This is a genomic window from Streptomyces sp. NPDC092370 (assembly GCF_044755265.1).
Taxonomy (GTDB): Bacteria; Actinomycetota; Actinomycetes; order Streptomycetales; family Streptomycetaceae; genus Streptomyces.
Window position 1 is genome coordinate 1 of record NZ_JBIVQO010000007.1, and the last position, 108,832, is coordinate 108,832.

A 108,832-nucleotide genomic window follows, 5' to 3' on the forward strand; every position below is an offset into this window, starting at 1 on the left:
GCGGCTGACATCCACGATCTCCATCTCCGGCAAGGGGCGCTGACAGTGCACAAGATGTGGTGCGGCGCAGCCACCTCGGCAGAGCCGGTATGGCACCCTCGTCACCGCCGCCCAGGCATTCCTCACCCTCAGGCGGCTCGACCCAAAAGTCCGCCCACCGGCCTGACCTTCTACCAGGCCCTCGATGTTCTTCAGGACCTGCTGAGGTGCTGGACCGGTACCTGCACCACCTGCGGCCGCCCTCTGCCCCGCCCTCGGAGCAGCCGCAGACAGCCCAGAACCTAACGAAGCACTACTAGCCCGCCAGGGCTGAGGGCACGCCGACCTATGCGCCTACGAGACGGCGCCGTGGTGGCCAGCACCGTGTCGGCACCGCCCGCGCCTCACCCGCAAGAGGGCACCTATCGGGTGATCCGCACGTCGGCTCCGTAGCCGCGGGTGCCGCCTGGGGAACGATCTTTCGACCCCACCAGGCAGGAAAGGACGGCCATCTTGGCCAACGCATCGTTCCCGGTAACCGCTGATGAGCCCGAGCGTCTGCGAGTCCTGCAGCGGTACGGCATCCTGACGGCACCGGTCCCGCCGGACCTGGCGTCGATCGTGGAACTCGCCTCCTATATCTGCGAGGCCCCTCATTCGGTGATCAACATCATGTCGGCCGAGCATGCCAACCTGATCGCCGCGGTCGGGTTCGAACCGACGGTGTGTGACCGCAGCGACTCCATGTGCGCGGTCACCATCGTCGAGCCCGCCCCGGTGTTCGTCCCGGACGCACGGGTGGATCCCCGCTTCGCGGACAACCCCTGGGTCAGTGGTGACCTCGGCGACATCCGCTTCTACGCCGCCTCCCAACTCCGTACCCCGGAAGGACCAGTCCTCGGCACTCTCTGCGTGTTCGACACCCAAGTCCGCCAGCTGACCGCCTCGCAACGCGGCGCGCTGGACAAGCTGGCCCGCATGGTCGTCGACGTCCTCGACCTGCACCGTCACCAGGCACTGCTTCATCAGGCGCTGCAAGCCGCCGATGCGGCACGCTCCGAGCTCGAACGCTCCAACCGCGCCCTGCAGCAGTTCGCCGGACAGGTCAGCCACGACCTCAAGAACCCGCTGACCGGCATCCTCGGCCACGCCGAGAACCTCATCGACATCCCGGCGATCGCCAGCGACCCCGACGCCTCCTTCTGCGCCCAACGGGTCATCGGCTCCGCATACCGCATGCGCACCATGATCGAAGGTGTGCTCGCCTTGGCCAGCGCGGGCGGACAACTCCACCTCGAACCCGTCGACCTGAACACCCTGGTCCACGCCGTCGTCGAGGACCTCGACAGCCCCATCCGCACCCACCGCGCGCGCGTCACCGTCGAGAACCTGCCCATCGTGATCGCGGATGCGACCCAGTTGCGCGTGCTGCTCCAAAACCTCGTCAGCAACGCCCTGAAGTTCCGCAGGCCCGACCGCCCTTGTCAGATCGTCATCACCGCCGGAGCACATGGGCACGGCTGGGACATCGCTGTCGTCGACAACGGCCGCGGCATCCCGCCGCAGGACCGGCAACGTGTGATGGACCTGTTCACCCGTGTGCACCCGGACGTCGAAGGCTCCGGCATCGGACTGGCCACCTGCCAGCGGATCGCCACCGCACACGGCGGAGCCCTCCGCCTCGAAGAGACACCCGGCGGTGGCACCACCGCCGTGCTCACCCTGCCCACCGCCACGACACCGAACTGACAGCCACTCCCGCCCCAGATGGTGCTGGGCCGGCACGGAGGCGCCACACGATGCCACACGTATCGCCGCAAATTCCTCTTCCCTCTCGGTCGCAGACGTGGAAGAAGGAGGGGGTGGCTCCGTCAGAAGGTGGAAGTCGGCACAGCCACCGTCGACGACCGGCGGCGGTTCCCGGAGTCGTCGCCCCGTGTCGGCGCCCTGACCCGGCTGCGCTGCAGGATTTGCCCGCCCGGCCGTCGCAGACGGCGGGGCAGCGCGTAGCGTCTGCCCCGGTACCGGACGGGCTGCCGGTAGGTCGTGCAGCGGGCCCCGGCGAGGGTGAGGGCAGGGCGAGCATGCGCAGCGCGCGGTCGGGGAGCACAACGGGCCGGGCCCCGGCCGCCACCCGGGCGTGAGCGCGCGGTCTGGGGTGCGCAGCACCCGAGGAGATCAGGGCGGTGATCGTGCCCGGGACGGCCACGAGGCCGAGGGCCGCGAGGCGCCGGTCCCGATCTGGCACACCAGCAGGCCGATGGTCGCGCCGCGGTCCACGCGCCAGGCCATCTGCACCGAGCGCCGCCCGAGCGAGGGCAGGCGCCGCGCCATGGTGCGGGAGGTCAGCAGGGAGCCGGCCTGGAGCCTCGACTCGTCGCGGTAGAGGTATTCCTCCTCTCGAACACCGGCCTCCTGCGCTTCGTCGTCCGGCGCGGCCTCCTTTGGCGGTTGCGGCGGCTGGTTCTGCGTAATGGCCGAGGTCATCGTTCCCCTAGGACGGTCGCTGCGGGAGAGTCGTGAGGTCTAACGACACGGCTGCGATATCGAACACACGTCATTCGGTCGTGCTGGGGAGCCTGCTATTTCCCGCGTCAGGCAACCCGGCGGGCGCGGGATCCCTGGTCTGGCTTGGAGCGGCTGCGGGCAGGAAATGGCCGAAACGCCGACACCGCCAAACAGCGTGGGCAGCACGGCGGGTCATCCCGGTCGTCCTCTCCTAGCCGGGATCTGGTTCGGCCTGCAGCAGCCTTTCCAGCTCTGTCTCGGCGTGGCCGACCGCGCCCGTCAGAGCATCACGGTGATGGGCGGACAGGACGCCGGATCCCAGTCCGGCCGCGGCGATCACCGCGTGGAGCGCGTCTGCCGCCCCGTCGTCCAGGGCAGACGCGGCGGCGGGGTGGTGCAGTGCGTCTCGTGCGGCGTAGGCGTCGAGTCGGGTGATGCTGACGAGGGAGTCGAGTACGCGGGCGGCATGTCCTCCGGTGCGGTCCAGTTCCAGGGCTGACAGGCCCGTCCGGGTCTGGAAGGCGGCGGCCGGCGGATCGGGGTGGGCAAGAGAGCGCCGTTTCCCCCTCAGTAAGGAGGCTCGTTTGGCCGGCTACATCGAAGATCGCTGGATCAATAAGAAGAAGGACCCGATAACCGGGAAGAGGGAAAAAACTGCTCGCTATGGCAAGGGGAAGCGGTACAAGGCCGCCGGCATCCCGGGGATCCGAGACAGGTCCTTCGACACCTTGGAGGATGCCAAGGCGTGGCTTCGTCGGGCAGCCACAGATGTGGAGCGTGGCGAGTTTGTGGATCCACGCGACGGATCCATCACGCTGGCCGATTACATCGCGATGCACTGGTCGCCGGGAAGAGGCGGAGTTCCGAAAACCCAGGACAACCAGGAGCGGAGTGCTCGCCTTCACATCGTTCCGCATCTGGGCCAGCTCCCGCTCAGGAACATCACGGCGGCTGATCTGCGCGCATACATAGCCAAGTTGGAGTCGACCGTCTCCTCGGTCGACTATCAGCGGGGCATCTTGTCCGAGCTCTCCTCCATTCTGGAGGCGGCAGTCGACGACAAGCGGCTTGCCCGGAACCCCATGCGCGCAAAGTCCGTGCGGTGGCCCAAAGCGCCACAGGAGCGACGCGCCGCCTGGCCGTTGGCTACCGCGCTTCGAGTCCGCGATTGCATCAGCACACGAAATAGGATCGCCGTCGTAGTCGGTCTGGGGTGCGGACTCCGTCAGGGCGAGGTGTTCGGGCTGAGCCCGGAGGACATCGACTACGCACGAAACGTTCTCCATGTCCGTCGTCAGGGTTCAGGCGATCCGTGGAAGGTTGTACTTCGCCTTGCCGAAGGGAAGGAAGACGCGAACCGTCGACCTGCCCTCTTCGGTGGCCGAGGAGCTGAAGCGGCACACCGAGGCATTCCCACCGGTGGAGGTAGAGCTTCCGTGGGGGAAGCCGGAAGGGCAGGGGAGGAAGTTTCCCCTGCTGCTCACCACACGACTCGGCAACGCCGTCGCGGTGAACACATGGAACACCTACACCTGGAAGCCTGCGTTGGCCGAGGCCGGCGTCATCCCCCCGCGCGCCGAGGGCGCGAAACCCTGGCAGTGGGCGGCAGCCCCGAAGGAGGGCTTCCATGCGCTGCGGCACACCTATGCCTCGATCGTGCTAGAGGCTGGAGAGTCTGTTGTGACCTTGGCGCGGTGGCTTGGGCACTCCTCTCCTGCGATCACCCTCGGTTACTATGCTCACTTCATGCCGGAGGCGGGCAGCAAGGGCCGCATCGCCATCGACGGCCTGCTTGGGGAGTGAGGAGATCGGTGTGCCAGTCAAAACTCCCCAGCTTCTCCCCAGGCTCGTGGCGGGTGGGTTTTTGTTGCCACAGCCCTCCGAGGGGGCCGTGGATTGCAAGGTTGAATAGATGGGTGGCCTGGGAAATTGCTGAAAGAGGTCACAGCGACCCGTTATATTGCACCGCTACGTGAGGGCGGGTCCCTACCGGCACTCGTCGAGGCCGACGACTTGGGCACCTACGTCCTGAAGTTCACCGGCGCGGGACAGGGCCGCAAGACGCTCGTCGCCGAAGTGGTCTGCGGGGAACTCGCCCGCCGGCTGGGGCTGCGCATGCCGCGCCTGGTCACGGTCGAGCTCGACGCGGAGCTGGGGCTCGGCGAACCCGACGAGCAGGTGCAGAGCCTGCTCCGCTCCAGCGGCGGCACCAACCTCGGCATGGACTTCCTCTCCGGCGCGCTCGGCTTCGACCCGCTCGCCTTCCCGGTGGACGCGGAGGAGGCCGGACGAGTGGTCTGGTTCGACGCGCTGATCAACAACGTCGACCGGTCCTGGCGCAACCCCAACCTGCTGAGGTGGCGGGGAGAGCTGTGGCTCGTCGACCACGGCGCGACGATGATCTGGCACCACAACTGGCCCGGTGTGGAGGCCTCCGCCGCCCGCCCGTACGACGCCTCGGACCACGCGCTCGCTCCCTTCGCGCCCGATGTCGCCTCCGCCGCCGCCGCGTTGGCGCCCCTGGTCACCGAGGAACTCCTCGCCGACGTGACCGCGCAGATCCCGGACGCCTGGCTCACGGACGAACCGGGCTTCGCCACTCCGGATGACCTGAGGCAGGCCTACGCGCGACCGCTGCTCGCCCGGGCCGCCGTCATCCACGACCGCATCCAGGGGCTCACGTGAACGAACGGCACATCATCAGGGGCGGCCCCCGCGATCGCCACGTCTACGAGTACGCCGTCCTGCGCGTCGTCCCGCGCGTCGAACGCGGCGAGTGCATCAACGCCGGGGTCCTCGTCTACTGCCGCGCCGAGGCCTATGTCGGTGCCCGCACCCACCTCGACGAGACGCGCCTGCTGGCCCTCGACCCCCGGGCCGACGTGGCCGGGGTCCGGGCGGCCCTGCGAGCCGTGGAAGGGCTGTGTGCGGGCGGGACCGCGGCCGGTCAGGCGGCCTCCGACGACCCGGGCCGCCGCTTCCGCTGGCTCGTCGCCCCCCGCTCCACGATCCTCCAGCCCGGCCCCGTCCACACCGGCCTGACCACGGACCCGGCGGCGGAGCCCGAGCGCTTGCTGGACCTGCTGGTGCGGTGACGGGCACCCGGCCCGGCCGTCAGCGCCGGCGGCGCTTCACGGCGTAACCGGCGGCGACCGCGGCCCCCGCCGCGAAGGTCAGACCGATCCCGACGTCCCAGGCGCCCGGCCCCGAGGCCACCGCACCCCCGGCTCCGCCTCGCACGCCCCGGGTCGGAGCGCCGGTGGGGGTGGCGGTGACGGGAGTGGAGGGGCTGACCGAGGGACGGGGGGAGGGGCTGGGCGGCGGGGTGGTGGGGGAGATGACACCGCGGCGGGCCAACGCCTCACAGGCGATGCCGTCGTCCGGGCCCTGATCCTCGTCGAGTCTGTTCGGATCACTCGGGTCCGCGTCGAAGACGGCCTGCGCGTCCTCCTGGAAGGAGAAGTCACGGCAGTCCAGGTCCTGCCGGGCGTGAGCGGGGTCGGCCAGCGGCACGATCGCGGCGATCGCGAACAGCGTGCCGATGGCACCGGTGCGACGGCGCATGGAGCGCCTCCTTTCCGGCCACGGGTGGCTCGCGCTCCGACGCTAGGGGCCGAGGGACGTGGCGGCGCGCGGCCGTAGGCCGATCGGGTGTCCCGCAGGACGCTGCCGGGCAGGGTGGGGCCGGGTGATGGATCACATGCCGCCTCCGGCCGTTGACACCGCGTGCCAGGGCTTCTAGCGTCACACCCACTGAAGGTACTAAGCGGTCGCTCACCTGAGGAGTAGCAGTCATGTCCACCACTGAGCAGCGGGTTGCCGTCGTGACCGGTGCCGCGCGCGGCATCGGTGCCGCCACCGCCGTACGACTGGCCGCCGAGGGCCGCGCGGTCGCCGTTCTCGACCTCGACGAGGCGGCTTGCAAGGACACCGTCGAGAAGATCACCGCCGCGGGTGGCAGGGCCCTCGCGGTCGGCTGCGACGTCTCGGACGAGGCCCAGGTCGAGGCGGCCGTCGCCCGGATCGCCGAGGAGCTCGGCGCACCGACGATCCTGGTCAACAACGCGGGCGTGCTGCGCGACAACCTCCTGTTCAAGATGAGCGTCTCCGACTGGGACACCGTCATGAACGTGCACCTGCGCGGCGCCTTCCTGATGTCCAAGGCGTGCCAGAAGCACATGGTGGACGCGGGCTTCGGCCGGATCGTCAACCTGTCCTCGTCGTCCGCGCTCGGCAACCGCGGCCAGGTGAACTACTCGGCCGCCAAGGCGGGCCTGCAGGGCTTCACCAAGACCCTCGCCAAGGAGCTCGGCAAGTTCGGCGTCACCGCCAACTCCGTCGCCCCCGGCTTCATCGCCACCGAGATGACCAAGGCGACCGCCGACCGGGTCGGCATGGGCTTCGAGGACTTCAAGGCCGCCGCCGCTACCCAGATCCCGGTGGCCCGGGTCGGCGAGCCGGAGGACATCGCCAACGCCATCGCCTTCTTCACCGGCGAGGCGGCCGGGTTCGTCTCCGGCCAGGTGCTGTACGTGGCCGGCGGACCGCTCGACTAAAGGACGAAGAACATGACTTCCGTGGAACTCTCCGGCAAGGTCGCCCTCGTGACGGGCGCCAGCCGCGGCATCGGTTACGGCGTGGCCGAGGCGCTGGTCGCGCGCGGTGACCGCGTGTGCATCACCGGGCGCAACGAGGACGCCCTCAAGGAGGCCGTCGAGCAGCTCGGTGCCGACCGCGTGATCCACGTGGCGGGCAAGGCGCACGACGAGGCCCACCAGGCCGTCGCCGTCGAGCGCACGATGGAGGCCTTCGGCCGCGTCGACTACCTGGTCAACAACGCCGGCACCAACCCGGTCTTCGGGCCGATCGCCGACCTCGACCTGAACGTCGCCCGCAAGGTCTTCGAGACCAATGTCGTCTCGGCGCTCGGCTTCGCCCAGCGGACCTGGCACGCCTGGCAGAAGGACAACGGCGGCGCGATCGTCAACATCGCCTCCGTCGCGGGCCTGTCGCCCTCGCCGTTCATCGGCGCGTACGGCGTCAGCAAGGCCGCGATGATCAACCTGACCGTGCAGCTCGCGCACGAGTTCGCGCCCCGGGTGCGGGTCAACGCGATCGCCCCGGCGGTCGTGAAGACCAAGTTCGCCCAGGCCCTGTACGAGGGCCGCGAGGAGGAGGCCGCCGCGGCCTACCCGCTGGGCCGGCTCGGCGTGCCCTCCGACATCGGGGGCGCGGCGGCGTTCCTCACCTCCGAGCAGTCCGACTGGGTCACCGGTCAGACGCTCGTCGTGGACGGCGGCATCTTCCTCAACGCCGGAACCGGCTGACCACGCCTGAACAGGCCGGCACCGCCGGAACCGGCTGACGAGCGTCACACACACGGCTCGGCACGGGCGCCCGACCCCACGGACGGCGCCCGTGCCGGTGCAAAGACACCGCAAAGTCCGATGACAACGTCGTCAAAGGTTTATCGATCAAGAGGGTCATGTCCCGGGCGGGTCAGCCGGCGCGGCACTGCGGTATGGTCTGCCGACCCTTGGTATGGGCAGATCGAGGAGCGTGCGCGTGTTCAACCGGAATCGATGCCTGCGGCGGATGGCGGCCATCGCGTCCATATCGTCCCTGCTCGCCGGATGCGGCGTGCTGTCGTCCGACACCCCGGAGGACGAAGGACCGATCGTCGTGGGCACCACCAGTGCGCCCAGCACGCTCGACCCTGCCGCTTCGTGGGACAGCTCCTGGGAGCTGTTCCGCAACATTTACCAAACACTCCTGAGCTATCCGACCGGTGCGAGCGAGCCCCAGCCGGACGCCGCCGAGAGTTGCGGCTTCAGCGACTCCTCGAACCAGGTGTACCGCTGCGAGCTGCGCGAGGGCCTGAGGTTCTCCAACGGCGACGCGCTGAACGCCCAGGCCGTGAAGTACTCGTTCGACCGGATCCGCAAGATCAACGTCAACGGCGGCCCCGCCGGTCTGCTGGGCAGCCTGGAGCGGGTGCAGGCGCCGAACGACCGTGAGGTGATCTTCCACCTCAACAAGCCCGACTCCACCTTCCCGTTCGTGCTCGCCACCCCCGCCATGTCGATCGTGTCCCCGGAGGCCTACCCGGCGGACAGCCTGCGCAAGGACGGCGACGTGGTCGGGTCCGGGCCGTACACCCTCGACTCGTACTCCGACGGCAAGGAGGCCGTCCTCGTCCGCAACGACGCCTACAAGGGCTACGCGGAGCGCCGGAACGACGCCGTGACCGTCCGGTACTTCCAGGACTCCGGCACCATGGTGAAGGCCCTGCGGGACGAGAAGATCGACGTGACGTACCGCGGTCTGGCCGCCGGTGACGTCGTCGAGCTCCAGAGCAAGACCTCCAAGGACGAGGAGATCCAGCTCGTCGAGGGCACCGGCACCGACATCAACTACCTGGTGTTCAACCCGAAGGACCGCTGGGCGAACAAGAAGGCCGTGCGCCAGGCCATCGCGCAGGTCGTCGACCGGGCGGCGATCGCCCACAAGGTCTACAAGGACACCGTCGACCCGCTGTACTCCATGGTCCCCATGGGCCTCACCGGCCACACCACGGGCTTCTTCGACGACTACGGCGACCCGGACGTCGCCAAGGCCCGCAAGATCCTCACCGAGGCCGGCATCAACCAGCGCGTCCCGCTCACCTTCTGGTACACGAGCGACCGCTACGGCTCCGAGACCGCCGGGGAGTTCAAGGAGCTGGAGCGCCAGCTCGAGGCCTCCGGACTGTTCACGATCAGCCTGAAGAGCCGTCCCTGGAAGACGTACGTCGAGGGGTACCAGAAGGGCGAGTACCCGGTGTTCGGGCGCGGCTGGTTCCCCGACTTCCCGGACGCCGAGAACTTCATCGCGCCGTTCGTCGGCGACCAGAACGCCCTCGGTACGCCCTACCCGGCGCCCGAGATCACCGGTGATCTGCTGCCCCGTTCGCGCCGCGAGAGCGACCGCGCGAAGGTGGAGGAGGAGTTCGAGGCGGCCCAGCGGATCCTCGTGGACGACGCCCGGCTGTTGCCGCTGTGGCAGGGCCGGCAGTACGTGGCGGCGAGCCGGGACGTCTCCGGTGCCGAGCGGGCCATGGACCCGTCGACGATCATGATGATGTGGGAGCTGCACCGCAAGACCGCCTGGTAGGCGGCCCGGCTCCGGACGTTCCCGGGCACGTTGTCAGTGGTCGCCTGTAGGTTCTGTGGCCTGAGGTGACCGCACATCGTGAGGACGTTGACGTGACCGACATCGCCATGCTGCCCGAGTCCTGGCGCGGGGTTCTGGGTGACGAGCTGCAGCAGCCCTGGTTCAAGGAGCTGACGGAGTTCGTCGAGGAGGAGCGGGCGAAGGGTCCCGTCTATCCGCCGCGCGAGGAGGTCTTCGCCGCGCTGGACGCCACGCCGTACGAGGGGGTCAAGGTCCTGATCCTCGGTCAGGACCCCTACCACGGCGAAGGGCAGGGCCACGGCCTGTGCTTCTCGGTCCGGCCGGGCGTGCGGGTCCCGCCGTCCCTGCGCAACATCTACAAGGAGATGCACCAGGAGCTGGGCACACCGATCCCGGACAACGGCTATCTGATGCCGTGGGCCGAGCAGGGCGTGCTGCTGCTCAACGCGGTCCTCACGGTCCGGGGCGGCGAGGCCAACTCGCACAAGGGGCGAGGCTGGGAGAAGTTCACCGACGCCGTGATCCGGGCGGTGGCCGAGCGGCCCGACCCGGCGGTCTTCGTGCTGTGGGGCAACTACGCGCAGAAGAAGCTCCCGCTGATCGACGAGGCCCGGCACGCGGTGGTCAAGGGCGCGCATCCCTCGCCCCTGTCGGCGAAGAAGTTCTTCGGCTCCCGTCCCTTCACGCAGATCAACGAGGCGGTGGCGGCGCAGGGCCACACCCCGATCGACTGGACGATTCCGAACCTGGGCTGAGAGGCCGGCCGTGCCGTGACCGGGGGTGTCCGGAGCCGCCTGAGCCGGATCGCCCCCGGCTGCGGTTAGCGTCGGCGGGAACAGCCGGCGAGTGCGCGGAGGGCGTCGTGGCGGAACGACAGGGGCAGGCGGCGCCGGACGCCGTGCTGACGCGGATCGGGCAGGTCGTGATGCTGCACCACGCGGGGGACCGGGAGGAGGCCCGGCACCGGTTGCTCGGCCTGTGGGCGGAGATCGGCATGCACGGCGACCCGCTGCACCGCTGCACCCTCGCCCACTACCTGGCCGACACCCAGGACGACCCGGCGGACGAACTGGCCTGGGACCTGCGCGCGTTGACGGCGGCCGAGGAGGCCAAGGAGGAGGCCCTCGCGGTGACAGCGGTGACGGCGCTCTACCCCTCCCTGCACGTGAACCTGGCGGACGACTACCTCAGACTCGGGCGCCATGATGCCGCCCGCACGCATCTGCGGTGGGCCCGGGGCGCCGCCACCGCTCTCGCCGACGACAGTTACGGCGACGGTGTGCGGGCGGCCATCGGGCGGCTGGAGTCCCGGCTGGGGGAGGGCGGCCCGGGGGCGTGGACACCGCCGCGGCAGCGGCCCTGACGCGGCAGGTCAACGCGCGTACGTGTCGCGGCAGATCCTCGCTTCCGGACTGTCCGCCCGCCAGCCCGCGTAGCGTCTGCCCAGCACGCACACGTCCGAGCTGTTCGGGACGCGCTTGTCGACGTCCTGCCGTACCGACTCCGACACGTCCGGGACATCGGCATGCGACCGCCGGGGGGCGTGCGGGACGGGCCCGGGGCGTTCCGGACGCACGGGGCGCGGGCGGGCGTTGCGGTCGCCGGGTCCCGGCCGGGCGCGCTCCGGCGAGGCCGTCGGCGGCCTCGCCGGCTGGGGCACCGACACGGCCGGCTCGGGACGACGGGACGCCTCTTCGATGAGTTGCAGGGCCTCACGGGCCGGTGCCTGCGCCATCTGGCTCTCCGCCTCCCCCTCCGGCCGCGGCACCGAGGCCCGGGACGGTGCCGCCGAGGGGCCCGGCGCGGGGGCATGCGGGACCGTCGTACAGCCGGAGAGGGCCGAGACCGCCACGGTCACCAGGAGCGTCGCTGTGGTCGTCGTTCGATGCACCCGCGCAACTCTGGCGCGTCCGGCCCGAGGTGGGTCCGGGAACATGCGGAGCATGCCCCGGACGGGTGATCTCGCGCCCCGTACGGAGGGCGCGCACGTGACGGGGGTGACGTGCGGTGACATGCGTGACCGGTGGCTCGGGTGGCGTCAGTCGCCGGTCGCGCCGTCGATGCGCTCGCGGATCAGGTCGGCGTGGCCGTTGTGCCGCGCGTACTCCTCGATCATGTGGGTGTAGAGCCACCGCAGGTTGTACCGCACGCCGGTGCGCCGGTGCTTGCCCTCGCTGATGTCGTCGAGGCCGAAGCGGGCCGCGTTGCGGCGGGCCGTGCCGATCTCGGCCTGCCAGGTCGCGTAGGCCTCCTGCCAGGTGTCCGCCTCGGTGAGATGGAACTCGCCGTCCGGGTCCTCGTCGCTGCAGTAGATCGGCTGCACGTCCTCGCCCGTCAGCACCCGGCGGAACCAGCTCCGTTCGACGTCCGCCATGTGCCGCACCAGCCCCAGCAGGGACAGACCGGAGGGCTCGACGGCCGCTGACCTGAGCTGCTCGTCGCTCAGGCCTTCGCATTTCCAGGCGAGGGTTTGGCGGTGGAAGTCGAGCCACCCCTCCAGCATGGTGCGTTCGTCGGCCGTGGTGGCGGGAATGCTGCGTTCGTTCATCATGAACGCATCCTTCCCGGGCAGCCTCTGGCGCACCGCAAGGTTTCAGCCCCTGAGCATGCCCTCCAGCAGTTCCCGCACACCGGCCCGCACGTCCTCCAGGCTCGGCACCTCGGCACCGAAGGACCCCGCCACGCAGCTGAACATCAGCCCGTCCGCCCAGGCGATCAGCGACAGGGTGTGCCGGGCCGGGTCCGTCGAGCCCAGGCCGGTCACCAGGGCCGCGAGCTGGTCCCGGAAACGGGCGCCTGTGGCGTCGAAGTAGGCCCGCAGCTCGGGGCGGCGCGTGGCTTCCAGGGCCAGTTCGTAGCGGGCGAGGGTGAGGTCGCGGTTGCCCGTCAGGGCCCGGTGGGTCGCCAGGGCCAGCGCGTCCACCAGCGGACCCGCCCCGGCCCGGGGGTCGGGCATCTCGTGCAGCCCCAGCACCCGCGCCTCACGGTCGGCCAGGCGCCGCACCGCCAGTTCCAGCAGGGCCTGCCGGGTCCGCGCGAGGTTGGAGGTGGAGCCCTGCGGGAGCCCGGCCGCCTCGTCGACGGCCCGGTGCGTGAGGCCGCGCATCCCGCGCTCGGCGAGCAGGGCGAGGGCGGTGTCGGCGACGAGGTCGGAGCGGGCGGGGCCGGCGGTGCGTTCGGACATGGGCCTCACGCTACCCGCTCGACTACATCTGTAGTAACGTCGACGGCGTCACTACACATGTAGTAGAGCAGTAGCAGCACGAGGAGGAGCCATGACACAGCCGAGACGGGCCGTCGTGATCGGCGGCGGCATCGGAGGCCTGACCGCGGCGGTCGCCCTGCACCGGCTCGGGCTGCGGGTCACCGTGCTGGAGCGGGCCCGCTCGCTGGCTCCGGTCGGCGCCGCGATCTCCCTCGCGCCCAACGCCCTGCGCGCCCTGGACGTCATCGGCCTCGGCGACGAGATCCGCGCCCTCGCCGCCTGGTCGGGGGACGGCGGCTTGCGCGCCCCGGGCGGGCGGTGGTTGTGCCGCTCCTCCGCCGAGGCCGCCGCCGAGCGCTTCGGCGGCCCGCTCGTGTTGCTGCACCGCGCCACCCTCATCGAGCGTCTCGCCGCCCTCCTCCCGGCGGACGCCGTCCGCACGGACGCCGCCGCGGCCCTCGCCGACAGCGGCGGCCCGGCCCGGGCGGCCCGTGTCACGACCGCGGACGGCGAGATCGAAGCCGACCTGGTGGTCGGTGCGGACGGCGTCCGGTCCGCCGTGCGCGGGACACTCTTCCCCCGTCACCCGGGGACCGTGTACTCCGGCTTCACCACCTGGCGGGTCGTGATCCCCGTCCCCGGCGCGCGGTTCGCCTCGCACGAGACCTGGGGCCGAGGCCGTATCTGGGGCACCCACCCGCTCAAGGACGGCCGTGTCTACGCCTACGCCGCCGCCCTGGCCCCCGCCGGCGGCCGGGCGGTCGACGACGAGAAGTCCGAGCTGCTGCGCCGCTTCGGGGACTGGCACGACCCGATCCCGGCGGTGCTCGCCGCCATCCGCCCCGAGGACGTCCTGCGCCACGACGTCCACCGCGTCGCCGAGCCCCTGCCCGCGTACCACCAGGGCCGGGTCGCCCTGCTCGGTGACGCCGCGCACGCCATGCCCCCGAGCCTCGGCCAGGGCGGCAACCAGGCGATCGAGGACGCGATCGTGCTCGCCCACCACTGCGACGACCTGGCCGCCTACACCGCCGCCCGGCTGCCGCGCACGACCGCCATCGGACGCCAGGCCGTGAAGGCGGCCCGGCTCAGCCTCATGAGCGGCCGGACCGGGACCGTCCTGCGCGACACGGCCGTGGCCGCACTGTCGAAGGCCGGGCCCGCCCTGTTCCTGCGCGGCTTCGACGGCATCGCCGACTGGGCGCCACCGCAGCGGCCGTATGCTTCCGAACAGGCCCCGGCAGGCAACCGTTAGAGGAGATCCCCCCGTGAAGGTCGGCTGCATCGGACTCGGCGACATCGCGCAGAAGGCCTACCTTCCGGTCCTCGCCTTGCGGCCCGGAGTCGAACTGCACCTGCAGACCCGCACGCCGGCCACGCTCGACCGGGTCGCCGACGGCCTCCACCTCCCGCCGGAGCGGCGGCACACCACCCTCGACTCCCTGCTCGCGGCGGGCCTCGACGCGGCCTTCGTGCACGCGCCCACGCTCGTGCACCCGGAGATCGTCACGCGGCTGCTGGAGGCGGGCGTACCGACGTACGTCGACAAGCCGCTCGCCTACCGGCTCGACGACTCCGCGCGACTGGTGGCGCTCGCCGAGGAGCGGGACGTGAGCCTCGCGGTCGGCTTCAACCGGCGCCACGCCCCCGGCTACACGCAGTGCGCGGACCATCCGCGCGAGCTGATCCTGATGCAGAAGAACCGCATCGGGCTGCCGGAGGAACCCCGCTCCATGATCCTCGACGACTTCATCCACGTCGTGGACACCCTGCGGTTCCTGGTGCCCGGCGAGGTCGACGACGTGACCGTGCGCGCCCGCGTCCAGGACGGGCTGCTGCACCACGTGGTGCTCCAGCTCGCCGGGGACGGCTTCACCGCGCTCGGTGTGATGAACCGGCTCAGCGGTTCCTCCGAGGAGATCCTCGAGGTGTCCGGGCAGGACACCAAACGGCAGGTCGTCAATCTCGCCGAGGTCGTCGACCACAAGGGGCAGCCGACCGTGCGGCGGCGCGGGGACTGGGTGCCGGTCGCCCGGCAGCGCGGGATCGAGCAGGCGGTGCTCGTGTTCCTGGACGCGGTCCGGGCGGGCAAGGTGCTCAGCGCCCGGGACGCGCTGGCGACTCATGAACTGTGCGAACGGGTGGTACGCGCGGTTCAGGAGCGGACCGCCTGAGCCGCAGGGTCCGAGCGCCCTCACCGGCGGCCCACAGGGCGAGGATCAGCATCGCCGCGTGCACCGTCCAGTCGCCGTAGCGGACATAGGGCGTGGTGCCGTGGGCGAGGGGGATCTCGTAGACCTGGGCGGCGGAGGCATCCGTGCCGAGCCACGGTCCCACACGCCGCCCGTCCGGGCCGTAGACGGCGGAGACGCCCGTGAGGGTCGCGTGCACCATGGGGCGGCCGGTCTCGGCGGCGCGCAGCGCGGCGAGCGACGCGTGCTGCCCGGGAGCCCAGCTGTGCTGGAAGGTGGACGTCGACGACTGGCCGATCAGCACGTCGACGCCTTCCTGGGTGAGGTGACGGGTCATGTCGGGGAACGCCGTCTCGAAGCACACCAGCGGGCCGACGCGCAGATGGTCGCCTATGTTCATCACGACCGGCTGCGAGCCGCGCCTGCGGTCCTCACTCGCGGCCTTGCCGACGGAGGTGGCCCAGCCGAGCAGGGAGCGGGCCGGGATGTACTCGCCGAAGGGCACCAGCCGCATCTTGTCGTAGCGCTCGCCGGTCAGGCCGTCGGGCCCCACCAGGACGGAACTCTTGTAGATGCCGGGCTTGTCGGAGCGCCGGGCGTCCACGTTGACCAGGATGTCGGCGCCCGTCGCGCGGGACAGGGCGGCGAGCCGCCGGGCGAGACCCGGGCGGTCCCCGAGGTCGAAGCCGACGCTGCTCTCGCCCCAGACGATCAGGTCGAGGTCCTGACCGGCGAGCCGGCGGGTCAGCTGCTCCTCGCGGGCGAACCGGCTGTCCGGACCGACGACGACGCCCGGCTGCACGACGGCGACCTTGATCTGGCCGTCGACGGCGGGGCGGGGCGAGAACGTCCAGGCGGCGGAGGTGGCGGCGGCCGTGACCACCAGACCGGCGACCGCGGGCACCCGGGCCCGGCGGACCGCGAGAAGGACGGTCACGGCGACGTTGGCGGCCACGAGCAGGTAGCTGAGCAGCCACACCCCGCCGACCGAGGCGAGCCGCAGCGCGGGCTCGACCTGCCACTGAGTGCTGCCGAGCATGCCCCAAGGGCCTCCGAGGCCCTGCCAGGAGCGGACCAGCTCGGCGGCCAGCCAGCCCGACGGCAGAACCAGGAGCGCCACCGCCACCTGGCCCCGGGACCGGATCGCCCCCAGAAGACGGTGCACCAGCCACCCCCAGGGGGCCCACAGCGCGCCGAGGAGGGCGGCGAGGACGAGCGTGAAGACGTGCAGGCTCGGGAGCAGCCAGTGGTGCATGGCCAGCATGAAGCCGAAACCGCCGCACCAGCCCTCGTACGCGGCCCGTTTCCCGGTCGGCGCGGTGCGCAGCAGCAGGAGCCAGGGGACCAGGGCGGCGTAGGCCCACCACCACAGGGACGGCGCGGGGAAGGCGAGTACAGGGAGGGCGCCCGCGATCGCCGCGGCCGCCGAGCGGCGCCAGGGGGAGGTGAGCCAGTGGCCGAGCGTCTTCATAGGCGCCTCCTACCCGCGGGTGCCTCCAGTGTGCGCCCCGCGGGCGATCCAGGACACGGGACGCCGGGTCAGTTGATCACAGGTGCCGTCCGCGGCCCGGCAAGGCGCCGCCACTTCTCCCGTACGACCACCCCGCTCAGCCGCCAGCCGTCGTCCGTGCGCAGCAGCGCGAAGGCGTACCGGCCGCCGCACACGAAGTCGGGGGCGGGGCCCGTGGTGGCCATGGGGTTGACGTAGTCGGCCCGGACCTCGGCGGTGTCGCCGGTGCGTGCTCCCGGATCCCGAAGCGCACCCGCCGGTTGACGATCAGATCTGCCGCATCGGGGACAGGCGCAGGCTCTCCGCGAGCCACGCGGCGACGGCCCGGGCCTCTCCCTCGATGCCGCCGGCGGACCGGTGGTCCGCCCGTCCCCGCGGGGCGAACAACTCCCGGTACGCGTCCCAGTCGCCGTCGTCGACCGTCACCGCGTAGTCGATGATCAACTCGTCGACGGCCAGCCGGTCCCTCACGGCGGCGCGTTCCACGCGCTGCGTCATCGGCCCGGTGTTGGGCATGGCGGAGGGAGGACCAAGGGCCGTGCGGCCGCGATATTCGATGGCCGCCGGGGGCACCGGGGCCCAGTCTGTCCTTCGTGAACGATCAGAACGAACGGGGATTGCGCATACGCGCCCGCCACACCGAGACCACGATCACGGTCTACCAGGCCTACCGCCCGGAGATCGGCGGCCCGGCCGCGCGCCACGGCCGCTTCCCGTCGTCCTGGAAACGAGAGCGCATGACATGGGTCAAGCCGTCGTTCCTGTGGATGATGTACCGCTGCGGCTGGGGCACCAAGGAGGGCCAGGAGACGGTCCTGGCGATCGAGATCGCCCGCGAGGGCTTCCTCTGGGCGCTGCGCAACGCCTGCCTGTCCCACTACGTGCCCGCCCTGCACGGTGACCGGGCCGACTGGAGGCGGCAGTTGAGGCAGGCGCCGACGCGCGTGCAGTGGGATCCGGAACGGAATCTGCGTCTCGCCCCGCTCCCGTACCGGTCGCTTCAGCTCGGACTGGCGGGGGAGGCGGCCGCGCGGTACGCGGACGAGTGGATCGTGGGGATCGAGGACGTCACGCCGCTCGCCGCGGAGATCCACGGCCTGGTGAGGGCGGGGCGGCTGGAGTCGGCGGCGGGACTGTTGCCCGAGGAGCGGCCGTACGACATCGACGACGAGGTGCTGGCGCCTCTGCGCGCCCAGGGGCGCCGGCTCAGGCCGCCTTGACGACGCCGCCTCGGATCGCGGCCGCCCATTCGACGACGAGCAGCTCGTACTCCGCGCGCTCCTCGGCCGACAGGGTGCCGCCCGTGCGCTGCCACAGCGCACGGATCTCGTCGTTGACCTCGGCAGCGGACCGCACGGAACCAGGGGTCACGAAATCGGGGGACATGCGGACAAGCCTAGGGGCAGCCACTGACAGCCCGCTACCGGACGGCTACCCGATCCCTATGCGGTTGGTCACGAGACCCGGGTCACAGACACCCCGGGTCAGCCCGCCGACTCGGCCGCGTGGGGGCTCAGCGCACCCATGCTGACCAGGACGATGATGAGGATGCCGAGCGCGATGCGGTAGTAGACGAACGGCATGAAGCTCTTGGTCGAGATGAACTTCATGAACCACGCGATGACCGCGTATCCGACCCCGAAGGCGATGATCGTCGCGAAGATCGTCGGGCCCCACGAGACATGACCGCCCTCTGTGGCGTCCTTGAGCTCGAACAGACCGGAGGCGAGGACCGCGGGGATGGCGAGGAGGAAGGAGTAACGGGCCGCGGCCTCGCGCTTGTAGCCCATGAACAGGCCGCCGCTGATGGTGGCGCCGGAGCGGGAGACGCCCGGGACGAGCGCCATGGCCTGGCAGAGGCCGTAGATCAGGCCGTCCCGGACGCCCAGGTCCTCGAGGGCCTTGCGCTGCTTGGGCGCGCGGTGCTTGCCGCCGCTCTCGTCGCGGGCCGCGAGCCGGTCGGCGACGCCCAGGACGATGCCCATACCGATCAGCATGGTGGCGGTGATCCGCAGATCACGGAACGGCCCCTCGATCTGGTCCTTCAGCGTCACGCCGAGCACCCCGATCGGGATCGAGCCGACGATCACCAGCCAGCCCATCCGGGCGTCCGGGTCGCTGCGCAGTTCCTTGTTCGTGAGCGAGCGCGTCCACGCCGAGATGATCCGCCCGATGTCCTTGCGGAAGTAGATCAGCACGGCTGCCTCGGTGCCGATCTGCGTGATCGCCGTGAAGGCCGCGCCCGGGTCCTCCCAGCCCGAGAAGGCCGCCGTCAGCCGCAGGTGGGCGCTGGAGGAGACGGGGAGGAACTCGGTCAGCCCCTGGACGAGTCCGAGGATGAGTGATTCGAACCAAGACATGAGGTAGCGGAGTCCAAGTGCCGATCGTGGGACGGACGACGGGCGCACCGGGCCGCCGTCGCGATGAACGGGGGATCATGTGTGCCGAGGGGGAAGCGTAGCGCCCCCGGATGGCCGCTGGGACACAGGGGTTGGAAGCCGCTCCCGAGCAGCGGTGTTCAGGCCGCGGAGGGTCCGGTCACCGTCCAGCCGGGTGCCTGGGGGCGGGCTGTGAGGTCCTCGTGGCGTACCTCGTCGCCGCAGGCCCGGCAGGTGACGGCCGGGACGAGAGGCCGTCCGCAGGAGTGTTCCAGGACCATCGGCCGGTCGCCGTCCGGCCGGAGGTGACGGTCACCCCACGCCATGAGGGTCATCAGCACCGGCTCCAGCTCCAGTCCCGCCCGGGTCGGCCGGTACTCGAAGCGCTGCGGGCGCTCGCTGTACGGGTGCTTGGCCAGGATCCCGGCGTCGACGAGCCGGCGCAGCCGCGTGGCCAGGATGTCGCGCGGGGCGCCGATGTTGCGTACGAGCTGGTCGAACCGGCCGTTGCCCAGGCACACCTCCCGCAGCACGAGTAGGGAGTACTTCTCGCCGACGAGCGCGAGGGTGTCGGCGATGGAGCAGGGGCGCGGGTCTTTGCGGGCGGCCATGGGGCTCAGTCTAGGAGAGGGTTGGAATTTCCAACCCTGCGGGTTACGGTGAGTTTGGATTTCCTACTCACCAGTAGTCCTGGAGGCCCGTACATGCGTGACGCAGTCATCGTCGAAGCCGTACGCACCCCGATCGGCAAGGGCAAGCCGAACGGCGCCCTGGCCCACGTCCACCCCGTGGAGCTCCTCGCCCACACCCTGCGCACCCTCGTCGAGCGGACGGGGATCGACCCGGCCCTGATCGACGACGTGATCGGCGGCACCGTCGACCAGGTCGGCGAGCAGGCCATGAACACCACCCGCTACGCCGTGCTGTCGGCGGGTTTCCCGGACTCGGTGCCCGCGACCACCGTGGACCGCCAGTGCGGCTCCTCCCAGCAGGCCGTGCACTTCGCGGCGCAGGGCGTCCTCTCGGGCGCCTACGACCTGGTCGTGGCCTGCGGGGTGGAGTCGATGAGCCGGGTGCCGATGTGGTCGAACGTGCCCGCGGGCAAGGACCCCTTCGGCCCCAAAGTCGCCGAGCGCTACCCGGAGGGGCTCGTTCCGCAGGGGATCAGCGCCGAGCTGATCGCCGCCAAGTGGTCGATCGGCCGCGAGCAGATGGACACCTTCGCCGTCTCCTCGCATCAGAAGGCCGCCGCGGCGTGGGACAGCGGGCTCTTCGACGCCGAGGTCGCACCGCTGGAAGGGGTCGCGCGCGACGAATGCGTACGGCCCGGCAGCAGTACCGAGATCCTCGCCGGGCTCAGGCCCGCCTACCACGACCCCGTCTTCGCCGAGCGCTTCCCACAGATCGAGTGGAACGTCACGGCGGGCAATGCCAGCCCGATCAACGACGGCGCCTCGGCGGTGCTCATCACGTCGAGCGAGACGGCGGCCCGGCTCGGCCTGCGCCCGCTCGCCCGGCTGCACAGCTTCGCCGTCACCGGCTCCGACCCGCTGCTGATGCTCACGGGCGTCATCCCGGCGACCGAGAAGGTCTTGCGCAAGGCGTCGCTGACCCTCGGCGACATCGACCTGTTCGAGGTCAACGAGGCCTTCTCCAGCGTCGTACTGGCCTGGCGGCAGGAGACCGGTGCCGACCTCGCCCGGGTCAATGTGCACGGCGGCGCCATCGCGCTCGGGCATCCGCTCGGCGCGAGCGGAACCCGCCTGACGACGACGCTGGTGCACGCGATGCGGGAACGGGGCGCCCGGTACGCGCTCCAGACCATGTGCGAGGCGGGCGGACTCGCCAACGCCATGGTGCTGGAACGAGTGTGAGCCGGGCGGGCGTGACGACCGGTCAGAGACGGCGCAGCTGGTGCCGCTTGCGCCAGGCCACCACCACACCCGCCAGCGCGGGCAGGGCGATGCACGCCAGGGCGATCACGAAGGCGGGCGAGGTCGGGGCCGAGGCGCGGGCGCCCGCGACGGCGTAGGCGGCGGTGTTCGGGATCGAACCGAGAGCCGTGGCCAGCAGGAACGGCAACAGGCCCATCCGGGAGACGGAGGCACAGTAGTTCGCGGCCCAGAACGGCACCCCCGGGAACAGCCGCACCGCCAGCATCGAACGGAAACCGTGCCGGCTGAGCTGTCCGTCCGCGGCCTTCAGCCAACGCCCCCGCAACAGTGGCCGCAGGGCGTCCTGGCCCAGCGCCCGGCCCAGGCAGAAGGCGATCCCGGCGCCGAGCACCGTGCCACCGAGGGCGACGCCGAGGCCCAGCTGCGCACCGAACAGGGCGCCCGCGGCGAGGTTCAGCAGCGGCCTCGGCACGAACGCCACGGTGCACACGCCGTACGCCACCGCGAACACCGCCGCCGCGGCGGCTCCGCCGAGCTGCGGCGGCCAGCCCTCCGTCAGCAGCCGCTGGGGCTCGAACAGCAGCACCCCGCACGCGCCGACGGCGAGCAGCGCGACGAGCAGGGACAGCCGCGACCACGGGGAGAGCAGAACTCTCGTGCAGCGGACGGCGAAACGGGTCGGTACGGCGGGCGAGGCAGTCGTTGCCTGGGGAACGGCGACGGCGAGCTCCGCGGCGGTGGCCCGGGGAGAGGCCGTGGCGGTGCCCCCAGAGCGGGTGGTGGCATCGAGCATCTGGTGACACTAACCGACAAATGTGTGTGATCGCCGTATGGTTCGTCTCACCAGCGTCACAGGAGCCTGTGCGCAACCCCGTGCACGGGCAAGCGAAAACCATTCGACGTGCGGTAAGGCGTCAGCGATGATCGACGACATGTTCCGGCACGCCTTCACCCTCGCAGCATCCGTCGTCACGGATGCCCCGAAGGCTGCCGTCGCCGTTCCCACGGCCGTTGCCGGCGGCGCGCGAAGCTGACCCTCTCCGGTTCGTCCGGCGGACCCCGCAAGGGGAGGGTCGGGCAGGTCCTCGGGGTCCCACGTCCTTCTTCGCTGATCAGACGCTTCGAGGTACAGCCATGTCCAAGACGGCCTACGTCCGCACGAAACCCCACCTCAACATCGGCACGATGGGTCACGTCGACCACGGCAAGACCACCCTGACGGCCGCCATCACCAAGGTGCTCGCCGACCGCGGCGGCGGCGTGTTCGTGCCGTTCGACCGGATCGACCGGGCGCCCGAGGAGGCGGCGCGCGGCATCACCATCAACATCGCGCACGTCGAGTACGAGACCGACACCCGGCACTACGCGCACGTCGACATGCCGGGCCATGCCGACTACGTCAAGAACATGGTCACCGGCGCCGCCCAGCTGGACGGGGCGATCCTCGTCGTCTCCGCGCTCGACGGGATCATGCCGCAGACCGCCGAACACGTCCTGCTCGCCCGGCAGGTGGGCGTCGACCACATCGTGGTCGCCCTCAACAAGGCCGACGCGGGCGACGAGGAGCTGACCGACCTGGTGGAGCTGGAGGTCCGCGACCTGCTCACCGCCCACGGCTACGGCGGTGACTCCGTACCCGTCGTACGGGTCTCGGGGCTGAAGGCACTGGAGGGGGACCCGCGCTGGACGGCGTCGATCGAGGCCCTGCTCGACGTGGTGGACACCTATGTGCCGATGCCGGAGCGGTATCTGGACGCGCCGTTCCTGCTGCCCGTGGAAAACGTGCTGACCATCACCGGGCGGGGGACCGTGGTGACCGGGGCGGTCGAGCGGGGCGTGGTGCGTGTCGGGGACCGGGTCGAGGTCCTCGGTGCGGCCGTCGAGACGGTGGTCACCGGGCTGGAGACCTTCGGGAAGCCGATGGAGGAGGCACAGGCCGGGGACAGCGTGGCGTTGCTGCTGCGCGGGGTGCCACGGGATGCCGTGCGGCGGGGGCATGTCGTCGCCGCGCCGGGGAGTGTCGTGCCGAGTCGCCGGTTCACGGCGCAGGTGTATGTGCTGTCCGCGCGTGAGGGGGGTCGCACGACAGCGGTGTCGAGCGGGTACCGGCCGCAGTTCTACATCCGTACGGCGGATGTGGTGGGGGACGTCGACCTCGGTGGGGCCGGCGTCGCCCGGCCCGGGGAGACCGTTGTGATGACGGTGGAGCTGGGGCGGGACGTGCCGGTGGAGCCGGGACTCGGGTTCGCCATGCGTGAGGGCGGCAGAACCGTCGGGGCGGGGACCGTGACCGTGGTCGGTTGAGGTGGTGGGTGACTGTCGGACTGTCGTGGCCGGTTCCGCCCATGCGGCTCAGCCGCGCATGAGCAGCGCCATGCGCACCCTTTGAACGTGGTACCCCGCCGCACAATGGAGGGGTGAACGATCCCATTCCCGTGACCAGGACCACCGATCACGGCACCGCCAAGCTCATGCCCGACGTCGACCGGGACAGGGCCTGGCTGCTGACCGTGGACGGGGCGCCGCAGTCGTACGTCGATCTCGACGCACCCGCGCATCTGGAGTTCGAGTACACGCGGCGCCTCGGCCACGTCCTGGATGTCGTGGCCGAGCCGGGGCGGGCGCTGGACGTGGTGCACCTCGGGGGTGGGGCGCTCACACTGCCCCGGTACGTGGCCGTGACCCGGCCTGGCTCGCGGCAGGACGTCGTCGAGGCCGACCGGGGGCTGCTGGAGCTGGTGTCGGAGCGGCTTCCGCTGCCGCGAGAGGCGAACATCGCCCTGCACGCGGCGGACGCTCGCGACTGGCTGGAGAAGGCGCCCACGGCTTCGGCGGACGTTCTCCTCGCGGACGTCTTCAGCGGGTCGCGGGTGCCGGCGCACCTCACCTCCGTCGCCTACGTCCATGAGGCCGGGCGGGTGCTGCGGGACGGCGGGGTGTATCTCGCCAATCTCCCCGATGCCGCGCCGTTCGTCTTCCTGCGGTCGCAACTCGCCACTCTGGCCGGCGTTTTCGAGGAGCTCGTGCTGATCGCCGAACCGGGGGTGCTGCGGGGGCGGCGGTTCGGGAACGCGGTGCTCGTGGCCGGGCGGCGGCCCGTCGACGTCGCCTCCCTCACCCGGCTCACCGCTGCCGACGCCTTCCCCGCCCGGGTCGAACACGGTGCGAGGCTGCGGGAGTTCATCGGGGGCGCGCGGCCGGTGCGGGACGAGGACGCCGTGCCCTCACCCGAGCCCCCGGACGGGGCGTTCGGCATCGGCTGACGCCTGCTCGGTGCCGCCCCGGGCCACCGGTGTGGTCCGGCAGCGCAGGGTGCGGACGTCAGGTACGCACAGCACGGCGGCCGTGACCAGGACGACCAGGCCCGCGCAGCCCCACAGGGCTGCGCTGCGGCCGAAGGCCTCCTCCCTCGGTGAGGTGGCCGGACAGGGCCGGTGCCCATCAGAAGGAGGTGGCCGACAGGGCCGGTGCCCATCAGAAGGAGGTGGCCGACAGGGCCGATGCCCGTCTGAAGGAGGTGGCCGGACAGGGCCGACGCCGTCCTGATGCTCGGGGTGTACCGGGCCCGCCCCCCCCATCGCGGCGGGGGGCGGGGCCGTCGGGTTCCCCGGGTCAGCCGCCGGTCGGCTCGCCGTGCAGGCGGACCGTGCTGAGGATCTTCATGATGGTCTTCTCGGGCACCTCGCCCTCGACGCCCTTGGCGCCGTAGAAGCTCCACGCGACGAAGTCGCCGGCGGAGTTCTTGAAGCCGAACGTGACCGCCTTGCCGTCGCTCGCGCACTTCCCCTTGTCGGGCGTGTTCTCCGAGTACGCCCGGGCGACGCTGCCCTTCACGCCCGAGGCGGTGGTGTAGGGCTTGGCCTTGTCGTCGGTCTTGACGCTCTTCTTGTCAGGCTGCGTGTAGCCGCCGTACACCCACCAGGCCACCTGGTTGACCGCGACCTCGTCCGTGTTCTTGGCGCCGTCGGCGCCCTTGGTGCCCGCTCCGGCCAGGGACTCGGTCTCGCTCCTGCCGTCCTTGTTGCCGTCACTCGTGCACCACTTGGACTTGTAGAACGCCGGTGCCGACATGACGATCAGCGGCTTGCCGTCGCCGGACTTCTCGTCCTCGAAGCCCACGGACGTGGTCGGGGAGGCCACCTCCCAGTCCGCCGGTACGTCGAAGGCCGTGCCCCACTTGGGGTTGATGACGACCTTCCAGCCCTTGACCGTGGGCTGCTCGGCCTCGCCGCCGCGCGGGTCGTCGCCCGTGGCGGGGGCGCTGGGCTCCTCGGCAGAAGGGCTGGCCGACGTCTTGTCGCTCTTGCCGCCGCCGTCCGCCGTGTCGTCCTTGTCGCCGCCCAGCACCAGGAAGCCGGTCACGCCGGCCGCCACGACCACCGCGGTGGCGGCGATGATCGCGACCAGCTTCGTCCGGTTTCCGCCGCCACCGCCCTGCGGGGGCTGCGGCGCACCGGCCGGAGCCGGGGTGCCCCACTGCGGCTGCTGCCCATAGGGGTGGGGCTGCTGCTGGTATCCCGGCTGCTGGTATCCCGGCTGCTGGTACGGATTCGGCTGCTGATACCCCGGCTGCTGGTACGGGTTGTTCCCTTGCGGGTTCTGCTCGCCCCCGGGCGGCTGCTGTCCTGGCCACATGGGCAGCCACCCTAGCCGCGCTCCGGACACGATTTGGTCACCGCCCGTGGACGGAGACGTAGCAACCCGGAGACGGAGCGCGCGGCGGACGCCGGGCGGGCCGGTGCGGCGGTCGTCACACCTCCCTCGTCACCCGCCTCTACTCGTGAGTAACATGCGGTCATGAGCACAGACCAGATGTCCATCGGCGAGATGCTCGCCGCCACGGTGCCCATGGCCCGGACCCTGAACCTCGAGTTCGTGGAGACCTCGCCGGAGCGGGCGGTGGTGTCGCTGCCGGACCAGGGGGAGTTCCACAACCACGTCGGCGGCCCGCACGCCGGTGCGATGTTCACGCTGGGCGAGTCGGCGAGCGGGGCGATCGTACTGGCGGCGTTCGGAGACCAGCTCTCGCGTGCCGTGCCGCTCGCGGTCAGCGCCGAGATCTCCTACAAGAAGCTGGCGATGGGCGCCGTCACCGCCACGGCCACCCTCGGCCGTCCGGCCGCGGAGGTCGTCGCCCAGCTGGACGCCGGTGAGCGCCCCGAGTTCCCGGTGACCATCGCCATCCAGCGGGCCGACGGTGCCGTGACCGGCGAGATGAGCGTGGTCTGGACCCTGCGGCCCAACGGCTGATCAGGCTGTCGTGCGTGCGGGACCCCGGCCGGATGCCGGGGCTTTCGCATGTCGGGCCGCCACGTCCCGGTGTCCGGGTCGGGCGCCGGTCACAAGAACCTGCACGTGCGCGGTTACAAGGAGGCGGGTACCACGACCACGCCGATCGACATGGTCGTCCGCAACGACCTCGACCGCTACCGCCTGGTCATGGACGTCATCGACCGCGTCCCCGGCCTCGCGGTGCGCGCCACGGCCGTGCGCCAGAGGATGCAGGACGCCCGCACCCGCCATCACGCCTCAATCCGCGAGCACGGCACCGATCTTCCGGAGGTCGCCGAATGGAGCTGGAACGCCTGAGCCGCGAGGGACGTCCTAGGAGCCGGTAGGCTTCCCGGGCACGCAGGGAAGCTCAGGGAAAGGAACCGGCCTTGCACGTCCAGGAGTGGCTCGAAACCGTACCCGCGGTCGCCGTCTACGCACTGGTGGGGCTGGTCATCGGGCTGGAAAGCCTGGGCATCCCGCTGCCGGGCGAGATCATCCTCGTCTCCTCGGCGCTGCTCGCGTCCCAGCACGGCGAGATCGACCCCGTCGTCCTCGGCGCCAGCGCCACGGCCGGGGCGATCATCGGCGACTCGATCGGCTACGCCATCGGCCGCAAGGGCGGGCGGCCCCTGCTGGCCTGGCTGGGCAACAAGTTCCCCAAGCACTTCAGCGAGGGCCACATCGCCACCGCCGAGCGCTCCTTCGAGAAGTGGGGCATGTGGACCGTCTTCTTCGGCCGCTTCGTCGCCCTGCTCCGCATCTTCGCGGGCCCGCTCGCCGGTGTGCTCCGCATGCCGTACTGGAAGTTCCTCATCGCCAACGTCCTCGGCGGCATCGTCTGGGCGGGCGGCACGACGGCGGTCATCTACTACGTCGGCATCGTCGCGGAGTCCTGGCTGAAGCGCTTCTCCTGGCTGGGCCTGGTGGCGGCGGTCCTGGTGGGCCTCACGTCCATGCTCGTGCTCAAGCGCAAGGCGAAGCGGGCTCAGCAGCAGACCCAGCAGGCCGAGACCGTGGCCACCGCGGAGTAGCACGGCCGTCCTGCTACGCGTGCACCTCGCGGTGCGCCTTGGCGAGCTCGGCGTACATCGTGCCGTTGAGGGTGACGCCCTGCCGCTCCTCCTCCGACAGCTCCCGCCGCACCTTCGCGGGAACCCCCGCCACCAGCGAACCGGGCGGCACCACCATGCCCTGCGGCACCAGGGCCTGCGCGGCGACGAGCGACCCGGCCCCGATCACGGCGCCGTTCAGCACGGTCGCCCCCATGCCGATCAGGCAGTCGTCCTCCACGGTCGCCCCGTGCACCACCGCGTTGTGCCCGATGCTCACGCGCTCACCGACGCTCACGGGAAACCCCGGGTCGGCGTGGAGGGTGCAGTTGTCCTGGATACTAGTTTCCAAATGTTAGGATGCCTGGGAAGTTGCTGTTCAGCCCTGCCGTGCGGCGGTCGACTGAACCGACGAAGGGCGTATTGGGAATGGCTAGGTCTGCGACTCCAAAAGTCAGCTACGCGGGGAAGCTCTACGTCGAGCAACGGGAAGCCCAGGCCGGACACGGCCGGCCTCTGCACTACCTTCGGAGCCTCTTCCGGCGCTTCGCGGTGCACGTCGAGGACTGTCACGTAAGCACGCTCCGGGCTCACCACATCGAAGCCTTCTTCTACGGTGATGGGGGCCTTCACGAAACGTGCGGGGCTACGACGCTCGCGAACTACAGGGCCACGATGCGGAGCTTCTTCCGCTTCTGTGAGCGTCGGGAATGGACGCTCCGCACCATGGAGGTTCTGACCGAGGGCCTTCGAGAGAAGAGCACACAGGCGAACCGCAACCGCTACCGGATGACGCGGGAAGAGGTTCTTCTGCTGCTCGAAGCGGCGGACTACCCGCGCGACCGGGCCTTGATCGCGTTCCTGGCGAACACGGGCCTTCGCATCTCCGAGGCCGTACGTATGCGGGTGCGAGATGTGGCCTTCAACAAGGGGGAGCTTTACGTGTACCTCCCGAAGACGAAGGAAGAGGTGACCGTTCCCCTGTCGCTCGACCTCGAACGAGAGCTTCGGGACTGGCTTCGCATCTACACGGAAGAGGTGGGCACCGTGAAGCGCTCTTACTACCTGTTCCCCGTGGGGCAGAAGCGGAAGTTCATCCACGGTCACGCCCAGGTGCCGGACCCCGTTCGCCGACTCAACCCCGAGGGTTGGATCACTCACCCGACGTACATCATCAAAGACGTTGCGGTGAAGGCCGGTATCGAGCTTGACCCTGGCGACGCGTGGCACACGCTGAGGCGGTCGTTCGCTCGCATCCTGTATGACGACTGTGTCCACATGGGCCACGACAACGCGCTTCGGATCGTTCAGGCCGCCCTGAACCACAAGGAAGTGAGCACGACGGAGCGATACCTAGGCTTGGATATCGAGCGGCAGAAGTACGCGCAGATGATCAAGGGGAAGCCGTTCCTGACCGCTGGACAGGAGGGCGGTAAGATCATCCCGCTTGACGAAAGGAGGGCGAGCCGTGGCTAAAGAAGTGATCAGCCGGTGCGACAAGTGCGGCACCAGTGAAGACGTGCAAGAGTTCCAGATCACGCGCGGGGGCGAGACGAGAGACGTTGATCTGTGCCCCGAGCACGGGGGACCGGTGAACGAAGCCTTCGACCTGGGAACCGCGCGGAACGCGGCGGCGAAGACCCGGAAGCCCGCCCGAGGCGGTCACGCGGTAGTGGCTATCGAGGACTGGAAGCCTGAAGAGCAGTAGGCCCGTAGACCGCAACACAGAAGCCCCCGAACCCTGTTGGGTCGGGGGCTTCCTGCTGTCATCGCGGGAATCCGCGGTTCACCAAAGCCCTTCGGGGCCTACGTTCTCTTCGTGCACTTCGCGGTCAATCGGCATGATCACGCCCCTGAAGGTGGGGCCGATCTTGCACAGGATCGGCTCTTTGGCGTTGTAGACGCACATGTCGAGGGCGCGGCCTAGGCCGTCCTTCCCCTTCGGGGCCTTCACCTTCGAGAACCGGGCCAGTAGGGCAGGGTCGAACGCGACCAGCTCGGGCAGGGCCAGGGGCCGCCCTTCGAGCCGTGTAAACAGGCTGTCGAGCATCCCCCAGAGTTGTTCATCGGCCAGGGCCGAAGCGTCCTGGGCGGCCGTAGGGGTGTCGTTGTTGCCGGGCCGGAACACCAGCCCGTCACCGGGCCGTAGTTCGAGCCTTCCGAAGCCCTTCTTGTCCTTCCGTCCGCCCGTGTCGAGGGCGGCCAGGGCCTCACGGTCGACATGCACCGTGACCCCTTCGGCGGGGCCTTCGTAGTCCTCAACAGGGGCCGTGTCCTGGCCGATCGCGTATCCGTCCGTTCCCGTGAACCGTAGGCCGGCGGGGCCGAGTTCTATCCGCGCGGTCTTCACCATGGCTCGGGCCGGAAGGAAGGCGTGCGCGTTGTACGCGGCCCTGGCCATCTCTTCGCTAGGCAGCGTCACCGACGCTTGCAACGTCTCTCCTCTCAAGCTCCCCGAGAAGGTGAGCGAAGGCATGGAAGGCTTGTTGCGGAACAACCCCGTCGCCGATGGCCTTCAACTGTTGGCCTCGGTCGAGGCCCGCAACCTTCGTGATCCATCCGGGCACGATCCCCATAAGCCACTCACCGAACCGAGGGGCCAGGCGAAGGCCGCCGCGCGGCCCGTACTCGACCGGAACCGGGGCCGGTTGCCCGGTGAGCACTTCCCAACGGCGTACGGCAGGGGCGAAGTCTCCCCACCATTCCGAGGGGCTGAAATCGCCCCCGTAGTCGGCCCCAGGCTCGACGTGCAGGAGGAAACACACTTCGTCTTCGAGGGTCGGCCCGTGGCCGCCCTGTTTCCTCTTGTCGGGATGCTGGGGGGCACCGTTCCGCCCCAAATTCGCGGTAGGGGTTTTCAGTAGCTTCTCGGTCTTGTCTCGGGGCCACAGTCGAGCCATGGCGGTTACGAGATCGTCGCCCCCGGCCCCAGGGCGGGCCGCTTTCGCGTAGTCCGGTCCTCGGCGACTATCAGCGGCCGTCGGGGTCGGAAGGCACGGCAACGAGAAACCACCTATCGCGATGGTGGGGGGCACCAGCGGCGGACGCTCGATAACACGTCCATTGCGCGTCATACCCGCACGCGGCCAGGTCCCCGAGTACGCGGGCGAGTCCTCGGCTTCGGATCGCGGAGACGTTTTCCAGGAAGACGAGCTTCGGTCGAAGAACGCGAACGGCTTCAGCGACGTTCGCCCAGATTCCCGAGCGCGACCCTTCGATACCAACCCGTTTCCCCGCATTCGAAATGTCTTGGCACGGAAAACCGGCCGTCAGAATGTCTACGCCCTCTTCAGCGAGCGTCGCCCAATCAATCAGGGTGATATCCCCGAGGTTCGGCACCCCAGGGAAGCGACGCGCGAGGATCAGGGCCTTACTCGGATCGTTGTCGGCTACCCACGTAACGCGACCCCCCGTTAGTGCCTCTACGGCCATCCCCAGGCCGCCGTAACCGGCGCAGAGTTCCAAGATGCGGGGGGCCGTAGAAGGCCACTTACTCACAGTCGTTCTCGGCCTCTCCGAAGAGGTCCAGAAGGATTCGCTCTCTCTCCTCGGCCGGAAGCTTGTCTAGCTCGATCGGCTCATTCACCGTGCTTCCTCTTTCCCTGCCAGGACCGAAAGAGGTCTTCGAGGGCGAAGCCCAGGATGAAGGCCAGGGTGAGAAGGCCGAGGATCGGCCACCCGTACCGCTCGATATTCGTGAGCGTCTCGATCACGCGGCATCGGCCTTTCCGTAGCTCACCGCGTAGTCGTAGGCGACGAACGCGTTCCGGATTCGGTAAGCGGCCCCGTGAAGCTCTCGCTTTCCCTTGGTCGCGGCTACGTGAAGTTGAGCCACGGCGGTTTCGTAGTGGGGAAGGCCCTCGAAGGGCCGGATCATCTGAATAGCCTTGACCAGAGTCACCGAGGCCACCTTTCCAAATACTAGTTTCCGGCCTGAGCGATACGGGCCATGGCCTTAGCGGCGGCCCCCTTCGGGGTCGGCGTGGTGGTGCTGTAGCGGAGAATTCCGCCCGAGAACTCGACACGGCCTCGGAAGTCGTGCTTGAAGGACGGGTTACGGTCCTCGGGGCCGTTCTCGACGTAGCGGTTCGTGGCAGCAACAGTCTTCGGGTGCAGCATGCGGAGCCTCTTTCCTGGGCGGTTTAAACGGCTTCTTCTGTCAGCTCCCGGCCCTTCCTGGGCCGTTCCCTGCTGGCATTCCAAAACATAGCTTCGATGCCCTGGCGGGTTCAAGGCTCCCCAGGTCAGAGGCCCCATGTGGGGCCTCGGTCACGGCAACAGGTCTACAGGCTCCGCAGGGGGTAAGGGGGTCGGCTGTAGTGAGAGAGCGGAGCGAGCGAACGAAAGCCGGGGGGATCGGGGGACAGAGATAGCTATAGAGCTACTGCGAACGAGAGAGAGCAGTAGCAGAAGGGCGGCCCTCCCGAGGCCGCCCCTATATAGGGAATCTCTGAAGGCCAGGGCATTAGAAGCCCTGGCTCTAACAGGTCTATAGCTAATGCAAGAGCGGCCGGCGGGCCGCTTCTCAGGGGGTGCCCCCTTATCGGAAGGGTGCCCCCATGCCTTACAGCATGTGCCCCCGTCACAAAAGGCTGCACCCCCTTGGGGTGCCCTGTGCCCTATGCGGTAACCCGCCACGTAAGCACAAGAGTAAGAACACTCGAAGGCCAGGGCAGTACGACTACCAATGGCAGAAGGTAAGAGCAGAAGCCATAAAGCTTCAGCCCTACTGCCTGTTCTGCGGTACCGATAAGGACCTAACCGGAGATCACATCATCCCTCTGAAAGAGGGAGGGACGAACGCACTCGACAACGTTCGTGTTCTCTGTCGCTCATGTAACACCCGAAGAGAGAACGACTACCGAAGAGGTAAGCGTTACTGACAAGCATCCCTTCCACGTTCGAGCCGTAAGGCTCGACCAGGAACACCACAGGGCAACCGATGCGACCGGCAGGGCCGGGGAGTCAACCGCCCTAGTGGCCCAATGATCCGAGAACACACCAGATGAAGCACTGTCAAGCAATCTGGCTCAGATTCTCCGGATTCGTTGGGGGAGGGGGAGGTCGAAAGGATTCCGGGACGCCTTCCCGCACCCGCCGCCTTCCCTCTCTGTGAGCGCGCGGGGGTTCGCCGGACTTCGTGGGAATGCGGGTGGCTCCGGATGAGCGAGCGAGCAACCGCCTAGGCCGTTGACCAGCGCGGATGACTCCGCGCAATAAACAGAAGTGTTTCCCAGAAAGGGGAATTCAGAACCCGAGAGAGGTGCAGCCATGCCCGGACCGCCCCCGACCCCTTCCAAGCTGGTCGAGCTGAAGGGGAACCCCTCGAAGAAGAAGCTTTCCGGTGCCGAACCGGAGCCGAGGCGGGGTGCCCCTCGGCCCCCTGCCGATCTGAAGGGCGAGGCACTGGCCGAGTGGGGCCGTATCGTCCCCGAGCTTGACCGCCTGGGGCTTCTGACGCTGGTTGACCGGGCCTATCTGGTCGCCTACTGCGAAGCCTGGGCGTCCTTCAACGCGGCCAGGGAAGCTCTCGCCGAGTACGGCCCTCTTGTGGCCGGCCGCGACGGCGGCCTAGTCAAGAATCCCGCTTCTCAGATCATGCGAGACGCGGCCGATCTGATGTTGAAGTTCGGTTCCCGCTTCGGTCTATCGCCTAGCGACCGTACGCGGCTTTCTGTGCCCTCGGGAACCGAGGATGGCCCCGACGCTCAGGTTCTCTCTCTCCTGAGCTAAGAGGGGCACTCAGGCCCCTTCTCGGGGGCCTCGGGGTTGAGCCCCCACGTTGACCCGCGAAGGGCGGTCGCGGTCCGTGGGTGGCTCCCCTGAAGGGAACGTAGCTCAGTCGGAAGAGCTACCGGGTGAAATCCGGTGCGTCGGGGGTTCGATTCCCTCCGTTCCCACAGGTGCAGACAATACGCCGTGACTGGCCGACGATATGCACCCTGGGTGAAACCGGCCCCTAGTAGCAAGGCTAGTCACCGTGACGAACCGGGCGGCGAGTAGCCCTCAATGACGTGTAGCTCAGTTGGCAGAGCAGAGGATTGTTAATCCTCGGGTCACTGGTTCGAGTCCAGTCACGTCAGCAGTGGGGTAGCTCCCCTGTTCCTGAAACTCCCCCTGATCAGGGGACGGAGGGAACGCGCACTTCGTCTAGCGGCTCAGGACTCCTCTCGCAAGGAGGTAACGCGGGTTCGAATCCCGCAGTGCGCCCCAATGCGTTTACACGCTTTCTCGAATGGATCTCGTCATGACTCAGGTAACCACTTCCGACCGGGCCTATCGGTTCTTCTTCGCCGAGGACGTTCTTTCCGAAACGTTCACTCTCTCCGAGGGTGTCGAGCGGACGCCCGAGCTTGATCAGGTCGCCATGGAATATCTGAAGGCGAAGCTTGCCCTTTACGCGGCCGTGAACCCTGGCCGCATCTTCCCTGACCGCAATCTCTACTTCTCGGGGACGCTCACCGTTTCCGAGGTCACTTCGGAGAGCGCCAGGCTTTACCCGACTGACTAGCAGGAGCGACACCCGTGCAGACCCCTAAGAAGCGACGTAGGCGAAGGCCGGCGGGGTGGCTCTCTCGGCGCGAGTACGCGCTAAAGCTTCGCTGCGAACAATGGGGCGTGCCCTACTCGAAGGTCAGTCGAGCGAAGGTCTTCAACCGCGACGGTTGGGTTTGTCAGCTCTGCGGCGAACCTATCGACCGGGTGATTCGGTTCCCGAAGCCGCTCAGCAAGTCACTCGACCACATAGTTCCCCTGTCTCACGGCCCCGGCACTCCGGGGCACGTCGAGAGCAATTGCCAGGCTGCACACCTGGGCTGCAATTCCTCAAAGGGGAATCGCGTGTGAGGGATCTCCGGGCTTAACCGGTCTTTGGGACATGCGAAGACAACGGAAGCCGGGGGTGAACAGTGAACGACGGAATCGTTCTCTCGCCCTTCGGCCCGATCGAACCGCGTGAAGGCTTCTTCTACTACGACGAGAAGAAGGCCACGCACGCTATCAACTTCATTGAGAAGCTGATCGTGCACACGAAGGGCCGCCATGCTGGTGCGCCCTTCCTTCTCGATCCGTGGCAGAAGAACGAGATCGTACGGCCGCTCTTCGGAACGGTCATGTGGGATGACCAGTACGAGGAATACGTTCGTCAGTACCGGATTGCGTGGCTTGAGATGGCGCGCAAGAACGGGAAGTCAGAGCTTCTTTCCGCGTTCGCTTTGCTGGGTCTAGTTGGAGACTTCGAGGAATCCGCCGAAGTGTATTCGGTCGCGGTTGACCGCGATCAGGCCGGACTCGTCTACAACACAGCTAAGCGCATGGTCGAGCTGAATCCGATTCTGAACAAGCGACTCGAAATCATCGACTCGAAGAAGCGGATTATCGACCGGAAGACGAACAGCTTCTATCAGGTTCTTCCCGGTGACGCTGCGGGTGCCCTCGGAACTAACCCTTCGATGGTTCTGTTCGATGAGGTTCTTACGCAGAGGGACCGGCACCTTTGGGATTCCATGCGACAGGGCTTCGGTACCCGTCGACAGCCGATCATGATTGCGGCCACAACGGCCGCGTATCGAACCGCGGCCTTCGCTCTCGAAGAGCATGAGCATTCGCTTCGGGTTCGCGACGATCAGAACATGGACCCCGCGCGATTCGTGTTCGCGCGAAACGTCCCCGATGACTGGGACTGGAAAGACGAAGGCAAACCGCCCTCGGCCGAACACCCGAAGGGAACGGGTTGGTACCTGGCGAATCCCGCCCTCGGTTCCTTCCTGAACATCAACAACCTTCGGGCCGAAGCCATGGAGGCGGCCGAGAAGCCTACGGCTCAGAACGCGTTCCGAGTGTTCCGCCTTAACCAGTGGGTTAGCCAGGCTAACCGGTGGCTGGACATGCACCTTTGGGACGAGAACGGTTCGCCGAAGGTGGACCGGGACCGGCTGAAGGGCCGCCCCTGCTATGCCGGTATCGACCTGGCCGCTACGGGCGACTTCAATGCGTGGGTTCTTCTCTTCCCCGGTACGCCTACCGATCCAGAAGCGGACGGCTGGACCGTCGTTCCTCACTTCTGGGTTCCTCGGCCGGCGGTCGAGAAGCGATCCAACATGAAGGCATCCTTCGAGGTTTGGGAGCGCGAAGGCTTCCTTACCGTGACCGAGGGACCGACTACCGACTTCAAGGCAATCTTCCGGCACATTGCCCAGGATGCCGAGACGTTCCGGATTCGCTTCTTCGGCTATGACCCGTGGAACGCGACTCAGCTTGTGAACGAGCTTGAGGAACACGGCCTTACGGCCGTGAAGGTGCCGCAGAGTGCCGCTCGACTCAATGACCCGTGTAAGGCCATTGAGAGCGCGCTAGCGGCCCGTGGGCTGCACCACGGCGGTCACCCGGTGCTTCGTTGGATGGCGGATAACGTCGAGCTTGACGTGACCGGAGACGGTTTGGTGAAGCCCTCGAAGGCTAAGAGCGGCGAGAAGATCGACGGTATCGCGGCATTGGCTAACGCCTTCTTCCTTACGGCTCTTCCGGCCGAGGAAGAAGCGCATGTGACGTTCGTGAACTTCAACGACGACTTCACAGACGCCGAACTCGAAGCCCTTCTTACTCCTGCCAAACGGCAGGAAGAGCGGGAAGCGCACTTCTTCCCCGACGACGATTAGGAGATTCATGGACCGGCCCAACCTGGGCCGCTCCCTCCGTAACGTCGCGTCTTCCTTTGTCCCGAACGTCTTTCAGGTTGGCAGTCTCGGCTTTCTGGCCGCTTCTGCTTACGACGTTGCGCGCCCCCTCGGGCATTTCGCGGTGGCCGTGTGCCTCGGGCTGGTCGGTTACGCGACGGACGGGGGCAAGCGGTGAGCCTGTTTACACGCATCGGTGAGCTTCGAGCGGCCGTGTCCGGCATGGCTTCCGATTGGGAACGCGGCGTTGAGTCGGCGGGCTTCATGCGGACGGCTTCAGGCCGGAAGGTGTCCCGGCGGAACAGTCTTCAGATGGTGGCGGTATACGCCTGCCAATCGCTGATTGCGGATGCCGTGTCATCCCTGCCGGTCGACCACTACACGAAGATCAACGGCCGTAAGGAATCCTTCGACCCGATCCGTTCGCCCCGTTGGGTTCGTCAGCCAAACCCGTTCCAGACCTCTTACGATTTCTGGTTTCGAGTTGTCGTCAGCCTTCTTACTGACGGGAACGCGTTCCTCTACACCATGCGGAACGACCGTGGCGAAGTCGTCGCCCTGTACTGCCTTCACCCGCAGTACGTGAGCATTCTCGACGGCCCGCTAGGCGACAACCGGTATGAGGTCACCGACGACCAGGGGGCCGTTCAGGGCGTCCTCGATCGCACTCAGATACTCCACATTCCCGCGTTCACGCTTCCGGGCGTGAGCCGTGGCCTGTCGCCCGTCGACATGGCCCGAGAGGCTATCGGCCTGGGGCTGACCGCCGAGGAATTCGGTTCTCGCTTCTTTGAGCAGGGAACCACGATGGCCGGCGTAATCGAGCATCCGGGAACCCCTCGGCCGGACGAAGCGCGGCTTCTCCGGGACATGTTCCGGAAGACGCATGCGGGTGTGAAGAACTCCCATTCGGTCGGCGTGCTGACCGGCGGGGCTCAGTTCAAGCCGATCACGCTTTCCCCGGAACAGGCTCAGTTCCTCGAAACGCGGCGATTCCAGAAGACCGAGATTGCCCTTTTGTATCGCGTGCCCGCGTATCTGGTCGATAGCTCGGTTAGCTCGACCTGGGGGACCGGTATCGAGGAACAGAACAAGTTCTTCGTAGACCAAACGCTTATGCCGTGGATTGTTCGTATCGAGCAAGCCGTGTCGACGTTCCTTCTTCCTGGCCTTCAGTACATCCGCTTCAACGTTGACGCTCGACTTCGAGCGAAGACGAAGGACCGTTACGAGTCGTATCAGACGGCCCTGAATAACGGGTTCCTGAACGCGGACGAGATTCGCGCAATGGAAGACCTGGCCCCGCTCCCGAAGAAGCTCGGGCAGCGCTACTACCGGCCCTTGAATCTCGGCGTTGTCGGCGAGGAAGACAAGGAATCGGCGAAGGCCGAGAAGCCTCCCGAGGCTCCGCCGGCTGCACCGGTTGCCCCTGATCCAAACGCGGACCCGAACGCACTACAGGACCCGAACGCTACGGATCAGAAGGACAACAGCAATGCAGATGGAGCGTAGGGCGGTCCCTACCGAGTTCGAGGTTCGTTCCGAGGGCGGGAAGGTCAACTTCTATGGCTACGCGCTGAAGTGGGACGCCCGTTCCTCGAACCTCGGGGGCTTTCGTGAGCGTGTCGCCCAGGGGGCGACTTCCGAGAGCATCGGGCGGGATGACATTCGCGCCCTGTTCAACCACGACCCGAACCTGATCCTCGGCAGGAACCGAAGCGGAACGCTTCGGCTTTCCGAGGACACCGAAGGGCTTCATTACGAAGTCGACATGCCGGATACGACTTACGCCCGTGACCTGGCTACGGCCATGGAACGCGGGGACGTTTCTCAGTCGAGCTTCGGCTTCAAGACTTCTGGACCCGAGGGCGATTCCTGGGCAGAGGACGAAGACGGGTTTCCGCTTCGCACTCTTCAGAAGGTCGCCCTGTTCGATGTTTCGCCGGTCACGTACCCGGCTTACGCCGACTCCACTTCAGGGGTTGGCTCCCGTGCTCTTGAGCTTTTCGCCGAGAAGCGCGGGCTTTCTGTAGCGCGGCTGGATTCGCCGGAAGCGATCCGGGCCGCTATTCGGGGCGAGATTGACGTTCCGGCGCTCACGACTGAAGCGCGGACTCTCTTCCCCCGTTACGAGCTTCCTACCGATCCGGTGGCGGCTCTAGCGGCTCTTCGTCGCTTCTAGCTGGTCTGAAACTATCATTTGGAGCGTTCATGGACTTCGCGTCCGTTGCTAAGGCTGCGCTGGAGAAGCGAGCCAACCTGATTGCCGAGCTTCGCTCCGTCGAGGCTGACACTTCCCTTTCCGAGGCCGAGAAGCGCGAGCGCGTCGAGCGGATCGACACCGACGTTCGCGGCCTGGAGGTCGAGGCCCGAGACGCGGTCGAGCGCGGTGAGCGTGAGGCGGAGGTTCGTTCCCTGGCCGCGCGGGCCGGCGGCCTGGTGCTGCCTGGCACCCCCGAGGCCCGCCAGGGCGAGCGCGACGAAGCGGCCGAGCTTCGCGCCGTTGCGCGCGGCGACCTTCCGGGCGTCGACTTCGACCTTCGCACCGCGACCACGGGCACCGCTGCGAACGCGGGCAACACCTACGCAACTACCTTCGTGGCTCAGGTCATTGAGGCGATGCGCGTTCGGAGCGACTTCTTCGGGAAGGCCCGCACGCTCACCACGGGTTCCGGCGAGACGCTTGAGTACCCGGTGAAGAACGGTCGCCCGACCGCCGCGCAGGTCGCCGAGAACACCCCGTACGGGAAGAGCGATGGTTCTTGGAGCAAGACGAACATCGGCGCGTACAAGTACGGCGTGATCGTCGAGGCCACGAACGAGATCGTCGATGACTCCCAGCTCGACATCCTCGGCATTCTCGCCGAGGACGCGGGCGAGGCGGTCGCCGATAAGGTCATGGCCGATCTTCTGATCGGCAACGGCACCGGTAAGCCCTGGGGCTGGATCACCCGCGCTACCGGCGCGGTGAACGCGGCCAACCTGGCGGGTGTCACGACTGACAACCTGATCGACCTTCAGCACTCCATCCTGAAGCCGTACCGCCGGAACGCGGTCTTCATGACCTCGGACTCTGCGGTGCAGAACCTTCGGAAGCTGAAGGACTCGACCGGTAACTACATCTGGCAGCCGGCTCTTACCGCTGGTGCCCCGGACACGATCCTTGGTACCGCGATCATGACTGACCCGAACGTCGTCACCTCTGGTGCGGGCGCGAAGGTTCTCGTCTATGGCGACCCCTCGAAGTACCTGATCCGACAGGTGAAGTCGCTTCGCGTTGTCCGGTCCGACGAGTACGGCTACGACCGTGACGTGGTGGCCTTCAAGGTCACTTGGAGGGGTTCGGGCGACCTGTTCGACCTGGCTTCCGTCAAGGCTCTGACCGTTACCGCGTAAGCGGCTTGAGGGGCCGCCCTTCGGGGCGGCCCCTCGGTCATTCCCACGGGAGTTGAGGTTATGAAGGTTCGCATTCTTGAGAGCGGTTCGGGGCTTCTCGATGGGGCGCCGTTTCCGGCTGTAGGCGAAGAGGTCGAGCTTCCTTCGGGGCTTGCCGTTTCGCTGATCAATGACAAGCGCGCGGAAGTCGTGGCCGAGAAGGCCGCTGAGACGCGCGAGACGGCCGCTGCGGCGGCCCCCGAGAAGCGCGGCCCCGGTAGGCCGCGCAAGACCGCGTAAGGGGGCACTGTGCGGTTTCTGAGCGGTAGGGGCGTCAAGCTGACGCACACCTTCCTTGACGACGAATCGCCCCTGGTCGTCCCTGCCGTGTCAGTGACCGTGCGGGATGCCTCGGGCGCGACCGTTTACACGGGCGACGCGACCAGCTCGGGCGACGAGTGGGCGGCCACCTTCCCCGCCGTGCCCGAGGGCGTTTACACGGTGTCCTGGCAGGCCGGCCAGACGGCCACGGACACGACCGGCTTCGAGGTGGTCGGGGGCTACCTGTTCACCCTGCCCGAGGCCCGCGGATCGGACATGGACCTAGCGGACTCGGCACGGTTCCCCACGGCCGAGCTGAAGCACTACCGCGACGTGGTCACGGATGAGTTCGAGACGATCACGACCCGGTCGTTCGTGCCGCGTACGGCACGCGTCGAGGTCGAGGCGGACGGGACTTCGAGCCTGTATCTGGGCCACTTCGACGTGACCGCCCTGAAGGGCGTAGACGGCCCTTCAGGGGCCGAGGACATGACCGGCTGGACCGTTGACCCCTCGGGCTTCGTGAAGGCTCCCTTCGAGCTTCGAGAGGGCGACCGGTACACGGTCACCTTCCGGTACGGCTTCGGCCAGGTGCCCGAGGACGTGAAGCGCGCGGGCTTGCTGCGGCTTCGATCCGTCCTCACTGCTGAGCGGTCCGGCATTCCGGATCGAGCAACGGCCTTCGTGGCCGCCGAGGGCGGAAACTTCACGCTCGCTACTGCGGGCCGGAACGGTTGGGAAACCGGGATTCCCGAAGTCGACGCGGTTCTGAAGCGCTACCAGTTCAGCATTTTCTACGACGTGTTCGGGGTGGCCCGGTGAGTACGCATGCCTTCGAGGCGAAGGCCGCCCTTCGCGACATGATCAAGGGCCTTCCGGCCCTGGCCGGCTATCAAGTCACCTGGGGCTTCCCGTCCCGAAGCCCTGAACGCCGTTGGGTGTTCGTGGGCGAAGTGCAGTGGCCCGATTCGCAATGGGTCACCAATCGAAGCCGTGAAGAGGTCTTCGAGATCAGCGTCATTGTGAACTGTCAGCTCTCCGGAGCGACTTCGGAAGAGGTCGAGGGGGAGCTTCAGCGCATGGCCGCAGGGATCGAGGACGGCATGAAGGCCGCCCCGAATCTCGGCATTCAGTCCGTCGTCACGTCGGACTTCATTCCTAAGAAGCTCTCTAGCTTCCCGTCCGATCAGGTCTATGAAGGACAGTTCGAGGCGGTTGTTCGCGTGAAGGCGAGGCTGTAGTGCAGACCGTTGCTTACAACGGGCCTTATTCGGCGGTAGAGGTTCCCTCGCTGGGTCTTACCGCCGTGAAGGGCGACCCGATCGAGGTTGCCGACGATATCGCCCAGGCGCTTCTTCGCCAGGGTTGGCAGGAGATCAAGGCGAAGAGGGAGACGGCTAAGTAATGGCCACGGTTCACGATTCTTACTTTGGTGCGGCGGACGAGTCCACCTACGGCACCGCCGTTGTGACCACGAAGTTCTTCGAGTTCACCGACGAAGGCATTGAAGGCAAGTACGAGCGAATCGACAGTGAGGCGATTCGCGCCGGAACCCGCGTCCTTCGAAGCGACCGCTTCGCGCCGAACGCGAAGGGGGCCGAGGGTGACGTGAAGATGGAAGTGCTTTCCGGGGGCTTCGACTTCTGGCTGAAGCACATGATGGGCGGGCTTGTTGCTGGTGCTCCCTCGGGCGGGTTCACCACGTACACGGCGACCCTGGGCGACCTGAACGGGAAGAGCTTCACGGCTCAGGTTGGCCGAGTGGACAACACCGGCGCAAAGATCCCCTTCACCTACCAGGGTGGAAAGGTCAAGGAATGGGAGCTGGCTAACGCCGTTGACGAGCTTCTGAACCTCACTGTGACTTGCGACTTCGCTAAGGAAACCATCGGGGCCGGCTCAGGGGCTTACGCTGTGGCGACCCCGGCTTACGTGGCGAATACGAAGCTGTTCAGCTTCGGCGGCGGCACGGTCACCGTGGGCGGTTCGGCCTTCGATATCGGCGACTTCTCCCTGAAGGCGTCCAACGGCCTGAAGGATGACCGGTACTTCATCCGGAACAACGGCATGAAGTCTGAGCCGCTGGAGTCCGAGCTTCGTAAGTACGAGTGGAGCATCAAGGGCGAGTTCAGCGGTACGGCTCAGGCGAACCGGGTTGCTGCGGCTATCGCGAGTGGGGCCGTGGCCAACATAACGGTTCTTTGGGATGGGCCGGACGGTTCTCAGTTCAAGGTCGAGATGCCCTTTGCGCGGTTCGATGAAGGGCCGGTCACTGTGGGCGGCCTCGAAGTGGTCGAGCATGACCTTTCCGGTATCGCCATGACGGACGGTACCGCTTCACCGGTAACGATCACCTACAAGGCGATCAGCTAAGGGCTCTCTCTTTTTGCCCTGAAACTGTCATTTGGAATGGGGGGCTGGGCTATGCCCGTTAACGGCTATGCCGCGAACATCGAGGGTCTAGCCCAGTTTTCCCGCGCTCTCGCGAGGATCGGCGCTGACGGCCTTCGCGATGAAGTGAAACAGGCAAACTTCGAGGTCGCCGACAAGCTCACGGATGCGGCCAAAACAAAGGCCGCCGGACTTACCCGGCAACAGAGAGCCGCTGCGGAATCTCTGAGGGCGACGAAAACGCAAAACTACGCGGCCGTTCGCCTCGGTTCCGCTCGAAAGCCATACGCCCTCGGTGCCGAGTTCGGCGCGACTAGGCGCACTGGCACGGGCCGTATTGCCCGAGGCTTCCGCCCCTGGCGAGGAAACGCCTTTTCGGGTTGGTCCGGCGGACCGGGCTACTTCCTTCACCCGGCCATCCGGGAAGAGGGGCCTGAGCTTATCGAAGAGTACATGCGTCGCATTGACGAAATCACCCAGGAGGCTTTCCCAGAATGAGCACCAACCGCGAGACTGTCGCCCTTCGTATCGACCCCGACGTTCTGACGATCGGTGACCTTGAGGACTTCGAGGACGTTGTGGGCGCTCCGCTCTATGAGGTTCTTCAGCCGAAGCCGGTTATCGGTTCGGACGGCAAGAAGGTGCTTGACGAGAAGGGCCGCCCCGAGCTTGAGACGAAGATTCCGACGAAGGCCCTGAAGGCGCTCATCTGGATTACGCAGCGAATCGAGAAGCCGGACTTTTCCCTTGAGGACGCGCGGAACGTGAAGGTCAGCGCTCTTGAGCTGGTCGGCGTGGACGGCCAGGGAAACGAGGGCGAGCAGAACGCCTGAAAGAGCGGGCGGCGTTCTGCCATTTCTACCGCATGACTCCCGGCGAAGTTCGGCGCATGCGTGCGGCCGAGTATCGCGCTTTCTGCGAATACATGATCGAGTACAACGCTAGTCGGGAGTCTTACTAATGGCGGATCAGAGAACGCTTCGCGTTGTCATCGTCGGTAATGCCTCCCAGGCCGAGGCGGCTCTTCGCGGCCTCGGAGACGAAGCCGAAGATTTGGAGCGTCAGACGGGACGGTTCTCCGGTGCTCTCGCGGGCATGGGGGGCCGTCTCGCTGCCTTCGGGGCCACGGTGGCGGCCGGCATCGGCATTGGTGCTGGTGCAGTCGGTGTTATGGCCTTCAAGGCCGCTGCGGATGCGGAATCCATGCAGGTCGCTTTCGAGACCCTGACCGGTTCCGCAGCGAACGCGAAGAAGCACATGCAAGACCTGGCCGATTTCGCGGCCAGGACGCCGTTCGAGCTGAAGGGCCTTCAGCAAGCGAGCGTGAAGCTTCAGGGTGTCGGCGTTTCAGCGAAGGACGTTATCCCGCACTTGACAGCCTGGGGTAACGCGGCCTCGGCCATGGGCGTTCGCGGCGCGTCTTTTGACAACGTTCTGACCGCCCTTTCTCAGGCCATCGGCAACGGCCGCTTCTCCCTCGAAGACTTTAACCAGATGGCCGACAACGGCCTTTCTGTTTGGAAGTCCCTTGAGGAAGCGACGGGTAAGAGTTCTGCCGAGCTTCGCGAGATGGCTTCCGCCGGAAAGCTTGCCACGGATGACGTTCTGCCCCTGCTCGAAGGAGTCTTCAACTCCAAGTGGGGCGACGCGATGGATAAGCAGTCGAAGACCGCTAACGGTCAGCTTGCGGCCCTGAGCGACGCGTGGGATCACCTTCTCATCAAGATAGGCACTCCGCTTCTCCCGTACGGGAAGAAGGCGATCAGCGGCCTTTCTACGCTCGTCTCGGGCGTCGGTAAGTACATCGGGCCGGTCGGTGCCAAGTTCAAGGAAATGGGTTCGTCCCTGAAGGGCGCGTTCACCGGTTCCGGCGGAGTGTTTAAACCGCTCATTGACGAAGCTAACAAGCTGGCACCGTACTTCGGCAAGGCGAAGGCCGCGGTTGCCCCCGTGCTTTCTCAGGTGGGGGAGCTGGTCAGAACTCAGATTCTCCCCGCCTTCCGGGAAATGTACACGGCTGTTGCTCCGTTGCTCGGGAAGATAGCCCAGGTAATGCTAGGAACGGTCGTCCCTGCCGTGGCCGGCCTCTGGCAAACGCTAATGCCGCACCTGAACGCCCTCATGGGGTTCGTTCGAGGGACGCTCATTCCGATGTTCTCGGAGATGTACGCGAAGGCGGCCCCCGTAATTCAGCAGCTCGGGAACACGATCAAGACGGTTCTTCAGGGCGTAGGGGTGGCGATCAACGTCCTGGCCCCGATCTTCGCGCTTCTCTGGAAGTTCATAGGCCCGGTCGTGATCACGACCCTGAAGGGGCTTTGGGACGGAATCCTTGGCGTCATCAGTGGCGCGCTCAGCGTGATTCAGGGCGTCGTGAATGTCTTCATCGGCATCTTCACGGGCAACTGGTCGAGGGCCTGGAATGGCGTCAAGCAGATCTTCTCTGGCATCTGGAACTTCATTGTCGGAATCTTCAAGGTCTGGATTTATGGAAGCATCGTCGGAATCCTTCGTGGTGGCGTCGCTAAGATCCTGAGCCTTTGGCGTTCAGGGTGGAACGCCGTAAAGGGCGCGTTCTCGGGTGTCGTGAACTTCATCAAGGGCGGGGTTTCCGGTTGGGTTTCCGGAATCAAGTCAGTGATCTCGGGCGGGGTCAACTTCATCAAGCAGGTTTGGTCTCTCGGGTGGAACGGGATCAAGACGACGATCTCGACTAACGCGAAGGGCGTCCTTCAGATTGCGAAGGAGATCCCCGGCAAGATCAAGGGCTTCTTCACGTCCCTGCCCGGCATGCTGAAGGAGATTGGCCGGAACATCATTCAAGGTCTGGTCAACGGCATTAAGGGCTCCCTCGGTGCCGTCATGTCTGCCGCGAAGGGGATTGTCGACCAGATCCCCGGCCCCATCAAAAAGGCTCTCGGCATTCATTCACCTTCCCGTGTCATGGCCCAGATTGGTAAGTGGATCACCGAAGGTCTCGTTAAGGGAATGCTCGGGGGCACGAAGAAGGTTGCCTCTACTTCGAAGAAGCTGCATGACCTTGTGACGAAGGCTTTCAAGTCCGGGAAGATCTCGAAGGGGAAGGCGAAGGGCCTTCACAACTACATCAGCGCTCAGAACAAGAAGCTGACGAAGCTTTCGAAGGAACGCGAGAAGATCTCGAAGGCTCTCAGTTCCGCTAACAAGAAGTTGGCTGGACTGAAGGCCGCTAAGGCCGAGATGGCTTCTCAGGTCTCTTCGAAGGCCAGGGATTACGGCTCTTTCATGGGTGCGCTCGACACGTCCGAGTATGGCGACAACTCGGCTAGCGCGATCCTCGCGCGACTGAAGGGCAAGCTGAAGGGGATCACCGATTTCCGGAAGAACCTTCAGACTCTCGCGAAGCGTGGCATAGGCCGAGGCATCATCAATCAGATTGCCCAGGCCGGCCCGGAAGAGGGCGGCCAGATGGCCCAAGCTCTTCTGAACGCTGGTGGCGGTCAGATCAAGGAATTGAACTCGACCTACAACGCCATTAACAGCGAGTCGAGCAAGCTCGGAAACTTCGTGGCCGGTGACTACTACAACGCTGGCATCTTTGCGATGACGGGGCTTGCGAAGGGCCTGAAGGCCAAAGAGAGCGCTCTGACCAAGCAAATCGAAAATTTGGCGAAGAGCATGGTCAAGACCCTGAAGAAGAAGCTCGGGATCAAGTCTCCTAGCCGTGTCTTCATGGGCCTGGGCGGGTTCACTGCGGCCGGTTTCACGAACGGTATCCGCAACGGCCAGGGCGACGTTCAGAAGGCTGTCGACGAGATGGCGGGCACTCGCCCGACCGGTCGGCTTGCTAACAGGTCTATAGCCCGCGCAATGGCCCTTCAGGGAGCCTCGGGCGGCCAGGCCGCCCCGGTGGTTCACGTCACCGTTCAGGGCAACGTGACGGCCGAGAAGGCTCTAGCTAAGAGCATTGCCACCACCATTCGAGACGAGATCGTTCGCAGCGGAAAGCGCAACGGGGGAAGGACGGGACTCTAAGCATGGCTTCAATCCCGAAGGTCACCGTCGAAGTCGCCTTTGACGGTGGCCCCTTCTCCTCCTCGTATTCGTGGACCGACATCAGCGATTACGTCGAGGGGTTTCAGGTTCGGCGCGGCCGGAACAATGAGCTTGACCGGATCGAGGCGGGAACGCTTTCCCTGAAGCTCGACAACAGCGATGGGCGTTTCACGCCCGGTAAGCAGAAGTCAGGGGGGAACATCCTCTCTGGCTTCTCGGGTCAATACATCTGGGACCTGAACGGCCGTGCGAACAACACGGTTATGTCTACGATCAATGTGGGTGCGGTCGACGACGACCAGAAGCCACGGATCATGTCCCGGACCGTTTACACGTCCGGGGCGCCGGTGTCCTGCTACTTCGCGGTGAAGTGGCTCGACGCGGGCGGGAATACCCTCCGATGGGTGCAGGGCACGCGCTTCGTCGCGGACAGCTCTCCGGCCGTTTACACGCACGAAGAGGCCCCACCCGCAGGAACGGCTACGGCGGTCCTGTACATCTACGCGGACACGTACCCGGAAGGGAACGCGGGCCTCACCGCGTACGGGGAGAAGGCCGAGTGGTTCAAGACTCAGCCGTATTACCCGAACGTCGTTCCTCGGCGAAGGGTTCGGGTTCGTACCGCGAACCTCACCCCGAAGGACGTGTCTACGGGTGGCGACGTAACGCACTCCTCGGCGATGTTCTCGACTTCGCACAGTGCCGGAACTAGCAACTCTTGGGCGGAGGTTCCGAAGAGCGGCGCGGGCTCGATCCGCGTTGACCTGGGGAACAACGGCACCGCGGATTTCGCCTCCTCGATCCGGTGCGGCTACACGGACGGCGCGAAGGCGTACGGGTGCGCGAAGGCCGTTCCGGGCCAGGCGTACAGCACGCGCGTTCAGGTTCGCCTCGGGGCGTCTTCCCCTGCCGTGTCTGTGAAGCTCCTCGTTCGCTGGTACGACTCGGCCGGCAACCTCATCACGACCAGCTCTAGCAGTGCCGCTGTAGCCCTTCAGAACGGCGTATGGGTGCCTGTCTCCCTGACGGGCGTGGTCGCCCCTGTCGGGACCGTGTGGGCTGGTGTGTCGATCGGTACGACGGGCGGCGACGGTGGCGGTACCGGGTACCTGTTCATTGACGAGATCCAGCTAGAGCAAGGGTCCACCCTTTCGGAGTGGAGTCCTGGCGGCTCGATCTTCCACGGGTACATAGAGAAGTGGCCCGTTGCAGTCGACGGCCTTACGGCCTCGGTCGACGTCTCGGCCGTGGACGGCTTCTCTGTCCTCGGCAACACCGATCTTCGGTCGGCCATGCAAGCCGAGATCCTTCGGGCCGAACCTGTCGGTTACTGGCCCCTGGGCGATCCGGTCGGCTCGACCAGACTTGAGAACCTGGCGAACGACCAGCAACCGGCGAAGCTTGTTGCTTCGAAGTACGGGCCTGGCACTCCGCTTCTCGGCGCTGAATCCATCGTGGCCAGGGATGCGACCACCTGTTACAGCCTGGCGAACGTGTCGAGCAATCAGGGCACGGTCGTTGATATCTGCGAAGGCGGAACGAGAACCTTCCCCCTGGGAACGGATTTCACGGTTGGCTTCTGGACTAATCCGACTCGCCCGAGTGCAGGTAACTGGGTAACTCTGTTTCACAGTTGGGCAGACACCGGTCACGAATTGCTGAAGATCCGAATGGACAGTAACGGCTACCTCGGAGTCACGACGACTTACACCGAAGGCACCGTTACTAGCTTCGTTTCTGGCTCCCCCCTGGCTTCGGGCGTGTCGCACTTCATCATGGTTCACATTCAGCAGGGCCTTACCCGGCTTTACTACGATGGGGATTTCCGCGACTCGGACACCGGTCCGACTCCGACGAACAAGGATATCCGCGACCTTCGATGGGCGTCCTTCGGCGGTCGGCAGGCCGGTTCGATCTATAACGAATACTCGAACGGCCGGCACGGCCACCTGTTCATCATGGATCGTCGTATGTCCTGGCAGGAACAGCGGGATATCTGGAATCTCGGCCAGGGCACGGCTTTGACCGAGAACGAGAACGCGCGTATCGCGCGTATCGCGGACATGGCGAAGTATCAGGGCGAGACGGCTCTAGACGCTGGTCTCAGCGCTCTTCTAGAGCCTGACTGGAGTACGGGCGCGAGCGCGCTTGATGAGCTTCAGGGGGCCGCTCAGGACGCTTCCGGGTATCTCTTCATGGATGGAGACGGAAGGCTTACGTATCACAACCGGGCACGGCGTCAAGCGGCGGCGGTCCGGTTCACGCTGGGCGATAGCGTCGGGCTTCCTTGGGAGCCTGGCCTTCAGTTCGAGATGGACGAAGACCGCATTATCAATGAGGTCACGTACAAGCGCCGGAACGGTACTGAAGGCGTCCTGAAGGATCAGGCGTCCATTGCTGCCTACGGCCGCAAGTCGGCCAGTATCGAGCTAGGGGTTACTTCGGATCAAGCGATTCAGGATGCGGCCTATACGCGGCTGAATACCTACGCTCAGCCTATGGTTCGGTGCGATTCGGTGACGCTGAAGGCTTCGGCTACTCCGGGCCTGTTCATCGTCGCCCTGGGCGTCGAGATCGGCGACCGAATCACGCTTACCGATCTGCCTACGGCGGCCCCGGATTCGGAACTTGACTTCTATGTCGAGGCGATCGACACCGACGTTTCCGTGAACGGGTCAACCCTCGAATGGGTCACGACTCTTTCCTTGTCGCCGGCCGATGGCTCCGACGTTTGGATTCTCGAAGATTCCACGCTGGGCAGGCTCGACCGTACGGCAGTCCTGGCCTACTGATCAGCACGTTTACACGCCCTGGGGGCGGCCTGCCTGGCCGCCCCTTTGGTGTGTCTTCCCCCTTTGGAGTCTGGCCGCTATGGCTACCGTTCCCGCTACTCAAAGCTTCCTCGCGGGCGAGAAGGTCACGGCAGCGAAGCTGATTGCTGCCGCTAAAACCCCGATCGACTTTCTGATGAACCCGCCGCGTGTAAACGCATTCCTCGCTACTGGCGTGGTCCTTCCTACGGCCACACCGACGCTTATCGCCTTCGATAACGAAGCCTGGGATACGGATTCGATGCACTCGACCACGACTAGCCCGAGTCGCATCACGATCAATACCACCGGTCAATATCTGGTGACGTTCTATGCCCGCTTTCCGAGCAACGCGACCGGATATCGACAGTTGAACCTTCGCCTCAATTCGACCGGTAACGCGGGCCTCGGCGGCACTCTGAGCACTATCAGCGCTGCGGCCGTTAGCGGCGATTCGACGTTCGTTACGCGAACCTTCGAACTCACCTGCAACGCTGGCGACCATTACGAACTGTTCGCTCAGCAGAACAGCGGCTCTTCGCTGACTCTCCAGACTGGCCAACGTGTGACCGGAATGGAATTCCGTTGGCTCGGTATCTCCTGATGACCTGAAAGACAGTCCCTTGGATCTCCTCGGTATCGCCGGTTGGGTCTTCGGTGCTCTCGCTTCCCTCGGTGCCCTCGGTGCCGCTTACGTCCGTGTGCGGTCGGATGCGGATAACGCTACGGCCGAGATTTGGAAGGGCGAGGCAGAAGCGCAGAAGGCCCGAGCTGATCGGCTCGAAGCACAACTTGACGAACTTAGCGGCCGTGTCGCTCGACTCGAAGCCGAGAACCGGCACCTTTCCGAGCTTGTCACCGGACAGGCCGCAATTGCCGATCTGAAGTCTCTCGTCCTGGCCCAGCACCAGGAACTTACTTCCCTTATTCGAACCGCCCCGGAAGGAAACTGACAATGGATTTCGTACAGGCTAAGTGGTACGGCCCTGGCCGGACCGTCCCCATTCGCGTGATCGTCATTCACGACATGGAGGCCCCCGAGGGGCCTATGACTGCCGAGAACGTCGCGCATTGGTTCGCCACCATGTCCGCTAGCTCGAAGGCTTCGGCGCATGTGTGCGTGGACAACAACAGCGCCGTTCGCTGCGTCGCCGATGGTGACCGGGCCTGGCATGCACCGGGCGCGAACTCTGACGGCCTGGGCATCGAGCTTGCCGGTTACGCGCGCCAGTCTCGGGCCGAATGGCTCGACCAGTACTCGAAGGGCGTGCTGGAGAACGCGGCTAAGGTCGTGGCCGGCTGGTGCCGGAAGCACAACATCCCGGCCCGGAAGCTCACCGTGTCCGAGCTGAAGGCCGGTAAGCGCGGGATCGTCGGTCACCGTGACGTGTCTGCCGCGTACGGCCAGACCAACCACACCGACCCTGGCCCCAACTTCCCCTGGGACTACTTCCTTTCGCGGGTGAACGCGCACCTGAACCCGAAGCCTTCGGCCCCGGCCCCTGCTCCGAAGCCGGCCCCGAAGCCGAAGCCGAAGCCTTCGAAGTACGTCCCTCCGGCCTTCCCGAAGGGCCTTCGGCCCAACAGCTCGAAGCCCTCGGCGAAGAGCCTTCAGCGTGCCCTGAAGGCCGCTGGATTCATGAACAAGAGCGTTCCCGAGTCGGACAACTACGGCCCGAAGACTCAGGAAGGCGTGGGGCTCTTCCATCGGAAGTTCCCGCAGTACGCGGCCCAGGGCTCGACCTGGGACGTAGCTATCGGCCCCAAGGGTTGGGCCGCTCTCTTCAACCGTGCCTATGGCAAGTAAGGATCATCTGTGAACTTCCTCAAGACTCACCCGGCCCGCGTGTACGCCCTCGGCGTGGCCGTCCTCGGCCTAGTGGCCGCCCTGGGCGTCCATGTACCCGAAGGCCAGGTTCTCGGCGTCCTGGCGGCCGTTCTCGGCCTTCTCGGCGGTGAAGCCGTTCAGCGCGTCGAGGACGCGAAGACCCGTGACGCTCTCCTGTCTCCGTCGCCCGGTCATGTCGACCTGGCGGACGAAGGCTAGAAGCTGACGGAACGTCAGTAACGCTCGAGCGCGAAGAACCCCCGGCACCCTCTTGGGTGTCGGGGGCTTTCGTCGTTCTACAGGCCGTTTACACGGCCTCTAAACGGCCGCGGGCTTCACCTGTTGCGCCCGGTCGTACAGCTCGGCGGCCCCGTGGTGCCGAAGGTGGGGCCGGATGAGTCGGCGCATGTTGGCCATGCGTTCGTCAGCTCGGCCCGAGTGAACAAGGGGGTAGTCGTCGAGGGCGGCATGCCAGGTCTTCACGGCCTCTTCGAGGTGCCCCACCTGAAGCTGACGTTCAGCGAGAAGGGCGCGCATGCGCACGTTCCCCCGGCGGTACACAGAGAACCGAACCCGGTTGCTCTCTTCAAGGGCTTCGATCGAGCCGTGAACGTCGCCCAGCTCATAACGCACTTGCGCTATGTGGTAGTTGAGTGCGGCGGGATCGTAGGAACCGAGGGGCTTCCCTCGGCTCTCGGCCCGATCCATAGCGGCTTCGGCTTCCCGGATGTACCGAAGGGCGGCCGTCCGGTCGCCTTCCTGCGCTGCGGCGTGCGCCTGTTGCCCGGTGAGGAAGGCCAGCATGCGCGGGCCGGCCTTCGGCGAAGCGGCGGCGGCGGCCTCGGCCAGGCGCAACGCGTCGGCGCCGTGGCCCAGGTCGACGGCCTGAACGCTCATCCCTCGAAGCGTGGTGCAGTACGTCAGGTGATCCTCGGCGGCCCCCGCTAGTTCGAGGGCCTTCAGGTAGTAGCTCTGCGCCAGGCCGTGAAGCCCTTCGTCTACGGCCATGTACCCGGTGAGGTAGCAGAGATCAGAAGCGGCGGACATCATCGCTCGCCGTACGTCCTCGGGGGCATCGGCCCGAAGGTACGGCGCAACCGTGTTGACCAGGAAGGTAGCGGCCATGGGCCGCGCGGTGCGGCCCCCGAACTGGTCGTCAAGCTCGGACACCCTCTCGGTCATCTGAACAACCATGTCGACTTCGGCCATGCCGTACCGAAGCCCCTTGCCCTTCTTCACGGCCTCGGCCCGTCCGATCACGTCCGGCCATCCGGGGATCGTGAGCGCAACGGAGTACAGCCCTGCCCCGAGGACGCTTCGGCGGGAAGGGTCCATATCGGCCCGCCCGAGGTCTACTAGCCCTTCTACCGTGCCGGGGGCGGACGGGTGCCCCTTCGGGGCCGGTAGGCCGGCCTCGGCGTAGGTGACCTGGCGGCCGAGGCGACGGGACAGAGCTTCGAGGATGAGCGGCCGTACCTTCTCGCGCGGCGTGGTGCCCTTCAGCCACTTACTGACGTTGCTCTTGTCGGCCCGGACGGCAAGCCCGGCTTCGTCACCGGCCCGATTGACGGCGGTGGCCAACTGTCCAAGGGACCAATCCGCTTCGGTGAGAAGGCGGTTCAGCCCTTCGTTCGGCTGTTGCTCGGCCACGGGAACCCCCGAACTTTCCACGCTTTCCACTCTCGCTGACACCCCAACGGTACCGCCGCGGGCTACGGCGCGGTTGCGTAGAGCGACAACGTCAGCGAGAGGACAGACCATGCCTGGGGAACAGGTGGTGAGCGTGACGAAGGAACCTGCGGCCAGCATTGACGGCCCGCCGATCGACGTAGAGACGATCTCGGAAACGGTCGATGCGGCCCTGTCTATGCAGCTCAGCACGTCGACTCGCGAAGCGATCGACAGCAGAACGGCGCTTGTCGTCGGTCATCTGAACTTGCTCCTGGCCGAAGACATGTGGGAGGGCGACGAAGAGGCTACGGGCCTCTTCCAGCAGGCTTACAGGTTCCTCAACCTGTCCGCTCGGCCCGGCAAGGGGACTCCCGTCTTCGAGGCGTTCACCTTCATGAGGGAGTCGGCGACGCTCACCGGGGCGCTTGCCTCCATCTACGCGAAGAAGAAGGGGCTCGACCTTCCGTGACTGTCCGTGCCGTCTACCGATTCGTGGACTTCAAGACGACGAAGGACCCGATCGGGGAAGACCTTTGGGCCGCCGTGTGCGTGTCTGGCGACGAGAAGGAGTGTGGGGCCAGGTCGAAGGAGGTCGGCAGCGAAGAAGACGCTAACGACTGGATGGCCGAACACGCTTCCGAGACTGGTCACGAACGCTTCAGGCGCGTCTTCAGTGACTACGCGATCGTGAGGCGGAAGGCCCCGTGATGCGCCGGCCGTTAGTCCCCGGCTGGTGCTTCCTCTGTCGACGCGGTGAGCGGCTGGTGGTGTGGATAGGCCCGCTTCAGCACGACGGCCAGACGGCCCCGATCTACGCGTGTGAGGAGTGTTGCGAGTTCGCCCGGCACTACATAGCCCAGTACCAACAGCAGTGGGACGCGCGTCCGGCCAGCTGACCTAGGAAGGGAAGTCGTGGATTCAGTAGCGGACGCGTACGCCTCGGGCGTCCCTATGGCGTACCTGATCCTTCGCCCACCGGCTGACACGGTGGCGTGCGTGCAGTGCCACACCCTGAAGGAACGGGCGGACCGTTTCCTGAGCGACGAAGCTTCGTCGGCGTGGGAAGGTCTCGCTGTGCTTCGCGACATGCGGGCACACCGGAAGCTCGGCCACAAGGGAAGGCCGCTAGGGACGGGAACACGCTCCTAGACGCCCCTCCCGTCCGTCGTTCCCCCGTGGCGGATGGTAGGGGGCACAGAGAAGGGGCGGCCCGCATGGGCCGCCCCTTCGTTCTGCGCTACGCCTGGCAACGCTCGTATTCGTCACTGAACAGACAGGACAGTCGGACGAAGCTCATTCCGGCTATCTTCGCGGCTTCGTGAACGTCGGTGGTCCCGTAGTTCTCTCGAAGCCACCATTCCTTAGCCGCGTCGCGGTGCTTCATCTCCTCGTACGCGGCTTCTCGGCGGGCCGCTTCCGCGGCTTCCCGCTTCGCCCTGTCGGCGGCCCTGGCCGCCGTGGTCACGGCCTTCTGAGTCCATCCGGCGGCCTTCGCCGCGCAGCTCGACCCGTAGTAGTGATCTGCGAAGTCGTTCCCGTCCGCGTCAAGCTCGATCATCTGGACCGTGCCCCGAAGCTCGGGCTTCCCGCAGAGTTCACAGGTCGTGATCTCGTCCGTCGTTCCGCCGACTCGAAAGACCTTCATCGGTCGTTCCCCTCTTGAGTTATCAAGCCCGGCCCGTTCTCGGGCCGTTCTCTCGCTGACAGGTGAAACTCTACGGCGTTTAAACGGGCTATGTCAAATAACAGCTTCAGGAGACGAGTAAGGCCCCCGCTGTGGCGGGGGCCTTCTCTGTTGTCAGTGCTTGCAGCCGTACATGACGCATCCGTGAGCGTTGACGCTGTACCCGCAGCGTCCGTGACGCTGCGCCCACCGGATGAGTTCCGCGTCCGCCTTCATGTCCCGGATTTCGCCGAGGATGGCCGCACCGGTCACACCGTCCGCCGCTTCGCCCTTCTCGACTTCGCGCCGGAAGGCCGCGCGGTACGCGTTCACGTCGTCCTCGTAAGCGGCCAGGTCGAACAGGCTCCCCTTATCGCGCTCCGAGTACGAGACGCACAGGAAGACAGTCTTCTCGGCGGTCGCGTTCACGTTCGTCGCAATGAACATTGCGTTTCCCCTTTTGAGTTTTCATCCGGGCCGGCCTGGCCCGTCTCTCGCTGACAAGAAGAACTCTAGGGCGTTTAAACGATCGTGTCAAATGATAGTTTCAGGGCAACGAGAAGGGGGCCGGTTTCCCGGCCCCCTCGGTCTTGCTACGCGTTCACGGCTTCCCGGCAACGGCTACAGACACAGTCTCGGTCGTGCACGCTGGTGCAGTGCTCCGAGAAGGGCGACTGTCCGGCGTCGAGGATCGTGTGACACATCCGGCAGAAGCTCACGCTCGACTCTTCGAGGTAAACCCACCGGTGAATTCCCTTGCGGAGCGTAACGGCCATTGGCCTTCCCTTCATCCGGCCCCCGGTCGGGGGCCTTCTCTCGCTGACAAGGAAGACTGTAGCACCGTTTAAACGAGATTCCAAATCATAGCTTCAGGCAAAGCAAAAGGGCCGGTTGCCCGGCCCTCGGTTACTCGCTCAGCCCTTTAGCCTGCTCCCACTCGGCCACCTGCCACGCGTCCACGCGTACGACTTCCACGGGCCACCCGGCCCCCTCGTACGCGGCCCGTACGGTTCGGCCGGCCACGGCCCCAACGTCCCACAGGGACGGCACGCGCACGGTCATGGTCCACTCGGTCACGTCGTCCCACATCTGCGCCGTGGCCCCGTAGTCGACCAGCTCACCGGTAACGGCGTCGAGCGTGTCGGACGACTCGGCCAGGTTCCGCCCGTGGTGCCTCACTCGCACTACGGCCTGATACTCGCGCATGGTTTAAACCTTCTCTCTCGCTGACACAGTGAAGGGGGCCGGTCGCCCGGCCCCCGTTGGGGAGGTTACAGAATCCCGAACCGCTTCGCTACGGCCTCATTGTTCCTCTGGCCCCGGCCCCCGGTGTTTCGGCTTATCCACTCGGCAGGCTGGTCTTTGGTGGCGGGGAAGCAAAGCCATCCGTGATTCCGGCGCTCGACCTTGAATCCTGCGGCCTTGATTGCCTCGGCGAGACCTTCCGGAGTCCTCTTCACCTTTGCCACTGTGACGCCCTTCCTTCGCTGTTCCCTCGCTGACAGGAAGAACGTTACTCATATTTGGAATCCTTGTCCAGTGGCTCAGGTGGGTTGGTTGTTGCTGTTGTCTTTCGTCTTTCCCCATGCCTCGGGTGCCTAGAGCGGGTGGAGTGGATTGGACCCCCCCTTGAAGCAAGCAATAGGCCCCCCATGTATGGAGGTTACTCACTTCAAGAGGGGAGCCTGTCAGTCGTACTCGGTACGCCTGTCACGGTATGTCGCTTACAGGACCGGTTAAGGGAATTAGCCTCACCGCAGGGCCGGGAAGTGTGATCAGAGCTAGGGGCCGCTCGCCCGTTCCCTCTGCGGGAACACCGGTCCGGGCCTGCCTTCACCCGATCTGTCTGTCACTCGGTATGCCGTGCCCCAGCGGGCTTCTCTACCTTCCGGTGGCTGAATCCGGAGTCGGTCTTTTGGTGAAGCGGAGCCGTTCTCTTACCGCTGACTCTCTGGACTCCCCAGGGCGTCAACCTGGGGCCGCAGGGCGGTTTCCTGGGACCGCTCTCCCTCGGCATGTCGTTTCCCCCCGGTGCCATCCGTGGGGCCGTCCTACGCGGCCACGGCCCAAGATCGGCCGTGCCCGAGGGACGTTACTGTCATTTGAACTAGACGCACAAGCTATACGCGAGTGATCAACGCCACGCGTTTACACACGTTCCACATGACAGCATCCGTGCGCGAGCGTCCGCGCCCTGGCCGAGAAGGCCGGCCGAGGGCCGAGGGGCCGCTACGCGGGCCGTACAGAGCCGTTCAGGGTGTGCCCGGACACGGAGAAGGCCCCCGCCGAAGCGGGGGCCGTAGGGGGCTCTCAGGGGCTCAGTAGCCGCGACGATCCGTGTACGTCTCGATGTCGTGTTCCGACGCCTTCACCAGCTCGATTCCGCGCCACCCTTCGACGTGATACGCGCCCAGGTGGGGGAGTACCCGCCGAATCGTGCCAACCATGCCGAAGCCGGGGCGCGAGACGCGAACCTGAGTGCCGACCTTCAGAGGCAATACGGAGTGCATCGGTCTTCCCTTCATCCGGCCCCTGGGGGGCCGTTCTCGCTGACAGGGAAGACGATACTGTTATTTGGAATCCGGCGCAACGTTTAAACGACGAAGGCCCCCGCCGAAGCGGGGGCCGTGGTCGAGCTGGTCGAGCTAGGCGGCATTCGCCTTCTCGTACGCCTCACGGATGGACGCGGGCACGCGGCCCCGGTCGTTTACCTCGAAGCCGTTGGCCTTCGCCCATTCCCGAATCGCGCCCGAGTCCTGGGCAGGCTTGCCGGTCCCCATGCGGCGAACCGTGGCACGGCCCCCGGACACCTTCCGGGCCGCCCCGAGGTACGGGGCCAGGTCCTCACGAAGCTTCTCGGCGTTAACGTCGTTCAGGTCGATCTCGTACGTCTTCCCGTCGAGGGCGAAGAGGACAGTCTGAGTCGCTTCGGAACCGTCGAGGTCATCCGTAAGAAGCGTGATTACCTTCTGGGCCATGGTGTGTTCCTTCTTCGGGAAAAGTTCGATTACGTTGGACTTCTTACCAGCGTGGCAACTACAGCCACAAGTCATTCCGCTTACCGTGCGGACGGGGCACGCGCCATGGTGCCCCGTCATGCACCACCCGAGCTTCACGGGGTGACCAGCGTCCCCCCGTGCGCCTTCGCGTACGCCTTCAGGACGTTGTCAGGAATCCGCCCGGTGTCCTTGACCCCGAAGCCGTTCTGACGCGCCCAGGCTCGAATTACGGCGCTCGAATCCGTGGCCACGGTCACGGCCGGAACCTTCGCCACCGAGGCCGCGAAGATGGGGGCTTGAACCGCCGGGGGCTCCCAGGCCGGCCACGGCTCATCCGACAGGGGCTCTTCGTCCTCCTGGCCGTCCTCGGCGACCAGCTCGACCAGCTCGGCCCCGACAGGCTCACGGCGCTTCAGAAGGTGCGTGAACAGGTGCACGGCCAGGGGCACGGCCAGGGAGGGCACTCCGCGGATTACCGGCCCCGGAACGGTGTCCGGCAGGCTGTTGGACCACAGCGAGTAGGCGAAGAACAGGGCGGCCAGGGTCCACGGGTAGGCCGTGGCCTTCCATCCGTAGTCGCGAAGCCGGTAGGCGACCCATACGGCCACCGTGACGAACCCTTCGACGATAAGCGGGTATATGGGGCTCAGGTCGTGGTTTCCGTCGCTCCCCAGGTAGACGCTCCGAAGAGCCTCATACGAGAGCGTGAACGCCCCCGCAGCGATACCGGCGACCACGCTAGCGGCGGCCTTATCCGTCTTCTGCACTGGATTCCCTTCCGGCCCTTCGGGCCGTTTCTCGCTGACATTGGGAACCTAGCACTTGGCATGAAGGGATTTCAAGTTCTAGCTTCACGGGAAAGGAAGAAGGCCCCCCTTCCGGGGGGCCTTCCTGCTACTTCTCGGCCTTCTCGACCTCTTCGCGCTTCACGAAGTCCCACCGGTGAGGGTGATTCGGGTTTCCGTCGCACGGCTTGTGCCAGGCGCAAACCATCTTGTAACGCGGGTCTCCGAAGTGGTTCATCTTGTTTCCCTTCCCTTGGGCCGGTTGGCCCCTCTCGCTGACAAGAGAAACGATACTAGTATTTGGAACGCTGTGCAAGCGTGTAAACGGTCCGAGTGTGAAGAAGGGGCCGGATTCTTCCGGCCCCCTCGGTCACTCGCCCTTCAGGGCCTCTTCAAGTTCGAGGCCGGCCGAGAGCCTGTTAGGCCAACCCATGCCGGTGGGGGCCGTCTTGATCGCGTTTCCGGCCAGGTCGGTGCACTGCCATACGCCCCGCCACTTCACCACGTAGCCAATCGGCTTCGGGGCTTCCCCCGGTACGTCCACCACGACCCGGTAACGGCCCTTACCCGCGCGCTCGAAGTCCATTGCGTTTCCCTTCTCTCTGCTGACAAGGGGAACGTTACTATCATTTGGAATCGAGGGCAAGTTTAAACGGCCTCGGAAACGAAGAAGGCCCCCGCCGAAGCGGGGGCCGAGGGCGGTTAGGCCACCCTCTTTATGTAGAACCGCTGGAGAGAGCCGCGCGGGGCCTCCCCGCGCCGCTCGCGGGCGGTCTGCTCCTCGTTCCAAGAGTGGCAGCGCTCTTCGATCTCGGCGTAAACGCCCGGACCCTCGTAAACGTCGCCCTCGGGGCGGCTGTGACCGAGAAGGACCCACTCGCCGGAAACGTTCATTGTTCTTCCCCTTCGCTCTCACCGGGCGGTTCCCGGTGTCTCGCTGACAAGAGAAAGCTAGCACGTTTAAACGCTGATTCCAAATGACAGCTTCAGGGGAAAGAGAAGGCCCCCTTCCGGGGGCCGCTCCCTGTCAGCCTTCGTACTCGTCTACAACGCTCTGCCAGTAGCGGCGGGCCGATTCCGTGTGAGCGGTCCGGGCCAGGTCCACGAAGTTCGCGGGGGCCTTGCCGGGCTTCTTAGTGGGAGCCTGGGGCTTCTCCTCGGCCTTCGGCTTCTCGGCCGTCTCAGGGGCCTTCACGGCCTTCTCGACCAGCTTCCGGCGGAGACTGAAACCGCCCTCGGCCTTCGATACTCGACGGACCGCAGCGCGGTTCCGCGCGGCCTTCCGGGCCTCTTCCATGGTCGCGCCTTCGACCTCGGCGACCTCTTCACCAGCCTTGTTCGTGACGGCCCACACGTCGCCAGGCTCGAACCCCTCGGGGATCGAGGGGGCCTCGGGAAGGTCCATGTTGACCAGCTCGGCCAGGGGGGCCGCGTAAACCTGAACGCCGCTGCGGGAGCTGAGCACCAGCTCACCGGTAATCGCGTGCTTCAGGTCGACACACGCACGGGCCTTGAATTCGGCCTTCACCGGCACCGGAACCTTCAGCGGGTTCTTTCGGCCGGCGACCTTCCCGCCGAACAGGAACATCCCGTTCGTGTCGGCAACGGCGGCAGTCTCGGAAATCTTCATGGTCTGCATTGCGCTTCCCCTTCGGGCTGTTGCTCTCTCGCTGACAGGTGAAACTCTACGCTGTTTAAACGAGGCGTGTCAAATACTAGTTTCGAGCGGGGCCAGAAACGCCAAACGGCCCCCCGAAGGGGGCCGCTCGACCGGCTGTTAGGCCGCTATCTCCATCACCGTTCCGAAGGGGCAGACCGGCATACCAACTTCAATCCACTTCGCGGTAGTGCGGACCACGTACCCGCCGCACTCGCATTCCGAAGAACACTGAACCTTGATCATGCGGGTTCCCTGCTTCTTCGGGCCAGAGGAAACCGGGGGCTCTTCCGGCGACTCCTCGGGGTCTTCCGGGGTCGGTTCCGTCTTCGGCTGGACCGGCTTACCCATGGGGTACAGGGTGGCGTGCGAGTAGGGGCCGAGGGCCTTAGCAAGCTCCCGAAGCTTCTCGGCGAGTTCGGGAGTGGCAACCGTGGCAGTCATCTTCCCGGTAAGACCGAGGGCCTTAGCGGCCTTCGCGAAGGCCCCCTTGTGGCCGCTCTTGCAGTCGTCCGCAGCGTGCACCAGCTCATGAATCAGGACGTCGAGGACGCGGGCCGCATCGTTCATTTCGGGGCTGATGAAGATGTGGTTCACGCCGTCCTCGGAAACTCGGCTAGCCCAGCACTGGCCGAGGATCTTCGCGCTTTCGCGCTTCGCGCCGTAGCCGAAGCCGACCGAGACGTGAAGCTTCTCGGGAAGCGGGAACTCGATCTTCTCGAACTCGGGCCGCAGGGCGTCAATCGCCAGGTGAAGCCACTCTTCGCGGGTGATCTCTCGCATTGTTCTTCCCCTTCGTTTTCCGGCCGGTCTTTCCGGCCGTCTCGCTGACAGGAAGAACGTTACTGTCATTTGGAATCTGTGTCAACCGTTTAAACGGGCCGCTCCAGATGCTAGTATCAGGGCATACGAAAACGGCCCCCGCCGAAGCGGGGGCCGTCGCACCGTACCTACCTCAAGTGTCAGCGAGAGAAAGGGGAAGGTGCGGGTTCGAGAGTACCGGAAGGTTCCTGGCGGAAGCTATCCGGACCGGGCTTCGAGCATCCGCGCGTACGCGTCGAGGGCGCGAGCGTCCGGCCGTAGGCGCCAGGTGCCGCAGCGCTCTACGCGGACACCGTGAAGGCCGCGTAGGGCGTCAATGTCTCGGGCGTAAGTGACGTGCCGGGCCTCGGGGTCGAGGCCGGCCGATCGGCACCACTGGCGGAACTGGGCCAGGCTTCCGGCCAGGACTACAACGCGTTCAGGCACGGTCACCCGCGGCCCCTCGAACTCGGGCCAGGTGGGCATAGACCCTGTCGAGGGCCGGGAAGTCCTCGGCGTCGAGCCGTTCTAGCTCTCGCTCGACCTGGGCGGCCTCGGCCGTGTCGAGGTAGAGGCAGTAAGGGTGTTGCGTCCTCTTGCGGTAGGCCCTCACTCGGCGGCCCCCTCGGCGACGTACCGCGCCGATACGTCCTCGGTCCCACGGACGCGGGTTACGGTCGTCTTCGCGTACTTCGCCGCGCTGTACTGGCCCTTCATGCCGGACAGGCAACGCTTCACCTGCCGGTCAAGGCTCTCTTCCGTCTCGGCTTCGATCACCCGAGGAAACTTCGGGTAGTAGGCGTGCGGGTTGTCGACGATGACCCGTATCACGACTGCACCCCCACGGGGCGGACCGCATCGCGCACGATGGCCAGGGCCTGAGTCTCGTTGAACCCCTGATCGGTCAGGGCCTCGAAGAGAGCACGGATAGCCATAGCGGCCGAGATCATGTCAGCGGCCACGCTGAACGGGTTGTAGGGCTTGCTCACGCGAGAAACCTCCGGGTCTCTATCCCTGCCTTCTCGGCAAGTCGGGCGGTCATGGAAGCCCCTCGGCTTCCGTTGCGAATGAAGGCCAGGCAGACATCAGGCTGTAGCTCGACCAGCTCGACGTTCCGCAGGAACCCCGCACGCTTCCCGTGCCGGTCCCAATCGGCGGGCCGCCGGATCACATGCATTCCGGTCGCCCTGGCGTATTCGTCGGCGAGAGCATCCGCCCCGGTGGGGCAGGTTCCGTGAATCAGTACGGCGTGATCGAAGGGCGTCTTCGCCTCATACAAAGCCCGGAACACCTCAAGCTCGACGGTCCGGGCGTCCTCCCAATCTCGGGAGCCTGTAACGAGGATCTTCAGGAGAACCGAACCTCTTCGCGGTCCGCATAGCCCTTCTCGGCCTCGGCCAGAAGCATTTCCCACGCCATGCCCTGAGCGGCCTCGGTCGAGTGCGCGTCGTACACCCAGAAGTACGCGGTCTTCGAGCTACCGGAGAAGCCGAGTCGTTCGGCCCAGTAGCGGCCCCGCCGGAACGGGGTAGACGAATCCAGGTAGACCCGCGCGAAGGGCCGCGTGTGGAACTCCTCGGCTACCTCAACGTCTCGGCTACTGCTGATCACCTTGCCGTGAAGCGGGCCGCCTACCGCAAGCCCCCTCAACAGTGGTCACCGCTCACGTACACGGGGACCGGAACAACGGTGGTCGAGTGTCCGGAACCTCTCGGGGTCGAGGGGCGGGCCGGGGCCGGCCGAGGGGCCGAGGGCTTCGAGAAGGACGGAGCGCGCGGGGCCGGGGCAGGGGCGGGCCGAGGGGCACCTATGCCCATGGGGGCCGCACACGCGCTGTTCTCGTCACACGACACGATGCCGATAGCGGCCAGAAGGGCGGCGGCCAGGGCCACGGCAAGCCGCTTCGAGCGGCTGAGCGTCTTACGGTTCATTTCGCGGGGCCTTTCGGAAATTGGAACGGAGGGGGGCCGGGACTTTTCACCGGCCGCCCTCCGCATTTCGTGTTTCTAGTATCAGGTGCCAAGGGTGGCGGTTTCAAATACTAGTTTCGGTGCGCAGAAGAGGTGACGTACTGCGAATGGGCGTTAGTCATGGCGTCACGGCTTCCGGGGCCGGAATGCGCCTTAGCTTCCTGCTGACGCTTGACGACACTGTTGTTCAGCGTGCGAACGATCTTGTCGATAGCCCGAGAAAGCCGCATCGTTTCGGCCGAGGAAAGAGACTCGCCCTGCTCGTACCGCTTCGCGATCACCTGGGAGTCGAGGGCGGGCAGAAGGCCGTAAGCGCGGTCGAGGTCCCAAAGGGCCACGACGATTCCCCCGGCGGCGACGGATACGGCGTCGTCCTTCGTCGGGGCCTTCTCCCAAAGCTCAGGCTGGAAAAACGCCTTCTCGAAGAGCTGTCGCACTTCCGAGGACGTGTAAACGTACTCCGCAGAGTGGTAGATGTACGTATACCGCTCTTTGCCCGCGTAGCTGACGGCAATCTTCCGGAAGTTGTTCCGAAGCTGTCCATCGGGGTACTCGGCCGCTTCGTACACGGCTTCCTTCTCGACGACGTGAAGAAGGATCTCCTGTCGAATGTCCTCGGCCTCGATACCGGGGTACTCCTCGGCCACTCGACGCGCGACACCCTCGGCAATCTTCGTGTACTTCGTCCAGTCAATCATTTGCGAGTCTCCTAAGTGGCCTACTGGCCGTAAGTCTTGCCTTCGACCACGAAGGTTCCGTTCGGCTTAATGAACACCGGGGAAGGGGTTACCCGGTTCTTGTCGACGTACAGGATTCCGAAGCCCTGTTGCCAATTGGCGTGACCGGCCCTCAGATAGTGGGCACTCTTCAGGTCCATGAGGTTTCCGACTTCGAAGCCGAATCGCTCTCGCGTGAGCTTCGAGTTCACGGCCATGTGTTCGTGCTGGATTCCGAGCTTGTGAGTGTGGCCGCACACGACCGAGTAACCCCACTTGCGCGCCAGGGCCAGGGCGGTACCGCCCGGCATTCGGGAGCTACCCCCTTCGTCGCCATGGGCGAGAAGCCAACCGGGGGCAATCTCGTACGGCTCTTCGTGATAGGTCACGCCGTACTTCTCGAAGTCGAGCAAGCTCGGCACTTCGAGGGCCTTCAGCCCCATAAGGCCAGGGGCACGCGAACGGACGTAGTTCAGGGGCCTGTCCATGTGGTTCGAGCGGCTTACGTGAATCGGCCCGTCATGCACGGCCCGCAGGCCGGCCAGGACCCGCTTACCCGCTTCACAGTGCGCCTGAAGATCCCCCTTGTACTCACCGGCCATGCCCCGAGTCCAACGGCTGATCTGGGGGAAGTCGACTTCATCGCCCACGCTCGCTATCTCGTCCGGCTTGTACTCGGCCAGGAAGCCGAGGACGTTCCGGACGGCCCGCTTGTCGTGGTAGGGAATCTGCATGTCGGACAGAACAACAATGCGCTTCACAGGCTAACGCCCTTCTCTCGAAGAGCGTCTTCGAGTCTTTTCAATCGGATATCCAGCATGGCCGCATAGACGGCCAGGTCTTGAGCTTCTTCACGGGCGTACGTCACCAGCTCGACCAGCGGCATGGTTTCGAACTTCTGGCCTTCGGGTTCCTCGTACTGTTCGGCCCCGATTCCGAGGATTCGCCCTCGGCACTGCCGGATGAAGTGACCAACTTCGTCGGCCAGTTCGTCACTCGTCATCGCTTGATCTCCAGTTGGTCTAGAAGGCCCTCGGGGCCGTTGGCCAGTACGAAGCTGTTCACGTCGTGTCCGGCCGGCATGGGGGATATTCGAGCGTTCTTGATCTGCTCGGCGACCTTCTCGGCGAACTCCATCCCCTGTCCCTTGTCGTCCTGGTCGGCGAGGATGTACACGGCCCGGTAACCCTTGAAGCACCGGGCGAAGTAGCTTTTCCATGCGCTCACACCAGCAATGCCCACGGCGGGGATTCCGGCGAGACTGGCCGCTATCGCGTCGAATTCCCCTTCACAGATGGCGATATGGTCCGAGGGGACGAGAAGCGCATTCGCGTTGTAGATGCGGGGAGGGTCACCGGGAACGCTGCGGTACTTCGGGCCGTCCCCGTCGCCTAGGCGACGGAATCGCACGGTCATAACCCCGGCCCGAGTGAGGTAGGGAACGGCTAGCATTCCGCGCGCTACCTCATGCCCCGGCAAGGGGCTTTCGACGTACCCCAGCCTGTAGAAGGCTGCGTTGTCCTCGGACAGGCCGCGACTCTTCAAATACTCCACGGCGGCGGGGCTTCTCGTTAGATCCCCCTCGTATCGCGCCGTAGCTTCCTCCAAGAAGCTTTTCAGTGCAGGATCGGGTACAAGAGAAATCGCGGCATCCTTCCTGGTCAGCGATTACGTCGAAGCTGTCGCCCGAGATATCGCAAGCGAAGCACCGAAAGCGGTTCTCTTCGGTGCACACGGAAGCCGATGCATTTCGGTCTTCGTGAAAGGGGCACTTCATCTTTCGGAAGCGCGACCCTTCCGGAACGTCAGTGGCTCCGTAGTGCTCTAGCACTTCCGCTATCGGCGGCTTCTCCATCCGCCCTCACATTCCAAATACTAGTTTCGGACGGGTGGCGGAATCAAAGAGTCGGGAAGACCTGAATCCGTGCGCCCGGTTCGCTGCGGTCGGCGAAGACCTTCCGGGCGTCGAGAACGACGACCAGGGCGTCATCCTCGAAGGCCCCGCCGGCCTTCAGGCCGTCGAGGGTCGAGCGACAGAGCTTGTCGAGGTCGGGATACTTCGCCGGGTACCGGGGGGCGTCCGCTCTGAGCTGGTCGGCAAACCGCCCGGTGCGGTAATGGCTCTTCGGCCGCTTCAGTCGGAACACCACGGAAACACCGACGTACGGCCAGGGGCCGAAGGTGTGGTTCAGGGCCTCGGCCGAGACGGCACTACGCCACGGCTTGACCTTCTTCGAGGACTCCACCATTCGGCCCCCGCCAACGTGCCTCTTACTGCCCTGGGGGGCAGGGGTGCCGATCACGTCTATCTCGATCACCCGGTGAGCCTCATTCGCTCCATGTCGGCATCGAGATAAAGGATCATCGCGCCGGACGCATCCGCCTTCCCTGTACGGTTCTTGACGACGGAAACGCCCATCTGGCGGGAACCGTCTTCACCGATCCGGTGAAGGGTGAGAATCATTTCCGGCACGCGGCCTATCTGCCCCTTGATCTGAGACAGGGGAACGGGCTGGTTACCGTCGTTCGAGTCTCCCTTTACGTGGTGCAAAGCGACCACACACGCGCCCGTCATGCGGGCAAGTTCATGCAGGTACTCACACACCTTTTCCAGGGCGACGTAAGAGTTACTGTCGCCCTCGGCGTCCGGCACCACGTTGGAAATGTTGTCAACGATGATCAGTTCGGGCCAGGCCCCGTAAGTGACCGCGAAAGCCTTCAGCTCGGCTTCGAGGTCATCAATGGTGAGACTGGCGGTGAAGTCCCACCGGAGATGATCGAGGCCGTCTAGCTGAGCTTCTACGGCGTTCGTCTTGCCGTGCTCTAGGGCGTTCTCGATATCCCTGGTCGACCAGCCCGAGACGTTCGCAGCACAACGAACGAACATGGTTTGAGGGTCGGTGTCCGCGCTGAAGTAGAAGGCCGGTACGCGGGCATGTAGTGCCAGGGCCATGCTCAGGGCGGACTTACCGACACCGGGGGCCGCAGAGATGATCGTGAACTGTCCTCGGCGGAAGTGCACGGTGTTCGCGGCGAAGGTCTTGAAGAGCGTAGGAAGGGGTTCGCCGGTCTTACCGGCGTCGCCCTTAGCTCGAACAATCGTGTACAAGGGCGATCCTTCGAGAGTTCTTAGACGGACGCCCAGACAGGCAGGGGGGCACAGTTGCGGTAGCGGCTCGCCCGGAATTCGCCGGTCGTGGCGATCAGTCCGCGCTTCGCGGCTCGACGCATCACGGGGCCGAGGGCGCGCGGCTCACGCGGCTTGATCAAGCCCAGGTCCCACAGGTCATCCGTGGTGAAGTCGTCGAGGACGCCGGACACTTCGGCGACGAAGCCGAGGGCATATCGCTTCCACTCGTCATCCGCGTTCTTGTCGACCTGGGCGATAGCAGCGTCACGGGTCTTCTGGGCGTCGAGGTTCGTAGGCATGGGGCACTCCGCGGGCTTGTTTAAACGGGCATGAAGAGGGCGCGTTGGGCGGCCTTACGGCCTGGCAGTCGCGCCCCTGCCATTCCAAATATGAGCTTCGGGCCTACTTGATGAACTCCAGGCCGCACGCGTCCGGGGTGCCCTGGGGGGCCGGGCATCCCCAGGCACGCCAGGTGCCGGGCTTGTTCCGGTAGGGCTTCTCGATGAACCGCTTCGTACCGTGCGGGCACGTCGGGGGAGTGCCGTAGGGGGTCTGGCCGGCCGGAGCCTGGGAAGGGGCCTGAGAAGGGGCCTGAGCGCCGTTGTGGCCGCCTCGGTCGTAGCTTCCGGGGTGCTCGACCGGACGGGCCCCGAGCTGGGCCCCTAGGATCTCCTCGGCCCGAAGGGCGGTCACGGCCTCACCGATCAGGGCGGAGACGCCAGACTGAGAGAAGCCGTTCAGAAGGTCGACCAGCTCAGTCTGAGAATCGGCCTTCACGACAACCCACGTAGCGTCATGGCCGCCGTGGCTCTTCATGGTCACGGTGAACTTCTCGGGGGTCTCAGACATTCACACTCTCCTGATAGGGGTATTGGCGGGCGTCGACTCCGTTGAAGTCGCAGTAGCGCCGGACCGTACAGGTGCGGCACGCGTCGCCAGGATTGGGAAGGAACAGGCCGAGACGAACGGCCTTATCCATGTTGCGGAACCATCGGGTGACCTTCTCAAGCGAGTAATCCTGAAGGTTCCACGGTTCGGTAGGGGCGTTGTTCTTCGCCATGAAGTAATCGCCGAAACCGGGCTTCTCGCCGAACATGTCGTTCACGGCGTGGTCGTAGATCGCTAGCTGAAACGCCGTGTCGGGAAGCTTCGTACCGGTCTTCAGGTCCCTTACTCGAAGGTGACCATCCGGGTATTCAACGATCTGGTCAATGAACCCTCGGATCAGAATTCCGCCGAGGTCGAGCGTGAACCCGAGTTCGACGGCCGGCTGACCCTCGATCGGTTCCCAGATGCGTTCAGGGGCTTCTATCGCGTACTCGAAATACGCTTCTACCTGATCCCGTCCGCGCTTCCGGCGGTTCTTGATATCCGTCTCGGGCTTCGTGGTGCCACCGGTAAGCCATCGGGAAGTATCAGGCTCGACGGCCAGGGCGGCGGCCATGTCCCGTTCCCAGGCTTCTTCGAACCACTCGGCCATCTGATCGGGGCCGTAGGCCCGGTGGCTCTTCTCCCACTTCTCTACGGCTTCGTGGTAGGCGGTTCCCTGAATGAACCACGCGGCTTGATTCTGCGGGGCCTTAGCGACCTTCTCTAGCCGGTAAGCCTCACCGCAGCGTACGAAGCTCCCGTACTGCGATACGGAGCGATGCGTTACGGGTTCGCCCACGGTCACGCCCCGGCGGGGGTGTGGTTCCCGGTGGCGACGTTCTCGATCTCGCCGAGGAACGCGGCCATGGTCACGATGTCCACGAACTTCGGAACCGTGGCGTTCGAGAGGCGGACGGTAGCGCCGTGAACGACCAGCTCGACGACGTTCCGACCGAGGCCAGCGTCATACAGGGGCCGCACGGTGACCGCGCGGCCGTCGATGTCGGTGAAGGTCTTCGCGGGGATGTTCTTCGAGTCGCCGAAGGCAGTCATGTGATTCTCTCTCTCGTTCCAAATATGAGCTTCAGGGCAAACGGAAGGGGCACCCTGGGGGAGGTGCCCCTAGAAGTCTTTTAAGTTGTGCACGGCCTAGTGGAAGACCCAACAAGCCGTAGTGTATTCGTCGTCATGTCCGCACCCGAGGGTGTCACTCGGGTATCCCTTCAGGGGAACCGCGTCGTTCGGGGACATGGTCCGAGCTATTTCGTAGTCTTCTTCTTCTGCGTTCTGCCGACAGTACGCGAATTCCATTCGCGTTCCGTTCGCGTATCTCAGTCTGACAACCGAGAGTACTTGAGGGAGGTCGTACAGAACGTCAACGCCCTGAAGATCGTCCCCCGCATTGTTGAGGTCCAATCCTTGAGAGCTGTCTACCAACATGGGCTGTTCCCCGAGGCCGTTTCAACTTCTTCCGCACACTGCCAACCTGTGACCCGAGTCCCTGTGAGGTTGGTGTCTGAAAACTGTAACCGGAAACCTTCACTCCGCGTACACATACCGGACGGTATTGGTTCACCTGTTACCTGTTCGTAACGCGGAAAACTGAACGCGCCAGTAAGTAAGGTGTCCCTTACCTAGGCGGCGAGACCCGTCATTCGGCGAAGTCGGTCCGCCAAAGTCTTACGGGGGATGCTGAGTTCACGGGCCATGGCCGAGATGGAGATACCTTCGGCGTGCATCCGTCGGATGCGAGCGTTGTTCAGCTCTTCGACCATAATGACCAAAAAGCGCTGAGCAGTGCGCCTCTCCTCGGGGGTCATGCCACCCCAAACGCCGAACTCCTCATTCTTGCCCAACTCGGCGCACTCGGTGCGAACCGGGCAGAAGCCGCACGCTTCTTTCGCCTGGGCTATATCCTCGGCCCTTTCCGAAAACCAAAGGTCCGGATCGGCCTCGCAGGAATTCGACAAGACGCCTCACTTATGCCGGGGTTTCGTTTGCTCGGTTTCGCTCACGTCCCCGGCTTTCTCGCCGGTTCCTCCGTGGCCTTCCCTCGCTGACATGTATATCTTCGCTCGATGCCCCTGGCGGAGTCAAATGATAGTTTCAGAACACAGCAAGGCCGCCCCCATACAGGGGCGGCCCATCGGTGCACGCGCGGGTTTGGTTTAAACGGGCTAAGCGGTGCCCGAGGGGTCGGCGACCTTCGGCTTTTCCTCCTCGGAGTTCGCGCCCTTGATCTTCAAGTGAGGGTCCTCAACTCGAATGATGCTGTCGCCATCCTCGGGGCGACGCTTCGAGTAGTACCAACCGCCCACGGGGCTTGCCGGATTGGGAACCATGTCGCGGTGGTAGCAGACCACCACATCGGCTTCCTTCAGTTCGTTCAGCCACTTGTCGAGCATGCGCGCCTTGACCGCCGGAATCGGGTCCTTCTGCTCTCGGCGCGAGTAGAGCCGAAGCATGCTGTTAGGTCGAGCCTGGGCGTGCTCGGTCTTCACCGTCCAAGGGATGTACTTGCTGTGATCCGGGCGAGCCTTCGAGATCTTGGCATCACGCAACTGAAGGTAGACGGCACCCTTGGTAACGCCGTACATCTCGCCGATCTGCTCGTAGGTCAAGCCCGCGTCTCGGTGCTTCCGTAGCACGTCACTGGATGGGAGCTGTCTCGGAGCCGGCATAAGGGGGAACCCTTCGGGTCTGTCTGATGGAACAGTTGATCAAGGTAGGGAGGTGCCTGACAAGCTGTCAACTGGAAGCCGGTCTAGCGTCCCGTTTAGCTTCGAGTCGAGTATAGGACGCGTAGAGCATGAAGGGTTGTACGTATAGGAAAGAAAACTGAGTTTGGCGTGCGTCTCAATTCGCTATTTTGTTCGAATGGCACGTTCGAACGGGCCTTGACGCCCCTTCGGGCGGTCCCTATCTTTGGGGTTTAAGCCGTACGTTTCCGCAGGTCAGAGCGCAAATCCTAGTTGTCCTGGACGTTGCTGCTCGCCCCGACGGAGATCGCCTCGACGTCGCCGCGCACCACGGCTCCGTACCAGACGCTCGCGCCCGCCCCGAGTGTGACGCTCCCGATCACCGACGCCGTCGGCGCGACGAACGCGGTCGCGTCGATCTCCGGCTCCCTGCCGCCGATGCCCATGATCATCGCCCGCTCACCCATGTCCGCCTCCCGAACGTCCTAGACAACGCGCACACCGTACGCCACCCGATGGGGCGAAGATCACAGGCATGGGACGCCGCGGGGTGAGCGGCCGCTGAGTACGGTGAGCGGGTGCCGAAGCGCAAGAACACGTTCTCATCCTGGCGGCGCGGCCTCACGCAGCGCGCCGTCCACGCGGGCTGGGCCTGGCTGCAACGGACGGCCTCCGTGACCGCCGAGCACCCCGGCCGGTACCGGTTCGGTGCGATGGGAACAGGTACCAGGCTCGCCTTCCCGCTCGGCACGGTCTTCGGTGAAGCGTGGATCCACCTGGGCTCCCACTGCATCATCGGCGAGCAGGTCACCCTGACCGCGGGCCTCATGCCCGACCTCGACCTCGGCCCGGACCCGATCCTGCGCCTCGGCGACGGCGTCGTCCTGGGCCGCGGCAGCCACGTCATCGCCGACACCACGGTCACGATCGGCAGCGACTGCTACTTCGGCCCGTACGTCTACGTCACCTCCACGAACCACTCCTACGACGATCCGCACGAGCCGATCGGCAAGCAGTGGCCGCGGATGGAGCCGGTGGAGATCGGGCCCGGGTGCTGGATCGGCACGGGAGCGGTGATCCTGCCGGGCGCCCGGATCGGGCGGAACGTGGTGGTGGCCGCGGGCGCCGTCGTCCGGGGCGCCGTGCCCGATCACGCCGTGGTGGCGGGCGCACCGGCCCGCGTCGTACGGCGCTGGACCCCGGCCGACGGCTGGCAGCCCCCGCTGCGCACCCCGGCGCCCGTCCCGATACCGGAGGGCGTCACCCCCGAGCAGTTGTGTGCGCTGTCGGACCTGGACGAGGAGACGGCGGCCCGGCTGGCCGAACTGGACGAGGATGCGGCGGCGGGTCTCGCGGAGCTGGAGCCGGGGTCGTCCTGACCTCCGGGAGGGAACCCTCGGGTGCTCGGACACAGGGGCGCGCCGCCCTGGGACCTGAGCCCGGATCAGCCCGAGGCCAGCAGTACCGTGCCCACCAGGGCCAGTCCCGCCCCCGCGGCCTGAATCGCCCGCAGCCGTTCGCGGAGGACGCCCCGTGCCGCCACGGCCGTCACCACCGGGTACAGGGAGGCCAGCACGGCGGCGACCGTCACCGGGCCGTGCTGCGCGGCGATCGAGTACGTGCCGTTCGCGGCGACGTCGGCGAGGCCGACGAAGGCGAGGGCGGGCAGGGAGTGCCAGGGGAAGCCGTCCGCCGGGAGTGCGGGCGACCCGCGCCGCACCGAGAGCCACAGCGCCAGGCCGCCGGCGGCGACATTGGTCACCCGCTGCACGAACAGGGCGAGGAACAGGCCCGAGAGGGTCGACGACGCCTCGGCGATCAGAGCCATGACCGCACCGAAGCCGAACGCCGCGAGCAGGGTCAGGGCGATGGCCTGGCGCTGGACGGGAGCACCGCGGAACTGGGGGCCGCCGGCCAGGCACACGCCGGCGACGGCGACCAGGATGCCGACGAACTGCAGCAGGCCGGGGCGTTCGCCCAGCACCAGGCCCACCCCCACCGGCACGGTCACACCGATCGACCCCAGCGGCGAGACCACGCCCATCGGGCCCAACGCGAGCGCCTTGTAGAAGGCGAGCATCGCCACCGGGCCGACCAGCCCGGCCGCCACGGCGAACCACAGCTGCGGCCCCGCCTCGCTCCAGCCGCCGGTCGCCACCACCACCGCGCCCAGCACGGCCACCGCGATCGACTGCGAGACGACGACCACCGTCAGCGCGGGCGTGCGCCGGGTCAGCAGGCCGCCGCCGAAGTCGGCCAGCCCCCACAGCAGGCTGGTGGCCAGGGCGAAGAGCGCTGTCATGGGGCGGATACCTCGCAGTACAGTTCAGTGAACGATCAGGTGGAACCACACCATAGTGCAGCCCGTTGTACTGTGTCATACAGAATATTGGACGGAACGTGTCGGACCTCGACCTGCTGACCCAGTCCCTGGCGCGGAGCGTCAAGCACTGGCGCGCGGTACGCGGCTTCACCCTGGACGTGCTCGCTGCCCGGGCGGGGGTCAGCCGCGGCATGCTCATCCAGATCGAGCAGGCCCGCACCAACCCCAGCCTCGGCACCGTCGTCAAGATCGGTGACGCGCTCGGGGTCAGCATCACCACGCTGCTCGACCACGAACAAGGCCCGAACGTCCGCGTCATCCCGGCCGAGCAGGCCGTACGGCTGTGGCACACCGACGCCGGCAGCTACAACCGGCTCCTCGCGGGCACCGAGGCGCCCGGCCCGCTGGAGATGTGGGACTGGCGGCTCATGCCCGGCGAGAGCAGCCCCTCGGACCCGCACCCCGCCGGCACGACCGAACTGCTCCATGTCACGGCGGGCGAGCTGACCCTCACCGTCGACGGCGTCGAACACCGCGTGCCCGCAGGTGCCAGCGTCCACTTCGAGGCCAACGTCCCGCACATCTACGGCAACACCGGCGACGCGCCCATGGAGATGGTCATGGCCGTCTCGGTGCCGCCCGTGACGTAAGACGCCCGGCCCGCCGCCGGTCCGCTGTTGTTAGCGTGCGCCCATGCGCGCACCCATCGGACACTTCGACAACGCCCGCCCGGCCCCCGCCTGCCTCGACGAACTCACCGCCCCGGTCGCCGACGCCGTACGCCACTGGCGCGGCGGCGTCCCCGCCGAGCACATCGTCTACGTCGACACCGACCCGGAGTGGGCCGACACCGCCACCTTCGTGGAGCACTACGGGCAGGACCTGCTGGAGAGGTCGGCGAACTGCGTGGTCGTCGCGGGCAAGCGGGGTGGCGAGTCCACGCTCGCCGCATGTGTCGTGCTGTCCACCACCCGGGTCGACGTCAACGGCGTGGTGCGCCGGCAGCTCGGCGCCCGCAAGGCGTCCTTCGCCTCCATGGACACGGCCACCGGCGAGACCGGCATGGAGTACGGCGGCATCACCCCGCTCGGACTGCCGCAGGGCTGGCCCGTCCTGGTGGACACCGCCGTCGTCGACCTGCCCTACGTGCTGGTCGGCAGCGGCCGGCGGCGCGGCAAGCTCCTCGTCCCGGGCAAGGCGTTCGCGGAACTGCCGGGCGCCGTCGTGCTGGAAGGCCTCGGGGTCCGCTGACCTACGCCGCGCTGTGGTGGGCCAGCGCAAGGTGGGGGTCACTCTCACCCGGGGCCGGCTCCGGGTCCGCGTGCACCAGGGCCGCGGTCAGTCGCGGTACCGCGTGCAGCAGCGCGTGCTCGGCCTCCACGGCGACGCGGTGGGCCTCGCGCACCGTCACGTCGCCGTCCACCACGACCGCCACCTCGGCGCGCAGCCGGTGGCCGATCCAGCGCAGCCGGAGCTCCCCCACCCCGCGCACCCCGGGCACCTCGGCCAGGGCCCGCTCGGCCCGGTCGACCAGAGCCGGGTCGACGGCGTCCATCACCCGGCGGAACACCTCCCGGGCCGCGTCCCGCAGCACCAGCGCGATCGCCGCCGTGATCGCCAGCCCGACGATCGGATCGGCCAGGTGCCAGCCCAGGGCCGAGCCCCCGGCGCCCAGCAGCACGGCCAGTGAGGTGAAGCCGTCGGTACGGGCGTGCAGTCCGTCGGCGACCAGTGCCGCCGAGCCGATCGAGCGGCCGACGCGGATACGGTAGCGGGCCACCCACTCGTTGCCGGCGAAGCCGACGACAGCGGCCACGGCGACCGCCGGGACATGCTGGACCGGGCGCGGATCCAGCAGCCGGTCCACGGCCGTCCAGCCCGCGAAGGCCGCGGACGCGGCGATCGTCAGCACGATCACGAGCCCGGCCAGGTCCTCGGCCCGCCCGTAGCCGTAGGTGAAGCGGCGGGTGGCCGCGCGCCGGCCCAGCACGAAGGCGATCCCGAGAGGCACGGCGGTCAGTGCGTCCGCGGCGTTGTGGACCGTGTCCCCGAGCAGTGCCACCGATCCGGACAGGGCCACCACGACCGCCTGGGCCAGCGCGCTCACGCCGAGGACGGCGAGCGAGACCCACAGTGCGCGCATCCCGCGCGCCGAGGACTCCAGTGCGGAGTCGACCTTGTCGGCCGTCTCGTGGGAGTGCGGGGTGAGGAGGTGGCTCATCCGGCGGCGCAGGCCGTGGCTGTGACTGTGACCGTTGTCGTGGCGGTGCGGGTGGGAGTGTTCGTGCCGGTCGCTCACGTGGTTCCCCTTTCGGTGCGCGCGAGAGTGGACGTACCCGTCCTGTGGCGCCATTATGTGCGTATGAGCGCACGCATGCACCTGTCATCTGCGCATGATGCGCATCCGCGCAGCCCCGGCGAGGAGCAGTTCGCACTCGCGGCCGAACTCCTCGCCCTGCTGGGGGACCGGACCCGGCTCGCGCTGCTGCACGCGCTGACCGGGGGAGAGGCCGACGTCACGACCCTCACGGAAGCGTGCGGAGCGGCCAGGCCGGCCGTCAGCCAGCACCTGGCGCGACTGCGCCTCGCGGGCCTGGTGAACACGCGCAAGGAAGGTCGTCGGGTGGTCTACTCACTTAGCGACGGCCATCTGCGCCGGCTCGTCGACGAGGCGCTGAGCGTGGCCGACCACCGCCTCAGCGACCGGCCCCCGCACGACTGAGTCAGTACCGCGCCGTCCCGAGGTACTGCTCGGCGAAGGCGGCGGCCGCCACGGGCGAGGTGAACAGGCGGCGCAGCCGGGCGAGCGCGGTGCCCGCGCGAAACGGGTCGCACGCTGCCGTGCCGTGGTACACCTCGGACAGTCACTGCGAGAACTCCTGGTACTCCCACACGCGCCGCAGGCATGCCTCCGCGTAGCCGCCGAGGCCGCTGCCGTCGCCGGTGGTCAGCCGGGCGGCCAAGGCGTCGCCGAGCGGGAAGGCGTCGTGCAGGGCGAGGTTCATGCCCTTGGCGGCGATGGGGGTGACCGGATGGGCCGCGTCGCCGGCCAGGAACAGCCGGCCGCGCACCATCGGCTCGACCACGTAGTCGTGCATGTCCAGCACGCGCCTCTCGATCAGCCGTCCCTCGGCCGGCGCAGGCCGCCTCTTTCCATTTCCATATATGCGGGGCCTCTCAGAGATGAACTCGGGGAGTTCGGCGAGCACGAGCCTCAGGCCAGGAATCGGTCAGGCGACCGCAGAAGACGAGTTGTGCACCCTGGACCGGGTGCGGGCATTTCGTGGGAAACGCTTCAGGATTCGTGTACGCGGTGAGGAGACAGCCGTGGGATCTCGATCGCCGGGCAGCGGTCCATCACCATTTCCAGGCCCGCCGCCCGGGTCCGCTCGTACGCCGCTTCGTCGATGACGCCGAGCTGGAACCAGACGCCCTTCGCGTCCTTGGCGACCGCCTCGTCGGCGACGGCTCCGGCGAGGTCGCTGTTCACGAAGACGTCCACCACGTCCACGTCGAAGGGGACGTCCGCCAGGCTCGCGTACCCCTTCTCCCCGTGCACGGTCTCCGCCTTCCGGTGCACCGGCACGACGCGCTTGCCGAAGCGCTGGAGCACGGCGGCGACGCCGTACGCCGCGCGCTGCCGGTTCGACGACAGGCCCACCACGGCCCAGGTGTCGCCGAGCCCGGTGAGAATCCTGCGGACCGTTGCCTCGTCGCCGTACACCGGCGGCCTCCTCGAAAGTCGTGGACGAACTGCTCCCGGGTCAACGGCGCAGGGTGCGCGGTGATTCCCCGGACGGCCTCCGTGATGGCTTGCCGAGGCCAGTCGAACCCATGTACGTGGGTCAGGGAATCCGGTGCGAATCCGGAACTGACGCGCAGCGGTGAGGGGGACGGGCGGGGCCTCGGCCACTGGACTCCCTCGTGGACGTCCGGGAAGGTGCTCCGATCCGGGTGAACCCGAGTCCGAAGACCTGCCGGCGGCCCCCGCGGCCGCATGCGGCCAGGGAGCACCGTACGACCGGGCTCCGCGCATGGGCCCTCGACGCCTGAGGACTGGTTTTCGGGCCGGTCCAGGTCGCGGTGCCCGCGAGGAGGCCTGGACGCCCGCCTCCGTGGACGACGAGCGGACCGTGCGCGCCGCCCTGGAGCGCACGGGCCTCACCGGCCGTTCCGGCCCGCCCTGGCACACGCTCCCGGGCGGCGAACACCAGCGGGTGCAGATCGCCCGCGCGCTCGCCCAGGAACCCCGTGAACTCCTCCTCGACGAGCCCACCAACCACCTCGACATCCACCACCAGCTCGACCTGCTCACTCTCGTCACGGGTCTTCCGGTCACCACCGTCGTCGCCCTGCACGACCTCAACCTCGCGGCGATGTACTGCGATCAGGCCGTCGTGCTGTGCGCGGGGCGGGTCGTGGCCGGGGGCACTCCGGGGGACGTCGTCACGGAGGAGGTCATCGCCGAGGTGTACGGGGTGCGGGCCAATGTCAGCCGTGAAGGGCGCGAGGGGCGGCCGCATGCGCGGTTCCTGGGGACGCTGGCCTGACAGGAGCGCCGGATAGGCCACCGGCGGGGACGATTGCGCCACGGTGACCCTAAAACGGCGAACCTGCCCGCGTGTGCGTGTCCGCCCGCCTACGCTCACCCCGTGCTGCGCATCATCGACGCCCGAAGCCATGAGCCGGTCGACGCCGCCCCGGCCCGCCGGGGCCTGACCCGTGTCGTGGTGCACGCGCCCGGCTCCGACACGACGAGCCTGCGGGTGCTGCTCGTCGGGGATCTCCTCGTCCGGGCCCTGGAACTCGGCGGCACACCGGTGTGGGCGCTGCTGAGCGGCGGCCACAGGCAGGCGGAACTGCGTGCGGACGCCGCGACCCTCGGCATGCACCCCTTCGAGGACAGTCCCGACGTCGGCGCGGGACTGGGTGAGGCCCAGGCCGTCCACGTCGTCGCCGCCGAGGACGGGCCGCTGCCCGACGGGGTGCGGATCGCCGTCGCGCCGGTGGAGGTGGACACGCCGGACCACTCCGACCCCGCCGCCCTGCGCCTGGCCCTGCTCACCCGGCACCACAGCGTGCCCGTCCGGCTGGAAAGGTCCTCCCTCGACGACGCCCGTGCCACCCTCGCCCGCTGGCGCGCCGCGGTCGCCCGCTGGGCGCGGCAGCCCTCGCGGCCGATCCCCGACGACGTGCGGGGGCGGTTGCGTGACGCCTGGGAGGACGACCTGGACGTGCCCGGGGTGCTGGACGTCCTGCGCCACGTCGAGACCGAGCCCGACCACGCGGACGGCGCACGCTTCGAGACGTACGCCTACGCCGACCGGCTCCTCGGCCTCGAACTCACCCGCGATCTGGGGTCACCGTCATGATCGAACGCGCCGGAGCGGGACCGCTGCGCCGCCTGATCGTGCTGCGGCACGCCAAGTCGTCCTGGCCCCTGGACGTCGCCGACCACGAACGCCCCCTCGCCCCGCGGGGCCGCCGGGACGCCCCCGCGGCCGGGCGGGTCCTGGCCGACGCCGACCTCCTGCCCGACCTCGCGCTGTGCTCCACCGCCGTCCGTGCCCGCCGGACCTGGGACCTGGTCGCGGCCGAGTGGGGCACGCCCCCGCCGGTCCGGCACGACCGCCGCATCTACGCCGCCGGCCCGTCCGGTCTGCTGGCCGTCGTGCACGAGGTGCCCGCCGAGGTGGAGACCCTGCTGCTGATCGGGCACAACCCCGGTCTGGAGGAACTGGTCCTGGCCCTCGCCGGTGACGGCCTCGACGACACCCTGGAGCAGGTCCGCACGAAGTTCCCCACCTCGGCGATCGCCGTGCTGTCCTGGCGCGGCACGGCCTGGCGGGCCCTCGCCCCCGGCGCCGCGCTGCTCACGTCCGTGATCGTGCCCCGGGGCGCGAAGGAGCAGCCCGGGGGCCGCGCATAGGCTGGCCGGATGCAGGACGAATACCGCACGGTCACCGTCGCCGGCGTGCACGAGACCGAGGTCAACCGCTCCCGCTTCCTGTGCGCCCTCGCCCCGGCGGCCACCGAGCGGGAGGCCCAGGACTTCATCGCCGCGGTCCGCAAGGAGCACGCCGACGCCAGCCACAACTGCTGGGCCTATGTGATCGGCGCCGACGCCTGCGTCCAGAAGGCGAGCGACGACGGCGAACCGGGCGGTACGGCCGGTGTCCCCATGCTCCAGATGCTGCTGCGCCGGGACATGCGGTACGTCGTCGCCGTCGTCACCCGCTACTACGGCGGGGTCAAGCTCGGTGCCGGCGGGCTCATCCGGGCGTACGGCGGAGCGGTCGGCGAGGCGCTGGACAGCCTCGGCACCCGTACCCGCCGCAGGTTCCGGCTGGCCACGGTCACCGTCGACCACCAGCGCGCCGGCAAACTCGAGAACGACCTGCGCACCTCCGGACGCGAGGTCCGCGACGTGCGCTACGCGGAGGCCGTCACGATCGAGATCGCGCTTCCGGACGCCGACGTGGAGGCCTTCAAGTCCTGGCTCGCCGACGCCACCGCCGGGACGGCCGGCTTCGAACCGGGCGGGGAGGCGTACGGCGACGCGTGACGCGCGGCTCCGTCCCGTCGACGTTTTCTCGGTACACATACGGACATGTCCCGTGAATCGGCTCCGGACGGGCGTGGTTTGCCGAGGTTCGTGAGGGAGCGGATCCCTGTACGCGCTAGCGTGGTGGGTGCTGACAGCGAGCCGTACCGGCTCGCGCGGGTGGTGCGGGAAGCAGGGGGAGACATGCGGGTCGGGGCGGGGTCGTGAGACTGCTGCACACGTCCGACTGGCACCTCGGCCGGGCCTTCCACCGGGTGAACATGCTCGGTGCCCAGGCCGAGTTCATCGGCCACCTCGTCACGACCGTCCGGGAGCGGGCCGTGGACGCCGTGGTGGTGTCGGGTGACGTCTACGACCGGGCGGTGCCACCGCTCGCCGCCGTCGAACTGTTCGACGACGCCCTGCACCGCCTCGCCGACCTCGGCGTGCCGACGGTGATGATCTCCGGTAACCACGACTCGGCCCGCCGGCTCGGCGTCGGCGCCGGGCTGATCGGGCGGGCCGGCATCCACCTGCGGACCGAGCCGTCGGCCGCCGGCACCCCGGTGGTACTGCCCGGCGCCCACGGTGACGTGGCCTTCTATGGCCTGCCCTACCTCGAACCGGCCCTGGTGAAGGACGAGTTCGGCGTGGAGAAGGCCGGGCACGAGGCCGTGCTCGCCGCCGCCATGGACCGGGTCCGTGCCGACCTCGGCACCCGCGCGCCCGGCACCCGCTCCGTGGTCCTCGCGCACGCCTTCGTCACCGGCGGCGAACCCAGCGACAGCGAGCGGGACATCACCGTCGGCGGCGTCGCCGCGGTGCCCGCCGGGGTGTTCGACGGCGTCGACTACGTGGCGCTCGGGCATCTGCACGGCTGCCAGACCCTCACCGACCGCGTCCGCTACTCCGGTTCCCCGCTGCCCTACTCCTTCTCGGAGGCCGCCCACCGCAAGAGCATGTGGCTGGTCGACCTGGCCGCGGACGGCTCCGTCGACGCCGAGCGCGTCGACTGCCCCGTGCCCCGCGCCCTGGCCCGGATCCGGGGCACCCTGGAGGACCTGCTCGCCGACCCGGACCTGGCACGGCACGAGGAGGCGTGGGTCGAGGCGACCCTCACCGACCCCGTCCGCCCGGCCGACCCGATGGCCCGGCTCACCGAGCGTTTCCCGCACACGCTCAGCCTCGTCTTCGACCCCGATCGCGACGAGGACGAGTCCGAGGTGTCGTACGCCCGGCGTCTCGCCGGCCGCAGCGACCAGGAGATCGCGGAGGACTTCGTCGCCCATGTGCGCGGCGCCGGACCCGACCCGCACGAACAGGGCGTGCTGCGGGACGCGTTCGACGCGGTGCGGGCCGACGAGACCGTGCGGGAGGTGGCCCGGTGAGGCTCCACCGGCTCGCTCTCACCGCCTTCGGGCCCTTCGGAGGCACCCAGACGGTCGACTTCGACGAACTGTCGGCCGCCGGGCTGTTCCTGCTGCACGGACCCACCGGCGCGGGCAAGACGTCCGTACTGGACGCCGTCTGCTACGCCCTGTACGGCTCGGTGCCCGGTGCCCGGCAGGGCGGCGGCCAGGGCACGACCCTGCGCAGCGACCACGCCGCGCCCGCGACCCGCACCGAGGTCGCCCTCGAACTCACCGTCGCCGGACGCCGCCTGGAGGTCACCCGCCGGCCGCCCTGGGAGCGCCCCAAGAAGCGCGGCACCGGCACGACACTCGACAAGGCCCAGACCTGGCTGCGCGAGTACGACCCGACGGCCGGCGCCTGGAAGGACCTGAGCCGTTCCCACCAGGAGATCGGTGAGGAGATCACCCAGCTGCTCGGCATGAGCCGGGAGCAGTTCTGCCAAGTCGTGCTGCTGCCGCAGGGCGACTTCGCCCGGTTCCTGCGCGCCGACGCCGAGGCCCGGGGCAAACTGCTGGGCCGGCTGTTCGACACCCGCCGCTTCGCCGACGTCGAGCAGCGCCTCGCCGAGCGCCGCCGCGTCACCGAGGCCCGGGTGCGGGACGGGGACGCGGAACTGCTGGCCGACGCCCACCGCATGCAGCAAGCCGCGGGCGACGCCATGGAGCTGCCCGAACTCGCCCCCGGCGAACCGGGACTCGCCGAGGCCGTACTGAGTGCCGCCGCCGTCGCCCGCAGCACCGCCCGCGAACAACTCACCGTTACCGCGTGCACGCTCACCGCGGCCGAGTCCGCCCAGGCCGCCGCCGGCCGCGCCCTGGACGACGTCCGCGAAGTGGACCGGCTCCAGCGGCGGTTCGCGCAGGCGCGGGAGCGGGCGGCACGCCTGGAGCACGGAGCCGAGGCCTACCGGCAGGCGCAGGCGCTCATGGAGCGGGCCCGCAAGGCCGAAGCGGTCGCGCCCGCCCTGGACCTGCGGGAATCCGCCGAAGCCGAACACCGCCGGGCCGCGGCCGCCGAGGCGCGTGCCCGTGCCCTGCTCCCGGAGACCTTCGCCGACGCGGGCGCGGCCGGACTCGCCGCCGCCGCACGCCGCGCCGCCGAGGAACTGGGCGGACTCGACTCGGCCCGCCGCGCCGAGCGGCGGCTGGCCGAACTCCTCGACGAACGCGCCGGTCTGAGCCGGCAGGAGCGCGCCGACACGGACCTTCTCCAGGAGGCGGACGCCTGGCTCGAGGGCTGGGAGGAGACACGCACCCGACTCCAGGACCGGGTGGAGGCCGCGCAGCAGGCCGCGGCCCTCGCCGAACAGCTCGCCGTGCGGCGCGAGCCCGCCCGGCAGCGCCTCCGGGCGGCCCGCCTGCGCGACCAGCTCGCCCAGGACACGGACCAGGCGGTCGACCGGGTCCGCACCGCGCAGGACCGGGCGCTGGCGGCCAAGCAGCACTGGCTCGACCTCAAGGAACAGCGCCTGAACGGCATCGCCGCCGAACTGGCCGCACACCTCACCGACGGCGAACCCTGCGCCGTCTGCGGCGCCACCGAACACCCAGCCCCGGCCCGCAAGGTCGCCGGGCACGTCGACCGCGAGGCGGAGGAGTACGCCCTCACCGCCTACCAGCGCGCCGACGAACAGCGCGCCGAGGACGAACGGAGCCTCGGCCTCGTACGGGAGGCACTGGCCGCCGCCACCGCCGAGGCCGGTGACACCCCCACCGATCGGCTGGCCGGGGAAGTCCAGCAGGTGGAGGAGGAGTACGCGCAGGCCCGCAGCGCCGCCGCCGAACTGCACGCCGCGCAGGAGCGGCTGCGCCAGGCCGGGCAGGAGCACGAACGGCGCCTCGCCGCCCGGCAGGAGGCCGCGGTACGGACTGCCGCGCGCGTCGGTCACCGGGAGCGGCTGGATCGCGAACGGGCCGCCCTGGAGGAGGAACTGGACCGGGCGCGGGGCTCCCTGGACAGTGTCGCCGCGCGAGCCGCACAGCTGGAGCGGCGGACCGTGCTGCTCACCGACGCCGCCGACGCCGCCCGCATCGTCGAGGACACCGCCCAGCGGCTCAAGGACGCCGACGCCCGGCTCGCCGACGCCGCCTTCCGTGCCGGCTTCGAAACCCCGCAGGCCGCGGCCGACGCCCTCCTCGACAACGCCGCCCACCGCGAACTGCAACGCCGGCTCGACGCCTGGCAGCACGAGGACGCCGCCGTACGGGCCGTCCTCGCCGAGGCCGACACGGCCGCGGCGGCCCGCGCGCCACAGGCCGACCTGGCCGCGGCACAACGGGCCGCCGACGAGGCGGCCCGGCGGCTGCGCGACGCCGCCTCCGCCCACGACGCCGCCGGCCGGCGCTGCGGGGAACTCGACCGGCTGTCCGCCCGGGCCACGGTCGCCGTGCGGCGGCTGGCGCCGCTGCGCGAGGAGTACGACCGCGTCGCCCGGATGGCCGGCCTCGCCGCGGGTACGTCGGCGGACAACGAACGCCGGATGCGCCTGGAGTCGTACGTTCTGGCGGCCCGGCTGGAGCAGGTCGCCGCCGCCGCGACCGTGCGGCTGCGCCGCATGTCGTCCGGCCGCTACACCCTCGTCCACTCCGACGACCGCACCGGGCGCGGCCGCAGCGGGCTCGGGCTGCACGTGGTCGACGCCTGGACCGGCCGCGAGCGGGACACCGCGACGCTGTCGGGCGGTGAGACGTTCTTCGCCTCGCTCGCCCTGGCCCTGGGACTCGCGGACGTCGTCACGGACGAGGCGGGCGGGGTGCGGCTGGACACCCTCTTCATCGACGAGGGCTTCGGCAGCCTCGACGACCAGACCCTCGACGAGGTGCTCGACGTCCTCGACTCGCTGCGCGAACGCGACCGCAGCGTCGGCATCGTCAGCCACGTCCCCGACCTGCGGCGGCGCATCCACGCCCAGCTCGAGGTGGTCAAGAGCCGGTCCGGGTCGGCGCTGCGCCAGCGCGGCGCCGGTTAGGGTTCAGCGGCAAAGGGGGCGCCGGGGGAGGGGTGAGGAGTACACCACGCTCGTGGTCACCGAGCCCAGCGCCCCGATCCACCCGGACACCTCCTTCGGCAGGGGCGCGAGCGCCGAGCCCCGGACCCTCTGACGGCCCCCCTGGACACCGGCCGCTGTGGCTGCCGAACCCCCGGTCGGCGGCCGCGAGTTGACCCTGTAGGTTCTGCGCCATGGTGCGATACGCGAGGCCGGGTGCGGTGGAATGGGTGGAGTCGGGCGGCGGGCCGCTGATAGCGGTACCGGAGACCGTCCTGCCGTTCTGGGCGGGCGCCGACGGCGAGGAGACGGCCTCGGACTACGACCGGGCCTGCGAGGTGGACGGCCACGTCGGTCTCCTCCCGGTCGGCGACTGCACCGCCCTGGTCCTGGGTGACGAGCCCGCCTCGACCGCCTATCTGCCCGACCACGGCATGTTCGTCCGGTGGTGCGCCGGCAACTCCGAGGACGAGCTCCTGGCGAGCGTCCCGCCGGCGACCGCCACGGCGGAATGGGGACCGGAGACGACCTGGAAGGTGCCCGGACCCGTCCGCCTCTTCGACGCGGCCTGGCCCGGGACGGGCCTCGCGGGCACCGACCAGGTACGGGTGGCCCTGGAACCGGGGAGATACGCGGTCCGCGCGGCGAGGGTCCAGCCGGGCCCGGAGACCTGGCTGGACCTGATCGAGCTGCGCCTCCTGGCGCCGCGGTAGCGACGCCCTTCAGGGGCGCCTACAACTGGGACAGTTCGTCCACCAGGTCGTCCAGCCCCAGCGAGCCCTGGGACAGCGCCGCCATGTGCCACGCCTTCGGGTCGAAGGCGTCGCCGTGCCGCTTGCGGGCGTTCTCGCGGCCCAGCAGCCAGGCCCGCTCGCCGAGCTTGTAGCCGATCGCCTGGCCCGGCATGGACAGGTAGCGCGTCAGCTCGCTCTCCACGAAGTCGGCCGGGCGGCTGCTGTGCGAGCCGAAGAACTCCTGTGCCAGCTCGGGTGTCCAGCGCTCCCCGGGGTGGAAGGGAGAGTCGTCCGGGATCGTCAGCTCCAGGTGCATGCCGATGTCGATGATGACGCGCACCGCCCGCATCATCTGCGCGTCCAGGTAGCCGAGCCGGCGCTCCGGGTCCGTGAGGAAGCCCAGTTCGTCCATCAGCCGCTCCGCGTACAGCGCCCAGCCCTCGGCGTTGGCACTCACCATGCCGACGCTCGCCTGGTAGCGGGAGAGGTCCTGCGCCACGTGCTTCCACTGGGCCAGCTGGAGGTGGTGGCCGGGAACGCCCTCGTGGTACCAGGTCGACACCAGGTCGTAGACCGGGAAGCGCGTCTCGCCCATGGTGGGCAGCCAGGTGCAGCCCGGGCGCGAGAAGTCGTCCGACGGCGGCGTGTAGTAAGGGGCGGCGGCGCTGCCCGGAGGGGCGATGCGCGACTCCACGCGGCGCACCCGCTCGGCCAGGTCGAAGTGGGTGCCGTCGAGCGCGTCCATCGCCTCGTCCATGAGGCTCTGCAGCCAGTCGCGGACCTCGTCGACGCCCTCGATGTGCGTGCCCCGCGCGTCGAGGTGGGCCAGCGCCTCCCACGGCGTGCCCGCACCCGGCAGGATCTTCTCGGCCTCGCTCCTCATCTCGCCGAGGAGGCGGTGGTACTCGGACCAGCCGTAGGCGTACGCCTCGTCCAGGTCGAGGTCGGTGCCGTTGAAGTAGCGCACCCAGCGTGCGTACCGCTCCCGGCCCACCACGTCCGGCGCGCCCTCGGTCGCCGGGGCGTACACGTCCCGCATCCAGTCGCGCAGCCGGGCGACGGCCTCGGTGGCCGAGCGGGCGGCGGCATCCAGCTCGGGCCGCAGGGACTCGGGGCCGGCGGCCGCGTACTGCTCGAACCAGCCCTTGCCGTCCGCGCCGGCCCACTCGCCGAGCTGCTCCACGAAGGTGGCGGTGGCGCGCGGCCCGCCGTACAGCTTCCGCTCCAGTCCGAGCGCGAGGGACCGGCGGTATCCCTCCAGCGCGTCCGGGACCGCGCGCAGCCGCTCGGCGATCGCCGCCCAGTCCTCCTCCGACTGCGCCGGCGTCACGGTGAACACCTGCCGCACCGCGTGGGCGACGGAGCTCAGGTTGCTGACGGAACGCAGGCTCTCGTCGGCCTCGTGCACCATGAGCTCGGCGCTGAGCCGCTCGCGCAGCAGCCGCGCGCAACGTCGTTCGATGTCACTGTCCGCGCCGGGCAGCCGCTCGGCCTCGTCCAGCCGGGCCAGCGTCCGGCGTGCCAGCTCCGCGAGCGCCTCCTGACCCGCGGGCGAGGTGTCGGGCAGCCTGCTCGAACTCTCCTTGTCGCCGAGGAACGTACCCGTGATCGGATCGAGGGCGACGAGCTCGTCGACGTACGCGTCGGCGACCTCACGGGGCAGCGGGCTCTTGATCTCAGACATGCGGCCATCCTCGTACGACGGACCGCACACGTCACGCGGATTGAGCCGAGGGCGAAGGCGGCAGCAGCGGCCCGCACTCCCACTGCTGGAAGATCAGCCGGGTCTCCACCCGTGCCACTTCCCGACGCGAGGTGAACTCGTCCAGCACCAGCCGCTGGAGATCGGCCATGTCGGCGACCGCGACGTGCACGAGATAGTCGTCGGGGCCGGTCAGATGGAAGACCGTCCGTGACTCCGGCAGGGCCCGGATCCGCTCCACGAACGGCCCCACCAGCTCCCGCCGGTGCGGTCGGACCTGCACCGACAGCAGGGCTTCCAGGCCCCGGCCCAGCTTGGCCGGATCCAGCTCCAGCCGGTGACCGAGGATCACGCCCGAGCGGCGCAGCCGCGTGACCCGGTCCAGACAGGTCGACGGTGCCACCCCGACCTGTGCGGCGAGATCCCGGTACGTCGCCCGGGCGTCGTTCTGCAACAGCCGCAGCAGATGGAGATCCACCGGATCCAGTACGACGGATTCAGCCATGGGCCGAACGTAGCACGGCATATCGCGCCGACGGCCCGGCCCATGTTCACCCTTGCCCACCATGGACATGGACACAACGAGCACGCGCGCTTACGACGACGTACGCACCGCCCCGCGAGCCCTCGCCACCGAGGCCGTGCACGCCGGGCGGGACGACCTCGCCCGGCAGGGGCTGCACGCCCCGCCGATCGATCTGTCCACCACCTACCCGTCCTACGACAGCCGCGCAGAGGCGGCCCGCATCGACGCCTTCGCCACCACCGGCGCCGAGCCCGACGGCCCGCCCGTCTACGGACGGCTGGGCAACCCGACCGTCGCCCGCTTCGAGACGGCCCTGGCCCGCCTGGAGGGCGCCGAGGCGGCGGTGGCGTTCGCCAGCGGCATGGCGGCCCTGAGCGCCGTCCTCCTCGTCCGTGGCTCGATGGGCCTGCGGCACGTCGTCGCCGTCCGCCCCCTCTACGGATGCAGCGACCATCTGCTGACCGCCGGGCTGCTCGGCTCGGAGGTGACCTGGACCGACCCGGCCGGGGTCGCGGACGCGCTGCGCCCGGACACCGGTCTGGTCCTGGTCGAGTCCCCGGCCAACCCCACCCTCGCCGAGGTCGACCTGCGGGCCGTCGCCCATGCCTGCGGCTCGGTGCCGCTGCTCGTGGACAACACCTTCGCCACACCCGTTCTGCAGCGCCCCGCGGAGCAGGGTGCCCGGCTGATCCTGCACAGTGCCACCAAGTACCTCGGCGGGCACGGAGACGTGCTCGCGGGCGTCGTCGCCTGTGACGAGGAGTTCGCCGGCCGGCTGCGCCAGGTGCGTTTCGCCACGGGCGGCGTCCTGCACCCGCTGGCCGGTTATCTGCTGCTGCGCGGCCTGTCCACCCTGCCCGTGCGGGTCCGGGCGGCCTCCGCCACCGCCGCCGAACTGACCCGCCGCCTGGCCGCCGATCCGCGGGTCGCCCGGGTGCACTACCCGCGGATCGGCGGCGCCATGGTCGCCTTCGAGGTGCACGGCGACCCGCACGAGGTCATCGCCGGCGTCCGTCTGATCACTCCGGCGGTGAGCCTCGGCAGCGTGGACACCCTCATCCAGCACCCGGCCTCCATCAGCCACCGCATCGTCGACGCGGACGACCGCAGGGAAGCGGGGGTGAGCGATCGGCTGCTGCGCATGTCGGTGGGCCTGGAGGACGTGGAGGACCTGTGGTCGGATCTCGACCGGTCCCTCTCCGGCCCCCCTGGGGGCGCGAGCGGCCGCGCGACGAGCCGCAACGCGCCCGCCCCCGTCGCCTGACGACGACGTCTACGGCGCGGAGGTGCTTCCCAGGCCCTCCGCGCCCGACGCGACGACCTCACCCAGCCGTGCCGTGATGACCAGCGTCCCCTCCTCGACCTGATAGTCGAGAGGCAGTCCGAGCCCGCGCATCGCGGCCACCATCGCCGTGTTGGACGCCTGCGTCACGGCATACACACTCGAGCAGCCGGCCTCGGCGGCCATCCCGACCAGCCGCCCCAGCAGTTGTGCCCCGACGCCCCGCCGCTGCCACGCGTCCTCGACGAGCAGCGCGACCTCCGTCTCGTCCCCGTCCCACAGGAGGTGACCGAGCCCGACGATCCGCCCGGAGGCCGTCTGCACGGCGAGGGTGCGGCCGTGCCGCGGACCGAGCAGGTGGTTGAGGTACCGGTCGGCGTCACGCACGGGCCCGTGATAGCGCAGCTTCAGCGTGTGCGGGGAGCACCGCTCGTGCATCGCCCTGGCCGCTTCGAGGTCGCGTGTGTCGGCCCGCCGCACGGTGATGTCGCTGCCCTCGGCGAGCGTGAGCTCGTCCCGCCCCTGCGGGAGGCGCGGCCCGAGCCGGGCGTCCAGTTCCACCAGGGCCCTGGCCCGGGCGAACTCGGTCGGTGTGAACGGCAGGTACGGCCGCTCCACGGTGATCACTCCGCCTTCGGGGGCGCGCAGCCGCATCACCGTGCCGTCGAGGGCGCCCTCCACCGGAAGGCCGCCCGGTGCCCGGCCGGCGTCGGCCGGAGCGGGCTGGGAACGGATCGTGCACCGGCCCAGCAACTGCCGCAGGGCGAGCGGAAGTTCCGCCGCGTCCAGGGCGGTGCGGGCGGCCAGCCCGAGGATTCGGGTCGGCGCGTCCACCAGGTCGTGGGCGTCGGCCCGCTCGATCCAGGTGTCGGCGCCACCGGCCGACTCGACGGCCGCGGTGATCCCGGCCGCCGGCAGACCGGCCGGGCCCCGCAGCAGGAACTCGTCGACCGTGCCCTCGGCCAGCGGGTGCGTCTGAAGGCTCAGGATGTCGACGCGCTGCCCGGCCAGGGCCGCGCAGAGGGCCGCCAGAGATCCCGGTTCGTCCTGAACCGTGGTCCGCATCCGCCACAGGGTGTTCGCCCCCGGCACCGGCTCCGGTGCAGGGGACCCGGTATCACGCGTCGGCGGTGCGTGTTCGTGGCGTCGTGTTCGCCGGGTCCGGAACGTCTCGGTGATCCGCTGCCACGGTGTGGCGGGGCGGCAGTCGGCGTCGTGGTGCGGTACTTGAGTCACTTCTCGCGTCATGCACCCACTGTGAAGGAACGGTGTTGCCTGATCGAGAACGCTTTGTGACTGGCGGGTAAAGGGCCGAGTTTCCCCCCTTTGTCGATGCTTCAAACGTTGCGTTCCGTACCTACTGGCCGACCCGGCCCGGCTGGAGCACCTGCGTGAACAGCACGGTGCCGTCCTGCTCCCGCAGACGGACCGTCAGTTCACCGCTGTGGCCGTCGATGTCCACCTCGCCGAAGAACTGAAAGCCCCCGGCGGGGGAGACATTGGCGGTCGTCGGTGCCTTCACGAACACCCGGTCCGGGCCGAACGTCGCGTCCAGCGCGTTCGCCGGGAAGGCGCCGGCGTTGAGCGGACCCGAGACGAACTCCCAGAACGGCTCGAAGTCGCTGAAGGCGGCCTTCGACGGCTGGTAGTGCTGCGCCGAGGTGTGGTGCACATCGGCGGTCAGCCACACCGTGCCCGTGATCCGCCGGTGCTTGACGAACCGCAGCAGTTCGGCGATCTGCAGTTCGCGGCCGAGCGGCTTGCCGGGGTCGCCCTGCGCGACGGCCTCGATGTTCGGCGCGTCCGGGACGACCAGGCCGATCGGCATGTCGGAGGCGATCACCTTCCACACGGCCCGGGAGCGGGACAACTCGCGCTTGAGCCACTCCAGCTGCTCGCGGCCGAGGATGCCCTGTGGGTCGACGGGCTGGTCGTCCGGCGAGTTGGCGTTGCGGTGGGTGCGCATGTCCAGGACGAAGACGTCCAGCAGCGGACCGTGGTGCTGCACGCGGTACACACGGCCGTCGGGGCGGCGCAGCGTGGAGATCGGGAAGTACTCCGAGAAGGCCTGGCGGGCACGGGCGGCGAGCACGTCGACGCGCTTCTCGGTGTACCGGGCGTCGGTGAGGATCTCGCCCGGGTACCAGTTGTTGGTGACCTCGTGGTCGTCCCACTGGACGATGGAGGGGACCCGGGCGTTGAAGGCCCGCAGGTTCTCGTCGAGCAGGTTGTACCGGAAGTTGCCGCGGAACTCCCCGAGCGTCTCGGCGACCTTGGCCTTCTCTTCGGTGGTGATGTTCCGCCAGGTCCGGCCGCCGGGCAGGGCCACGGTCTCGGTGATCGGGCCGTCGGCGTAGATGTTGTCGCCGCTGCACAGGAAGAAGTCCGGGTCGAGGGCGGCCATCGCGTTGTAGATCGTGTAGCCGCCGAAGTCCGGGTTGATGCCCCAGCCCTGCCCGGCCAGGTCGCCGGACCAGACGAACCGCACGCCGTCGCGGCGCTTGGCCGACGCCGTGCGGAAGGTGCCGGTGACCGGCTCGCCGGTGCGGCGCGGGTCGTCGGGGTCGGCCAGCAGCACGCGGTAGTGGATCTGCTCGCCGGACGGCAGGCCGCGCAGCCGGGTCGTGCCGGTGAAGTCGGTGCCCGGACCCAGCAGCGGGCCGTTCCACCTGCGGGGGGCGCGGAACGACTCGGTCGCCGACGTCTCGACGATCATCCGGGCCGGACGGTCGGAGCGCACCCACACCAGCCCGGAGTCGCAGGTCACGTCTCCCGCCTGCACACCCCATCCCGCCCTCGGACGCCCCGAGCGCGCGAACGCGGGCGCCGCGCCGAGAGCGGTGGGCAGGGACAGGGCCGCAGACGCGGCGAGGGAGCCACGCAGGACGCTACGGCGCCCGGGCAACGGACGGTGTGACATGGATGTGCCTCCAGGGACTCGATCCGGCCAAGTGTGCAGAGCCACACCTACTGGCACGCCGCAGCGCACACACGAACCCCAAGTGAACAACTGACCGCAGGGTGAGGGAACCGGCGAACCGGCCGGATCACCCGGTCGCGGCCTCAGCCATCAGCCGTACGCCCTCGGCGATCCTGGCGGGCGGCACATGGGCGTACCCCAGGACGAGCCGAACCGCCTCGGCGCCCTCCGGTTCGGTCCGCGTGTGGGCGTACGCCGACAACGGGCGTACCGCCACCCCCGCTTCCGCCACACGCGCCAGGAAGCGCTCCTCGGGCCCGTACCGACCCGGCAGAGTGGCGATCACATGCAGGCCCGCGGCGATCCCGGATACCCGCGATCCGGGGAAGTGCGTGTCCAGGGCGGCGACCAGCGCGTCACGCCGCTCGCGGTAGGCGCGCTGGCAGCGGCGCAACTGGCGGTCGTAGTCGCCGCGTTCCAGGAAGCGGGCGAACACCGCCTGGTCCAGGGCCGGGTGACCGAGGTCCATGGTGCGCTTGCGTTCCACGATCTCCTGCGCCCAGGACTCCGGCACCAGCAGCCAGCCCAGCCGCAGGCCCGGGGCCAGGGACTTGCTGACCGAGCCCGTGTAGGCCACGCGGTCCGGGTCGAGGCCCTGGAGCGCGCCGACGGGAGCGCGGTCGTAGCGGAAGTCGCCGTCGTAGTCGTCCTCCAGGACGATGCCGTCCACGGACCGCGCCCAGTCCAGCAACTCGGCGCGACGCCGGGCCGAGTAGGCGATGCCGGTGGGGAACTGGTGGGCCGGAGTCGTCACCACGGCCCGTACGCCCGACGCCCACAGCGCCTCCGGCGCGACCCCCTCCTCGTCCACCGGCAGCGGTACGGCCCTGACCCCGGCCGCGCCGTACAGGGCGTCGTGCTGGGGACTGCCCGGGTTCTCCACGCCGACCGCGCGCACCCCGCGCGTGTGCAGCGCGAAACCGAGCAGGGTCGTCGCCTGGGCCACCCCCGAGACGACCACGATCCGTTCCGGATCGGCCACCACGCCCCGCCGCCGGGCGAGCAGTTCGGCCAGGGCGGTGCGCAGTCGCGGCAGCCCGCGCGGATCGGGGTAGCCCAGCTCCTGGTGCGGCAGTTCCGCCAGCACGCCGCGGTGCGCGGCGGCCCACGCCGCGCGCGGGAACAGCGCCAGGTCCGGTGTCCCGGGCACGAAGTCCGCGCGGGAGCCGGGCGACCGGGGAGCGAGGTCGTGCGCCCGCGGCTGCGCGGCCCGAACGGCCGCGCCCACCCACGTCCCGGCGCCCCGGCCGCTGCGCAGATACCCCTCCGCCGTCAACTGCTCGTACGCCTCCGTGACCAGCCCGCGCGACACCCCGAGGTCCGCCGCGAGATCCCGGCTCGACGGCAGCCGGGTGCCCGGCGCGAGCCGGCCCGAGCGGACCGCCTCACGCAGCGCCGCCTGCAGGGAACGGCCCCGCGTGCGTGCCGGTGCCGACGCGGCCGGGAGCAGCAGTTCCCAGGCGGCGGACGCGGCACCGTCGCCCGGGTCGCTCTGCGGTGGCCTCATGAGGGGAGACCATAAGGGCTCCGCCGCCCCCGGTGCGGGGTCAGCGGCTGCCGTCGAGCACCACCCGGGCCACCAGCGCCGGGTCGTCGTTCATCGGGACGTGGCCGCAGCCGGGCAGTCGCACCAGCCGGGCCCCGGGGATGACGCCCTTGGCGCGCACGCCCTGGCGGGGGATGAGCAGCCGGTCCCGGTTGCCCCACGCCACGGTGACCGGCGTGCCCACGATGTCGTCGGTGAACTGCACGGTCCGGCCGGAGCGCAGTGTCTCGGAGAACCCCTGGGCCCGGGCCAGCGCGAGCGTCTCGGCGACCACGGCCTCGGGTGACCGGCGGCCCGGGCGGGCGTAGATGGTGCTCGTCAGCAGGGTGCGGCCGATGGCCGGGCGGGCCAGCCGCTCGACCAGCGGCGGCGGCATCCGCCGGGCGATCTGGCGCATCGTCATCAGCACCGTGAAGGCGTAGCGGCGCTCGGCCGCGTTCCAGAATCCGGCGGGGGACAGGGCGGTGACCGAGCGGACGAGTCGCGTCCGGGCCAGGTCCAGGGCCAGCAGGCCGCCCAGCGAGTTTCCGGCCACGTGCGGCCGTTCGATCTCCAGCGCTTCGCACAGCGCCGTGAGGACCGCGCTCATCGTGGGAAGGTCGTGCGCCATGCCGTCCGGCAGCGCCGGCGACTCGCCGCAGCCGGGCAGGTCCACGGCGATCACATCGCGCTCGGCCGCCAGCGCGGGGATCACCGGGTCCCACACCTGACGGTGGTGACCGATGCCGTGCAGCAGGAGGAGCGGCTCGCCGCTGCCCCGGCGCGTGTAGGACAGGGTCACGCTCTGCTCGCCCTGCGGGGAGGCGACTGTGAAGGAGACGGTGGCGGACATGGGTGCTCCTCGGCTGTACTTGCTGACGGACGCCGTAGACAGCTTGTCAGCAATTGCTACCGCCGGGTAGCCCCGTGGTGGCGTCACCTACACGACCCCGGGCCGCTCAGCGGGACCGGCGCACCTCCAGGTTGAAGTCACCGTGCCCGAACGACTGGAAGAGGCCGGCCCACAGGGGCAGCCACATCTCCACGGCGCGGGCCGCCCGGATGCCCCCCAGGTCGAGCACGCGCCCGGCCGGCCAGCCGAACTCCCCGAGCAGGGCCGTCACCCGCTCCCTGGCGCCCGGATCGTCCCCGCAGACGAACACGTTGTGCTCGCCCGGCACGCGGTCCGGTTCCACCATCACCCGGCAGTTGACCGTGTTGAGCGTCTTCACCACGCGTGCCCGCGGGAACGCCCGCTGGATCTGCTCACCCACGCTGTCCGACCCGACGGGGGACAGCCGCAGCTCACCCTCCTCGAACGCCAGCGGATTGGACACGTCCACGAGGATCTTCCCGCCGATGTTGTCCGGCCCGGCCGCCTCCAGCGCGGCGAGCGCCACCCGCCCTCCGACCGCGTTCACCACGACCTCCCCGAACTCCGCCGCCTGCGCGAACGTCCCCACGCCCGCACCGGGACCCGCGGCGGTGGCCCACTGCACGGCGGCGGTGTTGTCCCTCGTGCGCGAGCCCAGCCGCACCTCGTGGCCCAGCTCCACCAGCCGTCCGCCGAGCGTGCGCCCGACCTGTCCCGTGCCCAGCACCGCGTACCGCATCGCCACCTCCGCAGCCGTGCCGCCGTTCACCGGCGTCCTATCGGCCAGTCTGTCCGGGAAGGGGCGGTTCCGCCTGGACAGGGCCGCAACGGTGGGCTGGGATGGGGCCGTGACCACCGAGACCGCGACCGACGTCTTCGAAGCGCACCGCCCCGTCCTGCTGGGCGTCGCGTACCGCATGCTGGGGCGCGTGGCCGACGCGGAGGACGTGGTCCAGGAAGCCTGGCTGCGCTGGTCCGGCGCCGCTCGCGACGACGTGCGCGAACCACGCGGCTACCTCGTGCGGATCACCACCCGGCTCGCCATCGACCGGCTGCGCCAGATCAAGGCCCGCGGCGAGACGTACGTCGGCCCCTGGCTGCCCGAGCCCTACGTCACCGACTTCGGCGACACCGTTGCGGACACCGCCGAGCGGGTCGTGCTCGCCGACTCCGTCTCCCTCGCCGTCCTCGTCGTACTGGAGTCGCTGTCACCGCTGGAGCGGGCCGTGTTCGTCCTGCGCGAGGCCTTCGGCTTCCCCTACGCCGACATCGCCGCCATGCTCGGCCGCGGCGAACCTGCGGTGCGCCGGCTGGCCGTGCGGGCCCGCAAACACGTCGAGGAGCGGCGCCCGCGCTACGAGGTCGACCCCGCCCGGCGCCGCGACCTCACCGAGCGGTTCCTCGCCGCAGCCGCCGACGGTGACCTCGAAGGTCTGATGGCGCTGCTCGCCCCGGAGGTCCGGCTCGTCGGCGACAGCGGCGGCATGACGCGGGCGCCGCTGCGGGTCCTGCGGACCGCCGACAAGGTGGGCCGCTTCCTCGTCGGTGTGGCGAGCAAGGGCGTCCCGGACTTCTCCGTCCGTTTCCTGGAGCTCAATGGCGGCCCGGCCGTCCTCGTCCTGTCCGGCGGCAGGCCCGACTCCGTCTTCCAGGTGGACGTCGCCGACGGCCGGGTCCAGGCCGTCTACATCATCCGCAACCCCGACAAGCTGCGGTCACTGGCCGCCGCGTGAACCGCAGGGACCGCGCCCGCCGAGGCTCGTCCACGGGCCGTGAACGTTCCCGGCCATTGGTCTTGACCAAGGATCAGGGCCGCCCTATGGTCGCAGAGAAGTGCAACAACCTTTAATAAACAAGGGCGCTGAAACGCCGCCGGCCACGGCGATCGCGGAGGACAGGGTGGGGACCACGCAGCTGGAATCGGTGCAGGAACCGAAGTACTGGCATCTCAAGACGGTGCTCAGCCAAGCGCTCGACTCGGAGTTCTCGGTGGGGGAGATCCTTCCCAACGAGCGCGACCTCGCCGCCCGCTTCGGCGTCGCCCGCGCCACGCTCCGCCAGGCCTTGGAGCAGCTCGAACTCGAAGGCAGGCTGCAGCGCCGCCGAGGCGTCGGGACGACCGTCGCGCCGCCCCGCATGGGCGTCTCGCTCGGCACCGGCCCGCACACCTGGCCGGGCGGCCCCGAGGACGCCTGGCAGCCCGTCGACTGCACGGCGGCGGTGCCGCCCGCTGCGGTCGCCGAGGCGCTGGAGACCGGCAGGGAGGAGCCCGTGCACGTCGTGCGCCGCTCCCGTGTCTCGCACGGCCGGCCCGTGGCCGCGGAACTGCTCTACATCCCCCAGCCCTCGGTACCCGACCTCTCCGGCATCGACGCGCCGTCCGCAGCGGCACGCGCGCGTGCGGTGCTGCGCGAGCTGCAGCAACTGGAGCTGGAGCGGCAGGAGAACGCGGTGGAGCTCGGCTCCGCCGGCGCCGACGACGCGAAGGAGCTGGACCGGCTGCCCGGAGCGCCCGTGCTGGTGGTGACCACGCGGTTCGTCGCCGGGGGGCGGACGGCCGCGTTGTCGGTGGCGACGTATCGCGCTGACACGTGCCGACTCACCTTCGGTGACTCGGGGGGTGTGGAGATCCACGCCGGGCTTCAGAAGCAGGCGTCCTGACCCCGGCGCCGTGGGGTGCGGCGAGGGGTCGCCGGCCCGTCGTGCTCGTCGCGCGGTTCCCCGCGCTGCCGGGGGCGTTGTCGCTCAGGGACGTTCGACCGTGAAGAGCTGTTCCTCCACGTGGTCCAGGGCCAGGCGCAGGGCGCCCGTCGCCACTGCCGCGTCTCCCAGGCCGGAGAGGGTCACCTCCGGGGGGCGCAGGCAGTAGCGGGCGAGTTCCCGGCGCAGGGGTGGCAGGACGCCGTCCAGACCTGCCGCCCAGCCGCCGATGACGACCAGCTCCGGGTCCAGGGCGAGGACGAGGGCCGCCACATCGTGGACCAGGCGCTGGATGAAGCGGTCGACGGCCGCGCGTGCCCGCTGGTCGCCACCGCGAGCCTGCGCGAAGACCTCGGCGACGGCCTGCTCGTCGAGCGGGTGCAGGGGCTCGTCGGTAGTCGACAGGAGCGTCTCGGGCGTCACCCCCCGGCCCAGCAGATGCAGCGCGCCGATCTCACCGGCCGCTCCGCCGTAACCCCGGTGCAGCCGGCCCCCGATCAGCGAACCGGCACCCGGGCTGAGCCCGGCCAGCACGAACACCACGTCGTCCGACTCGGTGGCGGCTCCTTTCCAGTGCTCGGCGACGACCGCGGCGTTGGCGTCGTTCTCGACCAGCACCGGGCACGTGAACGACCGGCTCAGCCGCTCGCCCAGCCGCAGCCCCGTCCACCCCGGCAGCGCCGTGCCCAGCCGCACCGTGCCGTCCGCTTCGACGATCCCGGGCGTCGCCACGCCCACGGCCCGCAGCGAGCCGCGTGCGACCCCGGCCCGCCGCAGCAGCTCCGCGACGGCCCCGCGCAGCCGCTCCAGCCGCTCGTCGGCCCCCGCCGTCTCGGGAACCTCCTTGGCCTGGGCGCCGATCACCCGGCCGTCCAGGCCGGACAGCAGCGCGGCCACCCGGTGCGCCCCGATCTCCAGCCCCAGCAGATACCCGGCCTCCGCCCGGAAGCGGAAGCGCCGCGCCGGACGTCCCTGCCGCCGGGCAGCGCCCTCCTCGGCAGGCTTCTCGACGACGAGCCCGGCCTGGATGAGCCCCTCGACGACGCCCTCGACGGTCGGCCGGGACAGCCCCGTCACCCGGGTGATCTCGGTCAGCGTCGCGCAGTCCGTGGCACGCAACGCGTGCAACACCACCGCGGAGTTGATCCGTCGCAGCAGCGAGGGGTCCCCGCCGGTCAGCCGCCCCACCGTCCGTCCTCCCAGGTCGTGCGCGTGTTGGCCGGATCGTACTTCGGTACGGCACACCCCGGCGAGGGCCAGGCGCCCCGGCTCTCGCGATCAGCCCGGCGCCACGAAGCCCGACTCGTACGCCGCGATCACCGCCTGGGTGCGATCGCGCGCCCCCAACTTCGCCAGTACCGAGCTGACATGCGACTTCACGGTCTCGGTCCCCACGATCAGCCCGGCGGCGATCTCCGCGTTCGACAGGCCCCGCGCCATGAGCCGCAACACCTCGGCCTCGCGCTCGGTGAGCTGGGCCCGCTCCAGCAGGGCCCGAGCCGCACGGTTCCCTCCGGTGTCGCCGTACTCGGCGGCGAGCTGCCGCACCGAGGCCGGGAACAGCAGCGACTCACCCTCGGCGATCAGCCGCACCGCGTGCACGATCTCGGCGGGCCGGGCACGCTTCAGCAGGAACCCGTCGGCTCCGGCCCGCAGCGCCTCGTACACGTACTCGTCGTTCTCGAAGGTCGTCACCACGAGGATCCGGGGCGGCTCGTCGACCGTCCGCAGCAACGCCCGGGTGGCCTCGATGCCGTCGAGCAGCGGCATCCGGACGTCCATGGCGACCACGTCCGGCCGCAGCCGCCGTACGAGCGGGATCACCGCCGCCCCGTCGGCGGCCTCCCCGACGACCTCGATGTCGGGCTGCGCCTCCAGCACGGCCCGCAGACCCGCGCGCACGAGGGGTTCGTCGTCGACGAGGAGAACGGTGACCGGCATCGGACCAGCGTAGATCAACTCAGCGGTAGCTCGACATGGACCTGCCAGTCGCCTTCGTCGGGGCCGGTCCGGGCCCGCCCGCCGAGCAAGGCCGCGCGCTCGCGTATGCCGCGCAGCCCGCTGCCGCGCCCGGGGCCCGGCACCGGAGCCGTCAGGGGATTGCGTATCGAGAGGACGAGGGTGCCGTCGGCGACCTGGACGCGTACGTGTGCCGGGACCGTCCCCGCGTGCCGCAGCACGTTGGTCAGGGCTTCCTGGAGGATCCGGTATCCCTCCCGGGACACCGGCCCCGGCACGGTGTCCACCGGGCCCGTCACCTCGGCGTCGACCTTCGCACCGGAGGCACGTGCGGACTCCAGCAACCGGTCGGCGTCCGCCAGCGTCGGCCTGCCGCTCACCGGTTTCTCCGACTCGCGCAGGACACCCAGTACGCGCTCCAGGTCCTCCAGGGCGGCCCGGCCGGTCTCTTCGATGGCGCTCAGCGCCCGGTCCGTGAACTCCGCGTCACCGGCCGCCCGAGCCGCCCCGGCCTGCACCACGGCGACCGTGAGCGCATGCCCGATGGAGTCGTGCAACTCGCGGGCGATCCGCGTGCGTTCCAGCAACTGGTCGGTGCGCGCCTCCAGTGCCGTCATCCGCTCGGTGGGCGAAGGCCCGAGAAGCCGTTCGGCCAGCGCGGTGATGCAGTGGCCTGACCACACCACGACCACGGGGAGCAGAATCAACGGCGCGGGTGCCGCCACGGCGTGCCACCAGCGGTTCTCCTCGACGGTCACGAATCCGTCAGCGAAGGGTCCAAGACCGAGCCCCGTCGTCAGCAGGTCGACCGCGAAAAGGGGCAACTGAACGGAGAGATGGGCCACGACCCAGCCGAAGACGAGCCGCGTCTCCAGCCACACCACGGTCCGCCCGCGGTCCCCCCACGTGACCGACGGGGTGGTCACGATCTCCGCGCTCTCACCCTCCTGCCGGTGGTCGGTCAGCAGCAGCCTGGCCTGAAACCCCTCCACCACGCGCGTCAGGGGCACGAGGCCCGCGAGTCCGAGCAACAGGGCGGCCGTGACCTGGGTCCACCACGCCTCGTCGATGAAAATCCACAACGACGACCACACGATGCCCACCATCAGGTGCAGCCATCGTTTGTACGTCACCGCCCGCGTGAGCGGGCGCAGCATGCGGACCATTGCGCCATCGTGGCAGCCGTCACCGGCAACGAGCCTCCCCCGGGCGGGGGAGAGGATCTCCACCGCCGGGGGAGGCCCCGCCCCAGATGAACGGTCAGGCTGCTGCCATGACCAGCATCGAAGTCCAGAACCTCACCAAGGAGTACGGCGGTAAACGAGCCGTGGACTGCCTCACCTTCCGGGTGCTGCCCGGCCGCGTCACTGGCTTCCTCGGCCCCAACGGCGCCGGCAAGTCCACCACCATGCGACTGGTGCTGGGCCTCGACCGGCCGACCACCGGTTCCGCCACGGTCGGCGGCCGCGCCTACCCGGCCCTGCGCGAACCCCTGCGGCACGTCGGCGCTCTGCTCGACGCACAGGCCGCGCACGGCTCCCGCAGCGCTCGCGACCACCTCCGTGTCCTGGCGGTGAGCAACCGCATCCCGGACCGCCGGGTCGACGAGGTACTGGAGGAGACGGGCCTGGCGTCGGTGGCCCGGCGCCGGGTGCGGACGTACTCCCTGGGCATGCGCCAGCGCTTGGGCATCGCCGCCGCCCTGCTGGGCGACCCCGAGGTGGTCATGCTGGACGAGCCGTCCAACGGGCTCGACCCCGAAGGCATCGTGTGGGTCCGGCAGCTGCTGCGCCGGCTCGCGGGGGAGGGACGCACGGTCCTGGTCTCCAGCCACCTGATGAACGAGACCGCGTCCTTCGCGGACCACCTCGTCGTCCTCGGCCGGGGGCGACTGCTGGCCGACACCCCGATGCGGGAGTTCATCCACGCACGCGTGCGGCCCCGAGTACGTGTCCGCACGAGCGACCCCGTGGCGCTGAGGAGCGCGCTCGCGGAGCACGGCCACGAGGCCGTGGAACACGTGGACGGGCACTGGACCGTGGACCACGCACGCGTGGACGACATCGGCCGCCTCACCTCCCACGCGGGCGTGCCGGTCCTGGAACTCGCGCCCGAGGAGGGCACGTTGGAACAGGCCTATTTCGATCTCACCTCGGCTGAAGCCGAGTTCACCGCGCAGCCACAGGAGGCCTGACCATGCAGCTCACGCCCGTCGTCCGCTCCGAGTGGCTGAAGATCCGCACGCTGCGATCGCTCCCCGGAGCGTTGCTCGCCCTGTTCGCCGCGACCACGGCGTTCTCAGCGATCGCCGGTGTCTCCGGCACGTCGGACCCGGGGTTCGATCCGCTGTTCACGGCGCTGTCCGGCGTCGTACCGGGCCAGATCGCGGCCGTCTCCTTCGGGGCCCTGGCCGTGTCGTCGGAGTTCCGGTCGGGAGCGCTGCGGCTCTCGCTCGCCGCGGTTCCGCGGCGCGGCCGGTGGTTCGCGGCCAAGGCTGCCGTCATCGCCGCACCGACCCTGCTGGTGGGGTGGGTGACCGCTCTGGCCGCGCTGCTCGTCGCCCGGGCGGGGCTCGGATCGGCGGCCGACGGACTCGGCACCGGAGAGCAGGTGCGCGGAGTCGTGGGCTGCGGCGTCTACCTCATGCTGATGGCCCTGTTCGCCGCCGGAGTCGCCGCCCTGCTGCGCAGCGGCGTGGCCACCCTTTCCCTGCTGGTGCCGTTCGTCCTCGTCGTGTCCTTCGTGATCGGCGACGCGACGGGCACCGTGGCCGACTTCCTGCCCGACAAGGCGGGGCAGCTCGTCCTCAGGGAGTCCTACGACGGCACCCTCGGGCCGTGGTCGGGGCTCGCGGTGACCGCGCTGTGGACGGCCGCCGCCCTGCTGGCCGGGGCCTGGAGCCTGCGGCGCCGGGATGCCTGACGGCGAGCCGGATGATGCCCCGCCAAGTGTCAGTGGGGGCGGGTTTACTGGAGCCATGAACATCGCACGGCACATCGCTCTCATCGACGAGCTGTGCTACCGCCCCTTTCCGGCGGAGCACGGCCCGTCGGACGTCGGTGTCTCGGGACCCGGTCACCACATCGCGGTGTTAGAAGCCGCGACGGACGGCGACCCGGCGGCCCGCGCGGTGACGATCGACCAGTACGAGAAGGGCCGGGACGCCGTCTACGAGCTCCTCGCCTCCCGCTGGGGCGACACCGCGCCGTACAACCTGCAGACCGTCCTGCTGCGCACGGAAGGGGAGGAGGTGCCCCGCCCCTGGGCCGAGTTGAGCGCGCGAGCGAGCGTGGCCCACCTGTGGGAGGTGGAGGGCACGGGCCGCTGGGTCGCCGTGGCGGTCGGGGACCGGGACCCCTCGCGGGAGGTGCAGTTGCTGGCCCTGATCACGGAGACGGACCCGCCGTAGCGGATCAGTCCTCGGCTGCTTCCCGCAGCCGTCCGAACTCCTCCGCCATCGTCTCCAGCGTCCAGTGCGCGTTCAGCCCGCTCGGATTGGGCAGCACCCACACGCGCGTGTCGCCGATCGTCCGCGACTGCGGCCCCACCCGGGCCGTGCGGTCGTCGAACGCGGCGCGGTACGCGGTCACCCCCACGACGGCCAGCCAGCGCGGCCGCAGCCGTTCGACCTTCGCCGCGAGCAGCCGCCCGCCCTCCCGGTACTCCGTGGCGCTCAGTTCGTCGGCCCGGGCCGAGGCCCGCGCCACGACGTTGGTGATGCCGAGCCCGTACGACAGCAACTCCTCCTGCTCCGACGGCTTCAGCAGCCGCGGCGTGAACCCGGACCGGTGCAGCGCCGGCCAGAAGCGGTTGCCAGGGCGGGCGAAGTGATGGCCCGTCGCGGCCGTCATCAGACCGGGATTGATGCCGCAGAACAGGACCCGCAGGCCCTCCGCGACCACGTCGGGCACGAGGCGGTCGCGGGCGGCCTGAAGCTCCTCGGGCGTGAAACGCGGCACCGTCGGCTACCCGGCCGGCGCGTCAGAGGATCGCCCCGGGCGTGTAGCCCGCGGCCTGGGGGTGCTGCTTCACGATCTCCTCGACCCGTGCGACCACGGCGGCGACCTGATCGCCCGCGGCGCCGGTGAAGGACAGCTTGTCGGCCATCAGCGCGTCCAGCCGGTCGCGGTCCAGCGGGATGCGCGCGTCGGCGGCCAGCTTGTCGAGCAGCTCGTTGCGCTCGGCGCCCTGCTCACGCATGGCGAGCGCGGAGGCGACGGCGTTCTCCTTGATCGCCTCGTGCGCCAGCTCCCGGCCGACGCCCGCGCGCACGGCGCCCATCAGTACCTTCGTGGTGGCGAGGAACGGCAGGTAGCGGTCCAGCTCCCGGGCGACGACCGCCGGGAACGCGCCGAACTCGTCGAGCACCGTCAGGAACGTCTCCAGCAGACCGTCCAGAGCGAAGAACGCGTCCGGCAGCGCGACCCGGCGCACCACCGAGCAGGACACGTCGCCCTCGTTCCACTGGTCGCCCGCCAGCTCACCGGTCATCGAGGCGTAGCCGCGCAGGATCACCATCAGGCCGTTGACGCGCTCGCAGGAACGGGTGTTCATCTTGTGCGGCATCGCCGAGGAGCCGACCTGGCCGGGCTTGAAGCCCTCGGTGACCAGCTCGTGCCCGGCCATCAGCCGGATCGTCTTCGCCAGCGACGACGGGGCCGACGCCAGCTGCACCAGTGTCGTCACGACCTCGTAGTCCAGCGAGCGCGGGTAGACCTGGCCGACCGAGGTGAAGGCCTGCGAGAAGCCCAGGTGCGTGGCGATCCGCTGCTCCAGGTCCGCGAGCTTCGCGGCGTCCCCGCCCAGCAGGTCCAGCATGTCCTGCGCGGTGCCGACCGGGCCCTTGATCCCGCGCAGCGGGTAGCGGCCCAGCAGCTCCTCGACGCGGCCGTAGGCGACGAGCAGTTCGTCGGCGGCGGTGGCGAAGCGCTTGCCGAGGGTGGTGGCCTGAGCGGCGACGTTGTGCGAGCGGCCGGCCATGACCAGCTCGCCGTACTCACCGGCCAGCTTGCCGAGCCGGGCCAGGACGGCGACCGTGCGATCGCGCACCAGTTCCAGCGAGAGGCGGATCTGGAGCTGCTCGACGTTCTCGGTGAGGTCGCGGGAGGTCATGCCCTTGTGCACGTGCTCGTGCCCGGCGAGGTCGTTGAACTCCTCGATCCGCGCCTTCACGTCGTGCCGCGTGACCTTCTCGCGCTCGGCGATCGAGGCGAGGTCGACGGTGTCGAGGACACGCTCGTAATCGGCGAGCGCCGCGTCCGGCACCTCGATCCCGAGGTCCTTCTGGGCCCGCAGCACGGCGAGCCAGAGCTGCCGCTCCAGCTTCACCTTCTGCTCGGGCGACCAGAGCGTGGCGAGCTCGGCGGAGGCGTAGCGTCCGGCGAGGACGTTCGGGATGCGGGGCTTGGCGGGAGCGGAAGTCACGTGCACGGATTCTACTGGCGATTCGTGCAGGCCAGCGCCGCGGGTGTCCTTGTCGGAACCTACGAGAGCGTCGCGGCCGTCTCCACCTGCGGCTACGCCGGGTCCTCGTACGGCAGCAGCTCCGGCCGCTTCGGGGGCATGCCGTCGCCCGAGGAGCGGCCCGTCAGGCGGCGGCCTATCCACGGCAGCAGGTGCTGCCGGGCGAAGCGCGCGTCCGCCACACGGCGCATGACCCAGCCCGGCGGCAGCGCCGCGGGCATCGGCGTGTGCCATTCGGCGTCCTCGGGGTCGTAGCCCAGCGTCTGCCACACCGCCTCCGCGACCCGGCGGTGGCCCTCGGCCGTCAGGTGCAGCCGGTCCACGTCCCACATCCGCGGGTCGCTCAGGGACGGAGCGCCGTACAGGTCGACGACGATCGCGCCGTGCCGGGCGGCCAGCTCGTCGACGCAGGCGAACAGCTCCTCCATACGCGGCCGGAACCGCTCCAGGACGGGGCCCTGCCGGCCCGGGCTGCGCATCAGGACCAGCTGCCGGCACGCCGGGGCCAGCTTCTCCACGGCCTCCTCCAGGAGCCCGCGCACCCGGCCCATGTCGCACTTGGGCCGCAGGGTGTCGTTGAGCCCGCCGACCAGGGTGATCACGTCGGCGCCCATGCCCGCCGCGACGTCGACCTGCTCGTCGACGATCTGCCGGATCAGCTTGCCGCGCACGGCGAGGTTGGCGTACCGGAAGCCGGGCGCGCGGGCCGCCATCTTCGCGGCGAGCAGGTCGGCCCAGCCCCGGTAGGTGCCGTCCGGCATCAGGTCCGACATGCCCTCGGTGAAGGAGTCGCCGACCGCGACCAGGCTGCTGTAGGTGGGGTTCGTCTGCATGGCGACGGAAATGGTATCCCGTGCACATACCTAGCAGTCGGTCGGCCTCCGGGGCCCGGGCAGGGCTCCGGGCCCCCCGTTTCACGCCCGCTGGCCGAACAGCTCCCGCAGCACGTCCTCCATGGTCACCAGCCCGGCCATCCGCCCGTCCGCCCCGACGACGGCGGCCAGGTGCGTACGGCTGCCCCGCATCGCCGTCAGGACGTCGTCCAGCGGTGTGCGCTCCACCACGCGCGCGATGGGCCGCATGTCGCGCAGCCGGAACGACACGTCCCGCCCGACGGCCTCCAGGGCGTCCTTCACATGGAGATAGCCCACGATCCGCCGCCCGTCGTCCACCACCGGAAAGCGGGAGAACCCGGACTCCGCCGACAGCCGCTCCAGCTCCTCGGGTGTGATGCCGACGCGCGCGTACACCACGCGCTCCAGCGGCAGCACCACGTCCCGCACCGGACGGCGGCCCAGCTCCAGCGCGTCGCGCAGCCGCTCCTGGGCCCGGTCGTCGATCAGACCTGCCTCGCTGGAGTCCTTCACGATCTGCGCGATCTCCGCGTCCGAGTAGGAGGCGGTGACCTCCTCCCGGGCCTCCACGCGCAGCAGCTTCAGCAGCGCGTTGGCGAAGGCGTTCACGGTGAAGATCACCGGGCGCAGCGCCCGGGACACCGCCACCAGGGGCGGTCCGAGCGCCAGCGCGCTGCGCACCGGCTCGGCCAGCGCGATGTTCTTCGGCACCATCTCGCCGAGCAGCATGTGCAGATACGTCGCCAGGGCCAGCGCGATCACGAAGGACACCGCGTGGCCCGCCCCTTCGGGCACGCCCACCGCGTGGAACGCCGGCTCCAGCAGATGCGCGATCGCCGGTTCGGCCACGACGCCCAGAACCAGCGTGCACAGGGTGATGCCGAGCTGGGCCGCCGCCATCAGCGCGGACACGTGCTCCAGGCCCCACAGCACGCTCTTGGCGCGCCGGTCGCCCCGGTCGACGTGGGGCTCGATCTGGCTGCGGCGCACCGAGATCAGCGCGAACTCGGCGCCGACGAAGAAGGCGTTGACGACCAGCGTCGCCAATCCGATCAGCAGCTGGACGGCGGTCACAGCTCCACCCCCTTCTCATCGGGCCTGCGGTCGTCGTGGGGGGCGCGCAACCGGACCCGGGCGGCCCGGCGGCCCGTGGCGTCGAGCACCTCCAGGTGCCAGCCGGCCACCTCGAGGGTGTCACCGGCGGCCGGTATCCGGCCGAGCACCGTGGCCACCAGCCCGGCGAGCGTCTCGTAGGGACCCTCCGGGGCGCGCAGCCCGACGCGTTCCAGGTGGTCCACGCGCGCGGAGCCGTCGGCCGAGTACAGCGGGTGTCCGGCCTCGTCCGTGCCGGCCGGGGCCAGGTCGGGGGTCTCGTGCGGGTCGTGTTCGTCGCGCACCTCGCCGACGACTTCCTCGACGATGTCCTCCAGCGTGGCCACGCCCGCCGTGCCGCCGTACTCGTCGATCACGACGGCCATCGTGCGCTTGCCGGAGAGCCGGTCCAGGAGCCGGTCGACGGTGAGCGTCTCCGGGACCAGCAGCGGCTCGCGCATCAGCTCGGAGACGTAGATCCGCGTGCGGCGCTCGGCCGGCACCGCCAGCACGTCCTTGACGTGGGCCGTCCCGACGACCGAGTCGAGCGTCCCGCGGTAGACGGGGAACCGGGACAGGCCGGTCGCGCGGGTCGCGTTCGCCACGTCCTCCAGAGTCGCCTGCACCTCCAGGGCGACGACCTGCACCCGGGGCGTCATCACGTTCTCCGCGGTCAGATCGGCGAGGTTCAGGGTCCGCACGAACAGTTCGGCGGTGTCGGGCTCCAGGGCGCCCTCCTTGGCGGAGTGGCGGGCGAGGGCCGCCAGCTCCTGGGGCCCGCGCGCCGAGGCGAGCTCCTCGGCGGGCTCGACACCGATGCGCCGCACGACCCGGTTCGCCGTGTTGTTGAGATGCGTGATGAAGGGCCGGAACGCGGCGCTGAACCAGCGCTGCGCGTTGCCCACGGTCTTGGCGACCGCCAGCGGCGAGGAGATCGCCCAGTTCTTGGGCACCAGCTCGCCGACGACCATCAGGAACACCGTCGACGCGGCCGTGCCCAGCACCAGCGCGACGCTGTGGGACGCCGCACGCGAGAGGCCGAGGCCCTCCAGTGGCCCGGCGATCAGGGCGGCGATCGACGGCTCGGCGAGCATGCCGACCACCAGGTTCGTGACCGTGATGCCGAGCTGCGCCCCGGAGAGCTGGAACGTCAGATTCCGTACGGCCTTCAGCGCGCCCTGCGCACCCCGTTCGCCGCGCTCGACGGCCCGCTCCAGCTCGGCGCGCTCGACCGTGGTGAGCGAGAACTCGGCCGCCACGAAGGCGCCGCAGGCGAGCGAGAGCAGGATCGCCGCCAGCAGGAGGAGTACTTCGGTCATCGGTTCACCCCCGTTCCATGGTTGTCCAGGAGGGGGCGGAACGCGCGGTGTCGCGCACGGGGAGGCTCGCCCATGGGCGGACGCTCACAACCTTTCATGCAGACCGAGTGGCCACTCAAGGGTAAAGGATGGGTAAAACCCTTCCCCGGCCGATCACGAGGCCGGGGGCGTCTGGCCGGTGAGCGGCTTCACCCAGCGCCGCCACTGCTCCTCGGGCCCGTACCCGGCGGCGCCCCACGCCCGGTGCGCGGTCTCGTTGCGGGTGAGCACCATCGCGTCCGCGCGGCGCCCGCCGAGCCGCGCGAACCGCTCCTCCGCGGCGGCGAGCAGCGCGGACGCGATGCCCTGGCGGCGGTGGTCCGGGTGCACGGCCAGCCGGTACAGATGACAGCGCCAGCCGTCGAACCCGGCGATCACCGTGCCCACCGGCTCGCCGCCGCGTTCCGCGAGGATCAGCGCCTCGGGGTCGCGTACGACCAGCCGCTCCACGCCACCGCGGTCGTCACTGATGCTCGTGCCCTCGGCGGCCACTTTCCAGAAGGCCAGGACGGCGTCGAGGTCCTCGGGCGTCGCGGCCCGGATGTGCAAGTCGGTCATCCCATGATCACACCACTGGCGCCGGCCCGCGGCAGACCGTTTCACCATCCGGACGTCACTCGTGCGCGATCGCCGCCAGCACGTTCATGCGGGACGCGCGCAGCGCGGGCAGCAGCGCCGCCACGACCCCGACCACCGCCGAGCCGACCACCACCAGCACGATCGTCAGCCACGGGATCGCCAGGGCCGCCATGCCCTGGAGCGCCAGTACCTGCTGCATGCACACACCCCACACCAGCCCCAGGACGAGCCCGAGGACCGCCCCGAACACGGCGATCACCACCGACTCCAGCCGGATCATCCGCCGCAGCTGACGCCGGGCCAGCCCGATCGCCCGCAACAGGCCGATCTCCCTGGTGCGTTCGACGACCGACAGCGCCAGGGTGTTGACCACGCCCAGCACCGCGATGATGATCGCCAGCCCCAGCAACGCGTACACCAGGTACAGCAGGACGGCGATCTGGTCGTGGACCAGCTGCTTGTAGTCGGCCAGGTCCCGTACCTGGACCTGCGGATACGGCTCCAGGGTCTTCTCCAGGTTCGCGCGCAGGTCGTCGTCGCTCGTACCGCCCGAGGCGTTGACGTACAGCGCGGAGTCCTGTCCGCCCGGCGCGTACCGCTCCAGGGTGCCCAGCCCGAAGTACAGCCCGCCCTGGCTTCCGAACCCCTCGGCGGAGTCCTGGTCGGTGAGCGCGCCGACCGTCAGCCCGGCCGAGCGTCCGCCCTGGAACTCCACCGGGACGGTGCTGCCCACCCGCACGCCGTGGTCGCGTGCGAAGTCCCGGTCCATGGCCAGGCGCCCGTTCGCCAGCGCGGCCGCGGAGTCTCCCCGCACGTAGGTGATGTTGGCGACGTCGTCGAGCCGGGGATCGTAGCCCGCGGCGGTCGTCTCCACACGGTCGCCGTCCGGGAGCCGCACCGCGACGGGCGTGAACCGCCCGCGCACCACGAGGCCCACGCCGTCGGTGCCGCGCACCTTGTCGGTGACCTCCCGCGGGAACGGCAGGAAGTTGGTGTTCTGGATGACGAAGTCGGCCCCCAGCGTCTTGTCGATCTGCCGGTCGAACGAGGCGGTCATCGACTCGCTGGCCACCGACATGCCGCCGACCAGGGCGATCCCCACCATCAGGGCGGCGGCGGTGGCGCCGGTACGGCGGGGATTGCGCAGGGCGTTGCGCTGGCTCATCCGGCCGATCGACCCGAACAGCGCGGGAAAGGCCGCGCCGAGCACCCGGATCACCGGGCGCACCAGCAGCGGCCCGGCGATCACGGTGCCGATCAGGGTGAGCACCACGCCGAGCCCCAGCAGGGAGGCCGCCGACGCCGTCCGCTCCGACGCCGCGCAGCCCACCAGCGCCGCCGCACCGGCCGTACCGACGATCCCGCCCGCCACCGCGCGCATCCTCAGCGGCCGGCCCACCCCGGCGACCTCGGCGTCCGAGAGCGCGGCCATCGGCGAGACACCCGCGGCCCGCCGCGCCGGGAGGTACGCGGCGACGAAGGTGACGCCGAGCCCGACGACGTACGCCGCCACCGGTGTCACCCAGCGGACCTCCATCTCGTCGGCGTCGATGTTCATGCCGAGCAGGCCCATCAGCGCGATCAGACCTGCGGCGAGCCCGATGCCCGCGGCCAGCCCCAGCGTGGAGCCGACCAGGCCGAGCAGCAGGGCCTCGGTGAGCACCGAGCGCCGGACCTGGCGCCGGTCGGCGCCGAGCGCGCGCAGCAGCCCCAGCTCCCGGGTGCGCTGGGCGATCAGCATGGAGAAGGTGTTGACGATGAGGAACACGCCCACCAGCACGGCGATCCCGGCGAAGCCGAGCATCACGTACTTGATGACGTCGAGGAACCCGCCCAGCTGCTCGACATCCGACTCGGCCTGCTCGCCGGCCGTCCGGAAGTCGTAGGTGTGCGCCCCGAGCGCGCCCGCCACCCGCTGCTTGAGCCGATCGTCACTGACGCCCTCCGCCGCGTCGACCGAGATGGCGGTGGCCGTGCCGGGCCGGCCGAGGAGCCTGGTCTGCGCGGTGGGGGTGTCGAGGTAGATCAGCGCGGAGCCGGGGTTGGTGGTCGTGAACGTGACGATGCCGACCACCCGGACCTCGAACGACCCCGGGGGCGCGATGACGGTGAGGCGGTCGCCGATGCGCACATCCCTGCGGTCGGCGGTCTCGGAGTCCAGCAGCGCCTGGGCGGGACCGCGCGGGGCGTGGCCCGAGGTCAGCTTCACGGGACTGCGCTCGTTCGGGTTCCAGGCGTTGCCGAGCGTCGGCGCCCCGGTGGTCGGGCCCACCGGCCGGTTCTCCTCGTCGACGACCGTGAGGCCGCTCACCTCCACGTCGGCGCGGGCCGCCGCGACCCCGTCCAGCTGCCGGACCCGTTCGGCGAGCGCGGCCGGCA

122 protein-coding genes, 3 tRNA genes, 10 pseudogenes and 1 riboswitch (1 of these 136 cut by a window edge) are annotated in these 108,832 nt (G+C 68.6%); of the genes and pseudogenes, 63 read left to right on the plus strand and 72 right to left on the minus strand.

Features of this window, described 5'->3' with window-relative positions; all coding sequences use genetic code 11:
• Positions 1-492 precede the first annotated feature (492 nt).
• Positions 493-1,728 carry an ATP-binding protein gene (locus ACIQHQ_RS21225; RefSeq protein ID WP_402613504.1) on the plus strand — a complete coding sequence of 412 codons (1,236 nt, stop codon included), beginning with the start codon at positions 493-495 and terminating at the stop codon, positions 1,726-1,728.
• A gap of 418 nt (positions 1,729-2,146) precedes the next feature.
• On the opposite strand, the pseudogene ACIQHQ_RS21230 reads toward ACIQHQ_RS21225, so the two are convergent.
• Positions 2,147-2,466 (minus strand): annotated as a pseudogene (locus ACIQHQ_RS21230) (ABC transporter); the annotation flags it as partial.
• Between the two features lie 316 nt (positions 2,467-2,782).
• On the opposite strand from ACIQHQ_RS21230, the gene ACIQHQ_RS21235 reads away from it, so the two are divergent.
• The 5 genes and pseudogenes from ACIQHQ_RS21235 to ACIQHQ_RS21255 all read left to right on the plus strand — a co-directional run bounded on the left by ACIQHQ_RS21235 (position 2,783) and on the right by ACIQHQ_RS21255 (position 5,582).
• Positions 2,783-2,986 (plus strand): hypothetical protein, encoded by a 204-nt coding sequence (locus ACIQHQ_RS21235; protein ID WP_402613506.1) that lies wholly within the window; start codon positions 2,783-2,785, stop codon positions 2,984-2,986.
• Positions 2,987-3,320: 334 nt separating this feature from the next.
• Positions 3,321-3,413: pseudogene (locus tag ACIQHQ_RS21240) on the plus strand (hypothetical protein); the annotation flags it as partial.
• 358 nt (positions 3,414-3,771) lie between these two features.
• Positions 3,772-4,290 carry a tyrosine-type recombinase/integrase gene (locus ACIQHQ_RS21245; RefSeq protein WP_402613508.1) on the plus strand — a complete coding sequence of 173 codons (519 nt, stop codon included), beginning with the start codon at positions 3,772-3,774 and terminating at the stop codon, positions 4,288-4,290.
• Positions 4,291-4,416: 126 nt separating this feature from the next.
• Positions 4,417-5,172, plus strand: a complete 756-nt coding sequence (locus ACIQHQ_RS21250) for a HipA family kinase (protein ID WP_402613510.1) — start codon at positions 4,417-4,419, stop codon at positions 5,170-5,172.
• Positions 5,169-5,582, plus strand: coding sequence for a DUF3037 domain-containing protein (locus tag ACIQHQ_RS21255; protein WP_402613512.1), 414 nt, complete (start codon positions 5,169-5,171; stop codon positions 5,580-5,582). Before ACIQHQ_RS21250 ends, ACIQHQ_RS21255 begins: the two co-directional genes overlap by 4 nt.
• Positions 5,583-5,601: 19 nt before the next feature.
• Here ACIQHQ_RS21255 and ACIQHQ_RS21260 read toward each other — a convergent pair whose 3' ends face one another.
• Positions 5,602-6,051: an excalibur calcium-binding protein gene (locus ACIQHQ_RS21260; protein WP_402613514.1), complete on the minus strand. Its 450-nt coding sequence runs from the start codon at positions 6,049-6,051 to the stop codon at positions 5,602-5,604.
• Between the two features lie 230 nt (positions 6,052-6,281).
• Between ACIQHQ_RS21260 and fabG the strand changes: the two genes are divergently transcribed.
• From fabG to ACIQHQ_RS21285, 5 genes are all read left to right on the plus strand, one after another.
• A complete protein-coding gene (gene fabG, locus ACIQHQ_RS21265) occupies positions 6,282-7,043 on the plus strand; it encodes a 3-oxoacyl-ACP reductase FabG (protein WP_390986473.1) in 762 nt (253 codons plus the stop codon).
• 12 nt (positions 7,044-7,055) lie between these two features.
• A complete protein-coding gene (locus tag ACIQHQ_RS21270; RefSeq protein WP_390986470.1) occupies positions 7,056-7,814 on the plus strand; it encodes a glucose 1-dehydrogenase in 759 nt (252 codons plus the stop codon).
• Positions 7,815-8,052: 238 nt separating this feature from the next.
• Positions 8,053-9,639: an ABC transporter substrate-binding protein gene (locus ACIQHQ_RS21275; protein WP_402613516.1), complete on the plus strand. Its 1,587-nt coding sequence runs from the start codon at positions 8,053-8,055 to the stop codon at positions 9,637-9,639.
• A gap of 92 nt (positions 9,640-9,731) precedes the next feature.
• Positions 9,732-10,415: a uracil-DNA glycosylase gene (locus ACIQHQ_RS21280; protein ID WP_402613518.1), complete on the plus strand. Its 684-nt coding sequence runs from the start codon at positions 9,732-9,734 to the stop codon at positions 10,413-10,415.
• A 107-nt stretch (positions 10,416-10,522) separates the two neighbouring features.
• Positions 10,523-11,023, plus strand: a complete 501-nt coding sequence (locus tag ACIQHQ_RS21285; protein ID WP_402613520.1) for a hypothetical protein — start codon at positions 10,523-10,525, stop codon at positions 11,021-11,023.
• A gap of 9 nt (positions 11,024-11,032) precedes the next feature.
• Here ACIQHQ_RS21285 and ACIQHQ_RS21290 read toward each other — a convergent pair whose 3' ends face one another.
• The 3 genes from ACIQHQ_RS21290 to ACIQHQ_RS21300 all read right to left on the minus strand — a co-directional run bounded on the left by ACIQHQ_RS21290 (position 11,033) and on the right by ACIQHQ_RS21300 (position 12,844).
• On the minus strand, positions 11,033-11,551 hold the full coding sequence (locus tag ACIQHQ_RS21290) for a hypothetical protein (protein WP_402613522.1): 519 nt from the start codon (positions 11,549-11,551) through the stop codon (positions 11,033-11,035).
• Between the two features lie 147 nt (positions 11,552-11,698).
• Entirely contained in the window at positions 11,699-12,211 is a 513-nt protein-coding gene (locus ACIQHQ_RS21295) for a DinB family protein (RefSeq protein ID WP_402613524.1), read from the minus strand.
• A 42-nt stretch (positions 12,212-12,253) separates the two neighbouring features.
• On the minus strand, positions 12,254-12,844 hold the full coding sequence (locus ACIQHQ_RS21300) for a TetR/AcrR family transcriptional regulator (protein ID WP_402613526.1): 591 nt from the start codon (positions 12,842-12,844) through the stop codon (positions 12,254-12,256).
• A gap of 91 nt (positions 12,845-12,935) precedes the next feature.
• Between ACIQHQ_RS21300 and ACIQHQ_RS21305 the strand changes: the two genes are divergently transcribed.
• Together ACIQHQ_RS21305 and ACIQHQ_RS21310 are read left to right on the plus strand one after the other, a co-directional pair.
• Positions 12,936-14,120 carry an FAD-dependent monooxygenase gene (locus ACIQHQ_RS21305; RefSeq protein WP_402613528.1) on the plus strand — a complete coding sequence of 395 codons (1,185 nt, stop codon included), beginning with the start codon at positions 12,936-12,938 and terminating at the stop codon, positions 14,118-14,120.
• 13 nt (positions 14,121-14,133) lie between these two features.
• Complete coding sequence (locus ACIQHQ_RS21310) at positions 14,134-15,039, plus strand: Gfo/Idh/MocA family protein (RefSeq protein WP_402613530.1); 906 nt, start codon at positions 14,134-14,136, stop codon at positions 15,037-15,039.
• Here the strand turns inward: ACIQHQ_RS21310 and lnt are convergent.
• Together lnt and ACIQHQ_RS21320 are read right to left on the minus strand one after the other, a co-directional pair.
• Entirely contained in the window at positions 14,963-16,528 is a 1,566-nt protein-coding gene (lnt, locus tag ACIQHQ_RS21315; protein ID WP_402613532.1) for an apolipoprotein N-acyltransferase, read from the minus strand. The two genes, ACIQHQ_RS21310 and lnt, sit on opposite strands and share 77 nt — an antisense overlap.
• Positions 16,529-16,596: 68 nt before the next feature.
• Positions 16,597-17,065: pseudogene (locus ACIQHQ_RS21320) on the minus strand (nuclear transport factor 2 family protein).
• 95 nt (positions 17,066-17,160) lie between these two features.
• Here ACIQHQ_RS21320 and ACIQHQ_RS21325 point away from each other — a divergent pair.
• Positions 17,161-17,787: a DUF4291 domain-containing protein gene (locus ACIQHQ_RS21325; RefSeq protein WP_402613534.1), complete on the plus strand. Its 627-nt coding sequence runs from the start codon at positions 17,161-17,163 to the stop codon at positions 17,785-17,787.
• On the opposite strand, the gene ACIQHQ_RS21330 is transcribed toward ACIQHQ_RS21325, so the two are convergent.
• The 3 genes from ACIQHQ_RS21330 to ACIQHQ_RS21340 all read right to left on the minus strand — a co-directional run bounded on the left by ACIQHQ_RS21330 (position 17,774) and on the right by ACIQHQ_RS21340 (position 19,556).
• Positions 17,774-17,953: a hypothetical protein gene (locus ACIQHQ_RS21330; RefSeq protein ID WP_298564011.1), complete on the minus strand. Its 180-nt coding sequence runs from the start codon at positions 17,951-17,953 to the stop codon at positions 17,774-17,776. The two genes, ACIQHQ_RS21325 and ACIQHQ_RS21330, sit on opposite strands and share 14 nt — an antisense overlap.
• Positions 17,954-18,051: 98 nt before the next feature.
• Positions 18,052-18,927, minus strand: coding sequence for an undecaprenyl-diphosphate phosphatase (locus tag ACIQHQ_RS21335; protein ID WP_402613536.1), 876 nt, complete (start codon positions 18,925-18,927; stop codon positions 18,052-18,054).
• A gap of 158 nt (positions 18,928-19,085) precedes the next feature.
• On the minus strand, positions 19,086-19,556 hold the full coding sequence (locus ACIQHQ_RS21340) for a winged helix-turn-helix transcriptional regulator (RefSeq protein ID WP_402613538.1): 471 nt from the start codon (positions 19,554-19,556) through the stop codon (positions 19,086-19,088).
• A 93-nt stretch (positions 19,557-19,649) separates the two neighbouring features.
• Between ACIQHQ_RS21340 and ACIQHQ_RS21345 the strand changes: the two genes are divergently transcribed.
• On the plus strand, positions 19,650-20,819 hold the full coding sequence (locus tag ACIQHQ_RS21345; protein WP_402613540.1) for a thiolase family protein: 1,170 nt from the start codon (positions 19,650-19,652) through the stop codon (positions 20,817-20,819).
• A gap of 22 nt (positions 20,820-20,841) precedes the next feature.
• Here ACIQHQ_RS21345 and ACIQHQ_RS21350 read toward each other — a convergent pair whose 3' ends face one another.
• Positions 20,842-21,633 carry a TVP38/TMEM64 family protein gene (locus ACIQHQ_RS21350; RefSeq protein WP_402613542.1) on the minus strand — a complete coding sequence of 264 codons (792 nt, stop codon included), beginning with the start codon at positions 21,631-21,633 and terminating at the stop codon, positions 20,842-20,844.
• Positions 21,634-21,974: 341 nt separating this feature from the next.
• Between ACIQHQ_RS21350 and tuf the strand changes: the two genes are divergently transcribed.
• Positions 21,975-23,144 (plus strand): elongation factor Tu, encoded by a 1,170-nt coding sequence (gene tuf / locus ACIQHQ_RS21355; RefSeq protein WP_402613543.1) that lies wholly within the window; start codon positions 21,975-21,977, stop codon positions 23,142-23,144.
• Between the two features lie 113 nt (positions 23,145-23,257).
• Positions 23,258-24,103, plus strand: a complete 846-nt coding sequence (locus ACIQHQ_RS21360) for a spermidine synthase (RefSeq protein ID WP_402613545.1) — start codon at positions 23,258-23,260, stop codon at positions 24,101-24,103.
• Here the strand turns inward: ACIQHQ_RS21360 and ACIQHQ_RS21365 are convergent.
• Positions 24,065-24,253: pseudogene (locus ACIQHQ_RS21365) on the minus strand (MFS transporter); the annotation flags it as partial. The gene ACIQHQ_RS21360 and the pseudogene ACIQHQ_RS21365 overlap by 39 nt on opposite strands.
• Positions 24,254-24,452: 199 nt before the next feature.
• Positions 24,453-25,475, minus strand: a complete 1,023-nt coding sequence (locus ACIQHQ_RS21370) for a hypothetical protein (RefSeq protein WP_402613547.1) — start codon at positions 25,473-25,475, stop codon at positions 24,453-24,455.
• Between the two features lie 177 nt (positions 25,476-25,652).
• On the opposite strand from ACIQHQ_RS21370, the gene ACIQHQ_RS21375 reads away from it, so the two are divergent.
• From ACIQHQ_RS21375 to ACIQHQ_RS21385, 3 genes and pseudogenes are all read left to right on the plus strand, one after another.
• Positions 25,653-26,090: a DUF4442 domain-containing protein gene (locus tag ACIQHQ_RS21375; RefSeq protein ID WP_402614489.1), complete on the plus strand. Its 438-nt coding sequence runs from the start codon at positions 25,653-25,655 to the stop codon at positions 26,088-26,090.
• An 87-nt stretch (positions 26,091-26,177) separates the two neighbouring features.
• Positions 26,178-26,429, plus strand: a pseudogene (locus ACIQHQ_RS21380) (phosphoketolase); the annotation flags it as partial.
• Between the two features lie 71 nt (positions 26,430-26,500).
• Positions 26,501-27,145: a DedA family protein gene (locus ACIQHQ_RS21385; RefSeq protein WP_402613549.1), complete on the plus strand. Its 645-nt coding sequence runs from the start codon at positions 26,501-26,503 to the stop codon at positions 27,143-27,145.
• A 13-nt stretch (positions 27,146-27,158) separates the two neighbouring features.
• Here ACIQHQ_RS21385 and ACIQHQ_RS21390 read toward each other — a convergent pair.
• Positions 27,159-27,512 (minus strand): annotated as a pseudogene (locus ACIQHQ_RS21390) (gamma carbonic anhydrase family protein); the annotation flags it as partial.
• Between the two features lie 11 nt (positions 27,513-27,523).
• Between ACIQHQ_RS21390 and ACIQHQ_RS21395 the strand changes: the two are divergent.
• Positions 27,524-28,639, plus strand: a complete 1,116-nt coding sequence (locus tag ACIQHQ_RS21395; protein ID WP_402613551.1) for a tyrosine-type recombinase/integrase — start codon at positions 27,524-27,526, stop codon at positions 28,637-28,639.
• A complete protein-coding gene (locus tag ACIQHQ_RS21400; protein WP_402613553.1) occupies positions 28,632-28,871 on the plus strand; it encodes a hypothetical protein in 240 nt (79 codons plus the stop codon). The genes ACIQHQ_RS21395 and ACIQHQ_RS21400 overlap by 8 nt, the downstream gene beginning before the upstream one ends.
• A 78-nt stretch (positions 28,872-28,949) precedes the next feature.
• Here the strand turns inward: ACIQHQ_RS21400 and ACIQHQ_RS21405 are convergent, their stop codons facing one another.
• The 5 genes from ACIQHQ_RS21405 to ACIQHQ_RS21425 all read right to left on the minus strand — a co-directional run bounded on the left by ACIQHQ_RS21405 (position 28,950) and on the right by ACIQHQ_RS21425 (position 31,282).
• Entirely contained in the window at positions 28,950-29,639 is a 690-nt protein-coding gene (locus ACIQHQ_RS21405) for a hypothetical protein (RefSeq protein WP_402613555.1), read from the minus strand.
• Between the two features lie 494 nt (positions 29,640-30,133).
• The gene (locus ACIQHQ_RS21410; RefSeq protein WP_402614492.1) at positions 30,134-30,595 is read right to left on the minus strand and encodes a DNA cytosine methyltransferase; all 462 of its coding nucleotides are present in this window, start codon (positions 30,593-30,595) and stop codon (positions 30,134-30,136) included.
• A gap of 146 nt (positions 30,596-30,741) precedes the next feature.
• Entirely contained in the window at positions 30,742-30,876 is a 135-nt protein-coding gene (locus tag ACIQHQ_RS21415; protein ID WP_402613557.1) for a hypothetical protein, read from the minus strand.
• Positions 30,873-31,064: a hypothetical protein gene (locus ACIQHQ_RS21420; protein WP_402613558.1), complete on the minus strand. Its 192-nt coding sequence runs from the start codon at positions 31,062-31,064 to the stop codon at positions 30,873-30,875. Before ACIQHQ_RS21420 ends, ACIQHQ_RS21415 begins: the two co-directional genes overlap by 4 nt.
• Before the next feature lie 20 nt (positions 31,065-31,084).
• Positions 31,085-31,282, minus strand: a complete 198-nt coding sequence (locus ACIQHQ_RS21425) for a hypothetical protein (RefSeq protein WP_402613560.1) — start codon at positions 31,280-31,282, stop codon at positions 31,085-31,087.
• A gap of 452 nt (positions 31,283-31,734) precedes the next feature.
• On the opposite strand from ACIQHQ_RS21425, the gene ACIQHQ_RS21430 reads away from it, so the two are divergent.
• The 23 genes from ACIQHQ_RS21430 (at position 31,735) to ACIQHQ_RS21540 (ending at position 50,577) form a co-directional block, all read left to right on the plus strand.
• A complete protein-coding gene (locus ACIQHQ_RS21430) occupies positions 31,735-32,046 on the plus strand; it encodes an HNH endonuclease (protein WP_402614495.1) in 312 nt (103 codons plus the stop codon).
• Positions 32,047-32,434: 388 nt separating this feature from the next.
• Complete coding sequence (locus tag ACIQHQ_RS21435; protein WP_402613562.1) at positions 32,435-32,896, plus strand: phage terminase small subunit P27 family; 462 nt, start codon at positions 32,435-32,437, stop codon at positions 32,894-32,896.
• A 94-nt stretch (positions 32,897-32,990) separates the two neighbouring features.
• Positions 32,991-33,063 (plus strand) — tRNA-Phe (locus tag ACIQHQ_RS21440).
• Between the two features lie 110 nt (positions 33,064-33,173).
• A tRNA-Asn gene (locus ACIQHQ_RS21445) sits at positions 33,174-33,246 on the plus strand.
• A 56-nt stretch (positions 33,247-33,302) separates the two neighbouring features.
• Positions 33,303-33,376: transfer RNA gene (locus ACIQHQ_RS21450), tRNA-OTHER, on the plus strand.
• A gap of 22 nt (positions 33,377-33,398) precedes the next feature.
• Positions 33,399-33,674: a hypothetical protein gene (locus ACIQHQ_RS21455; protein ID WP_402613564.1), complete on the plus strand. Its 276-nt coding sequence runs from the start codon at positions 33,399-33,401 to the stop codon at positions 33,672-33,674.
• Between the two features lie 107 nt (positions 33,675-33,781).
• The gene (locus ACIQHQ_RS21460; RefSeq protein WP_402613565.1) at positions 33,782-34,009 is read left to right on the plus strand and encodes an HNH endonuclease; all 228 of its coding nucleotides are present in this window, start codon (positions 33,782-33,784) and stop codon (positions 34,007-34,009) included.
• Between the two features lie 62 nt (positions 34,010-34,071).
• Positions 34,072-35,820, plus strand: a complete 1,749-nt coding sequence (locus ACIQHQ_RS21465) for a terminase large subunit (RefSeq protein WP_402613567.1) — start codon at positions 34,072-34,074, stop codon at positions 35,818-35,820.
• Between the two features lie 282 nt (positions 35,821-36,102).
• Positions 36,103-37,350: a phage portal protein gene (locus tag ACIQHQ_RS21470; RefSeq protein ID WP_402614498.1), complete on the plus strand. Its 1,248-nt coding sequence runs from the start codon at positions 36,103-36,105 to the stop codon at positions 37,348-37,350.
• Positions 37,334-38,020, plus strand: a complete 687-nt coding sequence (locus tag ACIQHQ_RS21475) for an HK97 family phage prohead protease (protein WP_402613569.1) — start codon at positions 37,334-37,336, stop codon at positions 38,018-38,020. The genes ACIQHQ_RS21470 and ACIQHQ_RS21475 overlap by 17 nt, the downstream gene beginning before the upstream one ends.
• A gap of 29 nt (positions 38,021-38,049) precedes the next feature.
• Entirely contained in the window at positions 38,050-39,234 is a 1,185-nt protein-coding gene (locus ACIQHQ_RS21480; protein WP_402613571.1) for a phage major capsid protein, read from the plus strand.
• Positions 39,235-39,294: 60 nt separating this feature from the next.
• Positions 39,295-39,513, plus strand: a complete 219-nt coding sequence (locus ACIQHQ_RS21485; protein WP_402613573.1) for a hypothetical protein — start codon at positions 39,295-39,297, stop codon at positions 39,511-39,513.
• A gap of 201 nt (positions 39,514-39,714) precedes the next feature.
• Positions 39,715-40,356 (plus strand): hypothetical protein, encoded by a 642-nt coding sequence (locus tag ACIQHQ_RS21490; protein WP_402613575.1) that lies wholly within the window; start codon positions 39,715-39,717, stop codon positions 40,354-40,356.
• A complete protein-coding gene (locus tag ACIQHQ_RS21495) occupies positions 40,353-40,775 on the plus strand; it encodes a hypothetical protein (protein WP_402613577.1) in 423 nt (140 codons plus the stop codon). Before ACIQHQ_RS21490 ends, ACIQHQ_RS21495 begins: the two co-directional genes overlap by 4 nt.
• Positions 40,775-40,939, plus strand: a complete 165-nt coding sequence (locus ACIQHQ_RS21500) for a hypothetical protein (protein WP_402613579.1) — start codon at positions 40,775-40,777, stop codon at positions 40,937-40,939. The genes ACIQHQ_RS21495 and ACIQHQ_RS21500 overlap by 1 nt, the downstream gene beginning before the upstream one ends.
• Entirely contained in the window at positions 40,939-41,907 is a 969-nt protein-coding gene (locus ACIQHQ_RS21505) for a phage tail tube protein (RefSeq protein WP_402613581.1), read from the plus strand. The genes ACIQHQ_RS21500 and ACIQHQ_RS21505 overlap by 1 nt, the downstream gene beginning before the upstream one ends.
• 51 nt (positions 41,908-41,958) lie before the next feature.
• Complete coding sequence (locus tag ACIQHQ_RS21510; RefSeq protein WP_402613583.1) at positions 41,959-42,423, plus strand: hypothetical protein; 465 nt, start codon at positions 41,959-41,961, stop codon at positions 42,421-42,423.
• Complete coding sequence (locus ACIQHQ_RS21515) at positions 42,420-42,758, plus strand: hypothetical protein (protein ID WP_402613585.1); 339 nt, start codon at positions 42,420-42,422, stop codon at positions 42,756-42,758. Before ACIQHQ_RS21510 ends, ACIQHQ_RS21515 begins: the two co-directional genes overlap by 4 nt.
• A 127-nt stretch (positions 42,759-42,885) precedes the next feature.
• A complete protein-coding gene (locus ACIQHQ_RS21520; RefSeq protein ID WP_402613587.1) occupies positions 42,886-45,939 on the plus strand; it encodes a tape measure protein in 3,054 nt (1,017 codons plus the stop codon).
• A 2-nt stretch (positions 45,940-45,941) separates the two neighbouring features.
• On the plus strand, positions 45,942-48,752 hold the full coding sequence (locus ACIQHQ_RS21525; RefSeq protein WP_402613589.1) for a LamG-like jellyroll fold domain-containing protein: 2,811 nt from the start codon (positions 45,942-45,944) through the stop codon (positions 48,750-48,752).
• 79 nt (positions 48,753-48,831) lie between these two features.
• A complete protein-coding gene (locus tag ACIQHQ_RS21530; protein WP_402613591.1) occupies positions 48,832-49,374 on the plus strand; it encodes a hypothetical protein in 543 nt (180 codons plus the stop codon).
• A gap of 19 nt (positions 49,375-49,393) precedes the next feature.
• Positions 49,394-49,723: a hypothetical protein gene (locus tag ACIQHQ_RS21535; RefSeq protein WP_402613593.1), complete on the plus strand. Its 330-nt coding sequence runs from the start codon at positions 49,394-49,396 to the stop codon at positions 49,721-49,723.
• Between the two features lie 2 nt (positions 49,724-49,725).
• Complete coding sequence (locus ACIQHQ_RS21540; RefSeq protein ID WP_402613595.1) at positions 49,726-50,577, plus strand: N-acetylmuramoyl-L-alanine amidase; 852 nt, start codon at positions 49,726-49,728, stop codon at positions 50,575-50,577.
• 69 nt (positions 50,578-50,646) lie between these two features.
• On the opposite strand, the gene ACIQHQ_RS21545 is transcribed toward ACIQHQ_RS21540, so the two are convergent.
• Positions 50,647-50,793, minus strand: coding sequence for a hypothetical protein (locus tag ACIQHQ_RS21545; RefSeq protein WP_402613597.1), 147 nt, complete (start codon positions 50,791-50,793; stop codon positions 50,647-50,649).
• Between the two features lie 123 nt (positions 50,794-50,916).
• Positions 50,917-52,248: a tetratricopeptide repeat protein gene (locus ACIQHQ_RS21550; RefSeq protein WP_402613599.1), complete on the minus strand. Its 1,332-nt coding sequence runs from the start codon at positions 52,246-52,248 to the stop codon at positions 50,917-50,919.
• A 127-nt stretch (positions 52,249-52,375) separates the two neighbouring features.
• Between ACIQHQ_RS21550 and ACIQHQ_RS21555 the strand changes: the two genes are divergently transcribed.
• On the plus strand, positions 52,376-52,738 hold the full coding sequence (locus ACIQHQ_RS21555; RefSeq protein WP_402613601.1) for a hypothetical protein: 363 nt from the start codon (positions 52,376-52,378) through the stop codon (positions 52,736-52,738).
• Positions 52,739-53,506: 768 nt separating this feature from the next.
• Here the strand turns inward: ACIQHQ_RS21555 and ACIQHQ_RS21560 are convergent.
• The 29 genes and pseudogenes from ACIQHQ_RS21560 to ACIQHQ_RS21700 all read right to left on the minus strand — a co-directional run.
• Entirely contained in the window at positions 53,507-53,914 is a 408-nt protein-coding gene (locus ACIQHQ_RS21560; RefSeq protein WP_402613603.1) for a hypothetical protein, read from the minus strand.
• Positions 53,915-54,067: 153 nt separating this feature from the next.
• Positions 54,068-54,361, minus strand: a complete 294-nt coding sequence (locus ACIQHQ_RS21565) for a hypothetical protein (RefSeq protein WP_402613605.1) — start codon at positions 54,359-54,361, stop codon at positions 54,068-54,070.
• Between the two features lie 477 nt (positions 54,362-54,838).
• On the minus strand, positions 54,839-55,138 hold the full coding sequence (locus ACIQHQ_RS21570; protein WP_402613607.1) for a hypothetical protein: 300 nt from the start codon (positions 55,136-55,138) through the stop codon (positions 54,839-54,841).
• A 1,112-nt stretch (positions 55,139-56,250) separates the two neighbouring features.
• Positions 56,251-56,442 (minus strand): hypothetical protein, encoded by a 192-nt coding sequence (locus ACIQHQ_RS21575; protein ID WP_402613609.1) that lies wholly within the window; start codon positions 56,440-56,442, stop codon positions 56,251-56,253.
• A 135-nt stretch (positions 56,443-56,577) separates the two neighbouring features.
• Complete coding sequence (locus ACIQHQ_RS21580; RefSeq protein WP_402613611.1) at positions 56,578-56,910, minus strand: Lsr2 family protein; 333 nt, start codon at positions 56,908-56,910, stop codon at positions 56,578-56,580.
• A gap of 134 nt (positions 56,911-57,044) precedes the next feature.
• Positions 57,045-57,698: a histone-like nucleoid-structuring protein Lsr2 gene (locus ACIQHQ_RS21585; protein ID WP_402613613.1), complete on the minus strand. Its 654-nt coding sequence runs from the start codon at positions 57,696-57,698 to the stop codon at positions 57,045-57,047.
• Positions 57,699-57,825: 127 nt separating this feature from the next.
• A complete protein-coding gene (locus tag ACIQHQ_RS21590; protein ID WP_402613615.1) occupies positions 57,826-57,954 on the minus strand; it encodes a hypothetical protein in 129 nt (42 codons plus the stop codon).
• 132 nt (positions 57,955-58,086) lie between these two features.
• Entirely contained in the window at positions 58,087-58,302 is a 216-nt protein-coding gene (locus ACIQHQ_RS21595; protein ID WP_402613616.1) for a hypothetical protein, read from the minus strand.
• Between the two features lie 116 nt (positions 58,303-58,418).
• A complete protein-coding gene (locus ACIQHQ_RS21600) occupies positions 58,419-58,610 on the minus strand; it encodes a hypothetical protein (protein WP_402613618.1) in 192 nt (63 codons plus the stop codon).
• Between the two features lie 133 nt (positions 58,611-58,743).
• Positions 58,744-59,355, minus strand: coding sequence for a hypothetical protein (locus ACIQHQ_RS21605; RefSeq protein WP_402613620.1), 612 nt, complete (start codon positions 59,353-59,355; stop codon positions 58,744-58,746).
• 138 nt (positions 59,356-59,493) lie between these two features.
• On the minus strand, positions 59,494-60,156 hold the full coding sequence (locus tag ACIQHQ_RS21610) for a hypothetical protein (protein ID WP_402613622.1): 663 nt from the start codon (positions 60,154-60,156) through the stop codon (positions 59,494-59,496).
• A gap of 627 nt (positions 60,157-60,783) precedes the next feature.
• Entirely contained in the window at positions 60,784-61,005 is a 222-nt protein-coding gene (locus ACIQHQ_RS21615; protein ID WP_402613624.1) for a hypothetical protein, read from the minus strand.
• Positions 61,002-61,163, minus strand: a complete 162-nt coding sequence (locus ACIQHQ_RS21620; protein WP_402613626.1) for a hypothetical protein — start codon at positions 61,161-61,163, stop codon at positions 61,002-61,004. The genes ACIQHQ_RS21615 and ACIQHQ_RS21620 overlap by 4 nt, the downstream gene beginning before the upstream one ends.
• Complete coding sequence (locus ACIQHQ_RS21625; protein WP_402613628.1) at positions 61,160-61,588, minus strand: DUF2493 domain-containing protein; 429 nt, start codon at positions 61,586-61,588, stop codon at positions 61,160-61,162. Before ACIQHQ_RS21625 ends, ACIQHQ_RS21620 begins: the two co-directional genes overlap by 4 nt.
• Complete coding sequence (locus ACIQHQ_RS21630) at positions 61,522-61,785, minus strand: hypothetical protein (protein ID WP_402613630.1); 264 nt, start codon at positions 61,783-61,785, stop codon at positions 61,522-61,524. The genes ACIQHQ_RS21625 and ACIQHQ_RS21630 overlap by 67 nt, the downstream gene beginning before the upstream one ends.
• A 430-nt stretch (positions 61,786-62,215) precedes the next feature.
• Positions 62,216-62,842 carry a hypothetical protein gene (locus tag ACIQHQ_RS21635; protein WP_402613632.1) on the minus strand — a complete coding sequence of 209 codons (627 nt, stop codon included), beginning with the start codon at positions 62,840-62,842 and terminating at the stop codon, positions 62,216-62,218.
• Positions 62,843-62,862: 20 nt separating this feature from the next.
• Positions 62,863-63,621 carry a hypothetical protein gene (locus ACIQHQ_RS21640; RefSeq protein WP_402613634.1) on the minus strand — a complete coding sequence of 253 codons (759 nt, stop codon included), beginning with the start codon at positions 63,619-63,621 and terminating at the stop codon, positions 62,863-62,865.
• Positions 63,618-63,863, minus strand: a complete 246-nt coding sequence (locus ACIQHQ_RS21645) for a hypothetical protein (protein WP_286065825.1) — start codon at positions 63,861-63,863, stop codon at positions 63,618-63,620. Before ACIQHQ_RS21645 ends, ACIQHQ_RS21640 begins: the two co-directional genes overlap by 4 nt.
• Positions 63,860-64,312 carry a toprim domain-containing protein gene (locus tag ACIQHQ_RS21650; protein ID WP_402614500.1) on the minus strand — a complete coding sequence of 151 codons (453 nt, stop codon included), beginning with the start codon at positions 64,310-64,312 and terminating at the stop codon, positions 63,860-63,862. Before ACIQHQ_RS21650 ends, ACIQHQ_RS21645 begins: the two co-directional genes overlap by 4 nt.
• A gap of 13 nt (positions 64,313-64,325) precedes the next feature.
• Complete coding sequence (locus tag ACIQHQ_RS21655) at positions 64,326-64,715, minus strand: CHC2 zinc finger domain-containing protein (RefSeq protein WP_402613636.1); 390 nt, start codon at positions 64,713-64,715, stop codon at positions 64,326-64,328.
• A gap of 43 nt (positions 64,716-64,758) precedes the next feature.
• On the minus strand, positions 64,759-65,178 hold the full coding sequence (locus ACIQHQ_RS21660; protein WP_402613638.1) for a RusA family crossover junction endodeoxyribonuclease: 420 nt from the start codon (positions 65,176-65,178) through the stop codon (positions 64,759-64,761).
• On the minus strand, positions 65,175-65,969 hold the full coding sequence (locus ACIQHQ_RS21665) for a DnaB-like helicase C-terminal domain-containing protein (RefSeq protein WP_286065822.1): 795 nt from the start codon (positions 65,967-65,969) through the stop codon (positions 65,175-65,177). The genes ACIQHQ_RS21660 and ACIQHQ_RS21665 overlap by 4 nt, the downstream gene beginning before the upstream one ends.
• 20 nt (positions 65,970-65,989) lie before the next feature.
• Positions 65,990-66,289, minus strand: coding sequence for a hypothetical protein (locus ACIQHQ_RS21670; RefSeq protein ID WP_286065821.1), 300 nt, complete (start codon positions 66,287-66,289; stop codon positions 65,990-65,992).
• Positions 66,290-66,392: 103 nt separating this feature from the next.
• Positions 66,393-66,839 (minus strand): hypothetical protein, encoded by a 447-nt coding sequence (locus ACIQHQ_RS21675; RefSeq protein WP_402613641.1) that lies wholly within the window; start codon positions 66,837-66,839, stop codon positions 66,393-66,395.
• Positions 66,832-67,659, minus strand: a complete 828-nt coding sequence (locus tag ACIQHQ_RS21680; protein ID WP_402613643.1) for a RecB family exonuclease — start codon at positions 67,657-67,659, stop codon at positions 66,832-66,834. Before ACIQHQ_RS21680 ends, ACIQHQ_RS21675 begins: the two co-directional genes overlap by 8 nt.
• A 2-nt stretch (positions 67,660-67,661) precedes the next feature.
• Positions 67,662-67,913 carry a hypothetical protein gene (locus ACIQHQ_RS21685; RefSeq protein WP_402613645.1) on the minus strand — a complete coding sequence of 84 codons (252 nt, stop codon included), beginning with the start codon at positions 67,911-67,913 and terminating at the stop codon, positions 67,662-67,664.
• A gap of 581 nt (positions 67,914-68,494) precedes the next feature.
• Entirely contained in the window at positions 68,495-68,830 is a 336-nt protein-coding gene (locus tag ACIQHQ_RS21690; RefSeq protein WP_402613647.1) for a WhiB family transcriptional regulator, read from the minus strand.
• Positions 68,831-69,037: 207 nt separating this feature from the next.
• On the minus strand, positions 69,038-69,481 hold the full coding sequence (locus tag ACIQHQ_RS21695; protein ID WP_402613649.1) for a hypothetical protein: 444 nt from the start codon (positions 69,479-69,481) through the stop codon (positions 69,038-69,040).
• Between the two features lie 350 nt (positions 69,482-69,831).
• Positions 69,832-70,026, minus strand: a pseudogene (locus tag ACIQHQ_RS21700) (gamma carbonic anhydrase family protein); the annotation flags it as partial.
• Between the two features lie 111 nt (positions 70,027-70,137).
• Between ACIQHQ_RS21700 and ACIQHQ_RS21705 the strand changes: the two are divergent.
• A complete protein-coding gene (locus ACIQHQ_RS21705) occupies positions 70,138-70,938 on the plus strand; it encodes an acyltransferase (protein ID WP_402613651.1) in 801 nt (266 codons plus the stop codon).
• A 65-nt stretch (positions 70,939-71,003) separates the two neighbouring features.
• On the opposite strand, the gene ACIQHQ_RS21710 is transcribed toward ACIQHQ_RS21705, so the two are convergent.
• A complete protein-coding gene (locus ACIQHQ_RS21710; protein ID WP_402613655.1) occupies positions 71,004-71,861 on the minus strand; it encodes an EamA family transporter in 858 nt (285 codons plus the stop codon).
• A 98-nt stretch (positions 71,862-71,959) separates the two neighbouring features.
• On the opposite strand from ACIQHQ_RS21710, the gene ACIQHQ_RS21715 reads away from it, so the two are divergent.
• Together ACIQHQ_RS21715 and ACIQHQ_RS21720 are read left to right on the plus strand one after the other, a co-directional pair.
• A complete protein-coding gene (locus ACIQHQ_RS21715) occupies positions 71,960-72,532 on the plus strand; it encodes a helix-turn-helix domain-containing protein (RefSeq protein WP_402613658.1) in 573 nt (190 codons plus the stop codon).
• Between the two features lie 43 nt (positions 72,533-72,575).
• A complete protein-coding gene (locus tag ACIQHQ_RS21720; protein ID WP_402613661.1) occupies positions 72,576-73,133 on the plus strand; it encodes a YbaK/EbsC family protein in 558 nt (185 codons plus the stop codon).
• A 1-nt stretch (position 73,134) separates the two neighbouring features.
• On the opposite strand, the gene ACIQHQ_RS21725 is transcribed toward ACIQHQ_RS21720, so the two are convergent.
• Positions 73,135-74,181, minus strand: a complete 1,047-nt coding sequence (locus ACIQHQ_RS21725) for a cation diffusion facilitator family transporter (protein WP_402613664.1) — start codon at positions 74,179-74,181, stop codon at positions 73,135-73,137.
• Between the two features lie 63 nt (positions 74,182-74,244).
• Between ACIQHQ_RS21725 and ACIQHQ_RS21730 the strand changes: the two genes are divergently transcribed.
• Complete coding sequence (locus tag ACIQHQ_RS21730; RefSeq protein WP_402613667.1) at positions 74,245-74,604, plus strand: ArsR/SmtB family transcription factor; 360 nt, start codon at positions 74,245-74,247, stop codon at positions 74,602-74,604.
• 1 nt (position 74,605) lies between these two features.
• On the opposite strand, the pseudogene ACIQHQ_RS21735 reads toward ACIQHQ_RS21730, so the two are convergent.
• Together ACIQHQ_RS21735 and ACIQHQ_RS21740 are read right to left on the minus strand one after the other, a co-directional pair.
• Positions 74,606-75,025 (minus strand): annotated as a pseudogene (locus ACIQHQ_RS21735) (FAD-dependent monooxygenase); the annotation flags it as partial.
• A gap of 152 nt (positions 75,026-75,177) precedes the next feature.
• The gene (locus ACIQHQ_RS21740; RefSeq protein WP_402613669.1) at positions 75,178-75,606 is read right to left on the minus strand and encodes a CoA-binding protein; all 429 of its coding nucleotides are present in this window, start codon (positions 75,604-75,606) and stop codon (positions 75,178-75,180) included.
• A gap of 123 nt (positions 75,607-75,729) precedes the next feature.
• Positions 75,730-75,858: riboswitch (cobalamin riboswitch) on the plus strand.
• Positions 75,859-75,979: 121 nt separating this feature from the next.
• On the opposite strand from ACIQHQ_RS21740, the pseudogene ACIQHQ_RS21745 reads away from it, so the two are divergent.
• From ACIQHQ_RS21745 to ACIQHQ_RS21770, 6 genes and pseudogenes are all read left to right on the plus strand, one after another.
• A pseudogene (locus tag ACIQHQ_RS21745) lies at positions 75,980-76,432 on the plus strand (ABC transporter ATP-binding protein); the annotation flags it as partial.
• A 102-nt stretch (positions 76,433-76,534) separates the two neighbouring features.
• Positions 76,535-77,254 (plus strand): hypothetical protein, encoded by a 720-nt coding sequence (locus ACIQHQ_RS21750; RefSeq protein WP_402613672.1) that lies wholly within the window; start codon positions 76,535-76,537, stop codon positions 77,252-77,254.
• Entirely contained in the window at positions 77,251-77,811 is a 561-nt protein-coding gene (locus ACIQHQ_RS21755; RefSeq protein ID WP_402613674.1) for a SixA phosphatase family protein, read from the plus strand. The genes ACIQHQ_RS21750 and ACIQHQ_RS21755 overlap by 4 nt, the downstream gene beginning before the upstream one ends.
• A gap of 9 nt (positions 77,812-77,820) precedes the next feature.
• Positions 77,821-78,447, plus strand: a complete 627-nt coding sequence (locus ACIQHQ_RS21760; RefSeq protein WP_402613677.1) for a YigZ family protein — start codon at positions 77,821-77,823, stop codon at positions 78,445-78,447.
• A gap of 203 nt (positions 78,448-78,650) precedes the next feature.
• Positions 78,651-79,814: an exonuclease SbcCD subunit D gene (locus ACIQHQ_RS21765; protein WP_402613680.1), complete on the plus strand. Its 1,164-nt coding sequence runs from the start codon at positions 78,651-78,653 to the stop codon at positions 79,812-79,814.
• A complete protein-coding gene (locus ACIQHQ_RS21770) occupies positions 79,811-82,807 on the plus strand; it encodes an AAA family ATPase (protein ID WP_402613683.1) in 2,997 nt (998 codons plus the stop codon). The genes ACIQHQ_RS21765 and ACIQHQ_RS21770 overlap by 4 nt, the downstream gene beginning before the upstream one ends.
• Positions 82,808-82,810: 3 nt before the next feature.
• On the opposite strand, the pseudogene ACIQHQ_RS21775 reads toward ACIQHQ_RS21770, so the two are convergent.
• Positions 82,811-82,903 (minus strand): annotated as a pseudogene (locus ACIQHQ_RS21775) (Lrp/AsnC family transcriptional regulator); the annotation flags it as partial.
• A 116-nt stretch (positions 82,904-83,019) separates the two neighbouring features.
• Between ACIQHQ_RS21775 and ACIQHQ_RS21780 the strand changes: the two are divergent.
• Positions 83,020-83,538: an immunity 21 family protein gene (locus tag ACIQHQ_RS21780; protein WP_402613686.1), complete on the plus strand. Its 519-nt coding sequence runs from the start codon at positions 83,020-83,022 to the stop codon at positions 83,536-83,538.
• 19 nt (positions 83,539-83,557) lie between these two features.
• On the opposite strand, the gene ACIQHQ_RS21785 is transcribed toward ACIQHQ_RS21780, so the two are convergent.
• Together ACIQHQ_RS21785 and ACIQHQ_RS21790 are read right to left on the minus strand one after the other, a co-directional pair.
• Positions 83,558-85,243 carry a DUF885 domain-containing protein gene (locus ACIQHQ_RS21785; protein ID WP_402613689.1) on the minus strand — a complete coding sequence of 562 codons (1,686 nt, stop codon included), beginning with the start codon at positions 85,241-85,243 and terminating at the stop codon, positions 83,558-83,560.
• Positions 85,244-85,274: 31 nt separating this feature from the next.
• On the minus strand, positions 85,275-85,766 hold the full coding sequence (locus ACIQHQ_RS21790) for an Lrp/AsnC family transcriptional regulator (RefSeq protein WP_283970851.1): 492 nt from the start codon (positions 85,764-85,766) through the stop codon (positions 85,275-85,277).
• 67 nt (positions 85,767-85,833) lie between these two features.
• On the opposite strand from ACIQHQ_RS21790, the gene ACIQHQ_RS21795 reads away from it, so the two are divergent.
• On the plus strand, positions 85,834-87,051 hold the full coding sequence (locus ACIQHQ_RS21795) for a trans-sulfuration enzyme family protein (RefSeq protein ID WP_402614503.1): 1,218 nt from the start codon (positions 85,834-85,836) through the stop codon (positions 87,049-87,051).
• A 9-nt stretch (positions 87,052-87,060) separates the two neighbouring features.
• Here the strand turns inward: ACIQHQ_RS21795 and ACIQHQ_RS21800 are convergent, their stop codons facing one another.
• From ACIQHQ_RS21800 to ACIQHQ_RS21820, 5 genes are all read right to left on the minus strand, one after another.
• Positions 87,061-88,317 carry a GNAT family N-acetyltransferase gene (locus ACIQHQ_RS21800; protein ID WP_402613693.1) on the minus strand — a complete coding sequence of 419 codons (1,257 nt, stop codon included), beginning with the start codon at positions 88,315-88,317 and terminating at the stop codon, positions 87,061-87,063.
• A gap of 109 nt (positions 88,318-88,426) precedes the next feature.
• Positions 88,427-89,989 (minus strand): alkaline phosphatase D family protein, encoded by a 1,563-nt coding sequence (locus ACIQHQ_RS21805; RefSeq protein ID WP_402613695.1) that lies wholly within the window; start codon positions 89,987-89,989, stop codon positions 88,427-88,429.
• A gap of 127 nt (positions 89,990-90,116) precedes the next feature.
• The gene (locus tag ACIQHQ_RS21810; protein WP_402613697.1) at positions 90,117-91,556 is read right to left on the minus strand and encodes a PLP-dependent aminotransferase family protein; all 1,440 of its coding nucleotides are present in this window, start codon (positions 91,554-91,556) and stop codon (positions 90,117-90,119) included.
• A 40-nt stretch (positions 91,557-91,596) separates the two neighbouring features.
• Positions 91,597-92,427 (minus strand): alpha/beta fold hydrolase, encoded by an 831-nt coding sequence (locus ACIQHQ_RS21815; RefSeq protein WP_402613700.1) that lies wholly within the window; start codon positions 92,425-92,427, stop codon positions 91,597-91,599.
• Between the two features lie 106 nt (positions 92,428-92,533).
• Positions 92,534-93,187 (minus strand): NADPH-dependent F420 reductase, encoded by a 654-nt coding sequence (locus ACIQHQ_RS21820; RefSeq protein WP_402614506.1) that lies wholly within the window; start codon positions 93,185-93,187, stop codon positions 92,534-92,536.
• 109 nt (positions 93,188-93,296) lie between these two features.
• Between ACIQHQ_RS21820 and ACIQHQ_RS21825 the strand changes: the two genes are divergently transcribed.
• Complete coding sequence (locus ACIQHQ_RS21825; protein ID WP_402613703.1) at positions 93,297-94,181, plus strand: RNA polymerase sigma-70 factor; 885 nt, start codon at positions 93,297-93,299, stop codon at positions 94,179-94,181.
• A gap of 166 nt (positions 94,182-94,347) precedes the next feature.
• The gene (locus tag ACIQHQ_RS21830; protein ID WP_402613705.1) at positions 94,348-95,109 is read left to right on the plus strand and encodes a GntR family transcriptional regulator; all 762 of its coding nucleotides are present in this window, start codon (positions 94,348-94,350) and stop codon (positions 95,107-95,109) included.
• Between the two features lie 84 nt (positions 95,110-95,193).
• On the opposite strand, the gene ACIQHQ_RS21835 is transcribed toward ACIQHQ_RS21830, so the two are convergent.
• The 3 genes from ACIQHQ_RS21835 to ACIQHQ_RS21845 form a co-directional block, all read right to left on the minus strand.
• Entirely contained in the window at positions 95,194-96,336 is a 1,143-nt protein-coding gene (locus tag ACIQHQ_RS21835; protein ID WP_402613708.1) for an ROK family transcriptional regulator, read from the minus strand.
• A gap of 90 nt (positions 96,337-96,426) precedes the next feature.
• On the minus strand, positions 96,427-97,089 hold the full coding sequence (locus tag ACIQHQ_RS21840; RefSeq protein WP_402613710.1) for a response regulator: 663 nt from the start codon (positions 97,087-97,089) through the stop codon (positions 96,427-96,429).
• Positions 97,090-97,103: 14 nt separating this feature from the next.
• Positions 97,104-98,273, minus strand: a complete 1,170-nt coding sequence (locus tag ACIQHQ_RS21845) for a sensor histidine kinase (RefSeq protein WP_402613713.1) — start codon at positions 98,271-98,273, stop codon at positions 97,104-97,106.
• Between the two features lie 107 nt (positions 98,274-98,380).
• On the opposite strand from ACIQHQ_RS21845, the gene ACIQHQ_RS21850 reads away from it, so the two are divergent.
• Genes ACIQHQ_RS21850 through ACIQHQ_RS21860 form a run of 3 tightly spaced genes read left to right on the plus strand, consistent with a single transcriptional unit; the run spans position 98,381 to position 100,516 of the window.
• Positions 98,381-99,301 (plus strand): ABC transporter ATP-binding protein, encoded by a 921-nt coding sequence (locus tag ACIQHQ_RS21850; protein ID WP_402613715.1) that lies wholly within the window; start codon positions 98,381-98,383, stop codon positions 99,299-99,301.
• Positions 99,302-99,303: 2 nt separating this feature from the next.
• Entirely contained in the window at positions 99,304-100,029 is a 726-nt protein-coding gene (locus ACIQHQ_RS21855; protein ID WP_402613718.1) for an ABC transporter permease, read from the plus strand.
• A gap of 55 nt (positions 100,030-100,084) precedes the next feature.
• Positions 100,085-100,516, plus strand: coding sequence for a hypothetical protein (locus ACIQHQ_RS21860; RefSeq protein ID WP_402613720.1), 432 nt, complete (start codon positions 100,085-100,087; stop codon positions 100,514-100,516).
• Positions 100,517-100,520: 4 nt separating this feature from the next.
• Here ACIQHQ_RS21860 and mug read toward each other — a convergent pair whose 3' ends face one another.
• The 7 genes from mug to ACIQHQ_RS21895 form a co-directional block, all read right to left on the minus strand.
• Complete coding sequence (mug, locus tag ACIQHQ_RS21865) at positions 100,521-101,066, minus strand: G/U mismatch-specific DNA glycosylase (RefSeq protein WP_402613723.1); 546 nt, start codon at positions 101,064-101,066, stop codon at positions 100,521-100,523.
• 22 nt (positions 101,067-101,088) lie between these two features.
• On the minus strand, positions 101,089-102,531 hold the full coding sequence (purB, locus tag ACIQHQ_RS21870; RefSeq protein ID WP_402613726.1) for an adenylosuccinate lyase: 1,443 nt from the start codon (positions 102,529-102,531) through the stop codon (positions 101,089-101,091).
• Positions 102,532-102,623: 92 nt separating this feature from the next.
• Entirely contained in the window at positions 102,624-103,403 is a 780-nt protein-coding gene (locus tag ACIQHQ_RS21875; RefSeq protein WP_402613729.1) for an SGNH/GDSL hydrolase family protein, read from the minus strand.
• Between the two features lie 81 nt (positions 103,404-103,484).
• Positions 103,485-104,498 (minus strand): hemolysin family protein, encoded by a 1,014-nt coding sequence (locus tag ACIQHQ_RS21880; protein ID WP_402613732.1) that lies wholly within the window; start codon positions 104,496-104,498, stop codon positions 103,485-103,487.
• Positions 104,495-105,835: a hemolysin family protein gene (locus ACIQHQ_RS21885; protein ID WP_402613734.1), complete on the minus strand. Its 1,341-nt coding sequence runs from the start codon at positions 105,833-105,835 to the stop codon at positions 104,495-104,497. Before ACIQHQ_RS21885 ends, ACIQHQ_RS21880 begins: the two co-directional genes overlap by 4 nt.
• 153 nt (positions 105,836-105,988) lie before the next feature.
• On the minus strand, positions 105,989-106,480 hold the full coding sequence (locus ACIQHQ_RS21890) for a GNAT family N-acetyltransferase (RefSeq protein WP_402613737.1): 492 nt from the start codon (positions 106,478-106,480) through the stop codon (positions 105,989-105,991).
• Positions 106,481-106,487: 7 nt separating this feature from the next.
• Positions 106,488-108,832: the 3' portion of an ABC transporter permease gene (locus ACIQHQ_RS21895; protein ID WP_402613740.1), read on the minus strand. The gene runs 223 nt beyond the window's last position; 2,345 of the gene's 2,568 nt are visible here — the last part of the coding sequence; the start codon falls outside the window, past its right edge; its stop codon occupies positions 106,488-106,490.

Excerpts from the sequence above, each read along its gene's own strand:
- ACIQHQ_RS21235 (WP_402613506.1), top strand. The coding sequence starts at position 2,783 with ATGGGCGGACAGGACGCCGGATCCCAGTCCGGCCGCGGCGATCACCGC.
- ACIQHQ_RS21245 (WP_402613508.1), top strand. The coding sequence starts at position 3,772 with ATGTCCGTCGTCAGGGTTCAGGCGATCCGTGGAAGGTTGTACTTCGCC.
- ACIQHQ_RS21260 (WP_402613514.1), bottom strand. The coding sequence starts at position 6,051 with ATGCGCCGTCGCACCGGTGCCATCGGCACGCTGTTCGCGATCGCCGCG.
- fabG (WP_390986473.1), top strand. The coding sequence starts at position 6,282 with ATGTCCACCACTGAGCAGCGGGTTGCCGTCGTGACCGGTGCCGCGCGC.
- ACIQHQ_RS21270 (WP_390986470.1), top strand. The coding sequence starts at position 7,056 with ATGACTTCCGTGGAACTCTCCGGCAAGGTCGCCCTCGTGACGGGCGCC.
- ACIQHQ_RS21295 (WP_402613524.1), bottom strand. The coding sequence starts at position 12,211 with ATGATGAACGAACGCAGCATTCCCGCCACCACGGCCGACGAACGCACC.
- ACIQHQ_RS21300 (WP_402613526.1), bottom strand. The coding sequence starts at position 12,844 with ATGTCCGAACGCACCGCCGGCCCCGCCCGCTCCGACCTCGTCGCCGAC.
- ACIQHQ_RS21305 (WP_402613528.1), top strand. The coding sequence starts at position 12,936 with ATGACACAGCCGAGACGGGCCGTCGTGATCGGCGGCGGCATCGGAGGC.
- lnt (WP_402613532.1), bottom strand. The coding sequence starts at position 16,528 with ATGAAGACGCTCGGCCACTGGCTCACCTCCCCCTGGCGCCGCTCGGCG.
- ACIQHQ_RS21330 (WP_298564011.1), bottom strand. The coding sequence starts at position 17,953 with ATGTCCCCCGATTTCGTGACCCCTGGTTCCGTGCGGTCCGCTGCCGAG.
- ACIQHQ_RS21335 (WP_402613536.1), bottom strand. The coding sequence starts at position 18,927 with ATGTCTTGGTTCGAATCACTCATCCTCGGACTCGTCCAGGGGCTGACC.
- ACIQHQ_RS21340 (WP_402613538.1), bottom strand. The coding sequence starts at position 19,556 with ATGGCCGCCCGCAAAGACCCGCGCCCCTGCTCCATCGCCGACACCCTC.
- ACIQHQ_RS21345 (WP_402613540.1), top strand. The coding sequence starts at position 19,650 with ATGCGTGACGCAGTCATCGTCGAAGCCGTACGCACCCCGATCGGCAAG.
- ACIQHQ_RS21350 (WP_402613542.1), bottom strand. The coding sequence starts at position 21,633 with ATGCTCGATGCCACCACCCGCTCTGGGGGCACCGCCACGGCCTCTCCC.
- tuf (WP_402613543.1), top strand. The coding sequence starts at position 21,975 with ATGTCCAAGACGGCCTACGTCCGCACGAAACCCCACCTCAACATCGGC.
- ACIQHQ_RS21370 (WP_402613547.1), bottom strand. The coding sequence starts at position 25,475 with ATGTGGCCAGGACAGCAGCCGCCCGGGGGCGAGCAGAACCCGCAAGGG.
- ACIQHQ_RS21375 (WP_402614489.1), top strand. The coding sequence starts at position 25,653 with ATGTCCATCGGCGAGATGCTCGCCGCCACGGTGCCCATGGCCCGGACC.
- ACIQHQ_RS21395 (WP_402613551.1), top strand. The coding sequence starts at position 27,524 with ATGCCTGGGAAGTTGCTGTTCAGCCCTGCCGTGCGGCGGTCGACTGAA.
- ACIQHQ_RS21405 (WP_402613555.1), bottom strand. The coding sequence starts at position 29,639 with ATGCCTTCGCTCACCTTCTCGGGGAGCTTGAGAGGAGAGACGTTGCAA.
- ACIQHQ_RS21410 (WP_402614492.1), bottom strand. The coding sequence starts at position 30,595 with ATGGCCGTAGAGGCACTAACGGGGGGTCGCGTTACGTGGGTAGCCGAC.
- ACIQHQ_RS21425 (WP_402613560.1), bottom strand. The coding sequence starts at position 31,282 with ATGCTGCACCCGAAGACTGTTGCTGCCACGAACCGCTACGTCGAGAAC.
- ACIQHQ_RS21430 (WP_402614495.1), top strand. The coding sequence starts at position 31,735 with ATGTGCCCCCGTCACAAAAGGCTGCACCCCCTTGGGGTGCCCTGTGCC.
- ACIQHQ_RS21435 (WP_402613562.1), top strand. The coding sequence starts at position 32,435 with ATGCCCGGACCGCCCCCGACCCCTTCCAAGCTGGTCGAGCTGAAGGGG.
- ACIQHQ_RS21455 (WP_402613564.1), top strand. The coding sequence starts at position 33,399 with ATGGATCTCGTCATGACTCAGGTAACCACTTCCGACCGGGCCTATCGG.
- ACIQHQ_RS21470 (WP_402614498.1), top strand. The coding sequence starts at position 36,103 with ATGCGGACGGCTTCAGGCCGGAAGGTGTCCCGGCGGAACAGTCTTCAG.
- ACIQHQ_RS21475 (WP_402613569.1), top strand. The coding sequence starts at position 37,334 with ATGCAGATGGAGCGTAGGGCGGTCCCTACCGAGTTCGAGGTTCGTTCC.
- ACIQHQ_RS21480 (WP_402613571.1), top strand. The coding sequence starts at position 38,050 with ATGGACTTCGCGTCCGTTGCTAAGGCTGCGCTGGAGAAGCGAGCCAAC.
- ACIQHQ_RS21485 (WP_402613573.1), top strand. The coding sequence starts at position 39,295 with ATGAAGGTTCGCATTCTTGAGAGCGGTTCGGGGCTTCTCGATGGGGCG.
- ACIQHQ_RS21505 (WP_402613581.1), top strand. The coding sequence starts at position 40,939 with ATGGCCACGGTTCACGATTCTTACTTTGGTGCGGCGGACGAGTCCACC.
- ACIQHQ_RS21510 (WP_402613583.1), top strand. The coding sequence starts at position 41,959 with ATGCCCGTTAACGGCTATGCCGCGAACATCGAGGGTCTAGCCCAGTTT.
- ACIQHQ_RS21515 (WP_402613585.1), top strand. The coding sequence starts at position 42,420 with ATGAGCACCAACCGCGAGACTGTCGCCCTTCGTATCGACCCCGACGTT.
- ACIQHQ_RS21520 (WP_402613587.1), top strand. The coding sequence starts at position 42,886 with ATGGCGGATCAGAGAACGCTTCGCGTTGTCATCGTCGGTAATGCCTCC.
- ACIQHQ_RS21525 (WP_402613589.1), top strand. The coding sequence starts at position 45,942 with ATGGCTTCAATCCCGAAGGTCACCGTCGAAGTCGCCTTTGACGGTGGC.
- ACIQHQ_RS21530 (WP_402613591.1), top strand. The coding sequence starts at position 48,832 with ATGGCTACCGTTCCCGCTACTCAAAGCTTCCTCGCGGGCGAGAAGGTC.
- ACIQHQ_RS21540 (WP_402613595.1), top strand. The coding sequence starts at position 49,726 with ATGGATTTCGTACAGGCTAAGTGGTACGGCCCTGGCCGGACCGTCCCC.
- ACIQHQ_RS21545 (WP_402613597.1), bottom strand. The coding sequence starts at position 50,793 with ATGACCGGGCGACGGAGACAGGAGAGCGTCACGGGTCTTCGCGTCCTC.
- ACIQHQ_RS21560 (WP_402613603.1), bottom strand. The coding sequence starts at position 53,914 with ATGAAGGTCTTTCGAGTCGGCGGAACGACGGACGAGATCACGACCTGT.
- ACIQHQ_RS21570 (WP_402613607.1), bottom strand. The coding sequence starts at position 55,138 with ATGCGCGAGTATCAGGCCGTAGTGCGAGTGAGGCACCACGGGCGGAAC.
- ACIQHQ_RS21575 (WP_402613609.1), bottom strand. The coding sequence starts at position 56,442 with ATGCACTCCGTATTGCCTCTGAAGGTCGGCACTCAGGTTCGCGTCTCG.
- ACIQHQ_RS21580 (WP_402613611.1), bottom strand. The coding sequence starts at position 56,910 with ATGGCCCAGAAGGTAATCACGCTTCTTACGGATGACCTCGACGGTTCC.
- ACIQHQ_RS21590 (WP_402613615.1), bottom strand. The coding sequence starts at position 57,954 with ATGAACCACTTCGGAGACCCGCGTTACAAGATGGTTTGCGCCTGGCAC.
- ACIQHQ_RS21595 (WP_402613616.1), bottom strand. The coding sequence starts at position 58,302 with ATGGACTTCGAGCGCGCGGGTAAGGGCCGTTACCGGGTCGTGGTGGAC.
- ACIQHQ_RS21600 (WP_402613618.1), bottom strand. The coding sequence starts at position 58,610 with ATGAACGTTTCCGGCGAGTGGGTCCTTCTCGGTCACAGCCGCCCCGAG.
- ACIQHQ_RS21605 (WP_402613620.1), bottom strand. The coding sequence starts at position 59,355 with ATGCAGACCATGAAGATTTCCGAGACTGCCGCCGTTGCCGACACGAAC.
- ACIQHQ_RS21610 (WP_402613622.1), bottom strand. The coding sequence starts at position 60,156 with ATGCGAGAGATCACCCGCGAAGAGTGGCTTCACCTGGCGATTGACGCC.
- ACIQHQ_RS21635 (WP_402613632.1), bottom strand. The coding sequence starts at position 62,842 with ATGATTGACTGGACGAAGTACACGAAGATTGCCGAGGGTGTCGCGCGT.
- ACIQHQ_RS21645 (WP_286065825.1), bottom strand. The coding sequence starts at position 63,863 with ATGACGAGTGACGAACTGGCCGACGAAGTTGGTCACTTCATCCGGCAG.
- ACIQHQ_RS21650 (WP_402614500.1), bottom strand. The coding sequence starts at position 64,312 with ATGCTAGCCGTTCCCTACCTCACTCGGGCCGGGGTTATGACCGTGCGA.
- ACIQHQ_RS21655 (WP_402613636.1), bottom strand. The coding sequence starts at position 64,715 with ATGGAGAAGCCGCCGATAGCGGAAGTGCTAGAGCACTACGGAGCCACT.
- ACIQHQ_RS21670 (WP_286065821.1), bottom strand. The coding sequence starts at position 66,289 with ATGCCTACGAACCTCGACGCCCAGAAGACCCGTGACGCTGCTATCGCC.
- ACIQHQ_RS21675 (WP_402613641.1), bottom strand. The coding sequence starts at position 66,839 with ATGTCTGAGACCCCCGAGAAGTTCACCGTGACCATGAAGAGCCACGGC.
- ACIQHQ_RS21685 (WP_402613645.1), bottom strand. The coding sequence starts at position 67,913 with ATGACTGCCTTCGGCGACTCGAAGAACATCCCCGCGAAGACCTTCACC.
- ACIQHQ_RS21710 (WP_402613655.1), bottom strand. The coding sequence starts at position 71,861 with ATGACAGCGCTCTTCGCCCTGGCCACCAGCCTGCTGTGGGGGCTGGCC.
- ACIQHQ_RS21720 (WP_402613661.1), top strand. The coding sequence starts at position 72,576 with ATGCGCGCACCCATCGGACACTTCGACAACGCCCGCCCGGCCCCCGCC.
- ACIQHQ_RS21730 (WP_402613667.1), top strand. The coding sequence starts at position 74,245 with ATGAGCGCACGCATGCACCTGTCATCTGCGCATGATGCGCATCCGCGC.
- ACIQHQ_RS21755 (WP_402613674.1), top strand. The coding sequence starts at position 77,251 with ATGATCGAACGCGCCGGAGCGGGACCGCTGCGCCGCCTGATCGTGCTG.
- ACIQHQ_RS21760 (WP_402613677.1), top strand. The coding sequence starts at position 77,821 with ATGCAGGACGAATACCGCACGGTCACCGTCGCCGGCGTGCACGAGACC.
- ACIQHQ_RS21780 (WP_402613686.1), top strand. The coding sequence starts at position 83,020 with ATGGTGCGATACGCGAGGCCGGGTGCGGTGGAATGGGTGGAGTCGGGC.
- ACIQHQ_RS21785 (WP_402613689.1), bottom strand. The coding sequence starts at position 85,243 with ATGTCTGAGATCAAGAGCCCGCTGCCCCGTGAGGTCGCCGACGCGTAC.
- ACIQHQ_RS21790 (WP_283970851.1), bottom strand. The coding sequence starts at position 85,766 with ATGGCTGAATCCGTCGTACTGGATCCGGTGGATCTCCATCTGCTGCGG.
- ACIQHQ_RS21795 (WP_402614503.1), top strand. The coding sequence starts at position 85,834 with ATGGACACAACGAGCACGCGCGCTTACGACGACGTACGCACCGCCCCG.
- ACIQHQ_RS21800 (WP_402613693.1), bottom strand. The coding sequence starts at position 88,317 with ATGACGCGAGAAGTGACTCAAGTACCGCACCACGACGCCGACTGCCGC.
- ACIQHQ_RS21805 (WP_402613695.1), bottom strand. The coding sequence starts at position 89,989 with ATGTCACACCGTCCGTTGCCCGGGCGCCGTAGCGTCCTGCGTGGCTCC.
- ACIQHQ_RS21810 (WP_402613697.1), bottom strand. The coding sequence starts at position 91,556 with ATGAGGCCACCGCAGAGCGACCCGGGCGACGGTGCCGCGTCCGCCGCC.
- ACIQHQ_RS21815 (WP_402613700.1), bottom strand. The coding sequence starts at position 92,427 with ATGTCCGCCACCGTCTCCTTCACAGTCGCCTCCCCGCAGGGCGAGCAG.
- ACIQHQ_RS21820 (WP_402614506.1), bottom strand. The coding sequence starts at position 93,187 with ATGCGGTACGCGGTGCTGGGCACGGGACAGGTCGGGCGCACGCTCGGC.
- ACIQHQ_RS21840 (WP_402613710.1), bottom strand. The coding sequence starts at position 97,089 with ATGCCGGTCACCGTTCTCCTCGTCGACGACGAACCCCTCGTGCGCGCG.
- ACIQHQ_RS21845 (WP_402613713.1), bottom strand. The coding sequence starts at position 98,273 with ATGGTCCGCATGCTGCGCCCGCTCACGCGGGCGGTGACGTACAAACGA.
- ACIQHQ_RS21850 (WP_402613715.1), top strand. The coding sequence starts at position 98,381 with ATGACCAGCATCGAAGTCCAGAACCTCACCAAGGAGTACGGCGGTAAA.
- ACIQHQ_RS21855 (WP_402613718.1), top strand. The coding sequence starts at position 99,304 with ATGCAGCTCACGCCCGTCGTCCGCTCCGAGTGGCTGAAGATCCGCACG.
- ACIQHQ_RS21860 (WP_402613720.1), top strand. The coding sequence starts at position 100,085 with ATGAACATCGCACGGCACATCGCTCTCATCGACGAGCTGTGCTACCGC.
- ACIQHQ_RS21875 (WP_402613729.1), bottom strand. The coding sequence starts at position 103,403 with ATGCAGACGAACCCCACCTACAGCAGCCTGGTCGCGGTCGGCGACTCC.
- ACIQHQ_RS21885 (WP_402613734.1), bottom strand. The coding sequence starts at position 105,835 with ATGACCGAAGTACTCCTCCTGCTGGCGGCGATCCTGCTCTCGCTCGCC.
- ACIQHQ_RS21890 (WP_402613737.1), bottom strand. The coding sequence starts at position 106,480 with ATGGTGAAACGGTCTGCCGCGGGCCGGCGCCAGTGGTGTGATCATGGG.